General features: G+C 71.4%; 101 protein-coding genes and 2 pseudogenes (2 of these 103 running past the window's edge). 54 read left to right on the plus strand and 49 right to left on the minus strand.

What is annotated here, in order from left to right; translation table 11 throughout:
* On the plus strand, window positions 1-600 hold the end of the coding sequence (locus tag ACFU5O_RS05620) for an NCS1 family nucleobase:cation symporter-1 (RefSeq protein ID WP_384236772.1). It extends 1,020 nt beyond the left edge of the window; 600 of the gene's 1,620 nt are visible here — the last part of the coding sequence; the start codon falls outside the window, past its left edge; the stop codon is at window positions 598-600.
* Window positions 601-640: 40 nt separating this feature from the next.
* Here the strand turns inward: ACFU5O_RS05620 and ACFU5O_RS05625 are convergent, their stop codons facing one another.
* A complete protein-coding gene (locus tag ACFU5O_RS05625) occupies window positions 641-1,435 on the minus strand; it encodes an SDR family NAD(P)-dependent oxidoreductase (RefSeq protein ID WP_384236774.1) in 795 nt (264 codons plus the stop codon).
* Between the two features lie 56 nt (window positions 1,436-1,491).
* Between ACFU5O_RS05625 and ACFU5O_RS05630 the strand changes: the two genes are divergently transcribed.
* The 5 genes from ACFU5O_RS05630 to ACFU5O_RS05650 all read left to right on the plus strand — a co-directional run bounded on the left by ACFU5O_RS05630 (window position 1,492) and on the right by ACFU5O_RS05650 (window position 8,130).
* Window positions 1,492-2,919 (plus strand): amidase, encoded by a 1,428-nt coding sequence (locus ACFU5O_RS05630; RefSeq protein WP_384236776.1) that lies wholly within the window; start codon window positions 1,492-1,494, stop codon window positions 2,917-2,919.
* 5 nt (window positions 2,920-2,924) lie between these two features.
* Window positions 2,925-3,518 carry a TetR/AcrR family transcriptional regulator gene (locus ACFU5O_RS05635; RefSeq protein WP_384236777.1) on the plus strand — a complete coding sequence of 198 codons (594 nt, stop codon included), beginning with the start codon at window positions 2,925-2,927 and terminating at the stop codon, window positions 3,516-3,518.
* A gap of 466 nt (window positions 3,519-3,984) precedes the next feature.
* Window positions 3,985-5,235 (plus strand): serine hydrolase domain-containing protein, encoded by a 1,251-nt coding sequence (locus ACFU5O_RS05640; protein WP_384236779.1) that lies wholly within the window; start codon window positions 3,985-3,987, stop codon window positions 5,233-5,235.
* A 108-nt stretch (window positions 5,236-5,343) separates the two neighbouring features.
* Entirely contained in the window at window positions 5,344-6,978 is a 1,635-nt protein-coding gene (locus tag ACFU5O_RS05645; protein ID WP_384236781.1) for an FAD-binding oxidoreductase, read from the plus strand.
* 294 nt (window positions 6,979-7,272) lie between these two features.
* Complete coding sequence (locus tag ACFU5O_RS05650) at window positions 7,273-8,130, plus strand: inositol monophosphatase family protein (protein ID WP_384236782.1); 858 nt, start codon at window positions 7,273-7,275, stop codon at window positions 8,128-8,130.
* A gap of 101 nt (window positions 8,131-8,231) precedes the next feature.
* Here the strand turns inward: ACFU5O_RS05650 and ACFU5O_RS05655 are convergent, their stop codons facing one another.
* Window positions 8,232-9,038 (minus strand): nucleotidyltransferase domain-containing protein, encoded by an 807-nt coding sequence (locus ACFU5O_RS05655; RefSeq protein WP_384236783.1) that lies wholly within the window; start codon window positions 9,036-9,038, stop codon window positions 8,232-8,234.
* 85 nt (window positions 9,039-9,123) lie between these two features.
* Between ACFU5O_RS05655 and ACFU5O_RS05660 the strand changes: the two genes are divergently transcribed.
* The 3 genes from ACFU5O_RS05660 (at window position 9,124) to ACFU5O_RS05670 (ending at window position 12,134) form a co-directional block, all read left to right on the plus strand.
* Window positions 9,124-10,539, plus strand: coding sequence for a phytoene desaturase family protein (locus ACFU5O_RS05660; protein WP_384236785.1), 1,416 nt, complete (start codon window positions 9,124-9,126; stop codon window positions 10,537-10,539).
* 52 nt (window positions 10,540-10,591) lie between these two features.
* Complete coding sequence (locus ACFU5O_RS05665; RefSeq protein WP_384236787.1) at window positions 10,592-11,107, plus strand: O-acetyl-ADP-ribose deacetylase; 516 nt, start codon at window positions 10,592-10,594, stop codon at window positions 11,105-11,107.
* Between the two features lie 157 nt (window positions 11,108-11,264).
* A complete protein-coding gene (locus ACFU5O_RS05670; protein ID WP_384236789.1) occupies window positions 11,265-12,134 on the plus strand; it encodes an enoyl-CoA hydratase/isomerase family protein in 870 nt (289 codons plus the stop codon).
* 103 nt (window positions 12,135-12,237) lie between these two features.
* Here ACFU5O_RS05670 and ACFU5O_RS05675 read toward each other — a convergent pair whose 3' ends face one another.
* Window positions 12,238-13,194, minus strand: coding sequence for a GlxA family transcriptional regulator (locus ACFU5O_RS05675; RefSeq protein WP_384236791.1), 957 nt, complete (start codon window positions 13,192-13,194; stop codon window positions 12,238-12,240).
* A gap of 206 nt (window positions 13,195-13,400) precedes the next feature.
* Here ACFU5O_RS05675 and ACFU5O_RS05680 point away from each other — a divergent pair, with 206 nt between their 5' ends.
* On the plus strand, window positions 13,401-13,718 hold the full coding sequence (locus tag ACFU5O_RS05680; RefSeq protein ID WP_384236793.1) for a hypothetical protein: 318 nt from the start codon (window positions 13,401-13,403) through the stop codon (window positions 13,716-13,718).
* On the opposite strand, the gene ACFU5O_RS05685 is transcribed toward ACFU5O_RS05680, so the two are convergent.
* Window positions 13,682-13,939 (minus strand): hypothetical protein, encoded by a 258-nt coding sequence (locus ACFU5O_RS05685; protein WP_384236794.1) that lies wholly within the window; start codon window positions 13,937-13,939, stop codon window positions 13,682-13,684. The genes ACFU5O_RS05680 and ACFU5O_RS05685 overlap by 37 nt on opposite strands.
* 313 nt (window positions 13,940-14,252) lie before the next feature.
* Between ACFU5O_RS05685 and ACFU5O_RS05690 the strand changes: the two genes are divergently transcribed.
* Together ACFU5O_RS05690 and ACFU5O_RS05695 are read left to right on the plus strand one after the other, a co-directional pair.
* Window positions 14,253-15,728, plus strand: coding sequence for an AlkA N-terminal domain-containing protein (locus ACFU5O_RS05690; protein WP_384237747.1), 1,476 nt, complete (start codon window positions 14,253-14,255; stop codon window positions 15,726-15,728).
* A 10-nt stretch (window positions 15,729-15,738) separates the two neighbouring features.
* Window positions 15,739-16,233: a methylated-DNA--[protein]-cysteine S-methyltransferase gene (locus ACFU5O_RS05695; protein ID WP_384236796.1), complete on the plus strand. Its 495-nt coding sequence runs from the start codon at window positions 15,739-15,741 to the stop codon at window positions 16,231-16,233.
* A 570-nt stretch (window positions 16,234-16,803) separates the two neighbouring features.
* Here ACFU5O_RS05695 and ACFU5O_RS05700 read toward each other — a convergent pair.
* The 4 genes from ACFU5O_RS05700 to ACFU5O_RS05715 form a co-directional block, all read right to left on the minus strand.
* Window positions 16,804-17,565, minus strand: coding sequence for an NAD-dependent deacetylase (locus ACFU5O_RS05700; RefSeq protein ID WP_384236797.1), 762 nt, complete (start codon window positions 17,563-17,565; stop codon window positions 16,804-16,806).
* 301 nt (window positions 17,566-17,866) lie between these two features.
* The gene (locus ACFU5O_RS05705) at window positions 17,867-18,358 is read right to left on the minus strand and encodes an NUDIX domain-containing protein (protein WP_384236798.1); all 492 of its coding nucleotides are present in this window, start codon (window positions 18,356-18,358) and stop codon (window positions 17,867-17,869) included.
* A gap of 43 nt (window positions 18,359-18,401) precedes the next feature.
* The gene (locus ACFU5O_RS05710; protein WP_384236800.1) at window positions 18,402-19,505 is read right to left on the minus strand and encodes an ADP-ribosylglycohydrolase family protein; all 1,104 of its coding nucleotides are present in this window, start codon (window positions 19,503-19,505) and stop codon (window positions 18,402-18,404) included.
* Window positions 19,506-19,539: 34 nt separating this feature from the next.
* Complete coding sequence (locus ACFU5O_RS05715; protein ID WP_384236802.1) at window positions 19,540-19,770, minus strand: VOC family protein; 231 nt, start codon at window positions 19,768-19,770, stop codon at window positions 19,540-19,542.
* Between the two features lie 114 nt (window positions 19,771-19,884).
* Between ACFU5O_RS05715 and ACFU5O_RS05720 the strand changes: the two genes are divergently transcribed.
* A complete protein-coding gene (locus ACFU5O_RS05720; RefSeq protein ID WP_384236804.1) occupies window positions 19,885-21,015 on the plus strand; it encodes a glycerate kinase in 1,131 nt (376 codons plus the stop codon).
* Window positions 21,016-21,516: 501 nt separating this feature from the next.
* Entirely contained in the window at window positions 21,517-22,329 is an 813-nt protein-coding gene (locus tag ACFU5O_RS05725) for an SAM-dependent methyltransferase (protein ID WP_384237749.1), read from the plus strand.
* 98 nt (window positions 22,330-22,427) lie between these two features.
* Here ACFU5O_RS05725 and ACFU5O_RS05730 read toward each other — a convergent pair whose 3' ends face one another.
* Window positions 22,428-23,330 carry a helix-turn-helix domain-containing protein gene (locus ACFU5O_RS05730; protein WP_384236806.1) on the minus strand — a complete coding sequence of 301 codons (903 nt, stop codon included), beginning with the start codon at window positions 23,328-23,330 and terminating at the stop codon, window positions 22,428-22,430.
* A 91-nt stretch (window positions 23,331-23,421) separates the two neighbouring features.
* Window positions 23,422-23,655, minus strand: a complete 234-nt coding sequence (locus tag ACFU5O_RS05735; protein ID WP_384236808.1) for a DUF397 domain-containing protein — start codon at window positions 23,653-23,655, stop codon at window positions 23,422-23,424.
* A 167-nt stretch (window positions 23,656-23,822) separates the two neighbouring features.
* Here ACFU5O_RS05735 and ACFU5O_RS05740 point away from each other — a divergent pair, with 167 nt between their 5' ends.
* Entirely contained in the window at window positions 23,823-24,392 is a 570-nt protein-coding gene (locus tag ACFU5O_RS05740; RefSeq protein ID WP_384236809.1) for an ATP-binding protein, read from the plus strand.
* A 24-nt stretch (window positions 24,393-24,416) separates the two neighbouring features.
* Entirely contained in the window at window positions 24,417-26,042 is a 1,626-nt protein-coding gene (locus ACFU5O_RS05745) for a GNAT family N-acetyltransferase (RefSeq protein ID WP_384236812.1), read from the plus strand.
* A 66-nt stretch (window positions 26,043-26,108) separates the two neighbouring features.
* Here the strand turns inward: ACFU5O_RS05745 and ACFU5O_RS05750 are convergent, their stop codons facing one another.
* From ACFU5O_RS05750 to ACFU5O_RS05795, 10 genes are all read right to left on the minus strand, one after another.
* Window positions 26,109-28,004, minus strand: coding sequence for an AMP-binding protein (locus ACFU5O_RS05750; RefSeq protein WP_384236814.1), 1,896 nt, complete (start codon window positions 28,002-28,004; stop codon window positions 26,109-26,111).
* Window positions 28,005-28,099: 95 nt separating this feature from the next.
* Window positions 28,100-28,984: a CDP-diacylglycerol--serine O-phosphatidyltransferase gene (gene pssA / locus ACFU5O_RS05755; RefSeq protein ID WP_384236816.1), complete on the minus strand. Its 885-nt coding sequence runs from the start codon at window positions 28,982-28,984 to the stop codon at window positions 28,100-28,102.
* On the minus strand, window positions 28,971-29,627 hold the full coding sequence (locus tag ACFU5O_RS05760; RefSeq protein ID WP_384236818.1) for a phosphatidylserine decarboxylase: 657 nt from the start codon (window positions 29,625-29,627) through the stop codon (window positions 28,971-28,973). The genes pssA and ACFU5O_RS05760 overlap by 14 nt, the downstream gene beginning before the upstream one ends.
* A gap of 171 nt (window positions 29,628-29,798) precedes the next feature.
* On the minus strand, window positions 29,799-31,004 hold the full coding sequence (locus tag ACFU5O_RS05765) for an acyl-CoA dehydrogenase family protein (RefSeq protein WP_384236820.1): 1,206 nt from the start codon (window positions 31,002-31,004) through the stop codon (window positions 29,799-29,801).
* 2 nt (window positions 31,005-31,006) lie between these two features.
* Entirely contained in the window at window positions 31,007-31,531 is a 525-nt protein-coding gene (locus ACFU5O_RS05770) for a MaoC family dehydratase (protein ID WP_384236822.1), read from the minus strand.
* Between the two features lie 16 nt (window positions 31,532-31,547).
* Window positions 31,548-32,513, minus strand: a complete 966-nt coding sequence (locus tag ACFU5O_RS05775) for an HpcH/HpaI aldolase/citrate lyase family protein (RefSeq protein ID WP_384236824.1) — start codon at window positions 32,511-32,513, stop codon at window positions 31,548-31,550.
* Complete coding sequence (locus ACFU5O_RS05780) at window positions 32,510-34,522, minus strand: protein meaA (RefSeq protein WP_384236826.1); 2,013 nt, start codon at window positions 34,520-34,522, stop codon at window positions 32,510-32,512. The genes ACFU5O_RS05775 and ACFU5O_RS05780 overlap by 4 nt, the downstream gene beginning before the upstream one ends.
* Window positions 34,523-34,538: 16 nt before the next feature.
* A complete protein-coding gene (gene ccrA, locus ACFU5O_RS05785; RefSeq protein WP_384236828.1) occupies window positions 34,539-35,876 on the minus strand; it encodes a crotonyl-CoA carboxylase/reductase in 1,338 nt (445 codons plus the stop codon).
* Window positions 35,877-36,457: 581 nt separating this feature from the next.
* Window positions 36,458-37,276: a TetR family transcriptional regulator gene (locus ACFU5O_RS05790; RefSeq protein WP_384236830.1), complete on the minus strand. Its 819-nt coding sequence runs from the start codon at window positions 37,274-37,276 to the stop codon at window positions 36,458-36,460.
* Window positions 37,277-37,379: 103 nt separating this feature from the next.
* The gene (locus ACFU5O_RS05795; protein ID WP_384236832.1) at window positions 37,380-39,161 is read right to left on the minus strand and encodes a 3-hydroxyacyl-CoA dehydrogenase family protein; all 1,782 of its coding nucleotides are present in this window, start codon (window positions 39,159-39,161) and stop codon (window positions 37,380-37,382) included.
* A gap of 315 nt (window positions 39,162-39,476) precedes the next feature.
* Between ACFU5O_RS05795 and ACFU5O_RS05800 the strand changes: the two genes are divergently transcribed.
* On the plus strand, window positions 39,477-40,052 hold the full coding sequence (locus ACFU5O_RS05800) for a HEAT repeat domain-containing protein (protein WP_384236834.1): 576 nt from the start codon (window positions 39,477-39,479) through the stop codon (window positions 40,050-40,052).
* 27 nt (window positions 40,053-40,079) lie between these two features.
* On the opposite strand, the gene ACFU5O_RS05805 is transcribed toward ACFU5O_RS05800, so the two are convergent.
* Window positions 40,080-41,672, minus strand: a complete 1,593-nt coding sequence (locus ACFU5O_RS05805; RefSeq protein ID WP_384236836.1) for an alpha/beta hydrolase — start codon at window positions 41,670-41,672, stop codon at window positions 40,080-40,082.
* A gap of 183 nt (window positions 41,673-41,855) precedes the next feature.
* Entirely contained in the window at window positions 41,856-42,935 is a 1,080-nt protein-coding gene (locus tag ACFU5O_RS05810; RefSeq protein WP_384236838.1) for an Rv2578c family radical SAM protein, read from the minus strand.
* Window positions 42,936-43,067: 132 nt separating this feature from the next.
* Here ACFU5O_RS05810 and ACFU5O_RS05815 point away from each other — a divergent pair, with 132 nt between their 5' ends.
* Window positions 43,068-43,526 (plus strand): SRPBCC family protein, encoded by a 459-nt coding sequence (locus ACFU5O_RS05815; RefSeq protein WP_384236841.1) that lies wholly within the window; start codon window positions 43,068-43,070, stop codon window positions 43,524-43,526.
* A gap of 243 nt (window positions 43,527-43,769) precedes the next feature.
* Window positions 43,770-46,256: an MFS transporter gene (locus tag ACFU5O_RS05820; RefSeq protein ID WP_384236843.1), complete on the plus strand. Its 2,487-nt coding sequence runs from the start codon at window positions 43,770-43,772 to the stop codon at window positions 46,254-46,256.
* Window positions 46,257-46,319: 63 nt separating this feature from the next.
* Here the strand turns inward: ACFU5O_RS05820 and ACFU5O_RS05825 are convergent, their stop codons facing one another.
* From ACFU5O_RS05825 to ACFU5O_RS05855, 7 genes are all read right to left on the minus strand, one after another.
* On the minus strand, window positions 46,320-47,660 hold the full coding sequence (locus ACFU5O_RS05825; protein ID WP_384236845.1) for an LLM class flavin-dependent oxidoreductase: 1,341 nt from the start codon (window positions 47,658-47,660) through the stop codon (window positions 46,320-46,322).
* A 55-nt stretch (window positions 47,661-47,715) separates the two neighbouring features.
* Entirely contained in the window at window positions 47,716-48,663 is a 948-nt protein-coding gene (locus ACFU5O_RS05830; RefSeq protein WP_384236848.1) for an ABC transporter permease, read from the minus strand.
* Complete coding sequence (locus ACFU5O_RS05835) at window positions 48,660-49,496, minus strand: ABC transporter ATP-binding protein (protein WP_384236850.1); 837 nt, start codon at window positions 49,494-49,496, stop codon at window positions 48,660-48,662. Before ACFU5O_RS05835 ends, ACFU5O_RS05830 begins: the two co-directional genes overlap by 4 nt.
* A 4-nt stretch (window positions 49,497-49,500) precedes the next feature.
* Window positions 49,501-50,535: an ABC transporter substrate-binding protein gene (locus ACFU5O_RS05840; protein WP_384236852.1), complete on the minus strand. Its 1,035-nt coding sequence runs from the start codon at window positions 50,533-50,535 to the stop codon at window positions 49,501-49,503.
* A gap of 58 nt (window positions 50,536-50,593) precedes the next feature.
* The gene (gene ssuE / locus ACFU5O_RS05845) at window positions 50,594-51,166 is read right to left on the minus strand and encodes an NADPH-dependent FMN reductase (protein ID WP_384236854.1); all 573 of its coding nucleotides are present in this window, start codon (window positions 51,164-51,166) and stop codon (window positions 50,594-50,596) included.
* Between the two features lie 61 nt (window positions 51,167-51,227).
* Window positions 51,228-52,226: a TauD/TfdA dioxygenase family protein gene (locus ACFU5O_RS05850; protein WP_384236856.1), complete on the minus strand. Its 999-nt coding sequence runs from the start codon at window positions 52,224-52,226 to the stop codon at window positions 51,228-51,230.
* 1,073 nt (window positions 52,227-53,299) lie between these two features.
* Entirely contained in the window at window positions 53,300-54,601 is a 1,302-nt protein-coding gene (locus ACFU5O_RS05855) for an MFS transporter (RefSeq protein ID WP_384236858.1), read from the minus strand.
* Window positions 54,602-54,656: 55 nt separating this feature from the next.
* On the opposite strand from ACFU5O_RS05855, the gene ACFU5O_RS05860 reads away from it, so the two are divergent.
* The 5 genes from ACFU5O_RS05860 (at window position 54,657) to ACFU5O_RS05880 (ending at window position 61,015) form a co-directional block, all read left to right on the plus strand.
* Window positions 54,657-55,655, plus strand: a complete 999-nt coding sequence (locus tag ACFU5O_RS05860) for an ArsR/SmtB family transcription factor (protein WP_384236859.1) — start codon at window positions 54,657-54,659, stop codon at window positions 55,653-55,655.
* A 201-nt stretch (window positions 55,656-55,856) separates the two neighbouring features.
* Complete coding sequence (locus ACFU5O_RS05865; RefSeq protein ID WP_384236860.1) at window positions 55,857-56,690, plus strand: M55 family metallopeptidase; 834 nt, start codon at window positions 55,857-55,859, stop codon at window positions 56,688-56,690.
* 39 nt (window positions 56,691-56,729) lie between these two features.
* Entirely contained in the window at window positions 56,730-58,049 is a 1,320-nt protein-coding gene (locus tag ACFU5O_RS05870; RefSeq protein ID WP_384236862.1) for a M20/M25/M40 family metallo-hydrolase, read from the plus strand.
* Window positions 58,050-58,061: 12 nt separating this feature from the next.
* Complete coding sequence (locus tag ACFU5O_RS05875; RefSeq protein WP_384236865.1) at window positions 58,062-60,062, plus strand: prolyl oligopeptidase family serine peptidase; 2,001 nt, start codon at window positions 58,062-58,064, stop codon at window positions 60,060-60,062.
* The gene (locus tag ACFU5O_RS05880; protein WP_384236867.1) at window positions 60,059-61,015 is read left to right on the plus strand and encodes an LD-carboxypeptidase; all 957 of its coding nucleotides are present in this window, start codon (window positions 60,059-60,061) and stop codon (window positions 61,013-61,015) included. Before ACFU5O_RS05875 ends, ACFU5O_RS05880 begins: the two co-directional genes overlap by 4 nt.
* Window positions 61,016-61,514: 499 nt before the next feature.
* Here ACFU5O_RS05880 and ACFU5O_RS05885 read toward each other — a convergent pair whose 3' ends face one another.
* Both ACFU5O_RS05885 and ACFU5O_RS05890 read right to left on the minus strand, forming a co-directional pair.
* Window positions 61,515-62,624 carry an adenosine deaminase gene (locus ACFU5O_RS05885; protein WP_384236869.1) on the minus strand — a complete coding sequence of 370 codons (1,110 nt, stop codon included), beginning with the start codon at window positions 62,622-62,624 and terminating at the stop codon, window positions 61,515-61,517.
* Window positions 62,625-63,001: 377 nt separating this feature from the next.
* Window positions 63,002-63,763, minus strand: coding sequence for a GntR family transcriptional regulator (locus ACFU5O_RS05890; protein WP_384236872.1), 762 nt, complete (start codon window positions 63,761-63,763; stop codon window positions 63,002-63,004).
* A gap of 275 nt (window positions 63,764-64,038) precedes the next feature.
* On the opposite strand from ACFU5O_RS05890, the gene ACFU5O_RS05895 reads away from it, so the two are divergent.
* Entirely contained in the window at window positions 64,039-64,302 is a 264-nt protein-coding gene (locus tag ACFU5O_RS05895) for a DUF1049 domain-containing protein (RefSeq protein ID WP_384236874.1), read from the plus strand.
* Window positions 64,303-64,322: 20 nt separating this feature from the next.
* Entirely contained in the window at window positions 64,323-64,904 is a 582-nt protein-coding gene (locus tag ACFU5O_RS05900; protein ID WP_384236875.1) for a GNAT family N-acetyltransferase, read from the plus strand.
* A 57-nt stretch (window positions 64,905-64,961) separates the two neighbouring features.
* Here ACFU5O_RS05900 and ACFU5O_RS05905 read toward each other — a convergent pair whose 3' ends face one another.
* Window positions 64,962-65,543 carry a DUF4232 domain-containing protein gene (locus ACFU5O_RS05905; protein WP_384236878.1) on the minus strand — a complete coding sequence of 194 codons (582 nt, stop codon included), beginning with the start codon at window positions 65,541-65,543 and terminating at the stop codon, window positions 64,962-64,964.
* Between the two features lie 540 nt (window positions 65,544-66,083).
* Between ACFU5O_RS05905 and ACFU5O_RS05910 the strand changes: the two genes are divergently transcribed.
* Complete coding sequence (locus tag ACFU5O_RS05910; protein ID WP_384236880.1) at window positions 66,084-68,066, plus strand: DUF5107 domain-containing protein; 1,983 nt, start codon at window positions 66,084-66,086, stop codon at window positions 68,064-68,066.
* On the opposite strand, the gene ACFU5O_RS05915 is transcribed toward ACFU5O_RS05910, so the two are convergent.
* The gene (locus tag ACFU5O_RS05915) at window positions 68,032-68,631 is read right to left on the minus strand and encodes a helix-turn-helix domain-containing protein (protein WP_384236883.1); all 600 of its coding nucleotides are present in this window, start codon (window positions 68,629-68,631) and stop codon (window positions 68,032-68,034) included. The genes ACFU5O_RS05910 and ACFU5O_RS05915 overlap by 35 nt on opposite strands.
* A gap of 129 nt (window positions 68,632-68,760) precedes the next feature.
* Between ACFU5O_RS05915 and ACFU5O_RS05920 the strand changes: the two genes are divergently transcribed.
* Window positions 68,761-70,125, plus strand: coding sequence for an MFS transporter (locus ACFU5O_RS05920; protein WP_384236886.1), 1,365 nt, complete (start codon window positions 68,761-68,763; stop codon window positions 70,123-70,125).
* A 60-nt stretch (window positions 70,126-70,185) separates the two neighbouring features.
* Here the strand turns inward: ACFU5O_RS05920 and ACFU5O_RS05925 are convergent, their stop codons facing one another.
* The 4 genes from ACFU5O_RS05925 to ACFU5O_RS05940 form a co-directional block, all read right to left on the minus strand.
* Complete coding sequence (locus tag ACFU5O_RS05925) at window positions 70,186-70,833, minus strand: TetR/AcrR family transcriptional regulator (protein ID WP_384236889.1); 648 nt, start codon at window positions 70,831-70,833, stop codon at window positions 70,186-70,188.
* A 127-nt stretch (window positions 70,834-70,960) separates the two neighbouring features.
* Window positions 70,961-71,314, minus strand: coding sequence for a VOC family protein (locus ACFU5O_RS05930; RefSeq protein ID WP_384236892.1), 354 nt, complete (start codon window positions 71,312-71,314; stop codon window positions 70,961-70,963).
* A gap of 65 nt (window positions 71,315-71,379) precedes the next feature.
* Window positions 71,380-72,189 carry a methyltransferase domain-containing protein gene (locus tag ACFU5O_RS05935; protein WP_384236895.1) on the minus strand — a complete coding sequence of 270 codons (810 nt, stop codon included), beginning with the start codon at window positions 72,187-72,189 and terminating at the stop codon, window positions 71,380-71,382.
* A 78-nt stretch (window positions 72,190-72,267) separates the two neighbouring features.
* Window positions 72,268-73,776 carry a bifunctional phosphatase PAP2/diacylglycerol kinase family protein gene (locus ACFU5O_RS05940; protein ID WP_384237751.1) on the minus strand — a complete coding sequence of 503 codons (1,509 nt, stop codon included), beginning with the start codon at window positions 73,774-73,776 and terminating at the stop codon, window positions 72,268-72,270.
* 289 nt (window positions 73,777-74,065) lie between these two features.
* On the opposite strand from ACFU5O_RS05940, the gene ACFU5O_RS05945 reads away from it, so the two are divergent.
* The 3 genes from ACFU5O_RS05945 (at window position 74,066) to ACFU5O_RS05955 (ending at window position 77,355) form a co-directional block, all read left to right on the plus strand.
* Window positions 74,066-74,689, plus strand: coding sequence for a TIGR03086 family metal-binding protein (locus ACFU5O_RS05945; RefSeq protein ID WP_384236898.1), 624 nt, complete (start codon window positions 74,066-74,068; stop codon window positions 74,687-74,689).
* Window positions 74,690-74,741: 52 nt separating this feature from the next.
* Window positions 74,742-75,962, plus strand: a complete 1,221-nt coding sequence (locus ACFU5O_RS05950; protein WP_384236900.1) for an aminotransferase class I/II-fold pyridoxal phosphate-dependent enzyme — start codon at window positions 74,742-74,744, stop codon at window positions 75,960-75,962.
* A gap of 316 nt (window positions 75,963-76,278) precedes the next feature.
* Window positions 76,279-77,355, plus strand: a complete 1,077-nt coding sequence (locus ACFU5O_RS05955) for an MBL fold metallo-hydrolase (RefSeq protein ID WP_384237753.1) — start codon at window positions 76,279-76,281, stop codon at window positions 77,353-77,355.
* A gap of 63 nt (window positions 77,356-77,418) precedes the next feature.
* On the opposite strand, the gene ACFU5O_RS05960 is transcribed toward ACFU5O_RS05955, so the two are convergent.
* Window positions 77,419-78,063, minus strand: a complete 645-nt coding sequence (locus ACFU5O_RS05960; protein ID WP_384236903.1) for a DedA family protein — start codon at window positions 78,061-78,063, stop codon at window positions 77,419-77,421.
* Entirely contained in the window at window positions 78,060-78,836 is a 777-nt protein-coding gene (locus tag ACFU5O_RS05965) for an MBL fold metallo-hydrolase (RefSeq protein WP_384236905.1), read from the minus strand. Before ACFU5O_RS05965 ends, ACFU5O_RS05960 begins: the two co-directional genes overlap by 4 nt.
* Before the next feature lie 228 nt (window positions 78,837-79,064).
* On the opposite strand from ACFU5O_RS05965, the gene ACFU5O_RS05970 reads away from it, so the two are divergent.
* The 7 genes from ACFU5O_RS05970 to ACFU5O_RS06000 all read left to right on the plus strand — a co-directional run bounded on the left by ACFU5O_RS05970 (window position 79,065) and on the right by ACFU5O_RS06000 (window position 85,777).
* A complete protein-coding gene (locus ACFU5O_RS05970; protein ID WP_384236907.1) occupies window positions 79,065-79,481 on the plus strand; it encodes a hypothetical protein in 417 nt (138 codons plus the stop codon).
* Window positions 79,482-79,668: 187 nt separating this feature from the next.
* A complete protein-coding gene (locus ACFU5O_RS05975) occupies window positions 79,669-81,801 on the plus strand; it encodes an alkaline phosphatase family protein (RefSeq protein ID WP_384237755.1) in 2,133 nt (710 codons plus the stop codon).
* A gap of 191 nt (window positions 81,802-81,992) precedes the next feature.
* Window positions 81,993-83,315 (plus strand): amino acid permease, encoded by a 1,323-nt coding sequence (locus ACFU5O_RS05980; RefSeq protein WP_384237757.1) that lies wholly within the window; start codon window positions 81,993-81,995, stop codon window positions 83,313-83,315.
* Between the two features lie 92 nt (window positions 83,316-83,407).
* On the plus strand, window positions 83,408-83,764 hold the full coding sequence (locus ACFU5O_RS05985) for a hypothetical protein (protein WP_384236910.1): 357 nt from the start codon (window positions 83,408-83,410) through the stop codon (window positions 83,762-83,764).
* A gap of 88 nt (window positions 83,765-83,852) precedes the next feature.
* Window positions 83,853-84,017 carry a hypothetical protein gene (locus ACFU5O_RS05990; protein ID WP_384236913.1) on the plus strand — a complete coding sequence of 55 codons (165 nt, stop codon included), beginning with the start codon at window positions 83,853-83,855 and terminating at the stop codon, window positions 84,015-84,017.
* 133 nt (window positions 84,018-84,150) lie between these two features.
* A complete protein-coding gene (locus ACFU5O_RS05995; RefSeq protein ID WP_384236915.1) occupies window positions 84,151-84,606 on the plus strand; it encodes a DUF3093 family protein in 456 nt (151 codons plus the stop codon).
* 748 nt (window positions 84,607-85,354) lie between these two features.
* Window positions 85,355-85,777, plus strand: coding sequence for a hypothetical protein (locus ACFU5O_RS06000; RefSeq protein WP_384236918.1), 423 nt, complete (start codon window positions 85,355-85,357; stop codon window positions 85,775-85,777).
* On the opposite strand, the gene ACFU5O_RS06005 is transcribed toward ACFU5O_RS06000, so the two are convergent.
* A complete protein-coding gene (locus tag ACFU5O_RS06005; protein ID WP_384236920.1) occupies window positions 85,767-86,615 on the minus strand; it encodes a helix-turn-helix domain-containing protein in 849 nt (282 codons plus the stop codon). The two genes, ACFU5O_RS06000 and ACFU5O_RS06005, sit on opposite strands and share 11 nt — an antisense overlap.
* Before the next feature lie 49 nt (window positions 86,616-86,664).
* Here ACFU5O_RS06005 and ACFU5O_RS06010 point away from each other — a divergent pair, with 49 nt between their 5' ends.
* Both ACFU5O_RS06010 and ACFU5O_RS06015 read left to right on the plus strand, forming a co-directional pair.
* Window positions 86,665-86,970, plus strand: a complete 306-nt coding sequence (locus ACFU5O_RS06010) for a 4a-hydroxytetrahydrobiopterin dehydratase (protein ID WP_384236923.1) — start codon at window positions 86,665-86,667, stop codon at window positions 86,968-86,970.
* Between the two features lie 66 nt (window positions 86,971-87,036).
* The gene (locus tag ACFU5O_RS06015) at window positions 87,037-87,795 is read left to right on the plus strand and encodes a class I SAM-dependent methyltransferase (RefSeq protein WP_384237760.1); all 759 of its coding nucleotides are present in this window, start codon (window positions 87,037-87,039) and stop codon (window positions 87,793-87,795) included.
* Window positions 87,796-87,826: 31 nt separating this feature from the next.
* Here the strand turns inward: ACFU5O_RS06015 and ACFU5O_RS06020 are convergent, their stop codons facing one another.
* Window positions 87,827-88,684, minus strand: coding sequence for an NmrA family NAD(P)-binding protein (locus ACFU5O_RS06020; RefSeq protein WP_384236926.1), 858 nt, complete (start codon window positions 88,682-88,684; stop codon window positions 87,827-87,829).
* A gap of 92 nt (window positions 88,685-88,776) precedes the next feature.
* Between ACFU5O_RS06020 and ACFU5O_RS06025 the strand changes: the two genes are divergently transcribed.
* Window positions 88,777-89,739, plus strand: a complete 963-nt coding sequence (locus ACFU5O_RS06025) for a cupin domain-containing protein (protein WP_384236929.1) — start codon at window positions 88,777-88,779, stop codon at window positions 89,737-89,739.
* A 27-nt stretch (window positions 89,740-89,766) separates the two neighbouring features.
* Window positions 89,767-90,648 carry a class I SAM-dependent methyltransferase gene (locus ACFU5O_RS06030; protein WP_384236931.1) on the plus strand — a complete coding sequence of 294 codons (882 nt, stop codon included), beginning with the start codon at window positions 89,767-89,769 and terminating at the stop codon, window positions 90,646-90,648.
* Window positions 90,649-90,697: 49 nt separating this feature from the next.
* Here the strand turns inward: ACFU5O_RS06030 and ACFU5O_RS06035 are convergent, their stop codons facing one another.
* From ACFU5O_RS06035 to ACFU5O_RS06065, 7 genes are all read right to left on the minus strand, one after another.
* Window positions 90,698-91,777 (minus strand): YeiH family protein, encoded by a 1,080-nt coding sequence (locus ACFU5O_RS06035; protein ID WP_384236932.1) that lies wholly within the window; start codon window positions 91,775-91,777, stop codon window positions 90,698-90,700.
* The gene (locus tag ACFU5O_RS06040) at window positions 91,774-92,340 is read right to left on the minus strand and encodes a cysteine dioxygenase (protein ID WP_384236935.1); all 567 of its coding nucleotides are present in this window, start codon (window positions 92,338-92,340) and stop codon (window positions 91,774-91,776) included. Before ACFU5O_RS06040 ends, ACFU5O_RS06035 begins: the two co-directional genes overlap by 4 nt.
* Window positions 92,341-92,439: 99 nt before the next feature.
* The gene (locus tag ACFU5O_RS06045; protein WP_384236937.1) at window positions 92,440-93,345 is read right to left on the minus strand and encodes a LysR family transcriptional regulator; all 906 of its coding nucleotides are present in this window, start codon (window positions 93,343-93,345) and stop codon (window positions 92,440-92,442) included.
* Between the two features lie 408 nt (window positions 93,346-93,753).
* Window positions 93,754-94,227 carry an RICIN domain-containing protein gene (locus tag ACFU5O_RS06050; protein WP_384236940.1) on the minus strand — a complete coding sequence of 158 codons (474 nt, stop codon included), beginning with the start codon at window positions 94,225-94,227 and terminating at the stop codon, window positions 93,754-93,756.
* A gap of 154 nt (window positions 94,228-94,381) precedes the next feature.
* A complete protein-coding gene (locus tag ACFU5O_RS06055) occupies window positions 94,382-95,218 on the minus strand; it encodes an aldo/keto reductase (RefSeq protein ID WP_384236943.1) in 837 nt (278 codons plus the stop codon).
* 391 nt (window positions 95,219-95,609) lie between these two features.
* Complete coding sequence (locus ACFU5O_RS06060) at window positions 95,610-97,433, minus strand: AMP-dependent synthetase/ligase (RefSeq protein ID WP_384236945.1); 1,824 nt, start codon at window positions 97,431-97,433, stop codon at window positions 95,610-95,612.
* 282 nt (window positions 97,434-97,715) lie between these two features.
* Entirely contained in the window at window positions 97,716-98,600 is an 885-nt protein-coding gene (locus ACFU5O_RS06065; RefSeq protein ID WP_384236947.1) for a LysR substrate-binding domain-containing protein, read from the minus strand.
* A 124-nt stretch (window positions 98,601-98,724) separates the two neighbouring features.
* Between ACFU5O_RS06065 and ACFU5O_RS06070 the strand changes: the two genes are divergently transcribed.
* From ACFU5O_RS06070 to ACFU5O_RS06095, 6 genes and pseudogenes are all read left to right on the plus strand, one after another.
* Complete coding sequence (locus ACFU5O_RS06070; RefSeq protein WP_384236950.1) at window positions 98,725-99,792, plus strand: bile acid:sodium symporter family protein; 1,068 nt, start codon at window positions 98,725-98,727, stop codon at window positions 99,790-99,792.
* 140 nt (window positions 99,793-99,932) lie between these two features.
* A pseudogene (locus ACFU5O_RS06075) lies at window positions 99,933-100,154 on the plus strand (isochorismatase); the annotation flags it as partial.
* Entirely contained in the window at window positions 100,049-100,462 is a 414-nt protein-coding gene (locus ACFU5O_RS06080; RefSeq protein ID WP_384237762.1) for an isochorismatase family protein, read from the plus strand. The pseudogene ACFU5O_RS06075 and the gene ACFU5O_RS06080, both read left to right, overlap by 106 nt.
* Window positions 100,463-100,539: 77 nt before the next feature.
* Window positions 100,540-100,929, plus strand: coding sequence for a (2Fe-2S) ferredoxin domain-containing protein (locus tag ACFU5O_RS06085; protein WP_384237764.1), 390 nt, complete (start codon window positions 100,540-100,542; stop codon window positions 100,927-100,929).
* Between the two features lie 194 nt (window positions 100,930-101,123).
* Window positions 101,124-103,028, plus strand: a complete 1,905-nt coding sequence (locus ACFU5O_RS06090) for a LamG-like jellyroll fold domain-containing protein (RefSeq protein ID WP_384236952.1) — start codon at window positions 101,124-101,126, stop codon at window positions 103,026-103,028.
* Window positions 103,029-103,095: 67 nt separating this feature from the next.
* Window positions 103,096-103,901, plus strand: a pseudogene (locus tag ACFU5O_RS06095) (histidinol-phosphatase); the annotation flags it as partial.
* Between the two features lie 239 nt (window positions 103,902-104,140).
* Here ACFU5O_RS06095 and fdhD read toward each other — a convergent pair.
* Window positions 104,141-104,980, minus strand: a complete 840-nt coding sequence (gene fdhD / locus ACFU5O_RS06100; protein WP_384236954.1) for a formate dehydrogenase accessory sulfurtransferase FdhD — start codon at window positions 104,978-104,980, stop codon at window positions 104,141-104,143.
* Window positions 104,981-105,572: 592 nt separating this feature from the next.
* Here fdhD and ACFU5O_RS06105 point away from each other — a divergent pair.
* From ACFU5O_RS06105 to ACFU5O_RS06130, 6 genes are all read left to right on the plus strand, one after another.
* The gene (locus ACFU5O_RS06105) at window positions 105,573-106,538 is read left to right on the plus strand and encodes a beta-ketoacyl-ACP synthase III (RefSeq protein WP_384236957.1); all 966 of its coding nucleotides are present in this window, start codon (window positions 105,573-105,575) and stop codon (window positions 106,536-106,538) included.
* A gap of 220 nt (window positions 106,539-106,758) precedes the next feature.
* Window positions 106,759-109,308: a SpoIIE family protein phosphatase gene (locus tag ACFU5O_RS06110; RefSeq protein ID WP_384236959.1), complete on the plus strand. Its 2,550-nt coding sequence runs from the start codon at window positions 106,759-106,761 to the stop codon at window positions 109,306-109,308.
* 646 nt (window positions 109,309-109,954) lie between these two features.
* Entirely contained in the window at window positions 109,955-111,136 is a 1,182-nt protein-coding gene (locus ACFU5O_RS06115) for an ROK family protein (protein WP_384236962.1), read from the plus strand.
* A gap of 244 nt (window positions 111,137-111,380) precedes the next feature.
* The gene (locus tag ACFU5O_RS06120) at window positions 111,381-112,922 is read left to right on the plus strand and encodes a sugar ABC transporter ATP-binding protein (RefSeq protein ID WP_384236965.1); all 1,542 of its coding nucleotides are present in this window, start codon (window positions 111,381-111,383) and stop codon (window positions 112,920-112,922) included.
* Window positions 112,919-113,989, plus strand: coding sequence for an ABC transporter permease (locus ACFU5O_RS06125; RefSeq protein ID WP_384236968.1), 1,071 nt, complete (start codon window positions 112,919-112,921; stop codon window positions 113,987-113,989). The genes ACFU5O_RS06120 and ACFU5O_RS06125 overlap by 4 nt, the downstream gene beginning before the upstream one ends.
* An 87-nt stretch (window positions 113,990-114,076) precedes the next feature.
* Window positions 114,077-114,381, plus strand: the 5' end (the start) of a protein-coding gene (locus tag ACFU5O_RS06130; protein WP_384236971.1) for a substrate-binding domain-containing protein. The gene runs 751 nt beyond the window's last position; only the first 305 of its 1,056 coding nucleotides appear in the window; it begins with the start codon at window positions 114,077-114,079; the stop codon falls past the right edge of the window.

A 114,381-nucleotide genomic window follows, 5' to 3' on the forward strand; every position in this document is an offset into this window, starting at 1 on the left:
GCGACGATCTCGGTGAACATCGCGGCGAACGTCGTCTCACCCGCGTACGACCTGTCGAACCTGGCCCCGCGCTTCATCAACTTCCGTACGGGAGCGCTGATCACGGGCATCGTCGGCGTCCTCATCATGCCGTGGAAGCTCACCGCGACGCCCGAGCTCTACATCTTCACCTGGCTCGGTCTGGTCGGCGGCCTCCTCGGTACGGTCGCGGGCATCCTCATCGCCGACTACTGGATCATCCGCCGCACCCGTCTGAGCCTGGCGGACCTCTACCGCCCCGGCGGTCGCTACTGGTACTCGTCCGGCTGGAACTGGCGGGCCGTCCTGGCCTTCGTGGTGGGCGGAGTCCTGGCGGTGGGCGGCTCGCACTCCCAGGAGGGCAAGGGACCCTTCCCGGAGGAGGGCCTCATCCCCTTCCTTAAACCGCTCGCGGACTACGGCTGGGCGGTGGGCCTGGCGGCATCGATGCTGCTGTACACGCTGCTGATGCTGCCCGAGCGTGACAGACACACACGGGACGGACACTCACGCGACGGACATCCACGCGACGGACACCCATGGGACGGACACCCACCCGCCAAGACATCTGACGGGCCGTGACCAGGGCCCCGCGGCAGGCTGCCGCGGGGCCCACCTCCGCTCAGCGGCTGTCGCGCTGGGCGTCGACGACGCGGCGGAGCGTACGGTCGGCACCGCCCGCGCGGCGCTGGACCCGCTCGGAGAAGCCCGGGAACTGGCCGCCGATCGCGGTGAGCACCTTCATCTCCAACGGCGCGATGTTGACTTCGGCACGGTTCTGTTCGACGGCGCGGACGACGCCCGCAACGACCTGGCGCGGCGAGACCGTGCGCAGGCCGGCCGGGGGCTCGGCACCCGTCTCGGCGAACATGCCCGCGTCCCGGACGAACCCGGGCTGCACGATCGAGACGCCCACCCCGTGCTCGTACAGGTCCTGACGCAGCCCGAGCACGAAGCCACGCAGGCCGAACTTGGTGGCGTTGTACAGCGCCGAGTGCTTCGTCGCCGTCTTGCCGGACATCGACCCGACGAAGGCCAGATGGCCGCGCCGCGCCTCGACCATGGCAGGGCCGAGCAGGCGGGCCAGCATGGCCGGGGCCCGGAGGTTGACCGCCAGGGCGCGGTCGACCTGGTCCGGGGTGTAGTCGAGGAGCTCGCCGCTGGAGGGCAGGGCGGCGTTGGCTATCAGGATCTCGGTGCCGGCGGCCTCGCGGGCCAGGCGCTCGACGTCGCCCGGGTCGGCCAGATCGGCGACGATCCCCCGGGCGCCGTAGCGCGCCATCAGCGGTTCCAGGGCCTCGGCCCGCCTCCCCGTGAGGATCAACTTCGCGCCACGCGCGGCGAGTTCGGCGGCCAGGGCGGTGCCGATACCGCCGGTGACACCGGTGAGCAGAACAGTTGATCCGGTGATGCGCATCTGGTTACCCTCCAGTTCTGTTCGTTCGAACGAACGATAGGGAGCGCTGGGTGGCCATGTCTACAACCGATTTCGCGGGACTCGTCGAGCAGGCAAGGAAGTTGCGGGAGGGCCGGACCACCGCGACAGAGCTCGTCACGGCGTCGCTCGAGCGCATCGAGGCCAGCCGGCCCGTGCTCAACGCCTTCCGCCACGTGCGGGCAGAGGCCGCGCTGGCCGAGGCCCAGGACGCCGACCGCCGGCTGGAGGCGGGGGAGCGGCTGCCCCTGCTCGGCGTACCCATGGCCGTGAAGGACGACACCGACGTGGCGGGGCTGCCCACCCTGTTCGGCTGCCAGGGGGAGCTCGCGCCCGCCCGCGCCGACGGTGAGGTGGTACGCCGGCTGCGTGCGGCCGGTGCCGTCATCGTCGGCAAGACCAACTCCTGCGAACTGGGCCAGTGGGCGTTCACCGAGGGCCCCGCCTTCGGCGCCACCCGGAACCCGTGGTCCACGGACCACACCCCGGGCGGGTCCTCCGGGGGATCCGCCGCCGCGGTCGCCGCAGGGCTCGTTCCCGCCGCCCTCGGCTCGGACGGCGCCGGCTCCATCCGGATCCCCGCCGCGTGGACCCACCTCGTCGGCATCAAACCGCAGCGCGGCCGGGTCTCGGTCCACCCTCACACCGACGCCTTCCAGGGCCTCACCGTCAACGGGCCGCTCGCCCGTACGGTCGCCGATGCCGCGCTGCTGCTCGACGTCGTCCAGGGCTCCCATCCCGAGGACCTGCACCGGCCTGACGCCATCGACGCCTCGGCCGCCGCGCGCCGCGATCCCGGCACCCTCCGGATCGCGCTGGCCTGGCGCCCTCCGCTGACCCTCACCGGCACCAAGCCCCATCCGGGCATCCGCCGGGCCGTGAACGAGATCGCCGAGGCCCTCGCCCGCCTCGGCCACCACGTCGAGGAGGCCCGGCCCCGCTACGGGCTGATCGGCCTCGGCTTCGTCCCCCGCGGCACCGCGGGAATCGCCGAACTCGCCGCCCTGCACCCCGAGCCCGAACTCCTCGACCCCCGCACCCGTACGGCCCTGCGCAACGGGCGCCTCCTCGGCGGCCGGGTCGTGCGCGCCGCCCGCGCCCGCGAGGCCCGCCAGCACCAGCGGATCGGCTCCCTGTTCGACTCGTACGACGTCATCCTCACCCCGACCACCGCTGCGCCGCCGCCGCGCATCGGCACCTTCGACGGCCTCAGCGCCTGGCGCACCAATGCCGTGATGGCCGCGGCCTGCCCCTACGCCTGGCCCTGGAACGTCCTCGGCTGGCCGGGCGTGAGCGTCCCCGCCGGATTCACGGCCGACGGTCTGCCCGTCGGCGCGCAGCTGCTGGGGCCGGCAGGCGGTGAGGAGCGGCTCATCTCGCTGGCCGCCCAACTGGAGGAGGACCGGCGCTGGCACGAGCGTTACCCCGACCCCTTGATCACCTGGAGCGCGCCGGTGGAACAATGACCCGCATGTCCAGCGAGTCCGCCGCCCTGGCCCCGCAGCCCAGGCAGTCCATACCTTCGACGAGGCAGCGCATCATCGGTGCCGTCCTGCGCATCATCGGCCAGGACGGCATCGCCGCGGTCACCAACCGGCGGATCGCGAAGGAGGCGGAGGTATCGCTCGGTTCGGTCACGTACCACTTCACCAGCCAGCACGAGCTGCTGCGTGAGTCGATGCTGTACTTCGTGCACGAGGAGACGCGCCGGCTGACGGAACTCGCCGACGCGGGCCAGGCCGAGGGCGTCGACATCGACGGCGCGGCCGCCCTCGCCGCCCAGGCGGGCGGCACGGCGTTCGACAGCGAACACATCGCCCCGTTCGAGCTGTACGTCCAGGCCGGGCGCGACGAGCGGCTGCGCGAGGCCGCCGCCGAGTGCTTCACGGCCTACGACCGTCTTGCCGCGCAGATCCTCACGGCCCTCGGCGTCCCGGACGCCGACCGCCTCGCGGCGACCACCGTCGCCCTCGTCACCGGCCTCCAGCTCCGCCGCCTGGCCACGGGTTCCCCGGCGGAGGACCTCACGGACGCACTGCTGCTTCTGGTGCGCGGGGCGCACTGACCGCCCCGCTCGCGAGGGGGCTCTGCCCACGGCGTCGCACGAAGCGCCGGTGGCCCCTACCGCGCGTCCGGCTCGGTTCGCGCAGCGCGTGTCCTGCTCCGGCCACCCGGTCGGCGGCAACGGCGCGTCGGTACGAGGCGGCCGTCCAGCGCCACCGCGCGAGCCCATACGGCGGGCATGACGACGCAGGTGGGGCCGCCCCCGGTTTGCGCGGCCCCGCCCGGCCGTCCGCGGCGCCGAGCAGTCCCGGCCGCCATGCCCCGCCGTGTCGTCCGAACGGCCGACAGGGGCGTGCGTAGCCCGCCCCGCCACGCTGCCGAACGGGTCAGTGCCGGGCCCGGTCTTGCCATCGGACGCCCAGGCGGGACGTACGTTGTGACCGGCACGCCCCGGATCAGCGCCCCGACGGGTGTCCGCGTGCCGTCGCACCGACCGCACGGCCGAAAGAGGCACTGGGATGTTGCGCATGCGTGGGTGGCGTCCGGGCAGGGCCAGGACACACGGCAGGATCGCGGCGGCACTCGCGACCGCGGGGCTGCTGGCCGTCACGGCATGTACCGGTGCTCCGGCCTCGGGCGCGCCGTCGGCGGCCGACCCGACGCCCTCTCCCGGCGTCTCTGTCCGCGCGCCGAATTCCGCTGTGGCGGCACAGCTCGACATGGCCGTCGCGGGGGTGATGCGCCAGGCGGGCGTGCCCGGCGTGATCGTGGGGCTGTGGATTCCGGGAAAGGGCAGTTATGTCCGTTCCTTCGGCATCGCCGACAAGAGCAGCGGCACTGCCATGTCGGAGGCGATGCGGATGCGCATCGGCAGCGTGACGAAGACCTTCACCGTCACCGCGCTCCTGCGGCTCGTGGACGCGGGGAAGGTCGGTCTCGACGACCCCGTCTCCGACTACGTGAAGGACGTCCCGAACGGCGAACGGATCACCCTGCGCCAACTGGCAGAGATGCGCAGCGGACTGTACCCCTACACGGATGACCCGGATTTCGACAAGGACTTCCTCTCCGACCCCGACCGGGTGTTCACACCACAACAGTTGCTCGCGTACTCCTTCAAGCATCCGGTCGGCTTCCCGCCGGGGCAGAAGTTCCAGTACTCCAACACGAACCTGATCCTGCTCGGCCTGGTGGTGGAGAAGGCGAGCGGCCAGAGCCTGCGCGACTACCTGAGGGAGCAGGTGCTCGAGCCGGGGCACCTGGACCACACGCTCTTCCCCGCAGGGGCCGAGTTCCCTGAGCCGCATGCGCAGGGCTACACCGAGCAGACACCCGACGGCGAGGAAGCGAACGCGACGAACTGGGACCCGTCCTGGGCCTGGGCCGCCGGGGCGATGATCTCGGACCTGTCCGACCTCCGGGCCTGGGCGCGCATCCTCGCGATGGGCACGCTGCTCGAGCCCGCCACCCAGGCACAGCGGCTGAAGATGCTCCCGACCGGCTTCCCGGGGACCGCGTACGGCCTGGGCATCTTCGTCAGTCACGGCTGGATCGGACACAACGGTTCACTGCCCGGCTACCAGACCGTGGCTGTCTACCTGCCCTCGGCGAAGGCGACCCTGGTGGTGCTCAGCAACACCGACAACAACTACCAGGGCAACGAGAACAGCACACTCTTCGCGAAGGCCGTCACCAGCATCGTGACCCCCGGCAACGTCTACGACGTGCCTCCCACGCAGACCGCTCCGGGGTCCCCCTCGGCTTCCCCGTCGGGCTGACGGCGCCCCGGTGGGCGGTCCGTGGCCGGTGCCCGCCTCCTGCAGGCAACCGCCACCGCCTCTTCGACATCCTCCCCACCGGATGCCGAACGAGGGCGAGGACGGTCGATGAGCGAGACGGCGCGGCGGGGCAACGGGACAGCTGCGGGCGCGGGTGCGGAGACGGGGGCCACGGAGGGCCGCCGGTTCACGCGTCGCGGACTGCTGGGCGCGGGAGTTGCCGTGGGTGCGGGGGTGACCGCCGGCACCTGGGCGGTGGCCGCCTCCGCCGCACAGACGCCCGCCGTGACGACAGGCCGGGCGTCCCGTCCGCCCCGGGCCGGAGACTGGTCGGCTCTGGCCGGAGAGTTGGACGGAACGCTCGTCCGGCCCGGCAACCGCGACTACGACGTGGCACGCAAGCTGTTCAACCCCCGCTTCGACGGGCTGCGGCCGGCCGGGATCGCGTACTGCGCACGGCCCGAGGACGTCCGCAGCTGCCTGGAGTTCGCCCGCAGGCACCAGGTGCCCGTCGCGGTGCGCAGCGGCGGTCACTCGTACGCCGGCTGGTCCTCCGGGTCCGGCCTGATCGTCGATGTGCAGAAGATGGCCTCCGTCGCGCTCTCCGGCAGCACCGCGACCGTCGGCGCCGGAGCCAAACTGATAGACGTCTACGACCGGCTGACGGCCCGAGGGCGAACCGTACCCGCCGGGTCCTGTCCCACCGTGGGCATCTCCGGACTGGCCCTCGGCGGAGGCATAGGCGTGGTCAGCCGTGCCTACGGGCTGACGAGCGACAGCGTCGTCGGTGCCCGCATCGTCACCGCCGACTGCCGGATACGTGACGTCGACGCCCGGCACGACCCCGACCTGTTCTGGGCCCTGCGAGGCGGCGGCAACGCCCAGTTCGGCGTCGTCACCGAGCTGCGGCTGCGCACCCACGCGGCGCCGCAGTGCACGACGTTCTTCCTCAGCTGGCCATGGTCCCTGGCCGCGGCGGTGGTGCGCGAGTGGCAGCGCTGGGCGCCCACCGCGCCCGACGAGATCTGGGCCAATCTGCACCTGTCCGCTCCGGCGGGTGGACGGCCGGGATCGGTCCGTGTCGGCGGCCTGACGCTCGGCCGCCGCGGGGACCTCGAGAACCGTCTCGACCGCCTGGCCGACGCCATCGGCGCGCCCGCACGATCGGTGTCCGTGCGCACCAGGCCGTTCATGGACGCGATGAAGGTGATGGGCGGTGTCTCGGGCTTCACCATCGCCCAGTCCCACCAGCAGGGAAGCCTGCCCGGCCGTACTCCCCAGGGCCGGGTGGCGCGCGAATCGTACGCGGCGCGCTCGGACTTCTACACCCGACGCATTCCGGCCGACGGGATCAAGGCCCTGCTCGCCCGGGTGGAACGGCTGGCCGGCCTCCGGGGAGGCGGCGCGGGAAGCGTCGCCCTCGACGCGCTGGGCGGGACGGTGGGCCGGATCCGGGCGGCCGACACGGCGTTCGTCCACCGGGACGCGTTGTTCCTGGCCCAGTACATAGTCTCGTGGCCGGACAACGCGTCCGCGACCACCGTGGCCCGGCACCAGGCCTGGCTCGACGGTACGCACACCGCGATGCGGCCCTGGGCGAGCGGCCAGGCGTACCAGAACTACACCGACCCCCAACTGCGCGACTGGCGCCGGGCGTACTACGGGGCGAACGCCGAACGTCTCGCCCGCGTGAAGGCCGCCTACGACCCGGGGCGCCTCTTCCGCCACCCCCAGGCCTTCTGACCTCGGTGAGCACGCCGCGGACGGCCCTGGAAGCCGGTGACCGTGCCGCGTCGGCGGGGCCGGGACGTCACGGTGGGAGAGGCATGGCCGCAGGGTGGCTGCGCGGGGTCGCAAGGGACCCGGTGCCCTTGTGCCGTCGGCCGCGGCGAACCCGCCCGGCATGCGGGGTTATGCGGCAGGCCGTTGGGTGGACACCTGGCGTTCACCGTGATGTGGCCTGAGGTACGCCCTGGGTCCACCGCCTCTTTGCCGGGTGTCGGCGGGGATGTCAGCGCGGCGTGCTTTCCTGGACGCATGACCGAAGAGTTTCTGTCCGGGACGACAGGGAACCCCTGGGCGTCCGGCAACCTTGCCCTGGTCGAGGAGGCGGTCCGCAAGGCGGCCGCCACCGAGATCATGCCGCGCTTCCGGCAGCTCGCCGCGCACGAGATCGTCGAGAAGAACGGCCCTCACGACCTGGTGACGGTCGCCGACCGCTGCGCCGAGGAGCATCTGACGGCGTCCCTGACCGCACTGCTGCCGGGCTCGGTCGTGGTGGGCGAGGAGGCGGTCCACGCCGACCCGGCGGTGTACGAGGAGTTGCAGGGCGACGCACCGGTGTGGATCGTCGACCCGGTCGACGGCACCCGGCAGTTCGTCCACGGCGACCCCGGCTTCTGCACGCTGGTCGCGCTGGCCCGGCGGGGCGAGGTGCTGGCGTCCTGGACGTACGCACCGGCACTGGACGAGATGGCCGTCGCGGTGCGCGGCCATGGGGCGCGGGTGGACGGGGCCCCGATACGTGCCGGCTCGCCCGAGCCGGGAGCGGTCCTCGAAGTGGCCATGTCCCACCCGGACTTCACCACCCCCGAACAGAAGCAGGCGCTCCTCGCGCTGGACACCGAGGGTGTCCACGGCCGTCCGTGCGGCTCAGCCGGCCTCGAGTACCTCGCGGTCGCCCGCGGTGAGCTCGACGGAGTCGCCTTCTCCTGGGAGAACGCCTGGGACCACGCGGCGGGCCTCCTTCTCGTCGCCGAGGCGGGTGGCACCGATCTCACCCTCACAGGGGAGCGCTTCCGTGTCACGGGAGCCAACGCGCTGCCGTTCACCGCGGCACGTGACGAGGCGACGGCCCGTCGCCTCCACAGGCTTCTGGCGTCGCGGCGGGGGTGACCGGCGGGCCGGGCCGCCTGCCGGTGCGCCGGTCGGGCACAGGGCCCGTGTCGGACGATGCGGCCCGGAGAACGCCCGTCCGAACGGGACCCGCTCAGGTCTCACCCCTCCGCCTGGACGAGCCTTGCCCTGGTCTCACGCACCAGTTCGGCCGCCGCGGCGACGGCGTCGGCATCCAGCGCGCGCAGTGCCGCGGCCACCCGGGGGGCGAAGTCAGCAGGGGCGGAAGGCAACGACGAGGCGGCCGTCAGCGCGCCCTTCTCGTTGACGAGCCACATGCCGTGGTGGGCGTGGAGTGACTGCGCGAGGACGCCGAAGGCGCGGGAGAGACACAGGGAGACATGAAGGGCATCCCCTGAGCCGACGGACTTCGCCGCCGCTGCCACCGAGAAGTCCGCCTCCCATGCTGCTTCGGTCAGCGCCCGCCGCAGTGGCTCCGGATACGTCGCCGTCCGCGCGCGCAGGGCGGTCAGCTCGCCCGACGGATCGGCGAGGACACGGCACAGGGCGACCTCGCCCGCGTAGGCGGGGGACCAGAAACCCAGCGGGTGGCCCGCCTGGACGCCCACCTCGTAGCGGCCCTCGCGGCAGTCCGCCCATACGGACTCCACACGGTCCAGATCCCGCAGGATCCAGTCCACCGCGACCCCGTCCACCGACAGCCAGGCCCCGCCGTTCACCCACGGCCCCCAGCCGCCCGGTCCGGCGACTTCCACCCGGGAGCCCGCCACCTCGGCGGCGAGTGCGGTCAGGCCCGCCACGTCCAGCCGGCCTCGGTAGTAGATGCCCAGGTCCCAGTCGGAGTCCGGCCGGTGCGCGCCGCGCGCCCGGCTGCCGCCCAGGGCCACGGCGCACACGCCCCGTACCCGCACCAGCCGCGCCGCCATCGCTTCGACCATGTCGATCATCGCGGTGGACCCTACCCCCGGCGGAGTGTCCCTGCCGCCGAATATGCTGGACGCCTTGGCCATCGGCTGACGAAGGAGTCCGAAGGTGCCGTCGATGCTCGATGCCGTCGTCGTGGGTGCGGGACCCAACGGACTGACCGCAGCTGCCGAGTTGGCCCGCCGGGGCTTCTCGGTCGCGGTGTTCGAGGCCCTGGACACCGTCGGCGGCGGCGCCAGGACCGAGGAGCTCACCCTCCCCGGCTTCCGGCACGACCCCTGTTCCGCCGTGCATCCGCTGGGCGCGGGCTCCCCGGCCTTCAAGGCCATGCCCCTCGCGCGGTACGGGCTGGAGTGGCTGCACGCCCCGCTTCCCATGGCGCACCCGTTCGACGACGGGACCGCCGCGGTGCTCTCCCGCTCGGTCCCGGAGACCGCCGCCTCCTTCGGGCCCCGGGACGCCGGTGCGTACCGCCGCCTGGTCGCCCCGTACCTCGGCAAGTGGGACACCCTCGCGCGGGACTTCATGTCCCTCCCGCTCACCGCGCTGCCCCGTGACCCGGTCACGCTCGCCCGCTTCGGTCTCGACGGGCTCCCGCCCTCCACCTGGCTGCTGCGGCGTTTCCGCGACGACCGGGCCCGCGCGCTGTTCGCCGGGCTCGTCGCCCACGTCATCGCGCCGCTCCACGGCATCGGCACGGGAGCCGTCGGACTGGTCTTCGCGCTCGCCGCGCACGCCGGCGGCTGGCCGATGCCGCGTGGCGGCTCCCAGTCCGTCTCGGACGCCCTCGCCGCGTATGTGAGGGATCTCGGCGGCGCCATTCACACCGGCGCAGAGATCAAGCGCCTCGACGATCTGCCGCCCGCCCGGGCCTATGTCTTCGACACGTCCCCGACCGCGCTGGCCCGGATCGCGGGCCTGGGCCGGGTGTACGACGGTTACCGCTACGGCGCGGGGGTCTTCAAGATCGACTACGCCCTGGACGGCCCCGTCCCCTGGACCGCCGAAGCGCCGCGCCGTGCCGGAACCGTCCAGATCGGGCCGAGCACCCGCGAGATCAGCGCTGCCCTCGACCAGGCGTCCGGCGGACGTGCCCCCGAGACTCCCTTCCTGATCACCGCCCAGCCGAGCCTCGTCGACCCGTCCCGTGCCCCCGAGGGGAAGCATGTCTTCTGGGCGTACGGCCATGTTCCGCACGGCTGGGACGGAGACCTCACCGACACGATCGAGCGGCAGATCGAGCGTTTCGCCCCCGGCTTCCGCGACCGTGTGCTCGCCCGCGCCACCGCCGGCCCGCCCCAACTGGCCGCGCGCAACGCCAACTACGTGGGCGGGGACATCGCCTGTGGCGCCGCGAGCGGCCTCCAGCTGCTGCTGCGGCCCAAGCTGTCCCTCTTCCCCTACTCGACCCCGCACCCGGCGGTCTTCCTCTGCTCGTCGGCGACGCCGCCGGGCCCGGGCGTGCACGGCATGTCGGGGCACAACGCCGCGAAGGCGGTCTGGCGGCATCTGCGCGCGCGGTGATCGACGGTGTGCATGATCGGCGCCGCGACACGCCGCGCGCGATGATGGGTTCATGAGCAGCCTCACCATCACCCTCGTGCGCGGCGACATCACCGAACAGCACACCGACGTCATCGTCAACGCCGCGAACTCCTCGCTCCTCGGCGGTGGCGGTGTGGACGGCGCGATCCACCGGCGCGGCGGGCCCGAGATCCTCGAGGACTGCCGCAAACTGCGTGCCTCCCAGTTCGGCAGAGGCCTGCCGACCGGGAAGGCCGTCGCCACCACGGCGGGAAAGCTGCACGCCCAGTGGGTCGTCCACACCGTGGGTCCGGTGTTCAGCCGCGAGGAGGACCGTTCGCAGCTGCTCGCCTCGTGCTACCGCGAGTCCCTGCGGGTGGCCGGCGAGCTGGGCGCGCGGACGGTGGCCTTCCCCGCGATCTCCACCGGTATCTACGGCTGGCCCATGGACGACGGAGCCCGCATCGCGGTCGAGACGGTGCGGGACGCGCAGACGTCGGTGGAAGAGGTGCGGTTCGTCCTCTTCGACGAGCAGGCGTACGCGGCGTTCGCCGCGCGCGTGCGCTGACCGCGGCCTCGGGCCTGCGGACGCGAAGCCGTGGCTGCGGCGATGCCGTGATCGGCATGGTGTGCGTCACACCTTCTTGCCTCTGACGTCAACGTCAGCTTCTAGCGTGATCGATGGAGGGCCTGCGGGCCGGAGAATCCACCGAGAGAAGGACGAGATGTCGTCGTACGAGGAATACACCAGTCTGCGCGTGACGATCGACGCGGGCGTGGCTCATGTCACGCTCGACAACCCGCCGGTCAACATGCTCGACACGGCACTCATCAACGAGCTGCACGACTTCGCCGGGGCTGTCCGCGGGGACGAGCAGGTGCGCGTGATCGTGGTGCAGAGCGCCGACCCGGACTTCTTCGCCGCCCACGTCGACCTGGGCTTCATGCTCAAGCCGGAGACCTTCGCAGAGCTGGCCAACCCGAACGCCGGCACGGGCGGCGACGAGTCGCTCCTCAATCCCATGCAGAAGCTGATGCTGCGCTTCCGCACGCTGCCGCAGGTGACGATCGCCAAGCTCGCCGGGCGCCTTCGGGGCGGGGGCAACGAGCTGGCGATGGCACTCGACATGCGCTTCGCCGCCCAGGGGCGGACATGGCTCGCCCAGCCCGAGACCCGGTTGGGCATCATCCCCGGCGGCGGCGGCACCCAGCTGCTGCCCCCGCTGGTGGGGCGCGCCAGGGCTCTGGAAGTGATCCTCGGCGGGAACCTGTTCGACGCGGAGGTGGCCGAGCTCTACGGCTGGATCAACCGCGCTCTCCCTGCCGAGGAACTCGACGGCTTCGTCGACGCACTCGCCCGGCGCATCGCGGCGCTGCGCCCGGAACAGATCGCCGCGGCCAAGGCGGCGGTCGGGGCCGCGTCGACCGGCGGCGGGCACCTGCTGGAGGGGCTCGGCGAGGAGAGCAAGGCACTGGGCGGGGTGTACCCGGCTCCGGACGCGGTGGTCGAGCGCATGCGCGCCGCCGTGGAGGCCGGCGCACAGACCCGCGAAGGCGAACTCGACCTGGAGGCTTCGCTGGACCGCGTTCCCTAGCTGCAGCTGCTGGTGGTGGTCCGTCCCAGGGCGTTCGGCCATCGGCTGCACCGACGTCATCACCGGAGAGCCTCCGAACCCCGGCATCGCGCAGCAGGCTGGTCTACACGCTCGTGCGCTGACCGCGGAAGGAGGCGCGGTAGCCGTGCGGCGTGGTTCCGGTCACTCGCCTGAAGCGCTCGCGGAACGCGGTGGGCGAGCCGAACCCGGCCTGGTCCGCCACGCGTTCGACCGGGTCGTCGGTGGTCTCCAGCAGGTACTGGGCCCGGCGGACCCGTGCGCGCAGCAGCCACTGCAGGGGCGTGGTGCCGGTCTGTTCGTGGAACCGCCTGCTGAAGGTCCGCTCGCTCAGCCCGGATCGGGCCGCCATGGTCTCCAAGGAAAGGTCCTGGCCCAGGTGTTCCTCGATCCATGTGAGAACTGGTTCGATCACCGAACCCTGAGGCACCGGGGGCTGCTGGTGGACGATGAACTGGGCCTGACCGCCTTCCCGCTCCAACGGCATCACCATCAGGCGGGCGGCGTCGGCCGCCACGGCAGAGCCCAGGTCCTGCCGGATCATGTGCAAGCACAGATCCAGGCCCGCCGACGCCCCTGCCGACGTCAGCAGCCGGCCGTTGTCGACGTACAGCACGTCCGGACGGATCTCCACCTTCGGGTAGAGCTCCGCGAGCGGACCGGTGGCCAGCCAGTGCGTGGTCGCGGCGAGACCGTCGAGGAGCCCCGCCTGGGCCAGGGTGAACGCTCCCGAGCAGATCGAGGCGATCCGGGTCCCCCGCGCCGCCGCTGCCCGCAACGCCTCCATGGCCTCCTCGGCGGGCGGGCTGGTGTAGTCGGCGCGGCCGGGCACGATGATCGTGTCCGCGTCGGCCAGTGCCTCCAGGCCCCAGGGTGCCCGCACGACGTACGTGCCGCTGTCCACGTCCGGTGTCACTCCGCAGACCCGCACCTGGTACGGCCGTCGGCCGTCCGGCAGCCGGACGCATCCGAAAACCTCGACCGGCACCGCAAGGTCGAACGCCAGCACCCGGTCCAACGCGAGAACTGCCACGGTGTGCATGGCATCAACGATAGACAGAATTCAGCCAATGCCAATACTTCGAGCAAAAGCCCCAAAGGCGAGATCTTTCCACGTCAGGCGTGTGGCGGGAATCCGTTGCTGTTTGTCGATCCAGCCCCTTTGCCGCATTTCGGCCAGTCACTAGCGTGAGCGCCACGGGCCCCAAGAGCGAAGGACGACCTTCTGCCGCCGAAGGGAGCGGTCTCTTGTTCATCGATCATCTGTGGATGGTGGGGTTTCGCCTCTGCACCGGTACGGATCGGACCGTCAGGCACTTCTACGTCGTCCGGGACGCCAAGGACGAACACGACGCCCGGCAGCTTGCGACACGGCTGGCCGATTCCCTCCCGGAGCGGGAAGCGCGCGAGTACGCGCCGCTCGACGAGACCTGGACCGAGGTCCTCCTCCTCCACCGCGACGCCCTGGGGAACTGGCGCCCGTCGGCCCACCGCCCCAGGGCCGGTGCCCATCCTCCCCTCCGGCGTGGTCAGGTGTCTTGGGGATCCAGCTCGAAGACGAAATAGATGCTCAGGCAGTAGGGCTCGTCCTCGTCGTGAAAGAAATCCCACGACACGTCCGACAGGCGGATCCTTTGTTCCCGCACCCACTCATGGGCTTTCTTGAAGGCTTCCGCGGCAGTTGTGGCGAGGAACAGCTTCCTGGCCATGGGATGCACCCCGGTCTCGGCGTCCGAGTCGTCGAAACCCTCTGGAACATCCAGGCAGAAGTTGGGATCGAGCTCCATGGAGTGCGCCCTTTCCAGTCGCTTGCCGGTGTCGATCGACAGAGGTTCCCCTCTGAACGCGACGCCTGGTAAGACCGCCGCACACCTGGAGGGGTTGCTTCTGCCGACCATGAGGCGAGGTGACGCAGCCGATGAAACGGCCCGCGATGATCCGAACGACAGTGCCCCCGCGTTGGGGCCTGCGAGTGCGTTCGCGCGGCGTCGTTCCGTGGCCACTCCAATTCGAGGCGGCCCAGGCAGCGGAAGGCTGATGTCGCATTTTCGCCAGCATCGGCGTGCTCGGGTGCCCGATGCTTGAGCCATGCATTCCGCCATGCACACCGACACCGAGCGCTGCGTACGGGCCGTCCGGTCGAAGGACGCCCGGTTCGACGGCTGGTTCTTCACCGCGGTCCTGACGACCGGGATCTACTGCCGCCCCAGCTGTCCGGTCGTGCCGCCGAAGGCCGAGAACATGACCTTCTACCCCAGCGCGGCCGCCTGCCAGCAGGCCGGATTCCGGGCGTGCAAGCGCTGCCGGCCCGACACCAGTCCCGGTTCCCCGGAGTGGAACTCCCGCGCCGACGCCGTCGCCCGCGCCATGCGGCTCATCCAGGAAGGGGTCGTCGACCGCGAGGGCGTTCCCGGGCTGGCCGCCCGACTCGGCTACTCCACGCGTCAGATCGAGCGCCAACTGCTCGCCGAGGTCGGGGCAGGACCGCTCGCGCTGGCCCGTGCGCAGCGCGCCCAGACAGCGCGGCTCCTCATCGAGACGACGGCGCTCCCCTTGGCAGAGGTCGCCTTCGCCGCCGGTTTCTCCTCCATCCGTACCTTCAACGACACCGTCCGCGAGGTCTTCGCACTCTCCCCGAGCGAGCTGCGGACCCGGGCCCGGCGGCACGGCACCGAGCTCCCGGCGCCCCCCGGCGTCATCGCGCTGCGCCTCCCGTACCGGGCGCCGCTCAACCCCGACAATCTCTTCGGGCACCTCGCCGCGACCGCCGTTCCCGGGGTGGAGGAGTGGCGGGACGGCGCCTACCGCCGCACGCTCACGCTTCCGCACGGCCACGGCATCGTCTCCCTGGCACCCCGGGCCGACCACATCGCCTGCAGGCTCTCCCTCACCGACCCGCGCGATCTCACCTTCGCCATCAGCCTCTGCCGCCGCATGCTCGACCTCGACGCGGATCCGGTCGCCGTCGACGAGTCGTTGCGTGGCGACCCCCTGCTCGCGCCGCTCGTCGACAAGGCACCGGGCAGGCGGGTGCCGCGTACGGCCGACGCGGCCGAGTTCGCCGTACGCGCCGTACTCGGCCAGCAGGTTTCCACCGCCGCGGCACGCACCCACGCCGCTCGGCTCGTCAACGCCCACGGCACCCCGATCGACGATCCCGAGGGCGGTCTCACACACCTCTTCCCCGGCCCTGAGGCGCTGGCCGGACTCGATCCGGAGACCCTCGCCTTTCCCGGCAGCCGACGCACCACGCTCACCACGCTGATCGGCGCCCTCGCCGACGGCAGCCTGCGGCTCGGCGCCGACAGCGACTGGGACGAGGCCCGTGCCCGGCTCGCGGAGCTCCCCGGGTTCGGCCCCTGGACCGTCGAGGTCATCGCGATGCGCGCGCTCGGCGACCCCGACGCCTTCCTCCCCACCGACCTCGGCGTCCGCCACGCCGCCCGGCACCTCGGCCTCCCCTCGACCCCTGCGGCGCTCACCACCCGCGCCGCGGCCTGGCGGCCCTGGCGTGCCTACGCCGTCCAGTACCTCTGGGCCACCGGCGACCACCCCATCAACCGTCTCCCCGTCTGAGGACAGGACCATGACCAGAACGCACACCGTCGTCGACAGCCCGTACGGCCCGCTCACCCTCGTGGCCACGGACTCGGTCCTGAGCGGCCTCTACATGACCGAGCAGCGCCACCGACCCGCCGAAGAGACCTTCGGGGACCCCGGTCCCCGCGGCTTCGGCGAAGCGATCCGCCAGCTCGACGCGTACTTCGCCGGTGAGCTGAAAGACTTCGACCTGCCGCTGCACCTGGCCGGAACAACGTTCCAGCGCAGCGTCTGGGAGCGCCTGTGCCTGATCCCGTACGGCGAGACACGCACCTATGGCGACCTTGCCGATGCCCTCGGCAAGCCCGGCGCCTCCCGCGCGGTCGGCCTCGCCAACGGCAAGAACCCGATCGGGATCATCGTGCCGTGCCACCGGGTGATCGGCTCCTCCGGCAGCCTCACCGGTTACGGCGGCGGCCTCGACCGCAAGCAGAGGCTGCTGGCCTTCGAGAACGGCACGCCGGAGGACGCGCTGTTCTAGGGCCTCTCGCCCGGATCTTGCCGGGTTCGCGTGCCCTGGTGCCGGGCCTCGCTGCGTTGTCGTCGGTCGCCGACGTTCCCTTGGCCACCGCTGGGAGGTGCCCCCACCGCGTGGGCTCCTTCCTCGGCCGAGCGGTGCGCGCCGCCGGACCCCGCTCTTCGATCCGCCCTGATCCAAACGAAAGACCTTGGGCCGCGTCCACGAGTCCCTCCCGGCCCGCGACTGCTCCGGAGCCGTGCCTGGGAGGAGCCCCCGGGCAGCCTGACCCGTGGCCTTCGGGCATGGGAGGGGCCCGGCGAAGCCAGGGGGGAGCGCCCCCTCGCCGTGCTGTCGGGCTCGTCCGAGGCGTCCGGTACGAGCACGGTCGCTCAGCCTCCGGCCGGGCGGTCCGCCACCGCCTCGCGATCTCCCCTGTCGCCCTTCGAGCACGGGTGAGGGTCCCGTCGGCGAAGCCAGCGGAAGTGCCCCCAGCACCGGACGCCGCAGGCCCTGCCTTTCGGGCGGACGGCGCTACTTCGCGGACAGGACCAGGGACCTGGCCCTTCCGGCGCCTTACCCGAAGCGCTTCGGTCAGGCCGGATCCTGGCCCGCCGCAACTCCGCGGCCCTCTTCGGTGAGCCGCTCCAGCAGCGCCGGCAGCGCCGTGCCGATCGGGTCGCGGATGATCTCCGCGGCGAGGTCGTCGTAAGGCGTCGGCTCGGCGTTCACCACGATGAGCCGAGCGCCGTTGTCCGCGGCGATTCCCGCCAGTGACGCCGCGGGCTGCACCTGAAGGCTGGAGCCGACAGCGATGAAGACCTCGCACGCCTTGGCGATGCCCATCGCCTCGCCCAGCACCACTGGGTCGAGGCGTTGCCCGAACATCACCGTCGCCGACTTGAGAATCCCGCCGCAGACCTGGCACGGAGGGTCTTCCTCGCCGCCCGCGACCCGCACGAGCGCATCCGCCATCGGCGCGCGCACATGACAGCGCGTGCACTCCACCTGCCGTGCGGTGCCGTGCAGTTCGATGACCTTGCGCTCGGGCAGGCCGGCCTGCTGGTGCAGCCCGTCGACGTTCTGCGTGATCACCCGCACCGCGACGCCGTTGCGCGCACGCTCCAGCTCGGCCACCGCCCGGTGCGCCGCGTTCGGCTCGGCCCGCAGCGTGGGGCTGTCCTTCCGCATACGCCAGGAGCGGCGGCGGATCTCCGGATCGGCCATGTAGTAGTCGTACGTGACGAGCTTCTCGGCCTGCGGATCGCGTCGCCACAGACCGTTGGGACCGCGGTAGTCGGGAATGCCGGAGTCGGTGGAGATACCGGCGCCGCTGAGGATCGCGACGAGAGTCATGTCGCGAGCGTACGCACCACCGCGGTGCGGCGGCGAGCCGATTACTCGAGCCTGCCCGCACGGGCCCGCGCCACAGCGCGGGCGCGGTCACACACGAACAGACCGTACTCGGTGAGCCTCTGCAACCCCGGCAGCGCGGCGAGCCGCTGTCCAGCAGCCCGGCCCGACGGCACGACGGGCGGACGGGCCGGCGGGCACCAGGCTGACCACACGGGAGACGGTGCCGACGACCAGCCCGGTGGCGACCACGCACACGGCGTGGGCGGCCGTCGTGCGCCGAGGGCCGGCGGCGTCCACCCGGTCAGGCCACCGGACGGCCGTCCACGAGATCCGCCGGACAACTGCCCTCGGCGAGCGCGTCGTACGCGGCCAGGACGCGGTGGCCCAGCGAGCCGAGCAGATGCGCGGTGATCTCGTCGCGCGTCACCAGCTTCCAGGACACCAGCTCCTCCTCCTGCAGCCGGATGGTCTTGATCTGCTCATCGGTCAGCACCCCGCCGTCGAACACGTACGCGACGATCGGAGGCCTCTCCACCCCCCGCACCCAGTCGACGGCGAGCAGCCGCCCCGGCGCGACGTCCAGGCCGATCTCCTCCAAGGTCTCGCGCCGTGCGGCCTCTCGCGGGGTCTCGCCCGTGTCGGACTCGATGGTTCCGCCCGGAAGTGCCCAGCCCTCACGGTAGTTGGGCTCGACGAGCAGTACCCGGCCCTCTGTGTCGCGGAAGAGCGTGGCGGCACCGGAGAGGATGCGGGGGAGTCCCGCGATGTAGGCGGCGTAGTCCGAGGTGGTCACCGGTGCAGCGTAGCCGCTCACCGAAGGAGCCCGCCCGCCCGTGTCAGATGGACGCCAATCGGGCCGTACGGTTGGCGAGTTCACCGATTCTCGAGCCGTCGAAGCCGAACACCGCGCTGCGCACCCGGTCCTCCAGGGGCCGTGTCCACTGGGGCGGGATGCCGGAGGCCCCGCACAGCACCCCCGCCACCGAACCGGCCGTCGCCCCGTTGGAGTCGGTGTCGAGGCCTCCCCGGACGGTGAGCGCGACGGTGGCGCTGAAGTCCCCTGCCCCGTAGAGCAGTCCGGCCGTGATCAGCGCGGCATTGGGGACGGTATGGATCCAGCCGAGCCCGCCGGTCTCCTCTGCGAGCGTATCGAGAGCGCCGGACCAGGACAGCCCGCTGTCGTGGAGGGCGGTGGTGCGGCGGATCGTGCGCGCGAGACGGCAGCTCGCCGGGATGCGGTCGAGGCCCGTGTCGATGGCCTCGCGTGCGTCGGCCGCGGTGAACGCCGCGGCGATCATCGCTGCCGCCCACATCGCCCCGTACACGCCGTTGCCGGTGTGGGACAGCACCGCGTCACGACGGGCGAGGGACGCGGCGCGGAGCGGATCGCCCGGACTGGTCCAGCCGAAGATGTCGGCGCGGATCAGGGCACCGATCCACTCCTGGTGCGGATTGTCGTACGTGGCGGTCAGCGGCGGCTTCAGGCCGGCCGCGAGGTTGCGGTACGCCGCCCGCTCCGCGGTGAACGTCTGCAGATACGGCAGCCGCAGCAGCCACAGTTCGCCGACCTGCTCGGTGGTGAACGCGAAACCATGGGTCTCCAGGAGATGGAGGCCCAGGATCGAGTAGTCCACGTCGTCGTCACGGCAACTTCCGTGGATCCGGCCGCGCACGCACTGCCGCCACTCCGGGCGCAGCTCGAAGCCGGCCGTACCGGCCGTACCGGCCGTCCCTGCCGTGCCCGGGGGCGGCTCGGGGAGGTAGTCGCTGAGCGGCAGCGCGTCGGTGAGCCGGAGATAGCGGTCGATCCGTTCGCGGGTCCAGTAGTCCCCGCGCTCGATGGGCTTCCCGAGCATGTTGCCGGCGATCCGGCCGAGCCAGCCGCCGAGGATCCGGTCCGCCGTCCGTGTGCCTTGAGCAGGTGCGCCTGAAGGCCTCATGTCTCGGGTGTACCCCGTTCCGGCCCGGAGCGGTTCAGGAACCGGGCAGATTCGTCCGCTGGATCTCCAGGTAGTGCGGGTTGTGCATGATTCCCGGAACGTTTCCCAAGGGGTCGACGACGGACGCTGTGACGAAGCCGGAGCCGCGGTCCTTCTGTTCCTCGTGTTCCTCCGCGCCCATGGGGCGCAGCGTGTCGAGCGTCTGCGCCACATCGTCGACATGCCGGTGGATGATCGCGCCGCCGGCGTCCGACGGCCCCTGCATTCGGCACGCGCTCCGGCCTCCTCCCCGGGGGCCTACGAGGGAGTGGCATGCCGTTCGGGGGCCGGATAAGGTCGGGGCGGCGCGACTGCCTGTTCGAAAGCAAGGGATAGCAAGGTGGCGAACGGAGCAGTTACTGCCGCGCGAGTGCTCGTCGCGGCGGACAAGTTCAAGGGCTCGCTCACGGCCGTACAGGTCGCCGAGCGGGTGACGGCGGGACTGCGGAGGGTCGCCCCGGGGCTGGCCGTGGAGACCCTTCCGGTCGCGGACGGCGGGGACGGCACGGTCGCGGCGGCGGTGGCGGCCGGGTTCGAGCGCCGTGAGGTACGGGTGACCGGGCCGCTCGGCGGGAAGCTGACCGCTGCGTATGCGCTGCGGGGCACCACCGCCGTGGTCGAGATGGCCGAGGCATCCGGCCTCCAGCACCTTCCCGAAGGCGTCTTCGCACCCCTCACCGCCACGACGTACGGCTCCGGTGAACTGCTGCGCGCCGCGCTCGACGCGGGCGCGCGGACGATCGTCTTCGGGGTCGGAGGAAGCGCGACGACGGACGGCGGAGCCGGGATGCTCGCCGCGCTGGGGGCCCGCTTCCTGAACGCCGACGGCGAGCCGGTCGGGCCGGGCGGGGGCGCGCTGAGCGAGCTTGCGACCGCGGACCTGTCCGCCCTGGACGCCCGCTTCAAGGACGTCGAGCTCGTCCTCGCCAGCGATGTGGACAACCCGCTGACCGGGCCGAAGGGCGCGCCCGCAGTCTTCGGCCCGCAGAAGGGCGCGTCGCCGCAGGACGTCGCCGCGCTGGACGCGGCACTCGCACACTATGCCTCGGTGCTCGGCCCGGAGCATGCCGACTCTCCCGGAGCGGGCGCGGCCGGCGGCATCGGATACGGGGCGCTGGTCGCCCTCGCCGCGGGCTTCCGGCCCGGCATCGAGGTCATGCTCGACATCCTGGGCTTCGCCACGGCCCTGGAGCGCGCCACCCTGGTGATCACCGGCGAGGGGTCGCTCGACGAGCAGACCCTCCACGGCAAGGCCCCGGCCGGCGTCGCCGCGGCGGCCCGTGCGGCGGGCAAGGAGGTCGTCGCCGTCTGCGGCCGCACCACGCTCGCCCCGGAGGCCCTCGCCCGGGCGGGTATCAGCCGTGCCTACGCCCTCCTGGACCTGGAGCCGGATCCAGCGGTCTGCATGACGCAGGCGGGCCCGCTGCTCGAGCTGGCGGCCGAGAACATCGCGCGGGACTTGTTCTTCTAGTGCTGTGACCGCAAAGGTCTGCCGAGTGGCTCGCGGCGTCCGGTGCGGTGCATCGCAAGGCGGTGGGGGCACGCCCGGCCGGAGCCGGGGGAGATCGCGTTCGTACTGGGGGTACTCGGGCGACCGACGCCAAGCCCGCGAGGTGCGGTGCCGTGCCTGCCAGGGGGCCTCCAGGCGCGGCTCCGGAGGAGTCGCGAGCCGGTGAGCCGGTGAACCTTTCCGGTCACAGCACCAGGCAAGGTCCACATGTTCCGTTCCGCACGCTACTCCCCAGAGTTTCGCCCGGGAGGCACCCCGGGCAGGCCCTCCTCCGTAGCCTTTCGGGGATCCGGCGCCGGGGCCCCGGCCCCGGCCCGGGGCGCCGTGGTCACCTCTCACGATCTGGCCGAAAGACGCCCTTGCCTTTTCCTTGCCCCGCGAACTACCTGTACCGCCTCCCCGGCTCTCCCTAGCATGTGCGTCTTGCAGAACCCGATTCCCACCGACGTGAATGAGGACTGGATGCAGCGCGAGTCGTGGCGCCCGGACGCCATCGACACGAAGGTGCCCAGCGTGGCACGTATGTACGACTACTTCCTGGGGGGCGAGGACAACTACCAGTCCGACCGTGACGCCTGTGTGGAACTGCTCAAGCAGGTCCCGAGCACCAAGACGCTCGCCGTCAACAACCGCCGCTTCCTGCGGCGCGTGGTACGGACGCTGGCCGCCGACCACGGGGTGCGGCAGTTCATCGACCACGGCTCGGGACTCCCGACCCAGGACAACGTCCACCAGGTCGCCCAGGCCGTCGACCCTTCCTCGCGCGTGGTCTACGTCGACAACGACCCGATCGTGCTGGCGCACGGCCGTGCGCTGCTGGAGGAGAACGAACGCACCGCGGTCATCCAGGCCGACATGCGTGACACCGAAGGCATTTTCGGTCACGAGGAGACGACGAGGCTGATCGACTTCAGCCGGCCGGTGGCCGCCCTGTTCGTCTCGGTGATGCACTGCATACCTGACGAGTCCGATCCAGCGGGCCTCGTCAGAAGTGTCGCAGAACGCCTCGTGCCGGGGAGCTTCCTCGTGGTCTGCCAGCTCGTCAGCGACCGGCCCGAGATCCGCAAGTTCGTCACCGACTTCATGGCGGAGGCGACGGGCGGCCACTGGGGCCGGGTGCGCGAGGAGCGCGAAGTGACCGAGTACTTCGCGGGCCTGGAGATCCTGGAGCCGGGCCTGGTCGAGGTGTCGACCTGGCGGCCGGACAACGACCTCGCCCCCGTCCAGCTGACCGACGAGTGGATCGAGTGGGGCGGAGTCGCTCGTATCGCGTGACGCCGGGACGGTCTTCTTCGCACGTGGCCCCGGGGCGATGCCGACGAGCATCACCCCGGGGCCACGGTGATGTTCGGGGGCGATGTTCAGGCCGGGACTCAGAGGCTGCTCAGCCGCTCCTGTATCAGGCCGAGTGACTCCTTGGGCGTGAGGGCGCAGGCGCCGAGACGGTCCATCATGTCGCGGTACTGCTCGACGACCTGAGGCTTCTGACTGAACGTACTGTCCGTCAGATGCTCGATGTAGACGGCGTCCTTCAGGTCGTCGAGCGCGAAGCGCAGATAGGTCACACCCGTGCCCACACCCACCGACGCCGTCACGTCCAACGGGGCGATCTGGAGGGTGATACGGGGCTGCTGGGTCATCGAGACGAGATGCTCGAGCTGCCCCCGCATCACCTGGTCGCCGCCGACCGTCCGCATCAGTACGGACTCGTCGATCACGGCCCACAGGCGCGGACCGTCGGGCTGACCGAGCTGCCGCTGTCGCTCCTGGCGCAGTTCGACCCGGCGCAGGACGTCGTGCGTGTACAGCCGGGCGGGCCCGGACTGGATCACCGCACGTGCGTAGGCGGGCGTCTGCAGCAGGCCGGGCACATAGAACGGCTCGTAGGTACGGATCGTCGCGGCTGCGCCCTCGAGCGCGACCAGCGGGGTGAAGAAGTCGGAGAGGACATCACTGAAGGAGCGCCACCAGTCGGCCCGGCGGGACTGCTCCACCAGCCGCAGGAACTCCGCGACGCGCTCCTCGCCGTTCACGCCGTAGAGACCGAGCAGGGCGAGTGCGTCGGCCGGCTTGCAGCCGTGGCGGCCGAGTTCGATACGGCTGGTCTTGGACCTCGAAAAGCCGAGCTGGTCGTCGACCGCGGAAGGATCGAGTCCGGCGCCGATGCGCAGTTCACGCAGCTTGCCGCCCAGGATCACCTTCAGGGCGGTCGGATTGCTTTCGACCGCTCCCAGCGGCCCGACGAACAACGACGGGCTCGGTTCGACTGCAGCCATCGCGCGCTCCTGCGGATTATGAGAAGACCACGACACTATCCCGCACACGCGGGCGAGAGCCACGGGGAACTGGTCGGCCCCATGGAGGAAATCAGCCAATCATGGAGTCGAAGTCGCCATCCCGGGCTCCCGCCATGAAGGCTGCCACCTCGTCGCGCGTATAGACAAGCGCCGGCCCATGCGGGTCGCGGGAGTTGCGCACGGCCACCCGGTCACCAGGCAGCGCAGCCAACTCCACACAGTTGCCTGTGGCGTTGCTGTGACTGCTCTTGACCCAGACCGCCGAGTGCAGCGCGTCCGCCTGCATGCCGTTGGTGTACTCCATGCCCAACGAACCCCTTTTCTTCGTACGCCAGTTCGCCTCGAATCAGGCCAGTGCAATTCCAGATGCAATTGCATTTTCGAGGTGCTCTCGACAATACTCGTTCCGCATCGACTGCCGCAGCGTCGAACACCGAAGCCTGCAGGGGGACATGACCAGTGACGATTTACATGTCAACCAGTGCGAGCACCACATCGGAGCCTGGCGACCGGCTCCCGCCTGCGGAATTCGACCAGAAGCCATCCCTCGGCGGATCGCGGGCCCAACCACTCCCAGGCCTGGAGGACTACCTCCGGCCCGGCGGCTTCGCCGCCTGTGGGCTGGACGGGAGACTTCAGAACGCCTGTCAGGCACGCCGGTTCGTCAGTATCACGCTGAACGGCTGGGCCCTGGAGGCCCTTGTTCCGGACATGGAGCTCGTCGTCAGCGAACTGGTCACCAACGCGGTCCAGCACGCGCTCGGCGAGGCCGCGGCCGAACCCACGGGCTATCCCCTCTGGCTGGGGCTCTGCAGGCGCCCGGGACAGGTCGTCTGCACGGTCACCGACCCGAGCCCCGAGCCTCCGCGTCCGCGCGCCACCGAGAGTTCGGCGCTCGGGGGAAGGGGACTCGCCCTGGTCGGTGCCCTGAGCGAGAGCTGGTCCTGGTCCCTCACGCCGCCGCGGGGCAAGGCCGTGTGGGCGACCCTCGCCGACCCTGCCGCCACGGTCCGAGGCCCCTCGCCGCTTACCGGTCGGTGACCGCGCCCTCGGGCCAGGGTCGTCGTGCTGCGGATACGTGATGCCCGTCCCGATGAGGCGGAGGCGCTCAGCGCACTGGTGATGCGGTCCAAGGCGTACTGGGGCTACGACGAGAAGTTCCTTGCAGCGTGCAGGGATGAACTCGGCATCAACGCCGAGGAGTTGACGGCCAGGCGGGTTGTCGTGGCCGTCGACGCCGGCACGGTGGCCGGCGTGGCCTCACTGGAAGGGTCGCCACCGGAAGGGAAGTTGGGGCTGCTCTTCGTCGAGCCCCGGTTGATCCGTACCGGTGTGGGGCGACAGCTGTACATGCATGTGCTGCGCACGGCGCGGGAGTCGGGATTCCGCCGACTGGCCATCGACGCCGATCCGCACGCGCTGCCGTTCTACCGGGCGATGGGCGCGATGCCGCCGCTGGAGGTCGCGCTGCTGCCGCGGCCGCGTTGGCTGCGGGCATGGACGGGCGACGCCGGACGTGCGGTGCACATCGGCAATGCGGGTGAGTTCCAGAGGCAGTTCGGACCTGTGCCTGGCGAGGCGGCAGCGCACTACTCCTGCATGGCCGTCCTTGCGACCCCGCACCCTGCTGCGCTCGTACTGCCCAACAGGGTGCCGCGCGGATGGCTCGGCCTCCTCGCCCGGCAACTTGCCTGGGGGGAAGTGGAGTTGTACGACGGACTGGACGGGCATGTGCACCGGACGCTGGGGCGCCATCTCCGAGGGCTCGGGCTGCCGGTCGTGGCCTGGGGCCACACCGAGGCCGTCGGGGAACTGTCGGGACGCCGACTCCCGGAAGGGGCACTGCGGTACGAGTCCAAGCGGGCGTCGAACGGGCTGTTCCGGGAACTGGCCCCGGCCCACCCGGGCATCGTCGTACCCGAGCAGTGGCGTCCGGACGGCCGCCTTCGTGCCGCCCGGCTGATCCGCGCCCGGGCCCGCCGCGGCGCGGCCACCGTCGTCAAGAGCGAACACGGTGCGGGCGGCCACGGCACCCGGATCGTCACCTCGGCGCGCCGTCTGCCGCGCGGGCCGCTGCTCCTCGAGGAGCACATCGCGGGCGGGTTCCCGCGCGACGTCACCTACGACGGACTCGTCGACGAGTGCGGTCAGGTGCACGATGTCGGCACCGCCGCCATGGACGTCGAGGACACCGTCTACCAGGGTGCCACCGTCGGCCCCGGTGTCGTCCCGGGGCAACTGGACTCATATGCAGTGGAGTTCGGTCACGCCGTCGGCCGGGAACTCGCCCGGACCGGATACCGCGGCTGGTACGACGTCGACTTCGTCGCGGCCCCCGACGGTCGCCTGGCACCCACCGAGACGAACCTCCGGATGAGCGGACCGTCCGTGGCGTTCATGGTGCAGGCGCGGCTGGACGAGATCCGCGGTGACGGCCATCTCGTACGGTCCCTCGACCATGTCCCGCTCGGAGCCCGGTTGCCCGAGCGGGAGCTCATCGCCTTCCTGCGGGAGCTGACCCAGCGCTGTGCCGCTGTGGACACGGTGCTGCTGACGTCGATACCCACGGCCGCCTTCGCCCCTGCCCCGTACGTGGGACTCGTACTGGCGGCCCGCACCACCGGCCTCCTCGACACGGCTGAGGCACTGGTGCGCGAAGCAGGAGCCCGTCTCGGCCGCATGTTCCGCTGATGTCGCCGGTCGCCGGTTGCGGTTGCCGGTCGCCGGTCGCCGGCGCTCCGGACCGCGGGTGCCGCGTCACCGGTCGTCGGCGCGCCGTGCCACCGCCCATGCGACGACGACTCCTGCTGCGATCATCAACGGCACATTGAAGGCGTAGACCAGCGCCGCCTGCCGGGGCCAGTCGTCCTTCGACGCCAGCCGGTAGAAGTTGTCCTGCGGCCACCATGAGACAAGCAGCCACACGAGGGCCAGATGCGCCGCCACGGTCAGCCCGAGCGGCTTGCCCTGCCGCCGCATCGCCGGTCGGCCGTTCACCAGGAACGTCACACCGACAGTGAAGGCCAGCCACTCGGCCAGGTACAGCCCCCGGAAGAGCGTGGCCCAGGACTCCGGGACCAGCGACAGATCCGTGGAGCCCGGCCAGAGCTCGTCGGTCAGCGTCACCGCCAGGGCGAACACGACGAGCGGCAGCAGGCACCACCGCACCGGTGCGAACATCCGGCCCCGGCCCGGATCGTGGGCCGCCCCACCGCCGACCGCACTGCCGAACTTTCCGCCGGAGCGACGGGCGGATGCCGGCTGCGGCCGTCCCGGCAGCGCCCGCCTGTCCACCTTCCCCGCCTCGTTGCGCGGCAGCGAGGGGATCGACACCACGCTCCGCGGTATGTCCGCAGCCGGGACGGCACCTCTCAGATGAGTGCGCAGACCGGCCGCGGTGGGCGCGCCGGCGTCATCGCCCTGGCCACCGGCTCCGGCGCTCTCAGGCACCACATAGGCGGTGAGCTCGCCACCGCTCTCCCCGACCACCGCCTCGCGCACCGCCGGATGACCCGCCAGTGCCGATTCGACCCGGTACGTGTCCACGGTCCGGCCGTCCACCGTGACCCGGGCGGCCGAGCGGCCCCGGAACTCCAGCGGTCTTTCGCCCTCCCGCCGCCCCAGATCCCCGGTGTCGACCGCGTCGCCGCCGTCCGGCGGGGTCAGCCGGATCCGGTCCTTGCGGAGCTCCACCGCACAGCCCGGAAAGGGCGTGCCCAGATACGAGCTCCCCTCCGGGCGCTCCACCGGCCCCGGCAGCTGATCCGTCTCGAACCAGGTACCGCAGCCGGCCGCCTCCGTCGGCCCGTACACATGGATCACCCGGGCTCCGGGCGCGAGCCGCTCCTCCAGCCGCAGCTGCTCGGCCAGCGTCAGGCGCTCGCCGCCCACGGCCATCAGCCGCAGGGACGGAAGCTCGTCGGCCGGGAGCGCCGCAGCGGTCACCGGGTCCACGTCCGCGACCGTGACCGGTTCGCCGCCCACCGGCCCGCGGGCGGCCACCAGCGTCGCCCCCGAGCACAGAGCCCGGATCCAGCCGCCCGTGAACTCGGTCGTCCCCGGCACGGCCGTCACCAGCAGCGCGTCCCCGCCCGTCAGCCGGTACACCTCGTCCCACGCCCGGTACGCGGCCGTCAGCCGCGCATGAGAGGCGGGCACCGGGCGCCGCTCGCCCGTCGTCGTACCCGCCGTGAACAGCACGGCGGCGTTCGCACCCGGTGTGGTCCCCGACGGAATCGCGGAATGCGCCGCCGTCGCGTCACGGAGCATGTCCAGGCGGACGACGGTTTGGTCCTCACCGGGATCGACCCGGGGCAGCAGTGCCGACTCGGCGATCACGACCCGTGCGCCGGAGACATCCAGCATCTGCCGTATGTCCCCGACTGTCCCGTTCTGCGGTACGACGGTGAAGGCGCCGCCCGCCTTCAGCGCTCCCAGCACCCCCACCAGTACATCCGCCACCCGCGTGGCGCACACGGCCATGACCGCGCCGGCGGGCGGTCGCGTGACCTCCAGCAGGTGCCGGGCCAGCCGTTCGGCCCGCTCGTCCAGTTCCCCGTAGCTGGTCCGGGAGTCCTCGGTGACCACGGCGGCGCGGTCCGGCGCCTCCTGGACCCGTTCCTCGAACAGCTGATGCAGTTGTCCCCCTGACACCGGTTGATCGTCCCAGACCGCGGAGCACGGCGGTAGAGCATGGCGAAGGGCCCGGGTGCCGTGCACCCGGGCCCTTCGTCGTCGTACTCGAACCGCTACGGCAGCTGAGCGGACGCCCGTGCCTCACGCCGGTTGTCCCGGAACGTGTTCACCCGTCGCGCCGTCGCGAACAGCGGGATCGTCGCAGCGAGGACGATCTGCAGCGCACAGCCGGTCTGCAGCAGCAGCTCTCCGCCCGGCGCGTCGAACGCCCATGCGGCCAGCAGCCCCATCGCCGCCACGATCCAGCTGAGCATCGCCACCGCGAGCTTGCCTCGCGGCTTCGGGTACTCGACCCGGCTCACCATCAGCCAGGCGGTACCGATGATCGCCAGCAGCGTCGGGATGAAGGGCAGCTCCAGCAGCACGATCGACACGACCGTGAGCGCACCGAAGGGGCTCGGCATGCCCTGGAACATGCCGTCCTTCATCGTCACGCACGAGAATCTGGCCAGTCGCAGCACGACGGCCAGCAGCACCACGATCGCGGCGACCGCCGAGACCTTCTGGTGCGCGTCGTCGGCGACCATGCCGTACACGAGGACGAAGTACGCCGGCGCCAGCCCGAAGCTGATCAGGTCGGACAGGTTGTCCAGCTCCGCGCCCATCGGCGAGCTGCGGAGCTTGCGCGCCACCAGTCCGTCGAACAGGTCGAACACGGCGGCACAGAGCATCAGGATCACCGCGGTCGCGGCAGAATGCCGCGCCATGCCGCTCTCGGGGCTGCCCACGAGATGCGGAATGAGGATTCCGGTGGTGGTGAAGTACACCGCCATGAATCCGCAGGTCGCGTTGCCGAGAGTCAGGGTGTCCGCTATCGACAGCCGCAGAGAGAGGGGCATCTCCTCGGCCTCGTCCACGGCCCCCGAGCCGGACCCGGCTGCCGAGGCCTCGGCCTCCGCCGCCCAGCCCGCCTGTGTCTCGGGATCAATCACGGTCAATGCGAGTCACCCCCGCGGTCGTGGCCTGGCCGACCTCGACAGCGACCTCGACGCCGGCGGGGAGGTAGATGTCGACGCGCGAGCCGAAACGGATCAGACCGATTCGCTCACCCTGCTCGACCTTGGTGCCCTGCGGGATGTACGGAACGATGCGGCGCGCCACGGCGCCCGCGATCTGGATCATCTCGATGTCACCGAGTTCGGTGTCGAAGTGCCAGACAACGCGCTCGTTGTTCTCGCTCTCCTTGTTGAACGCGGGAACGAATCCGCCGGGCACATGCTCGACGGAGGTCACCGTGCCGGCGAGCGGGGCACGGTTGACGTGAACATTCAGCGGGCTCATGAAGATGGCGACGCGGGTACGCCCGTCCTTCCACGGCATGATGCTCTGCACCACACCGTCGGCCGGGGAGATGACCCGGCCCTGGGCGATCTCGCGCTCGGGGTCGCGGAAGAACCACAGCATGCCCGCCGCGAGCGCGGTGGTGGGCACGGCGACGGCGGCGGCACGCCTCGACCGGCGGGCTCGCATCAGGCTCAGCGCCGCGGTAGCGACGGTCGGCAGAAGCCACGGCGATGCTCCGCGCGCGAGGCGTACGCCAAGGAGGCTGTCGCGTGGTGCAGAGGTTTGGCTGTGGGGCATGGATGACCTTCGTAGCGGATTATGCCGCGCTGGCAACAGGGGGACGGCGGCTTTCCGGCTGATGCTATCGGTTGCGGGTCGCAACTGGGCAAGCCAGAAGTCGAGTCGACGGCCGGAAGAAGATAACACGGTGTGATCTTCTTCGCGGCCGAACCGACCCAAAAGCGACATTCAGCCCTGGAATCGGTACTCCTCGAGGAGCCGACGACCAATGATCATTTTCTGGATCTCGGCGGTACCCTCACCGATCAACAGCATCGGAGCCTCGCGGTAGAGGCGCTCGATCTCGTACTCCTTGGAGAAGCCGTAACCGCCGTGGATACGGAAGGCGTCCTCGACGACTTCCTTGCAGTACTCGGAGGCGAGGTACTTCGCCATCCCTGCCTCCAGGTCGTTTCGCTCCCCGGAGTCCTTTTTGCGAGCTGCGTTGACCATCATCGCATGGGCGGCCTCGACCTTGGTAGCCATCTCCGCGAGCTTGAACTGGATGGCCTGGTGCTGGGCGATCGGCTTGCCGAAGGTGTGGCGCTGCTGGGCGTAGGAGACGCCCAGCTCGAAGGCGCGCTGAGCGACGCCGCAGCCACGTGCCGCCACGTTGACCCGGCCGACTTCCACGCCGTCCATCATTTGGTAAAACCCTCGGCCGGTGGTGCCGCCCAGGACCCGATTGGCCGGAATGCGCAGTCCGTCCATGATGAGCTCGGTCGTGTCGACGCCCTTGTAGCCCATCTTGTCGATCTTCCCGGGAATGGTGAGGCCGGGGCGGACCTCTCCGAAGCCGGGCTCCTTCTCGATCAGGAAGGTCGTCATCGACTTGTGCGGGGCGGAACCTTCGGGGTGTCCTTCGTCACTCCGGACGAGAACGGCCACCAGGGTCGACGTGCCGCCGTTCGTCAGCCACATCTTCTGGCCGTTGAGGACGTACTCGTCGCCGTCCTTCACCGCCTTCGACGTGATGGCCGACACATCGGAGCCGAGTCCGGGCTCGGACATCGAGAACGCGCCGCGCACCTCGCCGGCCGCCATCCGCGGAAGGAAGTACTCCTTCTGCTCCTGGGTGCCGTGCTGCTTCAGCATGTACGCCACGATGAAGTGTGTGTTGATGATGCCGGAGACGGACATCCAGCCCCGGGCGATCTCCTCGACGCAGAGCGCGTACGTGAGCAGGGACTCGCCCAGGCCCCCGTACTCCTCGGGAATCATCAGCCCGAAGAGCCCGAGCTCCTTCAGGCCGTCGACGATCTGCTGCGGGTACTCGTCGCGGTGCTCCAGCTCGGTCGCGACCGGAAGGATCTCCTTGTCGACAAAGTCCCTGACGGTCGCCAGGATCTCCTGCTGGATGTCGGTCAGACCCGCGGTCTGGGCAAGTCGGGCCATGACTACTTCTCCGCCTTCTTCGTGGGCTCGATCAGCTCCGGACGGCCGGGCTGCTCGCCGCCGCGCTCCTTGATGTACGTCTCGGTGGGGACCATCACCTTGCGGCGGAACACGCACACGAGCGTGCCGTCCTGCTTGTAGCCCTTGGTCTCGACGTAGACGATCCCGCGGTCGCTCTTCGACTTCGACGGGGTCTTGTCCAGAACGGTCGTCTCGCCGTAGATGGTGTCGCCGTGGAAGGTCGGTGCCACGTGCCGCAGCGACTCGATCTCCAGGTTGGCGATGGCCTTGCCCGAGACGTCCGGCACGGACATTCCCAGCAGCAGCGAGTAGATGTAGTTGCCCACGACGACGTTCTTCCCGAAGTCGGTCGTCTTCTCCGCATAGTTGGTGTCCATGTGGAGCGGGTGGTGGTTCATCGTCAGGAGACAGAAGAGGTGGTCGTCGTACTCCGTGACCGTCTTCCCCGGCCAGTGCTTGTAAACCGCACCGACCTCGAACTCCTCGTACGTGCGTCCGAACTGCATGATGCTCAGGGCTCCCTTAGCCGACGGGGATTTCGAACTTCGAGGTACGGGTCATACCGGCGGCGCGGCCCTTGCCGGAGATGACCAGTGCCATCTTGCGGCTGGCCTCGTCGATCATCTCGTCGCCGAGCATCGCGGAGCCCTTCTTGCCGCCGGCCGCGGACGTGTAGTACTCGTACGCGTCGAGGATCAGCTCGGCGTGGTCGAAGTCCTCCTGGGAGGGCGAGAAGATCTCGTTGGCCGCGGCGACCTGGTCCGGGTGCAGCACCCACTTGCCGTCGAAGCCGAGGGCGGCGGCACGCTGGGCGACGGCGCGGTAGCCCTCCTGGTTGCGGATCTGCAGGTAGGGGCCGTCGATCGCCTGGAGGTTGTTGGCGCGGGCGGCCATGAGGATCTTCATCAGGATGTAGTGGTAGGCGTCGGCCGGGTAGCCGGGCGGCTGCTCGCCGACGACCAGCGACTTCATGTTGATGGAGGCCATGAAGTCTGCCGGGCCGAAGATGATCGTCTCCACGCGCGGGGAGGCCTGGGCGATCGCGTTGACGTTGTTGAGGCCCTGGGCGTTCTCGATCTGCGCCTCGATGCCGATCTTGCCGACCTCGAAGCCCATCGTCTTCTCGATCTGGGTCAGCAGCAGGTCGAGCGCGACGATCTGCTCTGCGTCCTGGACCTTGGGCAGCATGATGCAGTCGAGGTTCTGCCCCGCGCCCTCGACGACCGTCACGACGTCCCGGTACGTCCAGTGGGTGGTCCAGTCGTTGACCCGCACGACACGTGTCTTGCCCGTCCAGTCGCCCTCGTTGAGGAACTTGACGATGGTGTGCCGTGCCTCGGGCTTGGCCAGCGGCGCGCACGCGTCCTCCAGGTCCAGGAAGACCTGGTCGGCGGGAAGGCCCTGGGCCTTCTCCAGGAAGCGCGGGTTCGAACCGGGGACCGCGAGACAGGAGCGTCGCGGACGCAGGCGGTTCACGGGGCTGGTCATGCGGGGACCTCCAGGGGGTCGAGCTTGTTCGCTTTCCGGATCTCGTCGACGATACGTCCGATGATCTCCGTGATACCGAAGTCCTTCGGGGTGAAGACGGCGGCCACACCCGCACGCTTCAGATCCTCGGCGTCGCTGTTCGGGATGATCCCGCCCACGATCACCGGGATGTCGGACGCGCCGGCCTCGCGCAGGCGCGTCAGTACGTCCGGCACCAGCTCGGCGTGCGAGCCGGACAGGATCGACAGGCCCACGCAGTGCACGTCCTCGGCCAGCGCCGCGTTGACGATCTGCTCGGGCGTGAGCCGGATTCCCTGGTAGACCACCTCGAAGCCGGCGTCGCGCGCGCGTACGGCGATCTGCTCGGCACCGTTCGAGTGTCCGTCCAGACCCGGCTTGCCGACCAGCAGCCGCAGCCGGCCCGAGGCCAGCTCGTCGGCGGTACGGGCCACCTTCTCCCGTACGAGCGCCATCGGCGTGCCCTCCTCGGCGGTCACGGCGACCGGCGCGGACGACACTCCGGTCGGTGCGCGGAACTCGCCGAAGACGTCCCGCAGCGCCCAGGCCCACTCGCCGGTGGTGACTCCGGCACGGGCGCACTCGACGGTGGCGGCCATCATGTTGCCGTCCCCCGCCGCCGTGGCCTTCAGTGCCGCCAGTGCGTCCTGGGCGCGGCCCTCCTCGCGGTTGTCGCGCCACTCGTGGAGCTTCGCGACGACGCGGGCCTCGTTCGCCGGGTCGACCGTCATGATCGCGGTGTCGAGGTCCGCGGTGAGCGGGTTGGGCTCGGTGGTCTCGAAGATGTTGACGCCGATGATCTTCTCGTCGCCGGCCTCGATCCGGGCGCGCCGCTCGGCGTGCGAGGACACCAGCTGCGACTTGAGATATCCGGACTCGACGGCCGCCATCGCGCCGCCCATCCCCTGGATGCGGTCGATCTCGGCGAGCGACTCCTGGACCAGGGCGTCCACCTTGGCCTCGATGACGTGCGAGCCCGCGAATATGTCCTCGTACTCCAGCAGGTCGCTCTCGTGCGCGAGGACCTGCTGGATCCGCAGCGACCACTGCTGGTCCCAGGGCCTGGGCAGGCCGAGCGCCTCGTTCCACGCCGGAAGCTGTACGGCGCGGGCGCGGGCGTCCTTGGAGAGGGTCACGGCCAGCATCTCCAGGACGATGCGCTGGACGTTGTTCTCCGGCTGGGCCTCGGTCAGACCCAGGGAGTTGACCTGGACGCCGTAGCGGAAGCGGCGCTGCTTGTCGTTCTCGATGCCGTACCGCTCGCGCGTGACCTTGTCCCAGATGCGGCCGAAGGCGCGCATCTTGCACATCTCCTCGATGAAGCGGACGCCCGCGTTCACGAAGAAGGAGATACGGGCCACCACATCGCCGAACTTCTCCTGCGGCACCTGTCCTGAGTCCCGGACCGCGTCGAGCACGGCGATCGCGGTGGACATCGCGTAGGCGATCTCCTGGACAGGTGTGGCCCCCGCCTCCTGCAGGTGGTAGCTGCAGATGTTGATCGGGTTCCACTTGGGGATGTTCGCCACCGTGTAGGTGATCATGTCCGTCGTCAGCCGAAGCGACGGGCCGGGCGGGAAGACATGCGTCCCGCGCGACAGATACTCCTTCACGATGTCGTTCTGGGTCGTCCCCTGGAGCTTGGTGATGTCCGCGCCCTGCTCCTCCGCGACCACCTGATAGAGCGCCAGCAGCCACATGGCGGTGGCGTTGATGGTCATCGAGGTGTTCATCTGCTCCAGGGGGATGTCCTGGAACAGCCGGCGCATGTCACCGAGGTGCGAGACGGGGACCCCGACCCGGCCGACCTCGCCGCGGGCGAGGATGTGGTCGGGGTCGTAGCCGGTCTGCGTCGGCAGGTCGAACGCGACCGACAGGCCGGTCTGGCCCTTGGCGAGGTTGCGGCGGTACAGCTCGTTGGACGCCTCTGCCGTGGAGTGACCGGCGTACGTGCGCATGAGCCACGGCCGGTCCTTCTGACGCTCTGTCATCTGGTGGACCTCTGACTCAGATGTTCCGGAAGCGGTTGATGGCGTCGAGGTGCTTGGCGCGCATCTCCTCGTCGCGCACGCCCAGGCCCTCGGCGGGGGAGAGGGCGAGGACGCCGACCTTGCCCTGGTGGAGGTTGCGGTGGACGTCGTAGGCGGCCTGGCCCGTGTCCTCCAGGGAGTACACCTTCGACAGGGTGGGGTGGATCTTGCCCTTGGCGATCAGGCGGTTGGCCTCCCAGGCCTCGCGGTAGTTGGCGAAGTGGGAGCCGATGATGCGCTTGAGGGACATCCACAGGTAGCGGTTGTCGTACTCGTGCATGTAGCCCGAGGTCGAGGCGCAGGTGGTGATGGTGCCGCCCTTGCGGGTGACGTAGACCGAGGCGCCGAAGGTCTCGCGGCCGGGGTGCTCGAAGACGATGTCGATGTCCTCGCCGCCGGTGAACTCACGGATGCGCTTGCCGAAGCGCTTCCACTCCTTCGGGTCCTGGGTCCGCTCGTCCTTCCAGAACTTGTAGTCCTCTGCGTTGCGGTCGATGATCGCCTCGGCGCCCATCGCGCGGCAGATGTCCGCCTTCTGCTCGCTGGAGACGACGCAGATCGGGTTGGCGCCGCCGGCCAGTGCGAACTGGGTGGCGTAGGAGCCGAGTCCGCCGCTCGCGCCCCAGATCAGCACGTTGTCGCCCTGCTTCATCCCGGCGCCGTTGCGGGAGACCAGCTGGCGGTAGGCGGTGGAGTTGACCAGGCCCGGTGCCGCCGCCTCCTCCCAGCTCAGGTGCTTGGGCTTGGGCATCAGCTGGTTCGACTTGACCAGCGCGATCTCTGCCAGGCCGCCGAAGTTGGTCTCGAAGCCCCAGATCCGCTGCTCGGGGTCGAGCATCGTGTCGTTGTGGCCGTCCGAGGACTCCAGCTCGACGGAGAGGCAGTGCGCGACGACCTCGTCACCGGGGTGCCAGGCGTTGACGCCGGGGCCGGTGCGCAGCACGACGCCCGCGAGGTCGGAGCCGATGACGTGGTACGGCAGGTCGTGGCGCTTCGTGAGCTCGGAGAGCTTTCCGTAGCGCTCCAGGAAGCCGAAGGTCGAGAGCGGCTCGAAGATCGAGGTCCAGACGGAGTTGTAGTTCACCGAGCTGGCCATGACCGCCACGAGCGCCTCACCGGGGCCGAGCTCCGGAACCGGAACGTCGTCGAGGTGGAGGGACTTGCGGGGGTCCTTCTCCCGCGTGGTGAGACCGGAGAACATCTCGGTCTCGTCCTTGTGCACGGTCACCGCACGGTACGACTCGGGGAGCGGCAGTGCGGCGAAGTCGGCGGACGTGGAGTCCGGCGACTGAATCGCGTCCAGGATTTCCTTCACGGTTTTGCCTCCAGGGGGTCCCCCCGGACAGGGGCCGGGGGAAAGCGTTGTCGAGAACGCTGAGGGGACGTCGGGGGAAGTGCTGCTGTGGAGGTGTGCCGTCGGTTCGGCGGGGGTGGTGCTCGGGCGGCGCCTGTGGGCGCGAAAGGTGCCTGTGACGCAGGCGTCCGGGCGCGCGAGCCGGGTGGCTTGCGGGGACAGCCGGCGTACGAGAGATCTCTGCACGCCGGCCGCCCGGACAACATCAACGTATGGCACCCCGTGCCAGTCCGCAAGACACTGGGTGCCAAGAATTTCACTCAGATGAAATCTGGTGGTCACAGATGAGCGATGATCGATCGATTGGGCACCCAAAATGAACGCGGGGGTGCAAAACGACCGCGGGTGTGCTCCGGATCTGGAGCACACCCGCGGTCGTGCCGGCTGTTGTGAGGCTTGTCGCATGCCGGGGACGAGCGGAATTCCCTGCGGCCGCGAAGGGGAGACCGGCCGACAGCCGCCGGAGCCCGGCCCGGAAGAGCCCCGGGCCGGGCTTCCTGTCGACCGGGCGCCGTAGGTGCGGTGGGCAGGCCCCGGTGCGGTCAGTCGCCCCGGAGCGCCCGCTCGATCGTGCGCATGACCTCGGGCAGCGGCGCGTCGGTACGGGCGACGGCCACCAGGACCTCGCCGCCGGGCTGCACCTGGGCGGCGGGAGCGCGGTCGGTGCTGGTGCGCCCGGCCCCGATGCCGGTGCCGAACGTGGCACGGACGATGTCGAAGGCGTGGTCGAGCTGGGCCTCCACATCGCCCTGGCCGCCCGCCCGCAGCCAGCGGCGCAGCACATGGTTGTGCGCGGTGACGACGGCGGACGCGGCCACCTCGGCGAGCAGGGGGTCGTCGTTTCCGTCGTGGTGGTCGCGCTCGTCGAAGTGGCCCAGCAGATAGCGGGTGAACAGCCGCTCGTAGCGGGCCACCGAGGCGATCTCGCGCTCCCGCAGGGTCGGCACCTCGCGGGTGAGGCGGTAGCGCTCGACGGAGACCGCGGGCGAGGACGCGTACATCTTCATGACTTCCTTGATGCCCCGGCACACGGTGTCGAGCGGGTGCTCGTGGGCGGGCGCCGCGTTCAGCACCGCCTCCGCACGCACGAGCGTGTCGTCGTGGTCCGGGAAGATCGCCTCTTCCTTGGAGCGGAAGTGCCGGAAGAAGGTCCGGCGCGCGACCCCCGCCGCCGCGGCGATCTCGTCGACGGTCGTCGCCTCGTAGCCCTTGGTCGCGAACAATTCCATGGCGGCCGCGGCCAGTTCCCTGCGCATCTTGAGCCGCTGTGCGGCGGCGCGACTGCCTGCGGCAGTTTCCGGGGCGTCGGTCGCGGCAGCGGTCCTGGAGGTCCGTCGGGGAGCGTCAGCGGGCTGGGACATGACCTGAACGTACTGCATTTGCGCAGGAGACCGCGCCTGCGGGGGCGAGCCGCTCGTGCCGTCGAGCAGCCCGCCCCAGCCTGCGGCGTCCGTGCGGTCCGGATCAGCGGCGGGCATATTCGCGGAAGCCGCGCCCGGTCTTGCGGCCCAGGCAGCCGGCGGCCACCAGGTGTTCCAGCAGCGGGGCGGGGGCCAGGCCCGGGTCGCGGAACTCGCGGTGGAGCACCTTCTCGATGGCGAGCGAGACATCGAGTCCGACCACGTCGAGCAGTTCGAAGGGCCCCATCGGGTACCCGCCGCCGAGCTTCATCGCGGCGTCGATGTCGTCGAGGGACGCGTAGTGCTCCTCGACCATCTTGATCGCGTTGTTGAGGTACGGGAACAGCAGCGCGTTGACGATGAAGCCGGCGCGGTCGCCGCAGTCCACCGGGTGCTTCCTGATCTTCGCGGTGACCTCGCGGACCGTGGCGTGGACATCGTCCGCCGTCAGGACCGTGCGCACCACCTCGACGAGCTTCATGGCCGGGGCCGGGTTGAAGAAGTGCATACCGATGACGTCCTGAGGCCGCGACGTCGCGCGGGCACAGGCGACCACGGGCAGTGAGGAGGTGGTGGTGGCGAGCACCGCACCCGGCTTGCAGATCTTGTCCAGCGTGGCGAAGAGCTCCTGCTTGATGTCCAGGTCCTCGGCCACGGCCTCCACAGCCATGTCGACCTCGGCGAAGGAGTCCAGCGAGCCGGCCGCGGTGATGCGCGCCAGCGTCTCGTCGCGGGCCTCAGGGGTCAGGCGCCCCTTGTCGACGGACCGTGCGAGCGACTTGGCGATACGGGACTTGGCGGTCTCGGCCTTCTCCTGGCTGCGGGCGGCGAGGACGACGTCGTAGCCGGCCTTGGCGAAGACCTCCGCGATGCCGCTCGCCATCGTGCCTGACCCGGCCACGCCGACCGAGCTCACCGGACGGCCGCCGGCGGTCTGCGCGGCCTCGAGCGGTGTGAGCGCGTCCCGCACCACCGTGGCGCTGTCCGGCGCCTCGTAGGTGTAGAAGCCGCGGCCCGACTTCCGGCCCGTCAGGCCCGCCTCGCTGAGCTGCTTCAGGATGGGTGCGGGGGCGTGCAGACGGTCGTGGGACTCGGCGTACATCGCATCGAGGACGGTACGGGCCGTGTCGATGCCGATGAGGTCCAGCAGTGCGAGCGGGCCCATCGGCAGGCCGCAGCCCAGCTTCATCGCGGCGTCGATGTCCTCGCGGGAGGCGTACTTCGCCTCGTACATCGCCGCGGCCTGGTTGAGATAGCCGAAGAGCAGCCCGTCCGCCACGAAGCCGGGCCGGTCGCCGACGGCGACGGGTTCCTTGCCCAGATCACGCGCGAGCGCCGTGACCGCCTTCACGGCATTCGGGGAGGTCAGCACGGAGGAGACCACCTCGACGAGCTTCATGGCCGGGGCGGGGTTGAAGAAGTGCAGGCCGAGGATGCGCTCGGGGCGCGCCGAGTCCGCGGCGAGGCGGGTCACGGACAGGGCGTTGGTGCCCGTGGCGACGATCGTCTCCGGCCGCACGATGCTGTCGAGGGCGCGGAAGACCTGCTGCTTGGCCTCGTAGGACTCGGGCACGACCTCGATCACGAGGTCGGCGTCGGCGGCTGCCTGCAGATCCGAGAAGGTCCGGAAGCGGGCGAGGACGTTCCGGCGCTCCTCCTCGGTGATCCGCTCACGCTCGACGGCGCGTGCGGTGGACGCTTCGAGGGCGGTCACGGCATGGCGGGCCGCCGCGTCGTCGATGTCGATGCCGATGACCTCGCGGCCGGCGCGGGCGAGGACCTCGGCGATGCCGGTGCCCATCGTGCCGAGGCCGACGACGGCAATGGTGGAGAGAGGGGTGTCCATCACGGGACTCCAGGAATGAGTGACGACTGAGGGAGGGCGCGCTCGCGCACGGGGTGCGCGGCGCTGCGTGTCGCTGTGAACCGCGGTGGGCCGCGGTGAAGAAGCGACGGACTCTGTCCCGGAGCCACGTCGTACGGAAAGCCGAACCGACAACACCCACGGCAGCTGCGTCACCAGGCCGCCGTGAGTCATACGGGTGTTACCCGCTCACTTGAGCTTAACTGGCGGGTAACGAGCGCGCCAGTCCTGCGGGGATGTGATCTGCGCCGCGCATCTCGCCTCCCGGGCCCCGCCGCCCGGCATACGCTGCTCGGCATGGACGCGGATCTCGAGGACCTTGCGCGGCGTACCCAGGAGGAACTGAAAGGTCCGGCCGACGAGGAACTGCACAGCCGGCTGACCGCCACCACGGATCACGAAGCCCTGGCGGCCGTACTGACGCGGACGCAGTGCCCGTTATGGGCGAGAGAGATCGCCGCCTTCCGCCTCGGCTGCGCCGGTGACCGGCGCGCCTTCGAGTCGCTCGTCCTGCTGCTCAACCACCGCGACCCGGAGCGCTGTGTCTCCGCCTCCTACGCGCTGACCCGCCTCGGCGACCCCCGTACCCCCCGGGCCGCCGCCGCCCTCGCCACCAACGAGCTCCGTGTCGCCTACGCACTTCTCCCGGTGCGCCTGCTCACCGCCCTGCGCGCCCCCGAATCCGTCCCCGCCCTGGTCACCACCCTGAGCCGCCGCCTGACCCCGGGCGACCCCCACTGGCGCGTGGCGCTCGCGTGCGTCGAGGGGCTGGGCGCGCTCGCCGACGAGCGCGCCCGCCCGGTTCTCGAATCGGCCCGCGAACACCCCCGGCTGTCGGCCGCGGCCGCCGCCGCGCTCGGCCGTCTTCCGTGACACGGACAGGCTTCCCTCCCGGGGCGGTCAGTTTCGGTGTCCGAGCATTCTGTGCAGAAGCGCCCCGGCTTGTGCCGCGTCCGCCCTCCCGGCACGGGCCGCTGCCTTCCGGGGCTCCGGCTCGGGGGTGGCCGCGCACACCGCGTCGGCGGCGCCGGTCGCGCTCGGCGCGGGCAGCTTGCCCGTGGCCAGATAGTCCGTCAGATAGCGGTCCAGGCAGGTGTTTCCGCCCAGCGTGACCGCGTGGTTGCCGCCGCCCTGCTCGACGACCAGGCGGGAGCCGCGCAGTTTCCGGTGGGCGGCGACGCCGCCCTCGTACGGAGTCGCTGCGTCCTCCGTCGCCTGGAAGACGAGCACCGGCGGCAGCGCGGTGTTCGAGACGTCCGTCGGGGTGAGCGGCGCGACGGGCCAGGAGGCGCAGGGAGCGTTGTACCAGGCGTTGTTCCAGGTGGAGAACGGTGCCTTGGCGTGAGTCGACCAGTTGTCGGCGTGCCAGCTGGCCCAGCTCCTGGGCCACTGCGCGTCGCGGCACTGGACCGCCGTGTAGACGGAGTAGCTGTTGTCGCCCGCCGCGTCGACCGCGCCGAAGTTCTCGTACTCCTCGACCAGCGGCTTGGGGTCCTTGCCGCGCGCGAACGCCGAGAACGCCTCGGCCAGATACGGCCAGAAGCCGTTGTAGTAGCCGCCCGGAAGGAACGTGTCCTCGAGTTCGGTGGGGCCGACCTTCCCGCCCGCGGGCTTCTTGCGCAGCGCCTCGCGCATGGCGTACCACGCGGCCTCGACCTTCGCCGGGTCGGTGCCGAGCCGGTACGTCGTGTTGTGCCTGGCCACCCACGCGGTGAAGGCCTTGTGGCGGGCGTCGAAGCCGAGGTCCTGGTCGAGGTTGTTGCGGTACCACACGCCGCCCGGATTGACCACGGAGTCGAACACCGCGCGCCGTACCCGCTGCGGGAAGTACTTGGCGTACACGGCGCCCAGATAGGTCCCGTACGAGTATCCGAAGTAGTTGATCTTCTCGGCACCGAGCGCGGCCCGGATCAGATCGAGGTCCCTGGCCGCGCTCACGGTGCTCATGTGCGGCAGGACATCCGCGTACTTGGCCGCGCAACCGCGCGCGAACGCGGCCGCCCGCACCTGGTTCGCGATCTCGCCCCCCGGGGTGTGCGGCACCGAGTCGGCGCGTACGGGCGCGAAGTGGCCCGGCCTGCAGTCGAGGGCCGGCCTGGAGGAACCCACTCCGCGCGGGTCGAAGCCGATGACGTCGTACTGCGCCGAGACCTTGGCGGGCAACGAGGCCGCCACGAATCCCGCCATCTTCAGACCGCTAGAACCCGGTCCTCCCGGATTGACCAGCAGCGGCCCCTGGAAGGTCTTCGCGGTGTGCCGTACCCGCGACAGCGCGAGCGTGATCTGCCTGCCGTTCGGCCGCGCGTGGTCGAGCGGCACCTGCACCTCGGAGCACTCGAGCCGTGGGAACGCCTCCGTGGCGCAGCTTCTCCAGATCAGGCCGGCGGCTGGCCGTGGTGCCGACCCTCCCGCGGTCGCCGCGGACGGCATGCCGGTGACCAGTCCGGTCACCGCCGCCCCGACGGCGACCAGCGCCGCTGTGCGTCTGTACATGTGGTCTCCCGTGGTGGCGGGGCGCGTGGCCCGGAGCCGATCGGCCCCTGCGGCAGCGTTCCCGGATTCCCGCCCGGAAGGACATGTTCGATTTCTACTTGACCCGAATGCGCGTGCTGCTCCCCCTGTTCGGACAGGTCCCCGCTGATCGGGACGGCCCGGTCCGCTCCGGGGCGACCGCGGTCACAGGAGGGTCAGCTGCGTGGCGGCGGGCTCCGCGGGCGGGCGCTCGTCGGGCACCGGTGTCCGACGCGAGGTGCCGCGCCCGGCCGGCCCGATACCGAACTCCCTGGCGAGCTCATGCACGTGGCGCGTGATCCGCCGCTGGTACCACTTGGGTGCGTAGGCCCCCTCCGCGTACAGCCGCTCGTACCGCCGCACGAGATGGGGATGCTCCCGGCCGAGCCACGCCATGAACCATTCGCGTGCCCCGGGCCGCAGATGCAGCACCAGAGGGGTCACGGATGTCGCCCCGGCCGCGGCGATGGCCCGTACGGTTGCCCGCAGCTGGTCCGGGTGGTCGCCGAGGAAGGGGATGACGGGTGCCATCAGCACCCCGCAGCCGATGCCGTGGTCCGTCAGCGTCCGTACGACGTCGAGGCGCCGCTCGGGCGACGGCGTACCCGGCTCGACGGTGCGCCACAGTTCCCGGTCCGTGAAGCCGACCGAGACGGAGATACCGACCTCAGTCACCGTCGCGGCCTGCTTCAGCAGCTCCAGGTCGCGCAGGATCAGCGTGCCCTTGGTGAGGATCGAGAACGGGTTCGCGTAGTCGCGCAGTGCGCCGATGATCCCGGGCATCAGCCGGTAGCGCCCCTCCGCCCGCTGGTAGCAGTCGACATTCGTCCCCATCGCGATGTGCGCGCCCTGCCAGCGGCGCGAGGCCAGCTGGCGGCGGAGAAGTTCCGGCGCGTTGATCTTGACGACGATCTGGGTGTCGAAGCCGAGGCCGGTGTCGAGGTCCAGATAGCTGTGCGTCTTGCGGGCGAAGCAGTACACGCACGCATGGGAGCAGCCGCGGTACGGATTGACCGTCCATTCGAACGGCATCCGCGAAGCCCCCGGCACCTGGTTCAGGATCGAGCGGGCGCGGACCTCGTGGAAGGTGATCCCGCGGAACTCCGGGGTGTCGAAGGTACGCGTGGTCACGGCGTCCGTGCCGAAGAGCGCGACGTCCCCGGTCGCGCCGGTGCTGTCGGGATCCGGAGTGTCAGGGGTGTTCGGGGCGGTCGGGGTGTTCTCGGCGAGATTGTCCCAGCGCATGGACGCCTCCTCGGTAGCACTGACCACAGAATAGAACACTTGTTCCCTTGATCGCCGCAACCCCGATTTTGGGCGGCTGTGCGGGAGGTGGTTGGCTGGGTCCCCCAAGAACCAATTGCTGGAGGATGAGGCATGGCGCAGGTCGAGGCCACGACGGAGCGGATCATCGCGGCGGACGCGGAGACCGTGTTCGACACGCTGGCCGATTACGCGGACACGCGCGCGAAGCTCCTGCCCGGTCACTTCAGCGAGTACGAGGTGCGCGAGGGCGGCGACGGCCAGGGCACTCTCGTCCACTGGAAGCTCCAGGCCACCAGCAAGCGCATCCGTGACTGCCTGTTCGAGGTGACCGAGCCGACCGACGGACAGCTCGTCGAGAAGGACCGCAACTCCTCCATGGTCACCACCTGGACCGTCACCCCGGCCCCCGCCGCCGAGGGCCGGACCGCCTCCTCGCGCGTCGTGGTCACCACCGTCTGGGACGGTGCCGGCGGCATCGGCGGCTTCTTCGAGCGGGCCTTCGCCCCCAAGGGCCTCGCCCGGATCCACGACGAGGTCCTCGCCAACCTGGCCGCCGAGGTGGAGAAGTAGGTTTCTGCAGGGCCCCCGGGGGCGCCGGGCCAGTCACCGAATCGAGTGGTTTTCCCGCGGCTCCGCCGTGCGCCCGGCGCACGGCACGTCGCGGGAAAGCTCCTGATGAGCGCCTGTCGTGCGCCCCTGTGGGCCCGGTGTGCCCACCGTCCGCACCCCGTTCCCCGATAACGTCCCGCTTGCTCCGTCTTGGCGCGCAATGCGAAGAATGGCGCCGCGCAGCCGCGACGAGGGGAGCAGTACGTGGGCGGGATCACGCTGGTGAAGGACGGGCAGGCCGACGGGGCGGCGGGGTCCCGGGACCACCGGCCCGCCGGCACGGACCGCGGATCCGGCAACCCTGAAGACCCGCACGGCACGGATCCGGCTCCGCCCGGCGGCCCCACGGACGCAGCAGCGGCCCTGAGCCCTCGCCGCGTCCGCCTCGTGTTCTTCGGCCTGATGCTCGCGCTGCTGCTCGCCGCGCTGGAGCAGATGATCGTCGCCACCGCCCTGCCGAGGATCGTCGGCGAGCTCCAGGGACTGGACCGCATGTCCTGGGCGATCACGGCCTATCTCCTCACCGCCACCGTCGGCCTCCCCATCTACGGAAAGCTCGGCGACCTCTACGGCCGCAAGGGCGTCTTCCAGTTCGCCATCGTCGTCTTCGTCATCGGCTCGGCCCTCGCCGGCTGGTCCCGCACCATGGACCAGCTCATCGCCTTCCGGGCCGTCCAGGGCATCGGGGCGGGCGGCCTCATGATCGGCGTGCAGGCGATCATCGCGGACATCGTCCCGGCCAGGGAGCGCGGCCGGTTCATGGGTCTGATCGGCGCGGCGTTCGGACTCGCCTCGGTCGCGGGCCCGCTGCTGGGCGGCTTCTTCACCGATCATGTCTCCTGGCGCTGGTGCTTCTACTTCAACGTGCCGTTCGGCCTGGTGACGCTCGCCGTCGTCACCCTTGTACTCGAACTGCCGAAGCGCACGGCGCGGGCGCGCTTCGACGTCCTCGGTGCGCTCTTCCTCACCGCCGCTTCCACCTGCCTGGTACTGCTGACCAGTTGGGGCGGAACCGAGTACGCGTGGAACTCGCGCGTGATCCTCGGACTCGCCGCCGGAGCGGCCGGAAGCGCCCTGCTCTTCCTGGCCGTCGAGCACTACGCGCCCGAACCGGTCATCCCCTTGCGGCTGTTCCGTGACTCGGTCTTCAACGTCACCGGCCTGGTCGGCGCGGTCGTCGGTGTCGCGCTCTTCGGCGCCGCCAGCTATCTGCCCACCTTCCTCCAGATGGTCGACGGGGCCAGTGCCACCGAGTCCGGGCTGCTGATGCTGCCCATGATGGGCGGCATCGTCGGCGCCTCCGTCATCTCCGGGCAGCTCATCAGCCGCACCGGCCGCTACAAGATCTATCCGGTGTCGGGCTGCGCCCTGTCGGCCGCAGGCATGTGGCTGCTGTCCCGGCTGGAGGCCGACACTCCCCGGCTCGAGTACTCGCTCTGTCAGGCCGTCCTGGGTGTCGGCATCGGGCTGGCGCTGCCCGTGCTCGTCCTGGCCGTGCAGAACTCCGTTCCGCCCGCCGATCTCGGCACCGCGACCAGTGCCAACAACTACTTCCGGCAGATCGGCGGGAGTGTCGGTGCCGCTGTGTTCGGCACCCTCTTCGCCGACCGGCTCACCGACGCCCTCGCCGAGCGGCTCCCCGCCGGAGCGGGGCTGCCCGCGGGGACCTCCGGTGAGGGCTCGTCCATCACCCCGCAGCTCGTCCATGCCATGCCGCCCGGACTGCGCGACGGCTATATCCAGGCCTACGCGGACGCGATGCCGCGGATCTTTCTCTACCTCGTGCCGGTGCTCGTCCTCGGCCTCTTCCTCGCCTTCTTCCTCAAGGAGAAACCGCTGGTGTCCCACAACGCCCCCGCCGCCGCCGAGCCCGCAGCCGTACCGCACGCCCGCACCGCGCCGCCGGTCCGGACCCCCGGCCCGCCCCACATCGCCGGAGTGCCCGTCTGCGGCACCGTCCAGCACCACGACGGCACCACCGTCCCGCGCGCGGCGCTCACCCTCATCGATGTGCAGGGGCGGCAGATCGGACGCGGCGGCAGCGGCGAGGACGGGCGGTACGCGCTCAGCGTCCCGGCCTCCGGCTCGTACGTCCTCATCGCCGCCGCCGGAGGGCACCAGCCGCAGGCGGTCTCGGTCACCGTCGGCGAACGGCCCGTCGAGCTCGATGTCGTGCTCGGCGGTGCGGGACGGCTCGCCGGGACCGTCGTCACGGCCGACGGCACCCCCGTGCGCGACGCCGCCGTGACGCTGACCGATGTACGCGGCGACGTCGTCGGCGGCACGCGCAGCGGACGCGAGGGCGGCTATGTGCTCAACGAGCTGGTGGCGGGGGAGTACACGCTCGCCGCGAGCGCCCCCGCCTTCCGTCCCGCCGCGGTCCCGGTGAGCGTTCAGGCTTCCCGCGAGACCCGGCAGGACATCGAACTCGCGGGCGGTGCGGTGCTGCGCGGCACCGTGAGAGCCGGTGGCGGCCGGACCGTCGAGGACGCGCGGGTGACGCTGCTCGACGCCGCGGGCAACGTCGTCGACACCCTCACCACCGGGCCCGACGGCACCTTCCGTTTCGTCGATCTGTCCTCGGGCGAGTACACGGTGATCGCCGCCGGCTATCCGCCGGTGGCGACGGTGCTGCAGGTCGCGGGCGGCGGGCGCACGGAGCGTGACCTGCAGCTGGGCCACGAGGACTGACCCTCCCGACAGGCCGTCAGCACGGCAACAGGCGTCCGGGACGGGACCGTGGGCCGGAACCGGTCAGGCGGTACGGGCGGTGGCCGGCCGGTTCCCGGGCCGGGACAGTCCGTAGTGCTCGCGCAGGGTCCTTCCGGTGTACTCGGTACGGAACAGCCCGCGCCGCTGCAGCTCCGGCACCACATGGTCGACGAAGTCGTCCAGACCGCCCGGCAGATGGGGCGGCATGATGTTGAAGCCGTCCGCGGCCCCCTGGGTGAACCACTCCTCCAGCTGATCGGCGATCTGCTCCGGAGTGCCCGCGAACACCCGGTGCCCGCGGCCGCCACCGAGGCGTGCGATCAGCTCGCGCAGGGTCAGGCCGTCCCGTCCGGCGAGTTCGGCGACGAGAGTGAAGCGGCTCTTGTTGCCGTTGATGTCCTGCTCCTGAGGCAGTTCGGGCAGTGGCCCGTCCAGCGGCAGACCGCTCAGGTCCACACCGAGCATCCCGGACAGCTGGGCCAGTCCGTACTCGGGGACCTGGAGATCCGTCAGCTCGGACTCCAGGGCCCGGGCCTCGGCCTCGGTGGAGCCGATCACGGGGCAGATGCCCGGCAGGATCTTCAGCTCCTCCTCGGAACGGCCGTGGCGCGCCAGGCGGGACTTGAGGTCCTTGTAGAACGCCTGACCGTCGGCAAGGGTCTGCTGGGCTGTGAACACCGCCTCTGCGTACTCCGCGGCGAACTCCTTGCCGTCCTCAGAGGACCCTGCCTGAACGAGCAGCGGGTGGCCCTGCGGGGACCGCGGCACGTTCAGCGGGCCGCGCACCCCGAAGTACTCCCCGCGGTGGTCGATCGCCCGCACCTTGGCGGTGTCGGCGTACACCCCGCGCTCCCGGTCGAGCACGATCGCGTCGTCCTCCCAGGAATCCCAGAGCTTGGTCGCGACCTCGACGAACTCGCGTGCACGCCGGTAGCGCAGAGAGTGCTCCAGGTGCTCCTCCTGCCCGAAGTTGCGCGCCTCTTCGACGGTGCCGGACGTGACGATGTTCCATCCGGCCCGGCCGCCGCTGAGATGGTCCAGGGACGCGAACTTGCGCGCCGTGTGGAAGGGCTCGTTGAAGGTGGTGGACACGGTGGCGATCAGGCCCACGTGCTCGGTCACGGCCGCCAGCGCGGACAGCAGGGTGAGCGGCTCGAATCCGCCGAGCGCGTTGTGCCGCACCTTGCCCCACAGGGCGAGACCGTCGGCGAGGAACACCGAGTCGAGTCTGCCGCGTTCGGCGGTCCGGGCGAGCTGCTGGAAGTACCGAAGATCGGTGATGCGCTCGGGCTGGGTACGGGGGTGGCGCCAAGCGGCGTCGTGGTGACCGGCGTTCATCAGGAAGGCGTTGAGATGCAGTCGGCGCGGGCGGGAGGAGGTCATGGTGGCCCTCGGTGAGTAGTGGGCGTGCGAAGGGGATCAGGAGGTGGCGGGCGGATCAGGCCGGCGGCGGCACACGCCAGGAACTGAGCCGTCGCTCCAGTGCCACGAGCACCTGGTTGAAGAGCACCCCGATGGCGGAGATCGTGACGATGCCCGCGTACATCTGAGGAATCGCGAAATTGAACTGGGACGCGTTGATGAGATAGCCCAGGCCGGCCTTCGCCCCGATCATCTCGGCGGCCACCAGCACGAGGATGGACACCGCCCCGGCCAGCCTGATCCCGGTGAAAACGGCCGGGACGGACGACGGCAGGATCACCTTCTGGAAGAGCCGCGGTGCCGACAGGTCCATGGACTTCGCCAGCTTCAGCAGTGTGGGGTCCGCGTTGCGCACCGCGCTGATGGTGTTGAGCAGGATCGGCCAGGTGCAGGCGTACACCACGATGGAGATCTTGGACGTCTCGCCGATGCCCAGCAGCAGCACGAAGACCGGCAACAGGGCCAGCGCGGCGGTGTTGCGGAACACCTCCAGCAGCGGTCCCAGCAGATCCGCCACCGGCCGGTACCAGCCGATCAGCAGCCCTAGGGGTACGGCGACGGCGACGGCGAGACCGAAGCCGGTGAAGGAGCGCACCAGGCTGGCGCCCACATGCTCGGCGAGCTGCCCGTCGACCAGCAACTCCCACCAGGCGAGGGCCACTTCGCTGAACGGCGGCAGAAACGTCGCATCGACAAGGCCGAGACGCGGCGAGGCCTCCCAGACGATCAGCAGCGCCACGACGGCCGCCGACTTCGTCGCCGCGGCGATCAGCAGCCGTGCCCCTCGGCGAAGCAGGCCACGGAACCTGGTGGCGGTCCTGCCCTGTCGCACTCCGCTCTGCGTGGCCTCGCCGGGCGTGCGGGGTGCGAAGCCGGCCGCCTCGGGACCGGCGGTCCGATCGGCACTGTCCTGGACGGCCCCGGCCGGGGCCACCGCCGTACTCGTGTCGGTCACGGTACTCATACGGGAACGCCTTCCTTCTCCAGCTGCTGGGCCTTCGCCACCTCGTCGTGCAGCAGCCCCCAGATCAGATGCCGGTAGCGCGCGAACTCCGGGCTCGAGCGCAGGTCGTCCGCCGCCGTACGGGAGGCGAACGAGATGGGCACGATCTCCTTGACCCGCCCGGGACGTGAGGTCAGCACCGCCACCCGCTGTCCGAGGTAGACGGCCTCCTCGATGCCATGGGTGATGAAGACGATCGTCTTGCCGGTGCGCTGCCAGATCTGCAGCAGCTCGTCCTGGAGCGACTCCCTGGTCTGCGCGTCGAGCGCCGCGAACGGCTCGTCCATCAGCAGCACATCGGGGTCGTAGGCGAGGCTGCGGGCGATCGCGACGCGCTGACGCATTCCGCCCGACAGCTCGTGGGGGTGCCGGTCCTCGAATCCGGACAGGCCCACCAGTTCCAGATGAGCCCGGGCCCGCTCGGCGCGCTCCCGGCGCGGCACACCGGTGGCCTCCAGCCCGAACTCGACATTGCCCTGAGCCGTGCGCCAGGGAAGCAGCGCGTACTGCTGGAAGACGATGCCCCGGTCGGTGCCGGGGCCGGTGACCGGCTCACCGTCCAGCAGGATCCGTCCTGAGCTGGGCGCGGTCAGTCCGGCCAGCAGGTCCAGCAGCGTCGACTTGCCGCAGCCGCTGGGCCCGACGACGACCACGAACTCGCCGGCCGCGATGCTCAGATCGATGCCGTCGAGGGCGGTGAAGGCGGCCGGCTGCCGTGTGCCGGTCCGGTCCTTGACGGGGAACGTCTTGCCTACCCGCTCGAACACGATCTTGGGTGGGTTGGAATCGGCCATGAGCTCAGCTCCCGCTTCCCTTGACGTACTTGTTGAACTCATTGGTGTAGAGGCCGGACGCCTCGATCCGGTCCTTCTTGATCTCGTCCCGGCCGGCCAGCCAGTCGATCCACAGCTGGAACTCCTTGTCGGCGATCCGGCCTGCCGTCTCGGCGACGCCGTAGGACCGCCAGTACTTCAGTGACGCGGTGTCCTCGTTGCGGCCCCGCTTGCGCACGATCTCCGTCATACGGGCCACCACGTCCTCGCGCGGAGTGGTGCGGGCCCACTCGATCGCCTTCGCCACGGCGGTGACGAAGGTCTGTGCCGTGTCGGGGTTCCGCTCGATGAAGCGCTCCGTCAGCACGTACGTACCGGCGCTGAAGTCGCCCAGCAGCTGGTGGTCGGTGAAGAGCGGACGGACGCCTCCCTCGGCGAGGGCCTTGTCGCGCAGGATGCCGCCGAGCACACCCACATCGATCTGCCCTCTGCGCAGCGACTGCTCCGTGTTGAGGGGCGGCACCACCAAGGGCTCGACCTTGCCGATGTCGGCCGGCGACAGGCCGTTGCGCTCCAGGTAGATGCCGAGCAGAGCCTCGGCGTGCGCCCCGAGGGTGTTCATCCCGACCTTCTTGCCGATCAGGTCGCGCGCCGATCGGATCGGGCTGTCCTCCAGCACGTAGTAGCCGCTGTAGGCGTGCTCGTCGGAACCGTAGTAACTGACCACCGCCTTGATGGGCGCCCCGCTCGCGGCGAGCTTGACGACCGCGCCGTTGAAGGCCCCTCCGAAGTCGGTCTGACCGGTGGCGGCCGACTGGATGTCCTGCGGACCGCTGATGGTGTTGCCGATCCACCGGAGCTTCACATCGCCGAGATATCCGAGATCCTCGGCGAGCTCGGGAAGGGTGACCTGCCCGGCGGTGCCCTGGTACCTCAGTGTCTTCGTCCGGCCCGAGCCGGAAACGCCGCCTGCTGTGGCTCTGCCGCAGCTCACCGCGGCCGCCGAGATGCCGAGGAGCGTGAGGAACTGGCGTCGGGAGGTCGCGTTGGGGAGGGGCATGGTGGATCCTTTTCGGAGCGGGGTGAGAGTTGCCTGAGGTGTCGGACGGGGGGCCGCGCTAGGAGGCGGCGATCAGTACGGAGCCGGCGCCGAGGGCCGACCCGGTGGGCAGTGCGTCGACGAAGTCCTCGACGGCTCGGAACAGTTGCTCCTCCGCCTCGGGCTGGATGCGGACGCCGCCGCCGGGCCGGGCCTCGATCGCCGTGTCGAGGAGGTACCGGCCGGCGACGACATGCCGTGCGCCCAGGGCCGAGAGCACCGGACGCAGCGCGTAGTCGATGGTCAGGACATGGGCGGGACTGCCCCCGGTCACAAGAGGCAGCACCGTCTTCCCGGCGAGACCGGTCTGCGGCAGAAGGTCGAGGAACGCCTTCAGCAGGCCCGTGTACGAGGCCTTGTAGACCGGTGTGGCGACGATGACGCCGTCGGCGGCCTCGACCTCGTGCAGCGCGCGGCGCAGCGCCGCGTGCTCGGGCCGCCCGGCCAGCAGCTCCGCCGGCGGAAGGTCCCGTACGGCCAGCTGCCCGGCGTCGAAACCGGCGCGGGACAGCCGCCGGACGACCTGGTCGAGCACCAGGGCGGTACGCGAGGTGGCGGACGGGCTTCCGGAAATGGCCAGCAGCCTGGACAACACTGCCTCCTTCAGGGTTCGTTCGGTGTGCTTGTGCCGCGGAACGGCATCCGGGGCATGGTCAGGAGCCGGTCGAGGCACCGGCGGCGTCCGGCGCGCCCTGGGGGCCGGAGGCGCCCGATGCGATCCCGAAGGAGGGTTCCGGCACGGTCTCGGGGGACAACAGCTCGGAGGCGCGCCCGTCCACCCCCACCGGGACATCGCCGTCGATCGTCACGCGACGCAGCTTGCGCTCGTGGTCGCCGGAGTCGTCCACCCCGTAGTGCTGGGTGGCGCGGTTGTCCCAGATGGCGACGTCACCGGGCTGCCACTGCCAGCGCACGGTGTTCTCAGGCCGCTCGATGTGCGACTGGAACAGATCCAGCAGGGCCCGTGAGTCACGGCCGGTGAGTCCGGAGATGCGCTCGACGAAGTTCCCCAGAAGCAGGGTGCGTTCACCGGACTCCGGGTGGACCCGGACGACCGGGTGCTCGGTGCGGAACGAGGTCGACGTGAAGACCTCGCGGTACTGGGCAAGCGCCTCGGGCAGCGCGTCGGGGCGCAGCGCGGCGTAGTCGTACTCGTTGGAGTGCACGGCGCGCAGGCTGTCGGCGAGTGCGCGCAGCGACCGGGGAAGATACTCGTACGCGGCGGCCGTGTTGGCCCACAGGGTGTCGCCGCCGTAGGGCGGGATGGTCACGGCCCTGAGGACGGAGAAGGCGGGGTAGGCGGGCACGAACGTCACATCGGTGTGCCACTGATTGGCCCGGCCGCCGTGGTCGGAGTCGATGCCCAGGGAGTAACGCCCGTCGGCGGAGGGGACGGTGGGGTGGGCGACGGGTGTGCCCAGCAGCCGTGCGAAGCCCTCGTGGCTCTCCTCGTCGAGGTGGTCCTGGCCGCGAAGGAAGACCACCTTGTGCCCGAGGAGCGCCTTGCGCAGGGCTGTCACCGTGTCGGGCGCGAGATCGGGGCCGAGCCGGATCCCGGAGATGACGGCGCCGATCCGGCCGCCGAGTTTGTGGACCGACGGCGCCGGTGCATCGTGGGTGGTGCGGACGTCGGTGGTGGTTGCAGAGGTCATGGCGTGGTCCTTTCGCAGCCGCCTTCCATGACGACCGGCCGGTGCGGGCACCGGACGGCCGTGGAAGGGGAGGGGTTCTTTTTCGCGGCGGGGGAACGCAAGAAGTCCGACCGGGAGCGGCCAGGAGTACTGCAGAGGGGCGGTGCGAGCGGAGGCGGAGGCCTCAGACGCGCGGCATCGCCGGACAGCGGCTCGTACACGCCTCCGGCGCAGAGTGCCGGCAGGGGTGGTGGAGCCGCACAACGGGAATCGTCGTCGTGGACATGGCCCGGAGCGTGGCAGCGCCGCTCATGGCCGGTCAAGGGCGGTCCAAGGCCTCCCGGCCGGCCGGCCACCTGGGGAACCGGAGCCGGTACGGGCCGCTGCACCGGCTTGCTCCCGCACCCGCCACACCCCCTGTGAGCTGCGGTTCTTCCTGCCGTTCTCAACGTCGTCGCGGGTGAGGTCCGGTGGCGTCCGGGATGGCCGCGACGCCCTGGACGATTTCACGCCACCGCAATGCCTCGGCCATGACCGGAAACGGAGGTGAAACTGCCCGAGTGGGTCGAGGACGCGGCGCGTGTGAATGGCCTCGCCGAGACCCGGGCCGCACTCCCGACGTCGGGGACGTACCGGCCGGGCTGACCGACGAGGAGGCCCGGTCGACCCGCATCCGGGCCGCCTGTGGACCGTCCGAACACGACGATCCGCGCTGTGTGGAGGCGGCCACCCGGATCGGGCCCGGCGGCCGGCAGGCCTGGCCCGGCACCTGGACGCCGGATGCGCGGGGCCAGGGTCTTTCGTTCGGATCTTGCCGGGCTCGCGTGCCCTGGCACCGCACCTCGCTGCGTTGTCGTCGGTCGCCCACGTCCCCCGGCTGTCGCCGGGAGCTGCCCTCACCGTGTGGGCTCCTTCCTCCGCCTTGCGATGCCCGCCGCCGGACCCCGCTCCCCGCTCACCGAGTCGGCCTGATCCGAACGAAAGACCCCAGGAGTGGCGCCGGAAGGAGAAGGCGGCGGGGGCCACCGTCGGCAGCGGGTGACATGGCCTCGGCGCAGGCATGCCGGTTCCCGCCCTGCGCTCCGCGCGACGGATCAGCCCTGAGCCGCCGGCTTCCGGCCGGGGCCGTGGAAGACGGGCGGCTGCTGCGGCAGTTCGCGCCGCCCGCGCACGGGGGAGAGGAAGACGGGCACGAAGGCCAGGGCGAGACAGCAGCCGCCCGCCCACAGCGCGGTGTGCACTCCGGCGAACTCACCGACCAGGCCCGCGACGGCGGATCCCACGGCGACGGCCCCCGTCAGCATGAACCGGAAGGTGGCGTTCATACGGCCGAGGAGCGGATCGGGCGTCAGACGCTGGCGCAGACTCACCCCCAGGACGTTGTCGACACCCATCTTGAACGTGGACAGCAGCCATCCGGCCGAGGCGAGCCAGAACCACGGGCCGCGGTCGACGAGCGGGATGAGCAGTGCGCAGGGCGCCAGACAGATGCCGGCGGCGCCCAGGGCGCGTCCGTGGCCCAGACGGCTCGCCAAGGGCCGGGCGCAGCGCGCGCCCAGGAAGACGCCGACGCCGCCGACCGCCAGGTACAGGCCCAGGACGCCTGCCGACAGGCCGAGTTCACGGGTGAACAGGACCGGCAGGAGGGTGTTGACGGTCTGGGTGCCGAGGTTGGTGAGCGAGGCGGTGAGGGCGAGTGCGCGCAGCTCCTTGTCGCCGAGAACATGACGAAGCCCCTCGGCGATCTGCGCCCGCAGCCGCCGGCTCTCACCGGATCCGGAACCCGGTCCGGGCCCGGCTCCCGCCTTCTGCTCCCTCGCGACGCGCATGCCCGTGAGCCGCAGCGCCGAGGCGAGATGGAGCACCGCCGTACCCACCACGGCCACCGGCGCGCCCAGCAGTTGCACGATGCCGCCGCCCGCACCGCGGCCCCCGACATTGCCCGCCGCCTGCAGGCTCACCACTGCGGCGTTCGCCCGCACCAGCCCGTCACGGCCGACCAGTGAAGGGAGCACGCTCTGCGACCCCACGTCGAAGAAGACCGTGGCGCAGCCGTTCAGCAGCGCGACGGCGTACAGCTGCCCCAGCGTGAGAACGTCGAGCCACCAGGCCACCGGTACCGACGCGCACAGGGCGCCACGCGCCAGATCCGCGGCGATCAGCACCTGACGGTGGCGCATCCGGTCCACCCATGCCCCGGCCGGCAGGCCGATGAGCAGAAAGGCCACTGTGCTCAGCGTGGCCAGGAGGCCGACCTGGCCGGCGCTCGCCCCCAGGACCGACACGGCGATCAGCGGAAGGGCGACATAGCCGATGCCGCCGCCCAGCTGGCTGAACGCGGTCGCGGTGAACAGAGTGCGGAAGTCGGGTCTGCGCCAAGGGCTTTGGGTGGACATGACGAACACGGTGGCGGTCGCCCGCGCGCCGTACCAGTGATTTAGCCTCGGCTGAATGGTGGCCGGACAGTCGCAGGGCGGCACGCTGCAGATCGAGTTCTCGGCCGAGGACGTGGCACGGACACGCTTCGCCATCTCCCCGCTGTGGGAGGTGGTGGCGGGTGTACGGGTGCTCAAGGGCGCCGACCAGCACGGTGTGCACCGGCGATGGGCCGACGAAGTACGGCCGAGGCTCGCCGGCGCGAAGCTGGACCTCGCCCCCCTGACCTCACTGGTCGCGGTGCCCACCTCCGGGATTCCGGGCTTCCTCGTGCCTCCCCCGACCACGCCGCAGCCTTCCCTCGACGTGGAACTGACCGCGCTGCGGGCCACCCCGCACCACCTGCTGCGTACGACGACGCCGGGCGTCCAGGCTGCCGTCGCGGCGCTGCGCGAAGAGCCCGAGCGCGGTCTGGGACGGCTCGCGGACGCGATCGCCGCGTACTGGGAAGTGGCCGTGGCTCCCTACTGGCCGCGCATCCTGGCCCTCTTCGAGGGCGACATCCTGCACCGCGCCAAGCAGTTCGCGGAAGGAGGCGCCAGACGCCTTCTGGACGGCCTCGATCCGCAGCTCACCTGGGACTCGGGAGCCCTGCAGATGGAGCATCTCTGCACACGCGGGTTACGACGGCTCGACGGGCGGGGGCTGCTCCTCGTCCCCTCGGCGTTCACCTGGCCCCGTATCTTCTCCAACCTGCACTGCGGCGACCGGCAGCCCACTCTGCGCTACCCGCCACGGGGCATCGGCACCCTGTGGGAGCAGCGCTCCCAGCCGGTCTCCGGCGCACTGTCACGGGTGCTGGGAGGCACCCGCGCCCTGCTGCTGGCCGAACTGGCCACGCCCGCGTCCACGACGGACCTGGCACGCCGCACGGGCCGCTCCCCCGGAGGCGTGTCCCAGCATCTGACGGCACTCCGGGAGGCAGGCCTGGTGCACGCGCACCGTACGGGGAGGGTGGTGCTCTACACGAGGACGAGCGTGGGGGAGGCGCTCGTGCGGGGTCGCGCCACCTGAGACCCCGGGGACGGTCCGTGCATGCCGCGGCCCTGTCCGCCCTGTGTGATTGTCCGCCCTGCGTGCGAACCGTGAGCGGTGCGGGCCTGTGGCGGCGCCGCACCGGGTAGGCAGTCCCCCGGGTACCGGTGGCCTGCCACGTCGGGTGATGACGCCGGGAGCCGGTATGAGCGCTCCGACCCGCGGAGAACGGAGACGGTTGTGAAGATCCTCATCAGCGCCGACATGGAGGGCGCCACGGGCGTCACCTGGCCGGCCGACGTACTGCCGGGCACCCCCCAGTGGGAGCGCTGCCGCCCGATGTTCACCTCCGACGTGAACGCGGCGGTGCTCGGCTTCTTCGACGGCGGCGCCGACGAGGTGCTGATCAACGAGGCGCACTGGAGCATGCGCAATCTCCTGCTGGAGCACCTCGACGACCGGGCAGAGATGCTGACGGGACGGCACAAGACACTGTCCATGGTGGAGGGCGTACAGCACGGTGATGTCGACGGCATCGCCTTCGTCGGCTACCACACGGGTGCGGGCACGGAGGGCGTGCTGGCACACACGTACCTCGCGAACTCCATCACCGGGGTCTGGCTGAACGGTGAGCGGGCGAGTGAAGGACTGCTCAACGCCCATGTGGTCGCGGAGTACGGAGTGCCCGTGATCCTGGTCACCGGAGACGACCTGACCTGCGAGGACGCCCTCGACTACGCCCCGGAGGCGCGCAAGGTCGCCGTCAAGGACCACGTTTCGCGGTACGCGGCGGTGTGCCGCACCCCGGCCCGTACCGCCGCGGAGATCCGCGCCGCCGCCAAGGAGGCCACGGTGCTCGCCGTCCGCCAGGAGCCGGTGCGGGGCGGGCCGTTCACCGTGGAACTCGAGTTCGACGCCGAGCACCTCGCCGCGGCCGCTACTGTCGTGCCCGGGGCGGCCCGAAGCGGTGAGCGGCGTGCCGCCTACACCAGCGAGACCATGTATGAAGCCATTCGCACCTTCAAAGCGGTCACGACGATCGTCTCGGCCGCTGTGGAGGAGCAGTATGGCTGACGTGCATTCCCCGAGCCCCCGAGCCTCCGGACACCGCCCATGAACATCGACGACACCGCGCTCGACGAGGTGGTCACCTTCACCTCCGAGCTGATCCGCATCGACACCACCAACCGCGGCGGCGGGGACTGCCGTGAGAGACCGGCCGCGGAGTACGTCGCGGAGCGGCTCGCCGCTGCCGGGCTCGAGCCGTTGCTCCTCGAACGCACCGAGGGCCGGACGAACGTGGTGGCCAGGATCGAGGGCACGGACCCCTCGGCCGACGCCCTGCTCGTCCACGGCCATCTCGACGTCGTCCCCGCCGAGCCCGCCGACTGGTCCGTCCATCCCTTCTCGGGCGAGGTCCGCGACGGTGTCGTCTGGGGCCGTGGCGCCGTCGACATGAAGAACATGGACGCGATGGTCCTCGCGGTCGTACGCGCCTGGCACCGCGCCGGGATCAGACCCCGCCGGGACATCGTCATCGCGTACACGGCGGACGAGGAGGCCAGCGCCGTCGACGGCGCCGACTTCCTCGCGACCCATCACCCGGAGCTGTTCGAGGGCTGTACAGAAGGCATCAGTGAATCCGGTGCCTTCACCTTCCACGCCGGACCCGGGATGGCGTTGTACCCGATCGGCGCGGGGGAGCGCGGGACCGCCTGGCTGAAGCTCACCGCCCACGGCACGGCGGGTCACGGCTCCAAGGTCAACCGGTCCAACGCGGTGACCCGACTGGCCGGGGCCATCGCCAGGATCGGCGCCCACGAGTGGCCGGTGCGGCTCACCCCGACGGTGCGGGCGGCCCTTGCCGAGATGGCGGCGCTGTACGGCATCGCCGTCGACCTGGACGCGCCGGACCTCGATGTGGACGCGCTGATGGACAAGCTGGGCCGGGCGGCTCTGCTGGTCGAACCGGTCGTGCGCAACAGCACCAATCCGACCATGCTGGACGCCGGTTACAAGGTCAATGTGATCCCGGGGCACGCCACCGCCTTCATCGACGGCCGCATGCTGCCGGGCGCGGAGGACGAGTTCCGCGACACCCTGGACCGGCTCACGGGCCCGGACGTCGACTGGGAGTTCCACCACAGGGAGATCGCCCTGGAGGCACCGGTCGACTCCCCGACCTTCGCCCAACTGCGCGCTGCCATCGAGCGCTTCGACCCCGAAGGCCATGTCGTACCGTTCTGCATGTCCGGTGGCACGGACGCCAAGCAGTTCTCCCGCCTCGGCATCACCGGGTACGGTTTCTCGCCCCTGAAGCTGCCAGAAGGCATCGACTACGGTGCGATGTTCCACGGAGTCGACGAGCGGGTCCCGGTCGAGGCGCTGCACTTCGGCGTCCGGGTCCTCGACCACTATCTGAAGTCCGCTTAGGGGGAATCGGGCATGGTACCCATGGGGGCCTACGGGACCTGGCCGTCACCGATCGATGCCACCCTGGCCGCCGCGCACGACGGCCGCCCCGAGTACGTGGGAACGGTCGGGGACGAGGTGTGGTGGACCGCGCCGCGTCCCGCGGAGGGCGGACGGCGGGCCCTGATACGGCTGCGCGGCGACGGGGACGAGGAGTCGGTGCTGCCCGCCCCCTGGAACGTGCGCAGCAGGGTCATCGAGTACGGCGGCCGGCCCTGGGCCGGAGTGCCGCGCGCGCAGGGCGGACCGCTCGTCGTGTTCGTCCACCACCCCGACCAGCGGCTGTACGCGTACGAGCCGGACGCCGGGGGCGAGCCGCGGCCGCTCACCCCCGTGTCCGGGACAGGCGGCGGGCTACGCTGGGTGGACCCCCTCATCGATCCGGACCGGGGCGAAGTCTGGTGCGTCCTGGAGGAGTTCACCGGAGAGTCACCCTCGGACGTGCGGCGGGTGATCGCCGCGGTGCCGCTCGACGGTTCGGCGGCAGAGGACCGCTCCGCCGTACGCGAGCTGACCGACGACCGCCACCGCTTCGTCACCGGCCCCCGGCTGTCGCCGGACGGGAGGCGTGCCGCATGGCTCGCCTGGGACCACCCCCGGATGCCCTGGGACGGCACCGAGGTGATGGTCGGCGACATCACCGACGACGGCCCCTTCGGCGCGGTGCGGCTGGTCGCGGGCGGCCCCGACGAATCGGTCGCCCAGGCCGACTGGGGCGTGGACGGCTCACTGGTGTACAGCTCCGACCGCGGTGGCTGGTGGGAACTGCACCGCATTCGGCCCGAAGGCCTCCACGGCGGGGAGACGTCCGCGACCGCTCTGTGTCCGGGGCACGGGGAGGAGTTCGGCGGGCCGCTGTGGAAGATCGGTCTCAGCTGGTTCCAGCCGCTGGAGAGCGGCCTGATCGCCGTCATCCACGGCAGGGGCGCCACCGGCCTCGGCATCCTCGACCCGGAGAGCGGCGAGCTCGTCGACGCGGCGGGCCCATGGACCGAGTGGGCGCCGGCCCTCGCGGCGCACGGCCCCCGGGTCGTCGGGGTGGCGGCGAGCCCACGCAGCGGGTACGAGGTCGTGGAGCTGGACACCTGCACCGGCAGGACCCGCGTCATCGGCTCTGCCCACGACGACCCGGTGGACCCCGCCTACTACCCCGAGCCACAGATCCGCACCTTCACCGGACCCGACAACCGCGAGATCCACGCCCACATCTATCCGCCCCACAACCCCGACCGCATCGCGCCCGACGACGAGCTGCCGCCCTATGTGGTGTGGGCGCACGGCGGGCCCACCGGGCACGTCCCGCTCGTACTCGACCTGGAGATCGCCTACTTCACCTCCCGGGGCATCGGCGTCGCCGAGGTCAACTACGGGGGTTCGACCGGCTACGGCCGGGAGTACCGCAACCGGCTGCGCGAGCAGTGGGGCGTCGTCGACGTGGAGGACTGCGCGGCGGTCGCCGAGGCGCTCGCGGCCGAGGGCACGGCCGACCCGGACCGGCTCGCGGTCCGCGGCGGCAGCGCGGGCGGCTGGACCGCCGCGGCGTCCCTCACCACCACCGATGTGTACGCGTGCGGCACGATCATCTACCCCATCCTGGATCTGATGGGCTGGGCCACGGACGAGACCCATGACTTCGAGTCCCGGTACCTGGAGTCGCTGATCGGGCCGATCGCCGAGGTGCCCGGCCGCTACCGGGAGCGGTCGCCCATCGAGCACGTGGACCGGATCACCGCCCCGTTCCTGCTGCTCCAGGGCCTGGACGATCCGATCTGTCCGCCGGCGCAGAGCGAGAGGTTCCTGGCCCGGATGGCCGGACGAGGCATCGGGCACGCCTACATCGCCTTCGAGGGTGAGAGCCACGGCTTCCGCCGCGCGGACACCCTGGTGCGTGCCCTGGAGGCCGAACTGTCCTTGTACACACAGGTCTTCGGCATCGCGCGTGCCGATGTCCCGGTCATCGAGCTGAGGAAATGAACCGGGGGCCCGGCAGCGTGGCCAATGCGCCCCTCGTCAGGCCCGCGCGGCTGCGGCCGGGCGCCAGGATCGCCGTCGTGGCGCCCAGTGGCCCCGTCCCGCCGGAGCGGCTCGAAGCCGGCCTGGACATCTTGCGCGGCTGGGAGCTGGAGCCGGTGGTGATGCCGCATGTCCTCGACGAGCATCCGCGCTTCGGGTACCTCGGGGGCGAGGACGCGGCACGTGCCCGCGACCTCCAGGAGGCATGGTGCGACCCGTCGGTCTCCGCCGTGATGTGCGCCCGCGGTGGTTACGGTGCCCAGCGCATGGTGGACCTCGTCGACTGGGCGGCGATGCGTGCGGCCGGGCCGAAGGTCTTCATCGGCTACAGCGATGTGACCGCGCTCCACGAGGCCTTCGCGGTACGGACCGGACTGTCGACGCTCCACGGCCCCATGGCGGCGACGGCGACCTTCCTCAAGGACACCCGCACCCAGGAGTCGCTGCGCGCCACGCTCTTCGAGCCCGAGTCGGTCCGGAGGCTGGGCCTCGGTACGGCGCGGCCACTGGTGCCGGGCCGGGCGAGCGGCGTCACCCTGGGCGGCTGCGTGAGCCTCCTCGCCGCCGACCTGGGCACCCCGCACGCACGGCCCTCGGCCAGGGGCGGGCTGCTGCTGGTCGAGGACGTGGGCGAGGAGCCGTACCGGCTGGACCGGATCCTCACCCAGCTGCTGCGCTCCGGGTGGCTGGCGGGGGTCGCGGGGATCGCCCTCGGTTCATGGGAGGAGTGCGGGCCCTACGAGGAGGTCCGCGCGCTGCTCCTGGACCGGCTGGGCGTCCTCGGGGTTCCCGTGGTCGAGGAGCTCGGCTTCGGGCACAGCGCGACGGCCCTCACGATTCCGCTGGGGATTCCGGCGGTGCTGGACGCGGCTGACGAGGCGGCGCTGACGCTCGACGTGCCGGCACTGCAGTGACCAGCGCCGACGGTGCCGTCGGGACTGGCGCATCCGGCCGCGCTCGGGCGGCGGGGCCGCACGCGGCCGGTCCTGTCCTGCCCACGCCTGACCTGGCCGACGGTCTGTGCGTGCTGATCCGGCCGCGACGGCGTCGAACCTGTGCGTGCTGACCCGGCCGCGAGGGTGTCGAACCTGACCCGTGCCTGACGGCCGAGACGGCGTCCGAGTCCCGCGTGCGAACCGGTCGCACCGGCGACAGGGCGTCCGGTGTGACCGGCTCGATCGCCGCGCCGTGACGGTCCCGGCGCCTACTGGGCCGCGTAACCCGGCCTGCCGCGGGCCTGACCTGGCCGACGGCGTCGAACCTGCCCGTGTCTGACCCCGGCCGCGACGGTGTCGAACCTGACCCGTGCCTGACGGCCGCGACGGCGTCGAGCCCCGCGTCTGAACCGGTCGCACCGGCGACAGGGTGTCCGGTGTGACCGGCTCGTTCGCCGCGCCGTGACGGTCCCGGCGCCTACAGCGCCGCGTACCCCGGCCGGATCACCTCGTCGATGATGCGGCGGCGCTCCGGCAGCGGCAGGAACGCCGACTCGACGGCCGCGACCGTGAACGCTTCGAAGACCTCCGGGCCGTAGCCGAAGGCATCCGCCATGTGCTGGAACTCCAGGCTCATGGTCGTGCCGGACACCAGCCGGTTGTCTGTGTTGAGGGTGATCCGGAACCCGAGGCGGCGCAGCAGGTCGATCGGGTGCGTGGCGTAGTCCTTCGCCGCGCCCGTCTGGAGGTTCGACGTCGGGCAGACCTCCAGCGCGATCGCGTTGTCACGGATGTACGCGGCGAGGTGACCGAGCGTGGCCGTGCCGTCGTCGTGGACCTGGATGTCGTCGGTGATGCGGACACCGTGTCCGATCCGCTCGGCGCCGCAGACCTGGACCGCCTCGTGGATGGACTCGGCGCCGACGGCCTCGCCGGCGTGGATGGTGAAGTGGCAGTTGTGCCGCTTCAGGTGCTGGAAGGCCGGGAGGTGGTTGGCCGGCGGGTTGCCGATCTCGCCGCCCGCGATGTCGAAGCCCGCCACCCCGCGCTCGCGGTGGGCGACCGTGAGCTCGGCTATCTCCAGGGAGCGCCGGGTGTGCCGCATGCCCGTCAGCAGCGCACGGACGGTGATCCGGCCGCCCGACCTGCGCTCGCCCTCACGGAAGCCCTCGTTGACGGCGTCGACGACCTCGTCGAGGCTCAGCCCGCGCTCCTGATGCTGCTCCGGCGCGTAGCGCACCTCGGCGTACACGACTCCGTCGGCCGCCAGGTCCTCTGCGCACTCGGCGGCGATCCGGAAGAGGGCCTCGCGGGTCTGCATCACCGCACAGGTGTGGGCGAAGGTCTCCAGGTAGCGCTCCAGCGAGCCCGAGTCCGCGGCGTCGCGGAACCAGACGGCGAGCGCGTCGGGATCCTCGGTGGGCAGATCGCCGTAGCCGCACTCACGGGCCAGCTCGATGATCGTGGCGGGGCGCAGGCCGCCGTCCAGATGGTCGTGGAGGACCGCCTTGGGGGCCCGGCGGATCCAGTCGGCGGCAGCGGCGGCGACGGTGGCGGAGGCAGCCGCGGAGTTGTCAGACAAGTGCATGCAGCGGGAGTGTACGGCAAGGCGGCGCGGGCCGCCGTGACGGGGCGCACGCCGTTGTGAGGGGGCCCATGGCGGGGCCTGCGGGCCCACTGGACAGGTGCGCGGCAGCCGGGCGTGCCGTGGCCTGATGCCGTGGCGACGTACGCGGACCGGGCAGGTCCGTTCACCACCGCCTGCCCGGCCCTCGCGTTCGGATCTGGCCGGGCTCGCGTGTCCTGGCGCCGCACCTCGCCGCGTTGTGGTCGGTCATCGACGTCCCCTGGCCACCGCTGGGAGGTGCCCCCACCGCGTGGGCTCCTTCCTCCCCCCCCTGCGACGCACGCCGCCGGACCCCGCTCACCGATCCGGCCTGATCCACCCGATCCGAACGAAAGACCTTAGTTCGACTGCAGGACGGGCAGCGCGGGGGCGCCCGTCGGAAGCATGTGCTTGGCCGCCAGGACCGGTACCTCCCCGGCGCGCACCACCTGCGTGATCAGCACGGCGGGGGTGTCGGCCGGCCGGTCCAGCTGGGCCCCGCGCCGCTGTCCGAGCACGGTCGCGGTCACCCCTGAGTGGGCGGTCAGCGCCACGCCCCGCGAGGCCCCGGTGAGCACCGCCAGCATCGAGATCCGCTCGGCACCACCGGTCGCGCCGAGTGCCTGCGCGAACGCCGGGTGCACCCGCTCCAGTACGTCGTCGGGTGCGGCCCACTCCTGGCTGAGAGCGGCCGCCGTACCGTCGCCCGAGAGCAGCGACTCCCAGAACCTGAGCTCGGCCCGCGCCGGCGCCAGCAGATGCTGGGTGGTGAAGTCGGTCGGTTCCTCCACGGCGCGCAGCAGCGCCCGCACCCGCAGCGGCGCACCTGCCGAGAGCTGCTCCTCCAGCGGCTGGATGTGCTCGAACCCGCGCCGCGGCGGCCGGTCGTTCACGGTCCTGCCCACTCCCCGGCGCACGGTGAGCAGCCCGTCCTCCTGGAGCAGCAGCAAGGCTTCGCGCAGGGCGGGCCGGCTGACGCCGAGCTCGGCGGCGAGACGGGGCTCGGACGGAAGGGTGGAGCCGGGTGGATAGGTGCCCTCGTGGATGGCATCCGCGATCCGCTCGTACAGGACCACGACCGGCCTGCGCTGCGGTGCGTTCGCCGGCCCGCTGACTGCCACTGCGTCTCCCCGGCTCACTTGTCTGCTCACTCGTACGACTGCGGATTCATCATTCCGCCCACCGTAATTCACCGCCAGAAGCCCTTGAGGGTCTACGCCCGTAGATGTCACCCTGTCCTGGGTCAAACTTGTCTGACAAGATCGATCGGCGGCCGGCCGAGCCACCCGCGCACTTCTCGCGGACGTCCGAGCAGGGCGTTCCGCGGGCCGGGAGGTCTCACCCGTACGGCCCGCTCATGAACCTCATGGGGCCAGGATCCGTCCATCCTGGTCCCATGAGTCCCAAGAACACATCGAGGAGCGGCAGGCAGGCAGGTGGCACGGGCGGAGGTGGTCACGGAGGCTGGTTCACACCGGCCAGGATCACGTTCCTGGTGCTTCTGGCCCTCACGCTGATCTTCATCTTCCAGAACACCCGGAAGGTGAGAGTCAGGCTGCTGATCCCCGAGGTGGTCATGCCGCTCTATCTCGCACTGCTGGCCACGACGATCCTGGGAGCACTCTGCGGTGCGCTCTTCCTCCGGCGCCGCAACAGATGACGGCGGTCTAACCTGGCGGCATGCCCGCCGATCCCCTCCACGCCGGTCAGAGCCCGGCCTCCGGCTTTCTCGCCGAGGGCCCACGCGTAGGCATACGGCCCTTCCGCCCCGAAGACGCCGACGAGTTCACACGGCTCGCCCGCGAGAGCCGGCAGCTGCACCGGCCCTGGCTCTTCCCGCCCGAGACGGTCGCCGCGTACGGCATCTACACCCGCAGGCTCTTCGACGACCCGGCCAGAGCCGGATTCCTGATCTGCGGGCGCGAGGACGGCCGGATCGCCGGGTTCATCAACGTCAACAACATCGTCATGGGCGCCTTCCTCTGCGGCAGCCTCGGCTACGGCGCCTTCGTCCACGCCGCGGGGCGCGGCCTCATGAGCGAGGGGCTCCGTCTCGTCGTGCAGTACGCCTTCGGCCCGCTGGGACTGCACCGCCTCGAGGCCAACATCCAGCCCGGCAACGCCGCTTCCCTCGCGCTCGTCCGCCGCGTCGGCTTCCGGCTCGAGGGCTTCTCACCCGACTTCCTCTTCATCGACGGGGCATGGCGCGACCACGAGCGGTGGGCGGTGACCACCGAGATGGCGGCCGTCGACCGGTCGTAGGCCGACGCAGCGAGAGGGAGGACCGACCGCGGCCGGATCCACCCGCCCGGCGGGGACTCAATTGTGCGCAGGGCTCACGAAGTTGACGAGCCGAGTGCCCGATCCCTGCTCGGCGACCTGGCCCCACGGCCAGCGCAGGTTCTTGGACGCCGTGTTGTTGGGCGGGGTGACGACGGCGGTGACCGGCTCGATGGCACCCTCCTCGCCCGCACGCGCCGACTTGAACGTGAGAGTGAACCGCGCCGCTGTTCCGGGCTCGACCGTCACGGCCGAGTGGGCGACCGGCGCCTTGGCAAGGGTTTGCGTCCTGTCCCCCTGAACGAGCGTCACTTTGGGGAATCCGTCCAGCATGCACGTGACACGCGCGAGGTTCCGCAGAGCGACGAGGGCGGTCTTCTCGGTGCCGGGCGTCCCGCCCCCGGGCACGGCCGTCCCGCCGGAGGCCCAGGACAGCGCGAGGTCAGAGGCCAGGCACGGCGGTGGTGGTGGCGCTGCCTCCGCGGGCCCGGCCACCGCCACCGGAGCGGCCACGGCCACCGCGGCCACGATGCGGACGGCGTAGTTGCGGACGGCATGGCTGCGACCGCTGGGAAAGCGGCCGGTGTGGATGCCCTTACGGACGTGCTTCGGCCGTGACATGCGGTACTCCGTGATCGACGACTGCTGGTTCCGGACTTCCGATGCGCCTGTCATGAAAGGGCGCGGCTCCCGTTGAGGAAGCGCTGAGGCCCGCAATGCGGCTCGATGGGTCACGAGCGCGGACCAATTCACCGTAAACCCGCCATCAGTGTGATGCATCCGGGCACGGTGGCACGGCCACGGGCCACGGGCTGCCGGCGCCGGCACCGGCACCGCAAGCAGGGCCGGTCGACGGACTCGCGCCCGCGGACGCCTGGGCCCGCCCGCGGACTTGCGGCACCCAGGGAACGCGGACCGCGCCGGCTCGGCCGGAGGAGAAGGGCCGGGCCTCGCCACCGGCCGCGGGCTGACGGATCTCGGTGCCCCGAAGGCCCGCGGCCGTACCCGCGACGAGGACAGTCGCGGCCTTTACCGAAGCCTGACGCACAGAGCCCCTGGTCAGGGCGGCTTCCACCGTGTTCCATGGTCAACGGGCCGTCGGCGGCCGGCGAACCGTACCGGCGATTCCACGGGAACGACGCGAACGAGACGAGGTTTGCCTTGGCCACGACCGTGCGACGTGCCGTACTGACCCTGCCCGCCGCCCCTTTGGGGCCGGAGAATCCGCTCCCCGCACTGCACGCACTGGACGAGCTGCACGCACTCGACGAACGTGCCAGGGAGGACCTGCCGCGCGAAATGGTGCGTCAGATCGGGTACGAGCCGCTGCGCACGGTCCTGCCGACGAGACTGCGCGACGGATACGGGCGCGAGCGCGCCGAGACGGACCTCGACACGATCGTCATCGAGAACGACCGGCTACGGGTCACCGTGCTGCCCGGTCTCGGTGGCCGTGTCCACTCCCTGCGTCACAAGCCCACCGGCCGTGAACTCGTCCACCGCAACCCCGTCCTCCAGCCCGCCGGGTTCGCCCTCAACGGCGCCTGGTTCTCCGGCGGCATCGAGTGGAACATCGGCGCCACCGGCCACACGACCCTCTCCTGCGCGCCGCTGCACGCCGTCGTCGTCCCGGCTCCCGACGGCGGCGAAATGCTCAGGCTCTGGGAGTGGGAGCGGCTGCGCGACCTGCCGTTCCAGGTGGACCTCTGGCTGCCCGAAGGATCCGAGTTCCTCCATGTCGGCGTACGGATACGAAACCCCCATGAACGGCATGCGCCGGTCTACTGGTGGTCCAACATCGCCGTCGAGGAGAACTTCCGGCAGAGGATCCTCGTCCCGGCCGACGAGGCCTGGCACTTCGGCTACGAACGCACCCTGCGGAAGGTGCCCGTGCCGGAACACGAAGGCACGGACCGCACCTACCCGGAGCGGAGCGCGTACCCGGCCGACTACTTCTACGAGGTACCGCGGGACGCCCGTAAATGGATCGCCGCGCTCGACGTGTACGGCCGCGGGCTCGTCCAGACCTCCACGGACCGTCTGCAGGGCCGGAAGCTGTTCCTGTGGGGCTCGGGCCGTGGTGGACGACGCTGGCAGGAGTGGCTGACCGAGCCGGGCACGCCGGGGTACGCCGAGATCCAGGCCGGGCTCGCCCGCACGCAGCTGGAGCATGTGCGGCTGGAGGCGGGCGAGGACTTCAGCTGGCTGGAGGCGTACGGTCCGCTCGACGCCGACCCGGCGCTGGTGCACGGCGACGACTGGGCCGCGGCGCGCGCCGAGGCGGCGGACCGCCTGGAGGCCGCTCTGCCGCGCGCGGACGTCGACGCCGCCTACCGGGCATGGCTGCGCTGCGCCGACACCGAACCCGGTGAGGTGCTGGCGACCGGATCGGGCTGGGGTGCGCTCGAGGTGCTGCGCGCGGGCCACAAGCTGCCGGGCACCCCTTTCGAGGAGTCCACGCTCGGCGAGGAGCAGGCGCCCTGGCTGGAGCTGCTGCGCACCGGCGTGCTGCCCGCGCCGCGCCGCGTCACTCCCCCCGGGCCCACACTCGTCGCCCCGCACTGGCGCGACATGCTGGAGACCGCGCCGGCCGATCCGCACACCGAGTACCACCTCGGCGTCGCCCAATGGCACGCCGGCGACTTCGCCCAGGCCGTGCGGAGCTGGGAACGCGGTCTCCGACTGGCGCCCTCTCGCTGGCCGTTGCTCCGCTGCCTCGCTCTCGCCGATCGCGCGGGCGGGCATCCCCGGCGCGCCGCAGAGCGGTACGAGGAGGCCTTCGACGACCTGTGCGCGGAGCGCCGCGACGACGGTGAGGCGTGGACGGCCGCGACGGCGGCGCTGGCCCGCGAAACGATCGAGACCCTGCTCGCCGTCGGGCGCACAGCGGCAGCCCGGGCCGTTCAGGACCGCCTCTGGCCGTCCCTGCGCGGCCGTGGCCGCTTCCGGCTGCTCGAGGCCCGGCTCCTCGTCGCCGAGGGGGACCGCGCCGCCGCACGGGCCGTCTTCGACGACGGCTTCGACGTGGCGGACCTACGCGAAGGGGCGGAGATCCTCGGCGAGTTGTGGTCGCGGCTCACCGACGACCCGCTGCCCGGCCGGTACGACTTCAGGATGCGCCCGCCGGGGCGGGACCGGTCGTAGACGCTCTCGCGCGGACGACGGCTTGGTCGCCTCGTGGTCCGAACAGGTGCAGGATCTCCACGGGTCTCGTGTTCGCCGGACCGAACCAGTGCGGTTCTCTGGTGTCGAACTCGGCCACTTCGCCGGGGCGGAGTGTGAATTCGCGTTCTCCGAGGATGAGGCGCAGCTCGCCCGCGAGGACGTAGAGCCACTCGTAGCCCTCGTGGGTCACCAGTTTCGTCTCGCGGGGAGCCAGCACCTGCTTGAACACCTGTACCCGGCCCGGGTACTGCGTCAGGGGCACGAGGACGCTGCCGTGGTCTTTGCGCAAGGGCGTGAGATGCACCCGAGGGTCACCGCTGGCCGGCGCGGCCACCAGTTGGTCGAGTGCGACGCGGTGCGCACGCGCGAGCGGGATGAGCAGGTCGAGGGTCGGGTGCCGTTTGCCTGATTCAAGACGGGACAGCGTGCTCACCGAGATCCCGGTCGTAGCCGCAAGCGCCTCCAGCGTGAGTCCACGGTCCCGGCGCAGCGTGCGCAACCGGGGCCCGATGCCGTCGAGTATCTGCTCCAGTTCCGCGTCCACGGAGTCCAGTTTGCAGTATCCGCAAATTTGTTGGGCGCCGGTCGTCCTCGGAGCCGAGCATTGCCGGGCAGATGCTCCCGTACGTGAGAGGTGGCCGTGACCGCGACGACATCCCCAGGTCAGCCCGTTATGAGCGCGCGCAGGCGCTGGACGGTGCTGGCCGTCTGCTGCCTGAGCATGTTCCTGGTGGGCCTGGACACCACCATCGTCAACGTGGGTCTGCCCGCGATCGGGCGCGACCTGGATGTCGGGACCCGCAGTCTCGAATGGACCGTGGACGCGTACACCCTCGTCCTGGCCGGCCTGCTGATCTCCTCCGGTGCGCTGGCGGATCGGTTCGGACGCCGACGGGTGTTCCGCTGCGGGCTGGTCGTGTTCGGTGCGGCCTCGCTGGTCTGCGCGGTCGCACCTTCGGTGGGCGCGCTCATCGCGGCCCGCGCCGTCCAGGGAATCGGCGCCTCCATGCTCAGTCCCGTGGCTCTCGCGATCGTGGTGAACGCGATGCCCGATCCGAGGGAACGGGCACAGGCGATCGGTGTCTGGGCGTCGGTCTTCGGGCTCAGCATGGCCGCTGGTCCTGTCGCGGGCGGCGCTCTCATCGCGGGCTTCGGTTGGCGGTCGCTGTTCTGGATCAATGCGCCGGTCGTCGTGGCAGCCCTTGTACTCAGCGCGGTGTTCGTGCCGGAGTCCCGGGCACAGCGCGCGCGGCGCCTCGACATCCCGGGCCAGGTCCTGCTGGCCGTGGTCATCGGCGTCCTGGTCGGTGTCCTCATCGAAGGGCCGCGGATCGGTTGGACCTCGCTCGCGGCGCTGGCCGCGTACGCGGCGGCTGCCGTGGCGGCGGTCGGCTTCGTGCGGGTCGAGTCCCGCCGGCGCGAGCCGCTGATGGACCTGCGACTCTTCCGGCGCCCGGTCTTCAGCAGTGCGGTCCTGGGCGCCGTGGCGGTCTTCGCCGCCCTGAACGTGACGCTGCTGCTCAACACCCTCTACCTGCAACAGGCCCGGGGATGGACGCCACTGGCCGCCGGGGCGGCGACCTTGCCCATGGCTGTTGGAGCGACCGTCTGCGCGCCCTTGTCGGGCCATCTGGTCGCTCGTGTCGGACCGGGGCTGCCGCTCGTCCAGGCCGGCGGCTTCATCACGGTGGGCGGACTCTGTCTGGTCGGGCTCGACCAGCACACGAGCGTGCTGTTGCTCCTGCTGGCCTACTTGCTCATCGGCATCGGGTTCGGCTTCGCCAACGCCCCGATCACCAACACCGCGGTGAGCGGACTGCCTCCCGCCCGTGCCGGCGTGGCCGGAGCGATCACGTCCACCGCACGGCAGTTCGGCTCCGCGCTCGGCATCGCCATTGCCGGCGGCCTGGTCGCGGGCGCCGGCCCTACGGGGCTCGCACGCGCTTCCCGTCCGGGCTGGATCCTGGTCGCCATGTGCGGACTGTCCCTGTTCCTCGTGGCTCACGCATCACGGCCGAAGACCGTCCTGCCTTCTTGAGCAGGTTGATCAAGGCCACTTGCAGGGTCTGGAGGCCCAGACGGGCGGCGGCGAGCGTCGTCAGCGCATGCGGCGGAGGAAGGCATCGACAAGTCGGTCGGTGAAGTCCTCTCCGATCGGCTCGTTCGTCACCAGGACGCGGTAGTAGAGGGGTCCCACGAGTTGGTCGGTCTCGGCCGCCACGTCGAGGTCGGTGGGAAGCTGGCCCCGTCGTGCGGCGCGTTCCAGTGGCAGGCGGTCGCGGCGGCGCTGCTCGTCGAGGTACCTGGCCCGGAAGTCGTCGGCGAACACCGGATCGTGCTGCGTCTGTGCGATCAGGGCCTTGAAGACGGCTCCGGGGTGGGACCGGCTGAGGAAATGGCCCAGTTGACGCAGGTAGGCGCGTAGATCGAGGGCGATGTCGCCGTGGTCGGGCACGGTCAGCTCCTCGGCCAGGTCCTGCAGGAAGGCGTCCACCAGGACGTCGGTCTTGGTGCTCCACCAGCGGTAGACGGTCTGTTTGGCGACACCGGCTCTCGCCGCGATGCCCTCCATCGTGACGCCCGCGAAGCCCTTCTCGGCGAGCAGGTCGTCGGTCGCCTCCAGGACCGCCTGCCGGGCCTGCTCGGTCCCTTGACGGCCATGCCTGCGTCGGACCGCGGACCACCGCGCCGTCCACTCCCCGGCCGGCGAGGGCGCGGTCGGTCGTCGACGGCGTGAGCGTCCCATGGCGCATGCCGTGCCCCTGAAACGGCGACTCCAGCGAGGCCCGCTGCTCCTGGCGGTCCGATCCGTCCCTGCATTCCAGGAGCCGGTCCCGGTCCGGATGATCGTGCCGTTGAAGGTGAGGCAGTAGTCAGACGACGGCCTTCCGGTCGACGTACTCGAAGACCGACCCGTCCGGGTGCACGGCGATGAGATTGCGCCCCACCGGCGTGGGCACCGGGCCCGCGAGGACCTTGGCGCCGACCTCTGTGAGCGTGACATGGGCCGCGTCCACGTCGTCGACCGCGATGGTCGCCGTGACCTTCCTGAGTACGTCCAGCTCCGGCTCCGGGCCGCTCATCAGCAGGAAGCAGCTCACCGCCGCCACCGACACGCCGCCGCGCTCGAAGCGCAGCGCGGCGGTGCCGGTGAGTCGTTCGTAGAAGGTGGTCGCGCCCTCGAGGTCGTCGACGCAGATTCGCAGCGTGGTTCCGAGGATCTCCATACGGGCGAGGGTAGTTGGCGATGCCGCACCACGAGATCGGTTCGTGCCCCGCTGCCGCCTGGCTGCTAGACCCGGCAGAGCAGTTCGCCGTGCGGCACCGTGAACGAGGCGTCGTCCTGGCGGCCCCACTCCCGCCAGGCGTCGGCGATGCGCGCCAGTTCCTCGCCGCTCGCGTGCCCGCCGTCGACGGCCAGTCGCGCGTACGAGGAAACCGTCGTCCGGTCCGCCCACAGACCGCTCCACCAGGCGCGTTCCTCCGGCGTGGTGAAGCACCAGGCCGAGGCGGTCGCCGTGATGTCGGTGAAGCCCGCGGCGCGCGCCCAGGAGTACAGCCTGCGGCCGGCGTCGGGTTCACCGCCGGCCGCCCTGGCCACCCGGCGGTACAGCTCCTGCCACTCCTCCAGGGCCGGCACTTCCGGGTACCAGGTGAAGGCTCCGTAGTCGCTGTCGCGGACGGCGACGAAACCGCCGGCGCGGCAGACCCGGCGCATCTCGCGCAGTGCCTGCACCGGCTCTCCGACGTGCTGTAGCACCTGATGGGCATGGACGACGTCGAAGGAGCCGTCGGCGAAGTCCAGTTGGTGGACATCGGCGACCGCGAAGCGGACGTTGTCCCGGCCGCGCCCCGCCGTCACGGCGCGGGCCTCTCCGAGGACGTCCTCGGCGGTGTCCACCGCCGTGACCGCACCGGGCGCCACCAGCGCGGCCAGATCGGCCGTGATCGTGCCGGGCCCGCAGCCGACGTCCAGTACGTCCATGCCCGGCCGCAGTTGGGGAAGGAGATACGCCGCGGAGTTGGCGGCGGTCCGTCGGCGGTGCGAGCGCAGCACGGACTCGTGGTGCCCGTGGGTGTAGACGGCGGATTCCTTCGACATGGCTGTCTTCCCTCTCCCTCGCGTGACGCGGTATGCCCACGGTACGCCGCCATATCGAATGACGAGACCCACGTCTTGCTATGTGGAACTGCTGGGGAGCCCCACCACGACCGGCGGAACGGTGCCGGCACGATGGGCGCCATCCGTCGAAGGCCGGTACACGACGAGTCCCTCGGGTGCCTTGTCGAGGAGCAACTCCCCTTCCGTTCCGGCTACTTCTCCGTCGTAGGCGACCGGTGTGCCCGGTGCCAGACCCGAGATCCGCAGCCGCCTGAGCCGTACCGCCGCATGGAAGGGGGAGCGGCTGAGCGGACCGGCGAGCGCCGCCGCCAGCAGCCGGAACCCCGGACCACGGCCGCCGTGCACCACCCGCACATCCAGCAGGCCGTCCGCCAGATCGCGCCGGTGACCGGGCGCCGGGCCGAGACGCTGGTACATGCCGTTGCCCGCGAACAGCAGCCACAGGGGACGCCTGCTCCCCTCGAGCTCGGCCTCCAGCGGATGGTCGCCCCGCAGCGTCCGCAGCGCCGCCAGGATCCCGGCGGGCCAACCGCCGATGCGTGGTGACCAGCGCTCCCGCACCCGCACCAGCTCCGGATACACACCCAGGCTGAAGTTGTTCAGGAAGTACCCCTCACCCTTGCCGTCGGGGCCGGGGGTGAACCGGCCCACGTCGACCCTGACGGCGTCCCCCGTGGTCACTGCGCGGCAGGTGTCGTAGACCGTCTCGATACCCAGGTCGTAGGCGAAGTGGTTCAGCGTGCCGCCCGGGAACACCGCGAGTGGCAGTCCGTGCCGGACCGCCACGCCGCCGGCACGGTTGACCGTGCCGTCGCCGCCGAGCACGCCGAGCGCCCGGCAGTCGCGGGCGGCCTCCTCCAGCGCGGCTTCTAGCTCGTCGGGTGCGCACTCCACCACCCGGGCGCCCGGCAGGGTGTCCCGTACGAGCTGGGCGTCGGGTGACGAACCTGCCGAGCGGTTGACCACGACCGCCAGTCCCTCACCGGCCTTCAGCGCGGGCGCCTCGATGTGCGGCCGGCCGGGCGCGGGCAGCTGTCCGCGCGTGGGAACCAGCCCGCGCACCGCGTACGCCGCGCCCACCCCGAGCGCCGCGCCCACCAGTACATCGCTCGGGTAGTGCGCGCCCGTGTACACGCGGGACACCGCGACCGCCGCCGCCACCGGCGCGACCACCGCGCCCCAGGCCTTCGACTCCATCGCCACTCCGGCCGCGAACGCGGCGGCGGAAGCCGAATGCCCGGACGGGAAGGAGGTGGTGATCGGCTGGCGCTTCAGCTGCCGGATGAGCGGTACGGCGTCGAGTATCGGACGGGCCCGGCGCACCGAGCGCTTGGCCACGGTGTTGATCGTCGCGGACGCGAGCGCCAGCGACACCACGCCGCGCACGGCGGCCCGCCGCGCGCCCGAACCGGAACCGCCAAGCGCTATCGCGGCAGCCGTGCCGAACCAGAGCACGCCGTGATCGGCGCTCCGGCTGAGACGCGGAAGAAGGGGCTCGGCACCGGGCCAGTGGCGGGTGGCGACTTCTTGAAAGGCGCGCCGGTCCCAGCGGGAGAGCACCTCCATCAGGCCCCGCGCGGCCGGCCGGGAGCCCGGCTGACGGCGTGACAGGAGATGCGGGGCGGCACGCGGCACGGCGTGCTCGACCGCGCGCTCGATGGCTTGCTTGACGGAGTGGGGGGCGGATTCACGGGCGAAGGCCGACATGGAACGCGGGTACCCCGCAGACCGGGGGCCCAAGCGGGCCACCTGCGAAGTTCGCCGGTGCGCCGCGCGGCACCGCGGGCGCCTGCCCGTTTCCCGGACTCCGACGGAGCATTCGCGCGGGCCCCCGGGCGGGAGCACAGTGGACCCCATGGACAACCGCCTTCTGGCCCGGCATGCAGAGGCGCTCGCCCTCTTCACCGACCGGGTGCACGCCGTGCGGCCCGGGCAGTGGGACGCCCCGACTCCCTGTGCCGAGTGGTCCGTCCGGGATCTGGTCAGCCATCTGACCGTCGAACAGCTCTGGGTACCACCTCTGGTGAGGGAGGGCCGCGGCATCGACGAGGTCGGCGACGCCTTCGACGGCGACGTACTCGGCGAGCACCCCGCGGTCAGCTGGGACCGCGCCGCGTCCGCCGCGAAGGCCGCATTCAACGAGCCGGGCGCGCTGGAGCGCACGGTACGGCTGTCGTACGGCAGGAGCACCGGCGCCGCCTACTGTGCGCAGATGGCCGCCGACGCGACGGTGCACGCATGGGACCTGTCCCGCGGCATCGGCGCGGACGAGGACCTTCCCGACGCGCTCGTGGACTTCACCGCACGCGAGGTGGCGCCGTACGCCGCGGGCCTCGCGAAGAGCGGGCTGTTCGCTCCCGCCGTGGAGCCCCCGCCGGGGGCGGACGCGCGCACGGAGCTGCTGTGTCTGCTCGGACGCCGGCCCTGGTCACGGGAATGGGCTGACCGGAGCGGCGGGGCGGGCCGAACCTCCGTATAAAGGGCACGTGGGCCGGGCAGGGTTCCCGGGCGCGAGCACGGGAGGTGGGCACATGCAGCGGACGGATCCGGAAGGCCACGGTCCGGTCCGTTACGGGCCGCCCGCACCGGAGTCGGGCCTGCCCGTGCTGCCCGAGCTCGCGGACGTCCTCGCGGCCGCGGCCGGGCGCACCTCGACCTCGGAGCCGCCCGGCGGGGGCCCCGTCCTGCGGGAGGCGGCCACCGGCTACTGGTGGCGACGGGGCCTGCGCAGCCGGCCCGAACACGTCGCGGCCGCGCCCGGCGCGCAGCCGCTGCTGCTCGCCCTGCTGACCGCCCACGGCGGCGACGTGCTGATGCCGCGGCCGTGCTCCGCCTGGTGGACTCCCCAGGTCCGGCTTCTGGGGCGGCCCGCCTACCATGTGCCGACGCCCGCGGAGTGCGGGGGCGTGCCCGACCCGTACGCCCTGCTCGAGACGGCGCGCAGGGTGCGGGCCGAGGGCGGCACGCCGCACCTCCTGCTGCTTTCCGTCGCCGACGACCCGACGGCCACGGTCGCCCCGCCGGAACTGGTGCGCGAGGCGTGCGAGGCCGCGGTCGACGAGGGCATGCACATCATCAGCGACGAGACCTGGCGGGACACGCTGCACCAGCCGCACGACCGGGTGCTGCTCAGCCCGGCCGAGATGTGCCCCGACGACGTGACCGTGATCAGCGATCTGTCGGGTGCGCTCGCCCCCGCCGCGTGGCCTGCGGCGATCGCCCGCTTCCCCGCCACCGAGCACGCGGCGGTCCGCCGGGCCAGGGTCCTCGACATCCTCACCGCGCTGGGCGCGTTCGTCGCCGGCCCGGTGTCCGCCGCGGCCGCGCACGCCCTCGGAGAACCCGCCCCCGTCACGGCACGGGCCGCACGTGCGGCCGCGCTGCACGCCCAGGTCGCGGCGGCGGCCCATCGCGCGGTCCTCACCGCCGGGGCCCTCGCCCGTCCGCCGCAGGCCGGCCGCCACCTGTACGCCGACCTCGGCCCGCTGCGCGCCCGCCTCGCCGCGCGCGGCGTCAACGACTCCATGGAACTCGAGGACTATCTCAGCGCCCGCCTCGGCACGCTGACCCCGGGCGGACACCGCTTCGGCGACGAACTCGGCGCCCTGCGCGTCCGCCTGGGCACGGGCCCTCTGCTCGGCTCGACGCCGGAGGAGCGCCTGGAAGCACTGGCCTCCGACCGGCCACTGGAATTGCCCCATGTGGCCCAGTCGTTGGCTCTTCTCGGATCGGCCTTCGACGAACTCCGCTGACCCACCCGCGAACCGCGAGCCCCACCCGCGCCGAACGGAGCCGCAGATGACGGACCACCCGGAGCCCCCGCCCTCGCCGCACCCCAGCCACAACAGCCACGACAGCCACAACACCCACGACAGCCGGCCGGGCCGCGCACGCCCGGACTCCCTCCCCGGCCGAACGGCCCCGACGGGCGTCGCACACGGCCCCGCGTCCTCCGCGCATCTGGAGCATGCGACGAGTGGCGGGGTCACGACCGGGCATGCCGCCCAGTCCGCACCGCCCCCGGAGCCCACCGCATCCGCACCGCGGAACGGCGCCGTCCCCCGGACCGTGCCGCCCGGGCCGTCCGCCGGATCCCCGTCCGCCGGATCCCCGTCCCGGTCCGGTCCCGCCGGACACACGGCTCCCGGCGGTACCGCGCCCCCGGCGAAACTCCGCCCCCTCGGCCTCACCCGCCGTTGGCCCCGCTCCTTCGCCGACCGCCTCACCGCCCCGCTGCCCGGGGTGCGGGCCATGGCCAGGCTGGCACGGGAAGGGGCGCTGCGGCCGGCCGCCGCAGGTCTTGCGGACATTCCGCAGCTGCCGTTCGCACCCGGGCCGCTGCCCCGGGCCGAGCCGGGCACCGTCGCCGTGACCTGGGCCGGGCATGCCAGTTGGGTGGTCGGGATCGGGGGACTGACGGTGCTCACCGATCCCGTGTGGTCGCGCAGGATCCTCGGCACCCCGGCGCGCCTCACCCCCGTCGGGGTCCGCTGGGAGGATCTGCCGCGCGTCGACGCCGTGGTCATCAGCCACAACCACTACGACCATCTCGACGCACCCACCCTCGCCCGGCTTCCCAGGCGCACGCCGGTGTTCGTCCCGGCAGGGCTCGGCCGCTGGTTCCGGCGGCGCCGGTTCACCCGGGTCACCGAGCTCGACTGGTGGGAGGCGGCCGAACTGCCCGCGCCGGACGGGGGAGCGGTGCGGTTCGACTTCGTACCGGCCCATCACTGGTCGAAGCGCACCCTCACCGACACCTGCCGCTCGCTCTGGGGCGGCTGGGTCCTCAGCGACCGGCAGGGCCGCCAGGTCTACTTCGCGGGCGACACCGGATACGGCCACTGGTTCAAGGAGATCGGCCGCCGCCACCAGGACATCGATCTGGCGCTGCTGCCGATCGGGGCGTACGCACCGCGCTGGTGGCTCAGTACCGTGCACACCGACCCGGAGGAGGCCGTTCAGGCCTTCGCCGACCTCGGTGCCCGGAACATGGCGCCCATGCACTGGGCGACGTTCGTGCTCTCCGCCGAGCCCGTGCTGGAGCCGTTCACCCGGTTGCTGACCGCATGGGAGCACACCGGCCTTCCACGCGAGCGGCTCTGGGACCTGCCGGTCGGCGGCTCCCGACTGCTGGCCGCGGACTGAGCGCGCGGCGCGACGTCCGCCCGCTCGCTCAGGACGTCCATGGGACGAACCGGGCCGCCGCGCTCACGTCCGCCCGCCGTCGGACGGGCCCGGCCCCGGCCGCCGCAGCCGGTGCCACAGCGTGGGCGCGGCGCTGATCGCCACCGTCAGTCCCACCGCGGCCAGCACCCCTTCCCACGGCTCGGAGAACAGCGAGCCCCCGAGAATCCCGATGAGGCCGTACGTCGCCGCCCATGCCAGGCAGGCCGGCACATCGCCCCGCGCGAACCGCCGCAGCGGCACCCTGGCCAGCAGACACGCCAGCATCACCGGGATGCGCCCGGCGGGCACCAGCCGTGACAGCACCAGAACGGTCACCCCCCGTTCTTCGAGATTGCGCTGCGCCTGCGCCAGACGCTCCGGCGCCGCCCGCTGCCGCAACCTCTCCAGCCATCTCGAACCGTTCTTCGATCCGACCCCGCGCCGCCCGAGCCAGTACAGCGCGATGTCCCCGGTGAACGCCGCGAGCGCCGCCACGACGAACACGAACAACAGCGCGAACGGCAGCGCCTGATGGAACGCCACCACCGCCGCCGAGCTGACGATCGCCCCCGTGGGAATCACCGGGACCAGCGCACCCAGTGCCACCAGCAGAAACAGCGACGGATAGCCGACGGCCTGCTGCGTCGGCTCAGGAGCCAGCTGCCCCACCACGTCCTGGATCGTCACCGGGCGACCTCCGGCCGGACGCTCTCGCCGTGCCCCAGCCGGTGCACCGCCACTTCCGGCGCCAGGCGCGCCGCCTTCCGTACGAATTCGTCCCCGGGTGAGTGGAACTCATGCGGCCGGATCGCATCCATTCCGATCGGCCAGTACGTGCCGTAGTGCACGGGCACGGCCGAGCGCGGCACCAGCGCCGCGAGCGCCCGCGCCGCCCGCTCCGGGTTCAGATGCCCGTGCCCCAGGAACGGTCCCCAGCCACCGACCGGCAGCAGCGCCACATCGACGGGGCCGACCGCATCGGCCATGCCGTCGAACAGGCCGGTGTCCCCGGCGAAGTAGGTCCGCGCCTCACCCTGAATCACATAACCCAGCGCGGGGGAGCGATGGGGACCGACCGGCAGCCGGCGCCCGTCGTGCGCCGCCGGTACGGCTCGTACACGCAGATCCTCGACCACCACCTCGTCGCCCGGCGCCACCTCGACGATCCGCAGCCCGTTCTGCAGTCTTCTCAGTCCCGGCACGGCCCGCGGGGCCCCGTGCGGCACGATCAGGCGGGTACCGGGCGCGAGCCGGGCGAGCGACGCCAGATGCAGATGGTCGGAGTGCAGATGGGAGATCAGGACGGCCTCTGCGACCGTGGCCTCGGGCGGCGGCAGTTCACCGCGCCGGCGGCGCAGATGGGCGAGCCGGCCCACGAACAGCGGGTCGGTCAGCACCCGGACGCCGGAGTCCTCGACCGTGCAGGTGGCGTGACCCCACCAGGTGACCTCCACCGGCACGCACCGCCTCCTCGCTCCCGGCGACCGTCTCCCGGCGACCGTCTCCCGACTGGTCTCCCGGCAGGTCTCGCGACAGGTCTGCAGACCTGTCTCCGTACGAGCGTAGGTGCTCGCGACCCCCGGCGGTCCTCCGTCAGCCCCTCGAATGCGCCTCCCTCACGCGGTCGTGCCCGGAGTAGGGTCGTCGCCGACAGCCGACGCAGCGGGCACGGCGCAGGGGGACGGTCCATGGACGACGCACCGGACGACGTACGAGTGGCGTCGATCGCCAGCCTGACCCCGCTGGAGGAACTGGACAGCGACCCGTTCCTCGTCGACACCCGCAGCCAGCACGCCATGTGCGCCCGCTGGGCCGCCGACAAGGGCTACGTCGTCACCCGCGAGCTGCTGTTCTACGGGCTGCGCCCCGACCACGGTGTGCTGTGGGCGGATGTCGAGGCCGGTCTGGTCGACCTGTTCGTCGCCCCCAGCGAACGGGTCCTCGCCCGTGCCGTCACATCAGTGCCGGACTTCTCGGCCGAGTGCGAACGCCGTGGTGTACGCCTGGAGACAGCCGGCCTCGACGAGCCCGTGTACGACGCGGCGAAGAAGGCGAGTGTGCACCGGCGGCTGTCGATGCCGACTGCGGGGTACGACGGCTGCTGAGGGCGCAGGCGCCGCACTCAGGCGTGTGAACCGTCCGGTCAGGACCTCGGACCGGCGTCCCCCGAGCCCCCGGGCGCACCCCGAGCCCCCGGGCGCATGCCACGGGGACCCTGGGCCCTCGCCGGCTTGTGCCACGCTGGACCCCAGGCACGGCGAGAGGCAGTGACGACGCGTGGGCGAACGGCGCGTGGGCGTACGGAGATGGCGGACCGCGGGCGGCGCCCTGCTGCGGGTGCTCGTGGTGTGGAGCGTGTCCACACTGACGATGCTCGCGCTCGCCGGGATCCTCCCGGACTTCGAGCTCCAGTCGCCCGGCGGTGACAGCGCCACGAGAACGGCTATCACCGCGGCCCTGGGCGCGGGGGCGTTCGGTCTGCTGAGCGCACTGGTCTGGCCCCTGGTCGTGCGCGCGCTGCTGCTGGTCCCCGCCCTGGTGCTCGGGCTCCTGGTGTTCTTCCTCAACGGCTCACTGCTGCTGATCGCCCTCTGGCTGATACCCGACGGGCGCGGCGCCGCCGACCCGGAGACGGCGGTCGTGGTCGCCGCGGTCATGTCCGCCGTCGCCTCCGCCACCTCCACCGCCCTCGCCGTCCGTGACGACAACGCGTACCGGCGCCGGCTCTCCCGCCTCGCCGACCGCCGGCGTCGCCGCCGCGGCGAGCGGATCGCGGGCAGCGCCCCGCCGGGCACGGTGTTCCTGCAGCTCGACGGCGTCGGGCACGCCGTGCTGCTGCGGGCCGTGGAGGACGGACTGATGCCGACCGTGGCGCGCTGGACCGAGGAGTCCCACCGGCTGATCCGCTGGCGCACGGACTGGTCCAGCCAGACCGGCGCCAGTCAGCTCGGCATCCTCCACGGCTCGAACCACGACGTCCCCGGGTTCCGCTGGTACGAGAAGGACACCGGCCGGATCATGGTCAGCAACCGGCCGGCGAGCGCCGCCGAACTGCAGCGCCGCGCCGTGGCCCGCACGCGTGACGCCGGGCTGCTGGGCCCGGACGGTGCCAGCCGCGGCAATCTGTTCAGCGGCGGCGCCGACCAGCTGGCACTGGTGCTCTCCGTCGCAGCCCGCCGAGGACGGGCGAACCGCTCCCGGGCCGGCTACTTCGCGTACTTCTCCGATCCCGCCAATGCCGTCCGCACCGCCCTGTCCTTCGTCGCGGAGGTCGCCCGCGAGATCGGCCAGTCGGTCCGTTCCCGGCTGCGCGGAGACGAGCCGCGCGTCGGCCGCGGCGGGCTCTATCCCTTCATCCGGGCATTCGCCACCGTGGTCGAAAGGGACGTCGTCGTGGCTGCGGTCATCGGGGACATGCTGGCCGGACGCACCGCGGTGTACGCGGATCTGGTCGCCTACGACGAGGTCGCCCACCACTCGGGCCCGCACAGCCGCGACGCGGCGCACGTGCTGGAGCGGATCGACCGTGCCGTCGCGCTGATCGCCAAGGTCGCCGAGCACGCGCCCCGCACCTACCGGATCGTGCTCCTCTCCGACCACGGCCAGAGCCCCGGCGAGACCTTCGAAGGGGCATACGGGCTGACGCTGAAGGACCTTGTACGGGCCGGCTGCGGACTGCCCGTTCCGCGCCGCGCCGGGCGCACCAGAAGCGGCGCGGAGGCCCGCGATGCCGTCAGGGACGCGCTGCGCAGCGCGCTGCACCGGCCGGTCGGTGACGACGACCCCGACGAGCTGCCGACGGGCGGCTCGGACCCGGTGGTCCTCGCTTCCGGGAATCTGGGCCTCGTCTCGTTCCCCGGTGTGCCGGGGCGGCTCAGCCGGGAGCAGATCGACCGCCGCCACCCCGCCCTGCTGCGCACCCTCGCCAACCATCCGGGCATCGGCTTCCTGCTGGTGCGCAGCGAGCGGCACGGCTCCGTGGTCCTCGGCAGGGACGGAGCGGAGCTTCCCCTGGGCACGCTCGACGGGTCCGGGCCGCTGGCCGTCTTCGGGCCGGGAGCGGCCGATGTCGTCCGGCGCACCGACTCGTTCCCGCATGTCGCGGACATCATGGTCAACTCGATGTACGACCCCGGGAGCGGCCGGGTGCACGCGTTCGAGGAACAGATCGGGTCGCACGGCGGCCTCGGCGGCGAACAGTCCTACCCGTTCCTGCTGTTTCCGCGCGCGTTCTCCGAGCCCGTCGTCGACGACGAGGAACTCGCGGGCGCGGAGCGGGTGCACGAGGTACTGCGGCGCTGGCTCGTCGAGTCCCTGGGGGACGCGCACGCCCCGCAGGTGCCGCTCGGCGGGACGGAGAATCCGCGGCCACCGGACGGGACAGGAGAAGCATTTCCGGTGGCGGGGGGTACCGGGCAGGAGTAATCAGACTGATTTGGTGCAGCGTGCATCTGTGTCCGATCATGGCCGGGTTTGCACGATGAAAGGCGCACCACCCGATGACCACCACCGTTCCCCAGCACGATTCATCCACGACGGCCATTGCCGGGGAGCAGAGCAAAGAGCAGAGCAAACACGCCAGGAGCTTCGGACTGCCCGTCGCCACCGCCCTGGTCATGGGCAACATCATCGGCGGCGGGATCTTCCTGCTGCCCGCCTCTGTCGCCCCCTTCGGGACCATCAGCCTCCTCGCCTTCGCCGTCCTGACCGTGGGCGCCGTCGCGCTCGCCCTCGTCTTCGGACGGCTGGCCGAGCGCCACCCGCGCACCGGCGGCCCGTACGTCTACGCACGTGAGGCCTTCGGCGACTTCGCCGGCTTCCTCGCGGCCTGGTCGTACTGGATCACCGCCTGGGTGTCGAACGCCGCGCTCGCCGTCGCGGCCGTCGGCTACCTCGACGTCCTCGTACCGCTGCACGACTCGAAGCCGGCGACGATCGGGGCCGCTCTGCTCCTGCAGTGGCTGCCCGCGCTCGCGAACCTGGCCGGCACGCGGTACGTCGGTGCCGTCCAGCTCGTCGCGACCGTCATGAAGTTCGTCCCCCTGTTGCTGGTCGCCGTGGGCGGACTCCTCTGCTTCGACGCGGACAACCTCGGGCCCTTCGAGGCGAGCGGCTCCGGCCCGGTCGGCGCGGTCTCCGCGTCCGCCGCGATCCTGCTCTTCAGCTATCTGGGCGTGGAGTCCGCAGCCGTCAGCGCGGGCGAGGTCCGGGACCCGCGGCGCAACGTCGGCCGCGCCACGATCCTCGGCACCGCCGGGGCCGCGGTGGTCTATCTGCTCGGCACGCTCGCGGTCTTCGGCACTGTGGCGCACGACAGGCTCACCGAGTCCACCGCGCCGTTCTCCGACGCGGTCAACGCGATGTTCGGCGGGACCTGGGGCGGTACGGCAGTGGCCTGCATGGCGCTCGTCTCGATGGTCGGCGCGCTGAACGGCTGGACGCTGCTGAGCGCGCAGACGCCGTACGCGGCGGCCCTGGACGGGCTGTTCCCGGCGGCCTTCGCACGCAAGCGGCGCGGGGTCCCCACGGTGGGCGTGCTCGTGACCGTCGTCCTCGCCTCGCTGCTGACGGTCTACAACTACACCGTCGGTCCCGACGGGGTCTTCGAGGTCCTGGTCCTGGTCACGACGTTCACGGCGACCGTGCCGTATCTGCTCTCCACAGCCGCGCAGATCCACTACCTGGCGTCGGGCCGCTCGCACCTCGTCAGCCGCCCCCGGCTGCTGCGCGACGGGGTGCTCGCGACGGTCGCCGCCGCCTTCTCGATCTGGCTGGTCGCCGGATCGGGCTACGCGGCCGTCTACCAGGGTGTGCTGTTCCTGTTCGCCGGTGTGCTGGTGTACGCGTGGATGTCCGCGCGGAACCGGCCCACGACCGACACGGCTGTCACGGCCACGAGCGGTGATGTGGAGCCCGCGCGCGAGGCGCATCCGGCGTAACCGGTGTAGGCCACAGGAGCGGTTCCCGGCCCGGGGCGTTCGGGCCGGGGCGGTGGGCGGGCACATGTGGCAGGTGCAGGAGGTTGTGCCTCGTGAACCGTTCCGCACACGCACACCGTGCAGGCGTCCGTGCCGCGCTCGTCGTGCTGATGGCGCTGGTCGCCGTATTCAGTACGCCGACGGGCGCCGCCGCCGTGTCACCGCCGGGCGCGGAGCCCTCGCCGGCCTCCGCGCCCGCGGATCCGCCCGGCGAGGCCCAGCAGGACGTCTGCGAAACCGAACAGCCCCCGCCCGGCCGGGCGGAGCGGCGGCATGCGCGGACCTGCGTGCGGCCCGCGGCGGACGGTGCGGACGCCGGCACGCCGTGCACGTGTCTTCGGCAGACCGCGGTGCCCATGGCGCCGCTCCGCCCGCGCCCCTCCAGCAGGTCCGTGGTCCTGCGCTGCTGAGGAGTCCCGCGGGACACGGCACGGCACCTGGCCGTGCCGTGTCCCGCTCCGGACGCTGACCACCCTCGTCACGCGCAAGGAGACAGCCATGCCCATCGACCCCTATGCCGCCGTGAACGCCATCATCCGTGCCGAGGTCGCCCGTACGGGCCCCGTCGAGCGGGGAACGCCGGGACCGGCCGAACGAGAACCGGAGGCTGCCGAGCCCGCAGAGACGGCCCGCCGCGACCGCGGGACGGGCGCGGCCCGCTGACCCCCATCGCCGCACCGCCGTATCCGCCGGACGGTCCGGCGGATACGGCGGACGGGGGAGGGCGCGGCGGCGGGCGAACGGGAACGGCAGTCCCGTCACGCCGACGCCGTACCCGGCATGACACCATCACGTCATGACTGCCTATCAGGAACGCCTTGTCGTGCCTGTGCGCTGGTGGCTGCTGGCCGCGGCGGCATGCCTCGCGGTCGCCATGACGGCCGCCCCTCTGGGCACCGGACCCGCCCTGACGGCCGCCGCGGTACTCGCCGTGCTCCTCACCGCGGGCCTGGTCAGCTACGGCGGGGCCCGACTGCGCGTCCAGGACGGCGTTCTGATCACCGAGGGCCTGGCCGTGCGGGTGGAGCGCCTCGGATGGGTGGAGATCCTCGACGAGGACGAGGCGCTCGAGTGGCGCACCTTCCGGGCGGGCCCGCATGCAAGCTTCGCCCTGCGCGCCTACATCCCGACCGCGGTCAGGGTGGAGGTCGCCGATCCGTCGGTCCCCTTCCGCTACCTGTACGTGTCGACCCGCCACCCCCTGCGGGTCGTGCGGGCCATCAACGCCGCCAGACCGGGCGCACGCCAATAGTGTCTTGGGTCAGAATCTCGTCGGCAGTTCTCTGTCCGTGAACGGCATCCCGGGCCTGCCCGGCGCTCACGGACGCCGCCCTCGCCGTCGACCGCGACCTTGGCGCCCGGCGGCGGGAACTGCCCCAAGAATCCGCGACTCGGGACACCAGCCCTTCCCTCGGACGAGAGCGTCGGCCTGCGCGCATCGCTCACCGCTGCCACCCACAACGTCGTGGACGCGTGTTCCGCTCAGAGGGTCGGGCATCTGGTCCTGCTGTCGATCTCCGGTGTCGAGAACCCGGTCTTCGACGACGTCACGTAACTACGTGGCGAAGCGCGCGCAGGAGGACATCGTGCTCGGCGCCCCGTTCCATCGACCGTCGTGAAGTCGACCCGGTGCCGGCGGAGCCGGGTGCCGGACCGGCTCCGACCGAAGTCGGATGTTCGCGTGCCCTGATCACACGGTTCGGGCACGCCATCGCCCGGTGTTGCCCATGGGGATCCGCCCCGTGCCGCGCAGAGCGGCCCCCGCGCGCCATGGTGCCCGGCGTGCTGCGCGTCCCCTTCGTCCTCCTGCTTCCGCGCGAGGAGCGGCGCCGTTGGGCCGACTACCGCAGCCACAGCGGGGGCCCGCCATTACCTCAGCGGTAATCGACCGCGGCCCCTCGCTCCCGGCATCGTGGTGGGCACCGCGGCCCGGGCGGCGCGCTCCGGGCGGGCCGCGGGTCCCCGTGACCCCGTACGACCTCGATGGAGGCTGATCCGCCATGTCCCAGGCCCTACTCGCCGGTATCTCACGCACCACCGAGCCGCGGACGATGCTGCGCCGCTTCCTCGCCGTCGACGCCGTCGTCACGGGTGCCAACGGACTGGCGTATCTCGCGGCGTCAGGGCCACTCGGGCGGCTGCTGGGTGTCGACGGCGGGCTGCTGCTGGAACTCGGGGCCCTTCTCACGCTGTTGGCGGTGGGCATCGGACTGCTCGCCGGGCAGCGGCAGCCGGCCGCCGGTCCGGTGAAGCTCGTCGTCGACGCCAATGCCGCCTGGGCCGTGCTCAGCGTCGTCGCGCTGGTGGCATGGCTGGAGCCCAGCGCCGCGGGGACGCTGTGGATCCCGGCCCAGGCGGCGGTCGTCGCCGCCCTGGCGGGGCTGCAGTGGTTCGCCCTCCGGGCCGGTGACGCTAAGGCGTGAGCGACTGGAGGTACTTCACCGTCGCCGGGTCGGCCGGGAGGAACGTCTCGATGGCCAGCTCGGCGACCGTGACGTCCAGCGGCGTGTTGAAGGTGGAGATCGAGGACACGAAGGACAGCAGCGTGCCGTGGTGCTCGATCCGCAGCGGCAGCGCGAAGTAGGGGTACGGACGAGGGTCTTCCCGGCCCTCGGGGCGCCCCGGCTCGTCCCGGTCCTCGAGGCCGTCGAGGCCGTCGCCGGCCGTCTCCGGCAGGGGGTACGCGCTCACCTCCCGGTACAGCTCACGCAGTGCCTCGGAGCGGGCGGGCGCGATCTGGCGCTCCATCTGGGCCAGCAGATGCCCCCGCCACTCGCGCAGATTGCGGATGCGCGGGGCAAGGCCCTCCGGGTGCAGGGTGATACGCATCGCGTTCAGCGGGGGAGTGAGCAGATGCTCCGGGAGCCCCTCGAGCAGCATCGCGATCCCCCGGTTGGCCGCCACCACCGTGTAAGCGCCGTCCACGACGATCGCCGGATACGGCTCGTACCCCTGCAGCAGCCGGTCGAGGCCCGCGCGCAGGGACTCCAGCGCCGGGTCGTCGATGGGTGTCTCCGCGTACCGTGGCGCGTAACCGGCCGCCAGCAGCAGCGCGTTGCGGTCGCGGACCGGCACGTCCAGATGCTCGGCGAGCCTGAGGACCATCTCCTCGCTCGGCCGGGACCGGCCCGTCTCGATGAAGCTGATGTGGCGGGCGGAGGAGTCGGCGCGCAGGGCCAGTTCCAGCTGGGTCAGCCTGCGTCGCGTGCGCCAGCTGCGCAGCAGTGGCCCCACTCCCGTGTCGGGGGCGACAGTTGTCATACGGGAACCGTAACGTCGCCCGCAGACGATTCCGGAGGGAGACCGACTCATGCCCACAGAGCCGCTGTCGCAGAAGGAGATCGAGGACAGGCTGCGCGAACTGCCCGGCTGGTCCCAGGAGGGCGACCGGATCGCCCGTACGTACCGGCTCGGCAACCACTTCGCGGCCACCGCGCTCGTCGTGCATGTCGCGCGGATCCAGGACGAGCTGAACCACCACTCCGATCTCACTCTGGGCTACAACACCGTCAACCTCACCGTGAACACGCACGACGCGGGCGGCGCCATCACCGACCGCGACTTCGAGCTGGCCCGCCGCGTGGAGACCGTGGCACCGAACCATGGAGCGAGCTGAACCGTGCTGCACGACGACGAGACCGTCCACGAGACGTCGGGGTCCGCGGGCGCCGGGCGGGACACACTGCTCGACTACGACGTGGAGGCCGCGGTCTACGACGCCACGCGCGGCGGCGTGCCACGCGCCGCCGCGGCCGCCGCGGCCGTGCTCTCCCTCGTGCCGGCGACCGCCGGCACGCTCCTCGACATCGGCTGCGGCACCGGTCTTGTCACCGAGCGCCTCGGCCGACCGGGACTGCGGGTGTTCGGCGCCGACTCGTCGCACGGCATGGCCAGGATCGCCGGCCGCCGTACCGGAGACTCCGTCGTGCGTGCCGATGTGCGCCGGCTGCCGCTGCCCGCCGGCTCCGTGGACGCGGTGAGCGCGGTCTGGCTGCTGCATCTCGTACGGGACGCACGGGCGGTGGTCGCAGAGGCGGCGCGGGTACTGCGCCCCGGCGGCACGTTCGTCGCCACCGTCGACAAGGACGCCGGGCACGACGTGGGCAGCGACGTCGACGCCGTGCTCGCGCCGTACCGGACGGCCGAAGCGTTCGACCGCGCCGACCGCATCGAGGCGTTCGGCGCGGCGCACGGACTCGTCCCGGCCGGGGACACGCACTTCACCGGACACGGGCAGGGCCGTTCACCCCGCCGCGTCGCCCAGGCGCTGCTGCGCGGCGAGTACGCCTCCCGGCTGACAGCCCACGGCGTGGTCGCAGAGAAGCTCGCCGCGCGGCTGTCCGCACTGCCCGGCCCGGACGAGCCCCGCCCCGACCCCCGGTTCCGCCTCCTGGCACTGCGCCGGGTCGCCCCCGGGCGAGTGACCCGGGGCGCACCCTGACGCACCGGCCCCGGGCGGGGCCGCCGGTACGTCAGACCGGCCAGGCGCCCGACGCGGCCGCGTCCTTCGCGAAGGCGGTGAAGTCCTTCGGGGCACGGCCGAGGACGCGCCGGACGCCGTCCGTCAGACGGGAGTTGTGACCGTCCATGAGCATGGTGAACAGATCGGTCAGCCAATGGGCGTCGGGCGCCGGAATGCCGAACTGCTGAAGGATGCCCTTGTACTCCTCGCCGGACACCGGGACATAGCGGACCGGCCTGCCCGTCACGGCGGACAGTTCCGTCGCCACCTCGCCGAACGTCAGCAGCCGGGGTCCCGTCAGCTCATGCGTCAGGCCCTCGTGGCCGTCCTCCGTGAGGGCGATGACCACCACGTCCGCGAGGTCGTCCAGATCGAGGAAGGGTTCGGCCGTGCTGCCCGCGGGGAAGGGGATCTCCCCGGCGACGACGCCGGGAGCCATGGCGCCCTCGCTGAAGTTCTGCGCGAAGAACGCCGCCCGCACCACCGTCAGCGGCACCCCGGCCGATCGCAGCGCCTCCTCCGCGCGCACCGCCTCCGGCTCGCCGCGGCCCGAGAGCAGCACGAGCCGGCGCACCCCGTTCTCCGCCGCGAGCCGTCCGAAGCCGAGCATCGCGTCCACCGCGCCCGGTCCGGCCAGGTCCGGGTAGTACGTCACATAGGCGGCGTCCGCGCCACGCAGCGCCGGACCCCATGTGGCCTCGTCCTCCCAGTCGAAGGGAACCTCTCCTCTGCGCGAGCCGGCCCGTACGCCCGCTCCCCGCTCCGCGAGCCGCTCGGCGACCCGGCGGCCGGTCTTGCCGCTCGCCGCCGTCACCAGCACCGTCGTCCGCGGCTTCCGCTGATTCTCCTGCTTCCGGTTCTCCGTCATGACTCAAGGTTCACAGCCGCGGTCTGGACTCTCCATGCGGCAAAGGCTCGATCCCATACGCGTGCGTCCACGGAGCGGCTTACGCTCGACCCATGGACGCACTCGCCGGACTGCTCGACGGACCCCGGGCCAGAGGGGCATTCCTGCTCCGTATGGTCATGGAGCCGCCCTGGTCCGTTCGCGTCGAGGACCATGCCCCTCTCTGCCTGATGTGCGTCACCCGTGGCGAGGCGTGGATCGTCCCCGACACCGGCGACCCCGTCCTGCTGCTTCCCGGCGATGTCGCGATCGCCCGCGGCCCGGATCCGTATCTCGCCGCCGGCAGCCCGGACACCCCGCCGTACGCGCTGATCGGTCCGGGCGGCCGTTGCGCCACCCTCCAGGGCGAGCCGCTCGAACAGTCCATGCACCTCGGCGTGAGGACCTGGGGCAACGCCCCCGACGGCGCCACGACCATGCTCATCGGCACCTATCAGATGGACCGCGAGGTCAGCAGGAGGCTGCTGGACGCGCTGCCGGGCCTGCTGCACCTCCCCGCGGACAGGTGGAACTGCCCGCTGATGCCGGTGCTCGACGAGGAGATCAGCCGTGACGAGCCGGGTCAGAGCGTCGTCCTCGACCGGGTGCTCGACCTGCTGCTGATCGCGGCGGTGCGGGCCTGGTTCTCCCGGCCGGGAGCCGAGCCGCCGGCCTGGTACCGGGCCATGGGCGACCCGGTCGTCGGCCCGGCACTGCGGCTGATGCAGAACGATCCGGCACACCCCTGGACCGTCGCCTCGCTCGCGGCGAAGTGCGGGGTCTCCCGGGCCGGTCTCGCGCGTCGGTTCACCGATGTCGTGGGCGAGCCGCCGATGGCGTACCTCACGGACTGGCGGCTCGCCCTCGCCGCCGATCTGCTCCGCGACACGGACGCGACCGTCGAGGCGGTGGCGCGGCAGGTCGGCTACAGCGGCGCCTTCGCGCTGAGCGCCGCGTTCAAGCGCGTGCGCGGCCTCAGCCCGCGGGAGCACCGCACCGCTGCGGCTTTGCCGGACCGGCAACACGACTCGCCATGAGCGCTCCCGACGGCCCACTCTGGCGCCATGAGTTCTCACCACCACGACCATGACGGCACCGGCACCACCCACATCGACTGGGACGAGCTCGCCCCGCTGCTGGAACGCGGCGCCGAGCTGCAACGCCCGCTGTACGCACAGGCGACGGCCTGGATCGGCGAGCAGCTGCCCGTCGCATCGGTGCGCCGCATCCTCGACATCGGCAGCGGGCCGGGGGTGATCAGCTGTCTTCTCGCCGAGGCCTTTCCGTACGCGGAGGTCGTCGCCGTGGATTCCACCCCCGCGCTCCTCGACCGCGCCCGGGCCCGGGCCGAGCGCATGGGACTCGGCGACCGCGTCCGCGTCCACGTCGCCGAAATGCCCGACGGTATCGACGACTTGGACGAGGCGGACCTTGTATGGGCGGGCAACTCCCTGCACCACGTGGGGGACCAGCGTGCCGCCCTGACCGGTTTCGGGCGGCTCCTGCGCCCCGGCGGACTGCTCGCCCTCGTCGAAGGCGGACTGCAGCCGCGTCATCTGCCCCGTGACATCGGCGTCGGCCGGCCCGGCCTCGAAAGCCGTATCGACGCGGCCGGCGGCGAATGGTTCGAGGCGATGCGCGCAGGGCTGCCGGACACCCGGGCGGAGACCGAGGACTGGCGGGCCCTGCTCGCCGCCGCGGGCCTGACGCCCACGGTCAACCGCTCCTTCCTCCTCGACGTCCCGGCACCGGTCACCGTTGCCGTGCGCGAGCATCTGGTCGCCGCCTTCGCCTGGCAGCGCAAGGTCCTTGAGGGGCGACTGAATCCCGACGACATGGCCGTGCTCGACCGGCTGCTCGACCCGGAGGACAAGGAGGGGCTGATGCAGCGCCCCGACTGCTTCCTGCTGTCGGCCCGTACGGTGCACACGGCCAGGCGCGGCTGACAGCCACGGTCCGGCGTCCGCACGCCGGACACCGTCGGGAGCGCGGACCCTACGTGGTCACCAGCACGCCCGCGTACGATGCCGCGGCGATGAGCACCCACGCGGTGAGCCCGACCGCGGCCACCCGAAGTCCGGTCCGGGTGAGCGACGGCAGATGGACGGCGCTGCCGAGACCGAAGAGGGCGGCGGCGAGCAGGAGTTCCTGAGCCGTGCCGGCCGCGGTCAGGGCGGTTGCGGGCAGGACCTCCGTGGTGCGCACGGCCACCATGGCGAGGAAGCCGACGACGAAGAGCGGCACGAGCGGGGGGCGCCGGGCCGAGGCGGCGGTACGGCCGCGGCGGCGTGCCGAGACCACGACGCCCGCGACCAGCGGGGCGAGCAGCGCCACCCGCATCAGTTTGACGAGGACGGCCTCGCCCAGCGCCCCGGCCCCGGCGGTCTGGGCGGTGGCCACCACCTGCCCCACATCGTGGACACCCGCTCCCACCCAGCGCCCGAAGCCGGCGTCGGTCAGCCCCAACGGCCCGTGCAGCAACGGCAGTACGGCGATGGCGAGAGTGCCGCACAGCGTCACGACCGCCACCGACGTGACGACATCCTCCTCCTCGCTGTCGCGCACCGCGCTGACCGCGCCGATCGCGGACGCGCCGCAGATGGAGTAGCCGGTGGCGATCAGCAACGGCTGATCACCGGGCAGTCCGAGCCGGCGCCCCAGCCACCAGGTGCCCAGGAATGTCGCGGCGACCACGGCGAGCACCATGGCGACCGTCGCCCAGCCGAGGCCCAGGACGTCGGCCAGGCTCAACTTGAGTCCGAGCAGGACGACTCCGGCCCGCATCAGCCTCCGCGCGGCCAGGGTCAATCCGGGCCGGCAACGGCCCCGGACACGGGTGCGCAGCCACGGGGTGTGCGCGGCGGCGATGCCGAGCACGACGGCTGCGGTCAGCATCGGCACGTCGGGGAGGGCGTGGTGCACCAGCCATGCCATGCCCACGCCTGCCGCGGCCAGCAGGAGCCCTGGGACCGGACCGGCTCCGCCCGGCCTCGGGCGACCGCCACGGCCGCGCGCCCGCAGGGCTTTGCCGCGTGCGGTGATGCCGTGCGCGCGTGATCCGGCGAGGGCCGTCACCGGTCGGCCGGACGGTGGTAGACGCGCCGGATGCTGCTGCCGAGGCGGGAGATGTCGGCGCCGTAGACATGGATGGAGAGCGCCGTGCCCGTACCGCCGTTGCGTACGAGATGGATGTCGCCGGGCGGGGCGAAGGAGGCGACCGCGCCGCGCGGGTTCACCACGTCCTGCGTGGCGACGAGCCGGGCTGTCGCGCCGTGCGGGATGAGCTGGTAGCGGCGTTCGTGCTCCTCGCCCTGGTGGACGCCGGTCACACACCAGCAGACATGATCGTGGATCGGGGTGACCTGGCCGGGCAGCCAGACCAGAGCCACGACGGAGAAGCTTCCGTCGTGCTCCGCGTGCAGCACGTGCTGGCGGTAGCACTCGGGGTCGCCCTCGCAGTGCTCGGCGGTGAGCAGGTCGGCCGCCCCGAGATGCGGGGCGAGTCGCTCCGCCACGAGTCGCGCCGTGGGCTCCGGTGGCAGTCCGCGGATGACGGTCCCGCGTATCTCCTCCACCAGCGCGCGGAGACGGGCCGTGGTCGGGGCAGCGGTGGTCGTGGCCGCGTTCGGAGGGGTCATGGAGGCAGCGTCCGCCCGCCGGCTCCCAGGCGTCCAAGGACGATTGCTTGCCGGGTCCCCAACGCCCGCTTATGGATGCGGGGGTGGCGGAAGCCGCTCTCAGCAGCCTGTCTTCGTCCCGGCCACCGCCGTGAGCTGGTCAAGTACGAGGGCCGTGGCGGGGATCCGCAGATGGTCGCGGAGCGCGTACGCACAGACCTGACGGCGGGTGTGGGGTTCCACGATCCGCCCGGTGACCTTCTTGTGGCAGAGGAACGACAGCACCAGCGCCGGGACCATGGCGATGCCGACCCCGGCCGCCACCAGGCTCTGCATCACCAGGTTGTCGTCCGTGGTGCACGCGATGTCGGGTGTGAAGCCCTCCTCGGCGCAGGCGTGCAGGAAGTTCGCGCGACAGCGCGGACACCCCGCGATCCACCGCTCGTGCGTCAGATCGGCCAGCCGCACGGCGCGGCGCCGGGCCAGCGGGTGCCCGGTGGGGAGGAGGACCGTCAGGGGGTCCTCCAGCAGCCGTATCTCCGCCAGTTCGTCCGGGATCTCGGCATGCTGGCCCGGATAGCTGAAGGCCAGCGTGATGTCGCAGCTGCCCTGCGCCACGAGCCGGAGCGACTCGGGTGGCTCGCTCTCGACCAACTCCACCCTGATACCGGGGTGTTCGGCGGCCAGCCTGGCCATGGTCTCGGGGATGACGGTTGCCCCGGCGCTGGGGAAGGCGCACACCCGCACGCGCCCCGACCGCAGCCTCGCGATGGCGTCTATCTGCTCCTGGGCCGCCGTCAGACTGTCGAGGATCGCCGCGGCGTGCCGTTTGAGTGCCTCTCCGGCCTCGGTGAGCCGTAACCCCCTCCCGACCCGGGTGAACAGCGGTGTGCCGACGTCCCGTTCCAGCGCCTTCATCTGCTGGCTGACAGCCGGCTGGGTGTAGCCCAGGGAGCGGGCGGCGGCCGAGTAGGAACCGGTCCTGACCACCTCATGGAAGGTCTTGATGTACCGGGAATCGAACACGGAAAGAGCATAAGCAGAAATTGGGATGGCAGAAGATCGTGTACGCGGGCCCTTTTCGGCCGGAGGCGATGACCGGCCGACGGAATGGCCCTCCGGGGAACTCCTCGGCGTTCGGGGCCCGCCCGCCCGGGCCTTGACCCAACGACGTGAAGAGCTCGGGGGCACGTCGTGACCGGCTCCGCCCCTCCCCGCTACCGGGCCTCTGCCTCAGCCCGGGCACACGGCCCGGTGCGGGACCCGGTCAGCCGGCGGGGTGCGGGTGCGGGGGCGGGGGCGGGGACGGGGACGGTGTCGAGGGGACGGGCGTGTCGAGCATGGAGGACCGCGCAACGATGAGGGCAACCCCGTGCCGGGCATGCGGCCGGCGCTACCGCGAAGCCGTCGGGTGCCGGTCCGCGCTCGAACGGGTTATTCCGTCACCGGCTCCAGCTGCCACCACTGGAACGGTGAGTCGATGTCCTCCCACTGCCGCACATTGGCCCCGTCGGCTGTGGACCCGTCCTCGGTCTCCAGTAGCAGCCCGCTGATATGGCTGACCAGCGTCACCGTCCCGGGTGCGTCCAGGTGCTGTTCGATCAGCCACTCCTGGGCCCCGAAGTTGTTCGCTTTCCACTGCTGAACGTTGGCGCCGTTCTCGGTCGACGCGTTGGCAACGTCCAGCCGCTTGCCGCTGTTCGCATTGACCAGGTGGTAGAAGCCGCCACCGGCGAGCGAGACGTCCCACTGCTGCGCCAACTCGCCGGTCTCCCTGCCCTGCTGCACATTGGCGCCACTGCCCTTCGCGCCGTTGTACACCTCGAGCAGCAGTCCGCTGCCGACGTTGCGCACCAGATAGCGGCCTTCCCGGAACGGTGCCGCGGCGGGGCTGTCCTTCTCGCTCATGGGGCCTCACATTACGTGAGGCCCCATGAGCTCCCGGCGGCCCAGCGGGCCGACGAACTGCCCGGGATGTTGTTGAAGCGGGCGCGGCCGGGAGACATCAGGAGACACGACGGCGCAGCCGCCGCCGAGCGGGCGGCGGCTGCGCCGTGAACCGTCAGGCTCCGAGGTTGAACGCCGCCGGGTCCGGGCCCAAGCGGCGGCCCTCGTCGAGAGCGGCGAACGCGGCCATGTCGTCCGCGTCCAGTTCGAAGTCGAAGACGTCGATGTTCTCCTTGATCCGGGACGGGGTCACGGACTTGGGGATCACGACGTTGCCGATCTGGAGGTGCCAGCGCAGAACGGCCTGCGCCGGAGTGCGGCCGTGCTTCCGGGCGATCGCGACGACCGTCGGGACCTCCAGAAGGCCGCGGCCCGAGCCGAGCGGGGACCAGGCCTCGGTCGCGATGCCGTGCTTCGCGTGGACGGCACGGGAATCCGCCTGCTGGAGCTGGGGGTGCAGCTCGATCTGGTTGACCGCGGGTACGACCGAGGTCTCGCCCAGCAGCCGCTCGACATGCTCGGGGAGGAAGTTGGAAACGCCGATGGCCTTGGCGCGGCCCTCGGAGAGGATCGTCTCGAAGGCCTTGTACGTGTCCACATACGCGTCCTTGGCCGGCGTCGGCCAGTGGATCAGGTACAGGTCCACATAGTCGAGGCCGAGCCTCCGCAGCGAGGCGTCGAAGGCGCGGAGGGTGGAGTCGTAACCCTGCTCGCTGTTCCAGAGCTTCGTGGTGACGAAGAGCTCCTCCCGGGGAATCCCGGAGGCGGCGACGGCTTCGCCGGTGCCCTTCTCGTTCTCGTAGATGGCTGCTGTGTCGATGCTGCGGTAGCCGGCCTCCAGGGCCGTACCGACGGCCCTTGCCGCCTCGTCGTCCGGCACCTGCCAGACGCCGAAGCCCAGCTGCGGCATCGGGACACCGTTGTTGAGGGTGATGGAGGGGACCTTGCTCACGAGCGGTCGATCCTTTACGTCGTCGGTTGGCGCTTCCCTTGGTCAACGATCAGTCCGGTGGTCGCATTCCCTCGCCGGAATCCGGCCGGCACAGTACCGGTCCCATGGGCACAACCCGATTGACCGCGTCCGTCATGGCGTGACTCTATTGCACATCGGTGAACACGGTGCATCCATGTGAACGATTGGTCCGTTCCTGCCTCGCCATGTGTGTCCACACACGGCACTCCTGAACCCCACCTCTCAGGAAAGCAGGTACAGCAAGGAACGAAACACCCTCGACCTCCGCCGGAAGAACCGTTTCGGGACGGTCGAGGACGATCGGCCGGATCGCACCCGGCAGGCGGGCCGCACATCTTCCATGCGGGACGGCGGCCGACAGCGCCCCGGCTCAGCGGTACAGCGCGTCGACCTCGGACGCGTACGCCTTCTCGATCGCCTTCCGCTTCAGCTTCAGCGACGGCGTCAGCAGCCCGTGCTCCTCGCTGAACGGATGCGCAAGTATCCGGAACGTACGGATGGATTCCGCCTGCGACACCAGCGTGTTCGCGGCGACCACCGCCCTGCGGATCTCCATCTCCAGGTCAGGGTCGCGCACCAGCTCCGTCGGCTGCATCGGCGCCCTGTTGCGCATCGCGAGCCAGTGCTCGACCGCCTCCTGGTCCACGGTGACCAGCGCCGCGATGTACGGCCGGTCGTTGCCGACGACGATGCACTGCGCCACCAGCGGATGCCCCCGGACCCGCTCCTCGAGGCCCACCGGCGACACGCTCTTGCCGCCCGATGTCACCAGGATCTCCTTCTTGCGCCCGGTGATCGTCAGATAGCCGTCCTCGTCCAGCGCACCCAGATCGCCCGTCGCCAGCCAGCCGTCGTTCAGCACCGCGTCGGTCGACTTCGGATCGTTGAGATATCCGGAGAAGACCTGGCCCCCGCGCACCCACACCTCACCGTCCTCGGCGATATGGATCGTCGTTCCGGGAATGGGCCGGCCGACCGTGCCGTACTTGGTGCGCTCGGGCGGGTTGGCGGTCGCGGCCGCGGTCGTCTCCGTGAGGCCGAACCCCTCGAAGACGGTGACGCCCGCGCCCTCGAAGAAGAGACCGAGCTGCCGGTCCATGCTCGAGCCGCCTGACATCGCGTGCCGCACCCGGCCGCCCATCGCCTCGCGGACCTTGTTGTAGACGACCTTCTCGAAGAACTGGTGCTGCACCCGCAGCGCCGCCGATGGACCGGGCCCGAGGCCGAAGGCCCGGTGCTCCATGGCCTCCGCGTGGCGGACCGCGACATCGACCGCCTTGTCGAAGGCCCCTGTTCTGCCCCCGGCCTCGGCCTTGCGCCGCGCCGCGTTGAAGATCTTCTCGAAGATGTAAGGAACGGCCAGGATGAACGTCGGCCGGAAGGCCACGAGATCGGGGAGCAGCGCGCTCGCCTGCAGCACCGGCTGATGGCCCAACTTGACCCGGCCGCGGATCGCCGCGACCTCCACCATCCGCCCGAAGACGTGCGCGAGCGGCAGGAAGAGGAGAGTCGCCGCCTCGTCACCCGGCTTGGAGTGGAACACCGGCTCCCAGCGCTCGATGAGCGTGTCGGTCTCGTACATGAAATTCGCATGCGTGATCACGCAGCCTTTGGGGCGCCCCGTCGTCCCCGATGTGTAGATCACCGTCGCGGTCGACTCGGGCGTCACCGCCCGCCGGTGGCGGTGCACCACGTCGTCGTCGATGTGCGCGCCCGCAGAGACGAGTTCGGCGACGGCGGCCTTGTCGAGCTGCCAGAGCCGCTTCAGTTGTGGAAGCCGGTCGATGACCGAGCCGATCGTCATCGCGTGGTCCTCGTGCTCCACCACGCACGCGGACACCTCGGCGTCGTGCAGCATCCAGTAGACCTGCTCGGCGGAGGAGGTGGGATAGATCGGAACGGACTGCGCGCCCACCGTCCACAACGCGAAGTCGAAGAGTGTCCACTCGTACCTCGTACGGCACATGATCGCGACCCGGTCGCCGAACCGTACGCCGTCCGCGAGGAGCCCCTTCGCGATGGCCAGCACCTCGTCACAGAACTCGGCGGACGTCACATCGAGCCATTCGCCCGTCGCGTCCTTGCGGCCGAGTGCGACCTGGGACGGATCGCTGAGGGCATGGTCGAACACGGCATCCGCCAGCCCGCCGACAGGGGGTGCCATCGCCAGAGGTGGAACCGTGAACTCACGCAATGACCTGCTCCTTGTGGCGCTCCGCACAGCGCCGGTGACGGTACCCCAACGCGAGCCGGCGGGGGAGTGCCTTCGACAACTCGGCACATAACGAATCCCTGCTGGTCAGGCGTTCAAATCCGGCCAGAGGAACAAGCTTTGGGCATAGTTCTGACCCGCGAGTAAGAAACGTTGGATGGAATCTGCACCGAATCTGTACGCGGCAAACACGCCCGCTCTACGCCGGCCTGAGGATCGACGCCCGACGGTTACGCAAGGGCGTCCGACGCTCACGAGGAGGACTCAGAGGGAGGGCGCCGGGCGGTGCAGCCTGTCGCCGCCCGCGAGGATAGAGGAGGCCAGCGCGTCCGCGGCCTCGCGGGTCTCGAGGGGCGCGCCCGTCCGCCGGCCGTGGAGCAGGACGAAGTCCACACCGCCCAGCTCGGGCAGTCCCGCGCGGGCCGGGACCATGGTGAGGCCCGGCGGGACGAGCCCGCGTGTGTGCGCCATGACGCCGAGGCCCGCCCGCGCGGCGGCGATCAGTCCGCTGAGGCTCGCGCTCGTACAGACGATCCGCCAGGCGCGCCCGTGCGCCTCCAGGACCTCCAGTGCGCGGGCTCGGGTGATGCCGGGCGGCGGGAAGACGATCAGCGGGACGGGACGGTCCGGTTCCAGTCGCAGCCGGGGTGCGCCGATCCAGGTCAGGGTGTCCCGCCAGACCAGTTCGCCCAGGCTGCCGCCCGGAGGGCGTTTGGCGAGGACGAGGTCGAGCCTGCCCGCTTCCAGTCGCTTATGGAGCGTTCCGGACAGCTCGACGGTCAGCTCCAGGTCGACCTCGGGATGATCGCGACGGAACGACTCCAGGATCTCCGGGAGCCGGGTGAGGACGAAGTCCTCCGACGCGCCGAATCGCAGGCGCCCGCGCAGCCGGGTGCCGGTGAAGAACGCGGCCGCGCGCTCGTGCGCCTCCAGGATCGTCCGGGCGAAGCCGAGCATGGCCTCGCCGTCCTCGGTGAGCTCGACGCCGTGGGTGTCACGGGTGAACAGCTGCCGGGCCGTGGCTTCCTCCAGGCGCCGCACATGCTGGCTGACCGTCGACTGACGGACACCGAGCCGGCGGGCGGCCTGCGTGAAGCTCAGGGTCTGGGCGACGGCGAGGAACGTGCGCAGCTGGACGGGGTCGTACACAGGGCCAAGGCTAGCGGATCATCACGAAACGTGATGACAGTCAGAGCGGTGTACGGGATTCCCGATCGGTGGAGGGGCGTGGACGATGGACCGGGCACGACCCTGACCGCGAACAGACGGACCGATGGAGCAGATGAACCGCCGCGACCGCCGCAGCACCTTGCGCTTGCCTTCCTGGCTGCCGCTCGACCCGTACATCCTGGCGCTGCTCGCCACCGTCCTCCTCGCGATGCTGCTGCCTGCGTCGGGCCCGGCGGCCACGGTCGCCGACGGGGCCACCACCGCGGCGGTCGGCCTGCTCTTCTTCCTCTACGGGGCGCGGCTTTCGACCCGGGACGCGCTGGACGGGCTGAGGCACTGGCGGCTGCATCTGACCGTGCTGGTCTGCACGTTCGCGGTCTTCCCGCTGCTCGGGCTCGCCACGAGGGGACTCGTGCCCACCGTCCTGACCCCGCAGCTCCACAGCGGACTGCTGTTCCTGTGCCTGGTGCCGTCGACGATCCAGTCGTCCATCGCCTTCACGTCGATGGCCCGCGGCAACGTGCCCGCGGCGATCTGCGCCGGCTCCTTCTCGAGCCTCGCCGGGATGCTTCTGACGCCCGTGCTGGCGGCGCTGCTCCTGGGGAACGGCGCGGGCGGATTCTCCGGGGACGCGCTGCTGAAGATCGTGCTGCAACTGCTGGTGCCGTTCCTGGCGGGGCAGGTGCTGCGCCGATGGATCGGGGGCTTCCTCGCCCGTCACAGGACGCTTCTCGGATACCTGGACCGCGGCTCGGTCCTGCTCGTCGTCTACGCCGCCTTCAGCGAAGGCATGGTCGCAGGCGTCCGGCACCAGGTCACGCCCGCGCGACTGGGCGCGCTGCTGCTCGTAGAGGCGGGGATCCTCGCCGTGATGCTCGCGCTGACATGGCATGTCCCGAAGCGGCTCGGCTTCGACCGCCCGGACCGCATCGCGATCCAGTTCGCCGGGTCCAAGAAGAGCCTCGCGGCCGGGCTTCCGATGGCGACCGTGCTCTTCGGCGCACAGGCGAGCCTCGCCGTGCTGCCTCTGATGCTCTTCCACCAGATGCAGTTGATGGTCTGTGCGGTGATCGCGAAGCGGCGGGCGAAGGAGTGTCGGCCGGAGGCGGCGACCGAGATGCCTGCCTCGCGCGTCCCGGTTCGCGAGCCGTCCGCGCCCCTGTCTCGCTGAGCGCCGGGCCTCCGCCAGGCCGGGGGCCCGCCCCTGGCGTGAACCTGCCCCCGGCGGACGGTGGCGATCATCCGGCCGGATAGCGTGCGGTCATGCCCGTACTCGATGCCGGCCGCACCGCGCTGGTGCCCGTCGACCTGATGGAGCGCGTCGTCGCCCTGTCCCACGCGCCGCGCACCGGCGAGGACGCACTCACCGCGAAGGGCCGACCGGCCGACGTCTTCGGAGCGGCGGGCGCCCCGGTCGTCCTGGTCCGATCCGAGCGGCCGGGGGCCGGGAGTCAGCCGCCCGGAAGCGGCCTTGTCGACTCACCTGCCCGGCCCGACGGCATCGTGGTCGTCAAGCGCATCGTCGGCGCCTTCCAGGGGACCGGCGTGCACGACATCCTCGAGGGACGCTCCGTCCGCACCCTCGTGTTCGGCGGCGTCGCCACCGATCTCGGCGTCGCCACCGACCTCGGCGTCGAGTCGACCGCGGCGTCGCGACCGACCTCGGCGTCGAGTCGACCGCGCGGGCAGCGGCCGATCACGGCTACGAACGCGACCTCGCCGAGGACGCGATGACGGCCCTCACCGCCGAAGAACACCGTGCCGCCGTCGAGTTGAACTTCCCGCGGCTCGGCACGGTCGCCGCCGCTTCCGGCATCACGCTGGGCGGGGCCGTCGGATGACGACCGAAGCGACCGGCCTCGCGGCGACCGCGGCGACCGCCACGAGCGTGGCCACCACCGCGATCCCCCCTGGCCGGATGCGCCCCGCCGCTTCCCGGCCCTGCACACTCGTCGTCTGCCGGGGCTGCTGCTGCGGAGACGCCCGCAAGAACCCGGGCACGGACCACGAAGGCCAGCTGAGTCGGATGCGCGAGGCCGCGGCCGGCTCGGAGGGCCGGTTCGCGGTCCGGACCAGCGAGTGTCTCGGGCCCTGCGGACAGGCCAATGTGGTGGTGGTCCAGCCTTCTTCGGCGGCCCGTGCCCGTGGCGCACGCGCGGCGTGGATCGGCTGGGCACTCGACGACGACGCCACGGACGAGATCCTTGCCTGGGCGCAGGCCGGGGGACCGGGCCTCGCGGAGCCTTCCGCCACCCTCTCGCTCCAGCTGATCGCACCGCCCGCGGCCCGCCCCCGCGGTAGGCGCTGACTTCTCCCCAAGGTCCGGCCCCACGTCGCCCCGCGCCCGTTCACGCAGTCTTCTTCCCGGTGTTGCCGATGTGAGGGCGTGGGGCGGGTGGGGCGCGCATAGCGTGCGGGGCATCACGTGGATCAGGGTGGGGAGAAGACATGTCCCGTCAGCTTGCTACGCCGCATACGCCGCATACGCCGCATACGCAGGACATGCCCGAGACGGCAGAGGCGCCGTACACGCAAGTCGGCCCGCAGGACGCGCAGGAGACGGGTTCGAGCGGTGCCGGCCGACGGGCGGTACTGCGGGCGGCGGGCGTGGCCGGAGCGGCAGCAGTGGCCGTGGGCTTCACGGGCACCACAGCCGCAGCAGCCTCTGACAACGTTGCCGGGACGCGGCCCGACCCGGAGAGCCCGCGCTTCACCCTCGCCGTCATGCCGGACACCCAGTACCTCTTCGACGGCGCGAGCATCCACAAGGAGCCCGTCGAGGCGGCGCTGCGGTACGTGCTCGACCACGCCCGTGACGAGAACATCGTCTTCCTGTCCCACCTGGGCGACCTGACCGAGAACGGCCGTCCTGAGGAATTCGCCCCCATCAGCGAGGCGTTCCGGATCCTGGACCGGCGCGGTGCGGGGTACAGCGTCCTCGCCGGGAACCACGACATCGACCCGCGCACCGACGACCGGCGTGGCCGGACCCCGTACCTCGACGCCTTCGGCCCGCGGCGCCTGCGCCGGCTGCGTAGCTTCGGAGGAGCCTCGCCGGACGGCTACAACACGTACCACGTCTTCCGCGCCGCGGGCCGGGAATGGCTCGTCCTTGCCCTCGACTGGCGGCCTTCGGCAGCCGGCATCGCCTGGGCGAAGGACGTGATCGCCCGGCACCCCCAAGCGCCCGTCATCCTCACCACGCATGAGCTCGTGTACGCAGAGGAGGCGGGCGAAGAAGGCCTGTTGTCGGACTTCGGTCAGCGCCTGTGGAACGAACTCATCGCCGGAAACGACCAGATCTTCCTCACGCTCAACGGCCACTACTGGCCCGCGGCACGCACCGTCCGCAAGAACGCCGCGGGCAACGACGTCCATCTGCACCTCACCAACTACCAGGACCGCTACTTCGGCGGCAGCGCGATGATCCGCCTCTACCGCTTCGACCTCTCCAGGGACACCATCGACGTCTCCACGTTCTCGCCATGGCTCCTCGGCAAGGAGGAGTCGGGCCGGCTCAACGCCCTGGAGCACCGCGAGCTCGAACTCACCGACCCCCAGAACCACTTCTCCGTCCCGGTCGACTTCGAGAAGAGATTCGCCGGCTTCGCACCCGTCGCCCCGCGCCGTCCCCGCCCCGCCTCCCGGATGCTGATCCCGGGCACGGTCGCCTACTGGCGTTTCGACCGCGGACGCCCCGACGGCTCACCGGCCGACGAGGCCCTCCGCGTCCCCGACCTCTCCGGCCACGGGAACGACCTGACGCGTACCGCCGTTCCGGGCAGCCCCGCCGACGCCCTGCGGTGGTCAGGCGGGCACCACCCCGACCAGCCGGGCCACGGCAGTCTCTATTTCGACGGCAGCAGGCCCCCACTGCGCGGCGCCTTCCTCGGGACCGTGAAGGACGCACCCCTCAACACCGCGGCGTTCCGCTCCGGTTACACCATCGAGGCGTTCTTCAAACTCCCCGCCGACTGGAACAGCTCCCACAACGCCTGGTCGGCGATCCTCAGCCGCCGGGGCAGCCTCGGCGCCGCCGGGAAGAACGGTGACCCCGACGAGCCGGTCGCCACCCTCTCGCTGTCGGACGGCCACGCCCTCCAGTGGGCCGCCGCACCCCTCGACCAGGAGGGTCCCGTGACCAACTGGGGTCATGAACTCGCGCTCGACACCTGGTGGCACGTCGCCGTCGTCAACGACGGCCGCCGCACCACGATGTACGTCGACGGCTGCCCGGTCGCCCGCAATCCCGCCACTGCCGCCAACGGTCTGACGACCCTCGGTCTGCCCTGGCTGCTCGGCGGCTACGAGTACGGCGGCGGACTCGACCAGCTGTTCCGAGGCTGGATCGGCGACGTCCGCATCACCGGACGCGCCCTCCCCGTAAAGGCGTTCATGAACGCCTGAGCGCGAACCGCCCAGGTCGTACCGGCCGTTGTTCATCCGCCCGAAGGAGAGGCATTCATGCACAGCCTACGGCGGCTTCGACTGGGCCACCGCGACCGTCGGCGGCCTGTGGGACGCCATGCTCGCCGAAGGTAAGCTCTTCTCGATCACGGCCAACTCGGATGTGCACCGGGTCGTCTTCGACACATGGCGCAACGGGGACTGGCTGCCGGGCCGGAACTTCGACAACACCGGCCGCCTCCCCGACCCGGTCGACACCACCGAGCCGCAGCCCGGCAGCGACTGTGGCCCGGCCAGTTCAGCCGCACCCACGTCGGTGTGACCCGCTACGGCTACCGGCACGTCATGGCCGGGCTCCGCGCGGGCCGTGTCTGGGTCGACCACGGGCGTCTGATCGACGGCATCGAGGTACGGGTCAACCGTGCGCGCGGGACCGGACGGGGCGTCACCCTCGGCGGCCGGCTGAGGGTCCGTCGCGGCGAGCAGGTGACGCTGAACGTCACCGTCACGTCCGCCTCGCGGCCGGTCCCGGGCGGTGAACTGCCGTCCCTCGCCCATCTCGACGTCATCCGGGGCGCGGTGTGCGGCCCGGTCGCCGATCGCGACGAATGGCGCGCCCCCGACACCCGGGTCGTGCACACGGCCGACGTCTCCGGACGCAACGGCCGCTACACACTGCGCATCCCGCTCGGCAGCGTCGACGAGTCCTGCTACGTACGGCTGCGCGGCAGCGACGGCAAGCGCAACGGCCCCGGCCTTCTCGGCGCGGCGGTCGACCCGCACGGCCCGGTCCCGCACCGGCCCGGGGACGGCGACCCATGGGCGGACACCTGGTGCTACACGAACCCGGTGTCCATCGACGTCGTGCGCTGAGGCCTCTCGTTCGGATCCTGCCGGGCTCGCATGCCCTGGCGGCGCACCTCGCCGCGTTGTCGTCGGTCGCCGACGTCCCCCGGCCACCGCTGGGAGGTGCCCCCACCGCGTGGGCTCCTACCTCCGCCTTGCGATGCACGCCGCCGGACCCCGCTCACCGATCCGGCCTGGTCCGAACGAAAGACCCTGGCTCCCGCAGGGGCCCGGCCGACGCAGTGGGCACCCCTCGGCCGTGCCTCTCACACCTCCGAAGTCAGCGCGATGCGCTCCTCGCCCGCGTACACGTTCATGTCGGGGCCGCGGAGAAAGCCGACGAGCGTCAGTCCGGTCTCGGCGGCCAGGTCCACGGCCAGCGAGGACGGCGCCGACACGGCCGCCAGTACCGGAATCCCGGCCATCACCGCCTTCTGCGCCAGCTCGAACGACGCCCGCCCCGAGACCAGCAGGATCGCCCGCGACAGCGGCAGCAGGTCCTCGCGCAGAGCCCGGCCGACCAGCTTGTCGACGGCGTTGTGCCGCCCCACGTCCTCACGGATGTCGAGCAGCTCGCCCTCCTCCGTGAACAGCGCGGCGGCGTGCAGCCCACCGGTCCGGTCGAAGACGCGCTGTGCCGCCCGCAGCCGGTCCGGGAGGAGGGACAGCAGCGCCGGCTCGACCCGGACCGGGGGAGTGTCGGAGACCGGGAAGCGGGTGGTGGTTCGCACGGCGTCCAGACTGGCCTTGCCGCACAGACCGCACGACGACGTCGTGTAGACGTTCCGCTCCAGCGTGATGTCCGGGACAGGCACATCCGGCGCGAGCTGCACATCGACGACGTTGTAGGTGTTCGTGCCGTCGTCCTTGGCGCCCGCGCAGTACACGATCGACCGGACCTCCGCGGCGGAGCCGATCACGCCCTCGCTGACCAGAAACCCGGCCGCGAGCGCGAAGTCGTCACCCGGTGTGCGCATGGTGATCGCCAGTGGGCGGCCGTTCAGCCGGATCTCCAGCGGCTCCTCTGCGACCAGCGTGTCCGGCCGGGTGGAAACGGCCCCGTTCCTGATCCGGATGGTGCGGCGGCGCTCGGTGACCCGTCCCATGATGTCAGTCCCGATTCCGTTCTGTACGTGTGGGAAGCCGAACGGCCCTCGCTGCGGCGGTTGCCGCGTGTGCCTCGGGCTGTCGCCGCGGCGAGATGACCCTGACGCTCTCATTCTCCTGGACGCGCAGGGATGCCTCGGACATGCAGCGGCACCTCGCACCGCTCTCCCTCCTCTCCCCGCCGTACACACGTGGAACTGCGTCTACCGCTCGGGGGGACGACGAGACCGCGGATCGACGCGTCCGCAGGCCGGGGCCGGCACCGGCCTCGCGCAGCAGGGCGGGGCAGGTCGACCGCGGACCCGGCGCCCCCGGGACCGTCTGTGCGCAGGACTTCCGCCGGCCCGGGCCGATGACCGGGCCCGGCCCCGTCCCGGGGCCTCCGGCGCTTCCGGTTCGTGTACTTTCTCCGGTTCGCGGACTCTTCCGGTTCGCGCACCCACACCGCCGCGGGCGCACAGGTCCGGCGTGAACTGCTCGGGAGTCTCCAAGATCGCGCGGCGATTCCTGTTGGTTCACCTGCCCTGCTACCCGTGAGTCACCGAGGACACTGGAGGGCTCCTGACGTCGGAAGAAGAGGGGCCCCCGGGCATGATCGGCACGCGCATAGCCGCGCTCGGGCACTACCAGCCCGCCAAGGTGCTCACCAACGACGACCTGGCGGCCATGGTCGACACCAGTGACGAATGGATCACCAGCCGCGTCGGGATCAGGACCCGCCATGTGGCAGGGCCCGACGAGCCCGTGGACGAGCTGGCCGCGCACGCCGCCGCGAAGGCGCTCGCCTCGGCCGGACTGACACCCGCCGACATCGACCTGGTCCTGGTCGCCACCTCCACGGCGACCGACCGCTCCCCGAACACCGCCGCCCGCGTCGCGGCCCGGCTCGGGATGGGCTCGCCCGCGACCATGGACCTGAACGTCGTCTGCGCCGGCTTCACACACGCCCTGGCCACCGCGGACCACGCCGTGCGTGCGGGGTCCGCCACCCGTGCGCTGGTGATCGGTGCCGACAAGATGACCGACGTCACCGACTGGAGCGACCGCACCACCTGCGTGCTCGTCGGTGACGGCGCGGGAGCCGCCGTCGTCGAGGCGTGCCCGCTGGGGACGGAGGACGGAATCGGCACCGGCACCGGCATCGGCCCGGTGCTCTGGGGTTCGGTCCCGGAGATGGGCCATGCGGTACGGATCGAGGGCATGCCGCCGCGCTTCGCGCAGGAGGGCCAGACCGTCTACCGCTGGGCCACCACCCAGCTCCCGCAGATCGCCCGCCAGGTGTGCGAGCGGGCCGGTCTCGCGCCCGAGGACCTCGCCGCCGTCGTACTGCACCAGGCCAACCTGCGGATCATCGAGCCGGTCGCCCGGCGCATCGGCGCGGTGAACGCGGTAGTCGCCCGGGACGTCGTCGAGTCCGGCAACACGTCGGCCGCCTCGATCCCGATGGCCCTGTCCAAGCTGGTGGAGCGCGGCGAGGTCGCCCCGGGTGCGCCGGCGCTGCTCTTCGGGTTCGGCGGCAATCTCTCGTACGCGGGACAGGTCGTGCGCTGCCCCTGAGCCGCCTGTCCGTCCGCTCCCGGAAGGCGAGGCGGCCCGCGGCCTGCGCGTCGGGCCGGTCCGCGGATACGCGGTGATGCACGGGGTCCTGCGGTTCCGTCGTCCCGCAGCCACCGGGTTCTGCCGTCCCGCGGTTTCGCCGTCCTCGGTCCCGTCCGGCCGGTGCGCTCCGCCCGGCCGGAGGTGCGACTCGGGGCAGCCCTGGCGCATCCTTAGCTGTGTGACGTGGTACGGCGCGGCCAGGCCCGGCCCGCGAAGCCGGAGCGGGCCGCAGCGCCGGACGAGCCTCAGCGCTGACCACAGCGCGGATGAGCTCGGTCTGGTGCTCGCCGAGGTCGCGGTCAAGGCGACCGGCGCGGTAGGCGGCTACGCCGGCGGGGTGTATCTGCGCTCGGAGACCGATGGCCTGCTGCGCCTCGCGGTGCTCGTCGGGCTGCCGAGCGAGCTCATGCGCCCGTGGTGGCGTATGCATGTGAACCGGCCCTTCCCCGTGGCCGAGTGCTTCCGCACGTCGGAGCCCATCAACCTCGCCGACGGTGAGGAGGCCATGCGGCGGTTCCCGCAGCTCATGGCCGGTCTTCCGTTCCCCTTCAGCTCTCTCTACGTTCCCGTCTCGAGCGACGAGGAGAAATTCGGAGTCCTCGTGGCCCTGCGCCCCGCCACCCCGGGGCACCTGGTCGACGAGTCCGACCGCCGTCGTATGGGTGACGCCGGCAAGCGGCTCGGCGCCGCCCTCGCGGAACTGCGCAAGAACGGGGACCCCGTGATCTGGGACGGCGAACCTCTCGCCGTCCAGACCCCGGATTCGGCCGCCCGCCCGGTGCGGATCGGCACCTTCGACTGGGATCTCGTCAGCGGTGAACTCACCGCCGACGAGGAGTTCTGCGCGATCCTCGACATCGCCCCCGACCGCTTCCCCGGCCATATCGACGCGCTGGCCGGCAGAGTCGTCCCCGAGGACGCCTACCAGCTGAGGGCCCTCGCCCAGGAAGCCGCCCACGACGGCAGACCGGTGGTCCGAAGGCTGAGGCTCCAACGCGACGAGGGTCCCCCCTCCCTGCTGGAACTCGCGGGCCGCCCGGTCCATCCGTCCAGCGGCACCGGAGCGCGCCGCCTCACCGGATCCCTCATCGACCTGGGCGCCGGAGCGATCGCGTCCGAGGCCGGGGACCGTCTCCCCGACGGCCTCTTCTCCCTCGACCGGTCGGGGCGGATCACCTATGTCAACCGCACCGCGGAGGAGCTGCTCGGGTTCGCGCGCGCCGACCTGGTCGGACGAGTCCTCTGGGATGCCGTGCAGTGGCTCGACCGGCCCGCCTACGAGGACTACTACAGGGCGGCGCTCCTCTCCGACGAACCCGTCCGGTTCCAGGCGGACAGGGGGCAGCAGGACTGGGTGTCGGTGTTCCTCTACCCGGGCCACCACGGGCTGACCGGAACGATCATCGCCGCCGACCGCCCCGACGCCGGGCCGGGCTCGTTCGGCCGGCCGGGCCCCGGGGGCACATTCGCCTCACCCGTCGACCGGGCCACCGCCCTGTACCGCCCGGTCGCCCTCGCCATCGCCCTGACCGAGGCCGTCACCGCACGTCAGGTGTCCGCCGTCGTCACCGAGGAACTGCTGCCCGCGTTCGGTGGCCGTCAGCTGGCCATCTACGTCCTCCACGAGCGGCACCTCTACCTGGCCTGGGAGACCGGTTTCCCACCCGGCTTCCTCACACCTTTCGAGGGCGTCGGGCTTGACGCACGGCTGCCCGGCGTCGAAACCCTCGCCACCGGTCGCCCGATCTTCTTCGAGTCCATGCAGCAACTGGCCGCTGCCTACCCCGGCATCCCCCTGGACGCTTCCGTCGGCGCGCGGGCGTTCCTGCCGCTGATCACCTCCGGCCGCCCCGTCGGCTCCTGCATCCTCGGCTTCGACCAGCCGCGCGCCTTCGTTCCCGAGGAACGCACGGTCCTCACCGCCCTCGCAGGTCTCATCGCCCAGGCGCTCGAACGCGCCAGGCGCTACGACACAGAGGCGGCGCTGGCCAGAGGCCTGCAGGACGCCCTGCTGCCGCACCGGCTGCCCACCATCGAGAACGTCGAGACGGTCGGGCGCTATCTCCCGGGCACCCAGGGCATGGACGTCGGCGGCGACTGGTACGACGTCATCGAGACCGACCGTGGCCTTGCCCTCGTCATCGGCGACGTCCAGGGCCATGGTGTCGCCGCCGCGGCCATCATGGGACAGCTGCGCAGCGCGGTCCGGGCCTTCGCGCTCGCCGGGCTCGAGCCGGAACGAGTGGTGCGCGGTACCAACCGGCTCCTCAGCGACCTCGATCCGGCACAGTTCGCCACCTGCTGTTACGTCCGGCTCGACCCGAAGACCGGGGCCGCCCAGGCCGTGCGCGCCGGACACCCCCAGCCCCTGCTGCGCAGGCCCGACGGGCGGACCGAGGTGCTCGACCTCCCCGGGGGGCTCATTCTCGGCGTGGACGCGCAGGAGACGTATCCCGTCAGTGAGCTGACGGTCGAACCGGGGGCGGTGCTCGCCCTGTTCACCGACGGACTGATCGAGCGACCGGGCCGGGACACCGACATCGGGATAGAGCGGCTGCGCAGTGCCTTGGCCCGGGCGGGCACGAGCACCGTGGCCGATGTCGCCGACCGCCTCATCCGCGAGGCCCGGCAGTCGCCGGACCGCCCCGACGACATCGCGCTGCTGCTCACGGCCAGGTGGACGCAGCGCGACGCCGACCGGACCCTGGGCGGCGAGGCCGGTCAGTGACGGGACTGGTGGATGACGGGACCGGGGTTGGAGGGGACCGGTGGATGTCGGGAACGGGGTTGGAGGGGACCGGGGGTTGGACGGGACCGGTGGGTGACGGGAGCGGGGGCACGGCCGAGCACGTCACCGAGGACCCGCGCCCGGTCGGCGGGCAGCAGCGCCTCGGGCCCGGACAGGGTGTACGCCGTGCCCTCGTGCCCGGACGAGGTCAGCGACACGGCCTCGACGGCGGTGATGACCGCTGAACGCCCGCACCGGGGCACCCGCCTCGGCCGGCGCGCGCACGAGCTCGGAGTCGACGTTTCCCGTGGCACCGGTCACCGGAATCATGCGGGGGTCCGTCCTCTCGTCGTTCCCGTCAACTGCCGTTGATGAGTGGCCGGTCGCCGGTCGGCGGATCCCGTCGCCACCATCGTGCTCGGGCGGCCACACCGGCACCAGGACCGCAACGCCGGACAGGGCGGCCGACCCCCGACAGCCTTTGTCCTGGGTGTGGAGAAAGTTGCCATGGATTCATGCTCAACTTCTTCCCCGTTGCGGACAGCGCTGCTACGTTCCCCTCGAAAGCCCGACGGAGCAGGAAGGCCGGGGCAGACCGGGGTTCCCCATGCCGAAGGCCGGGGGAGGGGAGGGACGCGTGAGACGTATGACGGCTCGACCCGCCAACGCGCATCAGGCGCGACTGCTGCGGCTGTTGCGCGACGGCGGCCCCAACTCCCGTGCTCAGCTGGGCGATCAGATCGACCTTTCGCGGTCCAAGCTGGCGGTCGAGGTGGACCGACTGCTGGAGACGGGATTGATCGTCGCGGACGGGCTCGCGGCCTCCCGGGGCGGACGGCGGTCGCACAACATCCGGCTGGCGCCCAATCTGCGTTTCCTCGGTGTGGACATCGGTGCCACATCGGTCGATGTCGCGGTCACCAGCGCCGAGTTGGAGGTCCTCGGTCACCTCAACCACCCGATGGACGTCCGCGAAGGACCCGTCGCCGTCTTCGAGCAGGTCCTCGCGATGGCCGCCAAACTCAAGGCGTCCGGTCTCGCAGAGGGCTTCGACGGGGCCGGGATCGGCGTGCCGGGACCCGTCCGCTTCCCCGAGGGTGTGCCCGTGGCACCGCCGATCATGCCCGGCTGGGACGGATTCCCGGTCCGCGAGGCACTCAGCCAGGAGCTGGGCTGTCCCGTCATGGTCGACAACGACGTGAACCTCATGGCGATGGGGGAGCAGCACGCAGGCGTCGCGCGTTCCGTCGGCGACTTCCTCTGCGTCAAGATCGGCACGGGCATCGGCTGCGGCATCGTCGTCGGCGGCGAGGTCTACCGCGGTACGACCGGAAGCGCGGGCGACATCGGCCACATCCAGGTCGAGCCCGACGGGCGTCCCTGCGCCTGCGGCAACAGGGGCTGTCTGGAAGCCCACTTCAGCGGCGCCGCTCTCGCACGAGACGCGGAGGAGACGGCCCGTACGGGACAGTCGCCGGAACTCGCCGCACGACTGGAGGCCGCCGGAAAGCTCACCGCCGTGGATGTCGCGGCGGCTGCCGCGGCCGGGGACGCGACCGCGCTCGACCTGATCCGCGAGGGCGGCAACCGCGTGGGCCAGGTCATCGCGGGCCTCGTCAGCTTCTTCAACCCGGGCCTCGTCGTGATCGGAGGCGGTGTCACGGGTCTCGGTCACACACTGCTCGCCAGTGTCCGTACCCAGGTCTACCGGCAGTCGCTGCCGCTGGCCACCGGCAATCTCCCCATCGTGCTGGGTGAACTGGGCCCCACCGCCGGAGTGATCGGTGCCGCCCGGCTCATCAGCGACCACCTGTTCTCCCCGGCCTGATCCAGCGGACCGGCCGGTCCGCGCGACATCTCACAACATTCACAACAGCTCACAACAGACGCAGAGCACAGCAGCACCGCAGCACCGCAGCAATCAACGGCACAGCGCACCTGGTACCTCCCTGCCCGCTCACCGGCCGCACCAGCCGAGGGGATTCGTCATGGCACCAGAACCACCACCAGAACCACCACCGGCACCACCTCCGGCACCACCACCGGCACCGTCCGCACCACCGCTCCTCACCATGTCCGGCATCACCAAGTCGTTCCCCGGCGTCCGTGCCCTCGACGGCGTCGACCTCGACGTCCAGGCCGGTGAAGTCCACTGTCTCCTCGGCCAGAACGGCGCCGGCAAGTCCACCCTCATCAAGGTGCTCGCCGGAGCCCACCAACCCGACGGCGGAGAGATCACCTGGCGCGGCGCGACCGTCTCGCTGAGGTCGCCCATCGCCGCCATGCGGCTCGGCATCGCCACCATCTACCAGGAACTCGACCTGGTCGAAGGACTGACCGTCGCGGAGAACGTCTTCCTCGGCCATGAACCCACCACGGCCGGTTTCGTCGTCCGGGGCCGAGAGGCCCGCCAGGCCGCCACCGCGTTGCTGCGCCGTCTCGGCCACCCGGAGATCGATCCCGGCCGGGCCGTCGGTGAACTCTCCGCCGCCCAGCAGCAGATCGTGTCGATGGCACGCGCGCTCTCCCACGACGTACGCCTCATCGTCATGGACGAGCCGTCCGCGGCCCTCGACCCCGAAGAGACCGCCAATCTCTTCCGCATCGTCGCCGACCTGACGGCGGACGGCGTCGCCGTGGTCCACATCTCCCACCGCCTGGAGGAGATCCGGCGCATCGGCGACCGCGTCACCGTCCTCAAGGACGGCCGGGCCGTCGCCGGCGGACTGCCCGCGAAAGACACCCCCACGCGCGACATCGTTGCCATGATGACCGGACGCAATGTCGAGTACGTCTTTCCCGGCCGGCCCGACCGTGCACCCGGCGGTGCTCCCGTGCTGCGGGTCGAAGGACTCACCCGGCACGGCGAGTTCGCCCCGGTCGACCTCGAACTGCGCCCCGGCGAGATCGTCGGTCTCGCCGGGCTCGTCGGCTCCGGCCGCTCGGAGATCCTGGAGACCGTCTTCGGGGCCAGGAAGCCCGACGCGGGCAGGGTCGTCGTCGACGGACGCCCCCTCAAGCCAGGCAGTGTGCGATCCGCGGTCCGCGCGGGACTCGGACTCGCCCCTGAGGAACGCAAGGCACAAGGCCTGCTGATGCTCGAATCCGTCACCCGCAACGTCTCGGTGTCCTCCCTCTCCCGCTTCTCGTGCGGCGGCTGGCTCGACCGGGGCGAGGAGCGCCGCGCCGCCCGGGAGGCGACGCGAGAGCTGTCACTGCGACCCGACAACCCCGATGCCCCCATCCGCACGCTCTCCGGCGGCAACCAGCAGAAAGCAGTGCTCGCCCGCTGGCTGCTGCGCGGCTGCCGAGTCCTGCTGCTCGACGAGCCGACCCGCGGTGTCGACGTCGGCGCCCGCGCCGAGCTCTACGCGGTGATCCGCCGCCTCGCCGACGAGGGCCTCGCCGTCCTCCTCGTCTCCAGCGAGGTCCCCGAAGTCCTCGGGCTGGCCGACCGGGTGCTCGTCCTGCGCGAGGGCGAGGTCGTGCACACGGCGCCCGCCCAGGAGCTCGACGAGCACCGCGTACTCGACCTGGTGATGGAAGGCAGCCCCACCGGGCCTGCCGCACCCGGCACCGCCGGCGCCGCATCCTCGCGAAGGGAGTCCCAGTGACACAGCAGTCGGTCCCGCCCGCGCAGCAGGACGGCGCAGGCCCCCCGAGCGGCGGGGGAAGGGCGGCAGTTCCCGCACCCGCCAAGACGCCCGCCGGGTCCGGTGGCGGCCTGCGCACCCTCGGGCTGCGCGCCGACGTCCGCAACCTCTCGCTGCTCGGCGTGCTCGCCGTACTGATCGCCGTCGGCGGCTTCACCAGCCCGGACACCTTCCTGGACCCCTCCAACCTCCAACTGGTCCTCACCCAGGCGTCCGTGATCGGTGTGGTCACCGTCGGGATGACGTTCGTGATCACCAGCGGCGGTATCGATCTGTCCGTCGGCGCGATCGTCGCCCTCGCATCGGTGTGGGCCACGACGGTCGCCACCCAGGAGTACGGCTTCACCGGCATCCTCTTCACCGCGGTCGTGGTGGGCCTCGGCTGCGGACTGGTGAACGGCCTGCTCATCGCGTACGGCGGGATGGTGCCGTTCATCGCGACCCTGGCCATGCTCGCCTCTGCCCGCGGCCTCGCCCTTCAGATCACCGAGGGCAGGACCCAGATCGTGACCGTGCAGCCGGTGCTCGACCTGGGAGTCCCCGACGCGTACATCCTCGGCGTACCGCCGCTGGTCCTGGTCTTCGCCGCCGTCACGGTGATCGGCTGGCTGCTGCTGAACCGGACGACCTTCGGACGACGGACCGTCGCCGTCGGCGGCAACGCGGAAGCCGCCCGCCTCGCCGGTATCGACGTCCGCCGCCAGCGGCTCTACCTCTATCTGCTCTCCGGGCTGTGCTGCGGCATCGCCGCCTTTCTGCTGATCATCCTGTCGGGCTCCGGCCAGAACACCAACGGCAATCTGTACGAACTCGACGCGATCGCCGCCGCGATCATCGGCGGCACCCTGCTGAGCGGAGGCCGCGGCACCATCGTCGGCTCCGTGCTCGGCGTCCTCGTCTTCACCACGATCACCAACATCTTCGCTCTCAACAACCTCCAGAGCGACGTCCAGCAGATCGCCAAGGGCGCGATCATCGTCGCCGCCGTACTGGTCCAGCGCCGCACCCTGCGCGGCGGCGAGGTCTGACGCGCCCCACCGCACCGCACACCACCACCCCACCGATCCCGCCAACTCCCCCTCCCCGCACGCCCGATCCCGAAGGGTCCCATCGCCATGCCAGAAATCCCCGCCACCAGCCGCAGAGGGCTGCTCCTCGGCACCGCGGCGGTCTCCGCCGGCGCCCTCCTCACCGCCTGCACCAGCAACGAGCCCTCGAACTCCAAGAGCGGTGACACGGCCGCGAACAACGCACCGGCCGCCGACGACAGGCCGGGCAAGCCCCTCACGATCGGCTTCGCCGGGCCCCAGGCCGACCACGGCTGGCTCAACGCCATCAACGAGAACGCGAAGGAGCGTGCGAAGAAGTACTCCGAGGTGACCCTGGAGATCACCGAGGGCTCGAACGACACCGCCGCCCA

Source organism: Streptomyces sp. NPDC057445 (genome assembly GCF_042802855.1).
Classification (GTDB): domain Bacteria; phylum Actinomycetota; class Actinomycetes; order Streptomycetales; family Streptomycetaceae; genus Streptomyces.

Coding starts and splice junctions, on each gene's coding strand:
- ACFU5O_RS05625 (WP_384236774.1), bottom strand. CDS start 1,435: ATGCGCATCACCGGATCAACTGTTCTGCTCACCGGTGTCACCGGCGGT.
- ACFU5O_RS05630 (WP_384236776.1), top strand. CDS start 1,492: ATGTCTACAACCGATTTCGCGGGACTCGTCGAGCAGGCAAGGAAGTTG.
- ACFU5O_RS05635 (WP_384236777.1), top strand. CDS start 2,925: ATGTCCAGCGAGTCCGCCGCCCTGGCCCCGCAGCCCAGGCAGTCCATA.
- ACFU5O_RS05640 (WP_384236779.1), top strand. CDS start 3,985: ATGCGTGGGTGGCGTCCGGGCAGGGCCAGGACACACGGCAGGATCGCG.
- ACFU5O_RS05645 (WP_384236781.1), top strand. CDS start 5,344: ATGAGCGAGACGGCGCGGCGGGGCAACGGGACAGCTGCGGGCGCGGGT.
- ACFU5O_RS05650 (WP_384236782.1), top strand. CDS start 7,273: ATGACCGAAGAGTTTCTGTCCGGGACGACAGGGAACCCCTGGGCGTCC.
- ACFU5O_RS05655 (WP_384236783.1), bottom strand. CDS start 9,038: ATGATCGACATGGTCGAAGCGATGGCGGCGCGGCTGGTGCGGGTACGG.
- ACFU5O_RS05665 (WP_384236787.1), top strand. CDS start 10,592: ATGAGCAGCCTCACCATCACCCTCGTGCGCGGCGACATCACCGAACAG.
- ACFU5O_RS05670 (WP_384236789.1), top strand. CDS start 11,265: ATGTCGTCGTACGAGGAATACACCAGTCTGCGCGTGACGATCGACGCG.
- ACFU5O_RS05675 (WP_384236791.1), bottom strand. CDS start 13,194: ATGCACACCGTGGCAGTTCTCGCGTTGGACCGGGTGCTGGCGTTCGAC.
- ACFU5O_RS05685 (WP_384236794.1), bottom strand. CDS start 13,939: ATGGAGCTCGATCCCAACTTCTGCCTGGATGTTCCAGAGGGTTTCGAC.
- ACFU5O_RS05690 (WP_384237747.1), top strand. CDS start 14,253: ATGCACACCGACACCGAGCGCTGCGTACGGGCCGTCCGGTCGAAGGAC.
- ACFU5O_RS05695 (WP_384236796.1), top strand. CDS start 15,739: ATGACCAGAACGCACACCGTCGTCGACAGCCCGTACGGCCCGCTCACC.
- ACFU5O_RS05700 (WP_384236797.1), bottom strand. CDS start 17,565: ATGACTCTCGTCGCGATCCTCAGCGGCGCCGGTATCTCCACCGACTCC.
- ACFU5O_RS05710 (WP_384236800.1), bottom strand. CDS start 19,505: ATGAGGCCTTCAGGCGCACCTGCTCAAGGCACACGGACGGCGGACCGG.
- ACFU5O_RS05715 (WP_384236802.1), bottom strand. CDS start 19,770: ATGCAGGGGCCGTCGGACGCCGGCGGCGCGATCATCCACCGGCATGTC.
- ACFU5O_RS05725 (WP_384237749.1), top strand. CDS start 21,517: ATGCAGCGCGAGTCGTGGCGCCCGGACGCCATCGACACGAAGGTGCCC.
- ACFU5O_RS05730 (WP_384236806.1), bottom strand. CDS start 23,330: ATGGCTGCAGTCGAACCGAGCCCGTCGTTGTTCGTCGGGCCGCTGGGA.
- ACFU5O_RS05735 (WP_384236808.1), bottom strand. CDS start 23,655: ATGGAGTACACCAACGGCATGCAGGCGGACGCGCTGCACTCGGCGGTC.
- ACFU5O_RS05740 (WP_384236809.1), top strand. CDS start 23,823: ATGTCAACCAGTGCGAGCACCACATCGGAGCCTGGCGACCGGCTCCCG.
- ACFU5O_RS05760 (WP_384236818.1), bottom strand. CDS start 29,627: ATGCCCCACAGCCAAACCTCTGCACCACGCGACAGCCTCCTTGGCGTA.
- ACFU5O_RS05765 (WP_384236820.1), bottom strand. CDS start 31,004: ATGGCCCGACTTGCCCAGACCGCGGGTCTGACCGACATCCAGCAGGAG.
- ACFU5O_RS05770 (WP_384236822.1), bottom strand. CDS start 31,531: ATGCAGTTCGGACGCACGTACGAGGAGTTCGAGGTCGGTGCGGTTTAC.
- ACFU5O_RS05775 (WP_384236824.1), bottom strand. CDS start 32,513: ATGACCAGCCCCGTGAACCGCCTGCGTCCGCGACGCTCCTGTCTCGCG.
- ACFU5O_RS05780 (WP_384236826.1), bottom strand. CDS start 34,522: ATGACAGAGCGTCAGAAGGACCGGCCGTGGCTCATGCGCACGTACGCC.
- ACFU5O_RS05790 (WP_384236830.1), bottom strand. CDS start 37,276: ATGTCCCAGCCCGCTGACGCTCCCCGACGGACCTCCAGGACCGCTGCC.
- ACFU5O_RS05795 (WP_384236832.1), bottom strand. CDS start 39,161: ATGGACACCCCTCTCTCCACCATTGCCGTCGTCGGCCTCGGCACGATG.
- ACFU5O_RS05800 (WP_384236834.1), top strand. CDS start 39,477: ATGGACGCGGATCTCGAGGACCTTGCGCGGCGTACCCAGGAGGAACTG.
- ACFU5O_RS05805 (WP_384236836.1), bottom strand. CDS start 41,672: ATGTACAGACGCACAGCGGCGCTGGTCGCCGTCGGGGCGGCGGTGACC.
- ACFU5O_RS05810 (WP_384236838.1), bottom strand. CDS start 42,935: ATGCGCTGGGACAATCTCGCCGAGAACACCCCGACCGCCCCGAACACC.
- ACFU5O_RS05815 (WP_384236841.1), top strand. CDS start 43,068: ATGGCGCAGGTCGAGGCCACGACGGAGCGGATCATCGCGGCGGACGCG.
- ACFU5O_RS05825 (WP_384236845.1), bottom strand. CDS start 47,660: ATGACCTCCTCCCGCCCGCGCCGACTGCATCTCAACGCCTTCCTGATG.
- ACFU5O_RS05830 (WP_384236848.1), bottom strand. CDS start 48,663: ATGAGTACCGTGACCGACACGAGTACGGCGGTGGCCCCGGCCGGGGCC.
- ACFU5O_RS05835 (WP_384236850.1), bottom strand. CDS start 49,496: ATGGCCGATTCCAACCCACCCAAGATCGTGTTCGAGCGGGTAGGCAAG.
- ACFU5O_RS05840 (WP_384236852.1), bottom strand. CDS start 50,535: ATGCCCCTCCCCAACGCGACCTCCCGACGCCAGTTCCTCACGCTCCTC.
- ACFU5O_RS05850 (WP_384236856.1), bottom strand. CDS start 52,226: ATGACCTCTGCAACCACCACCGACGTCCGCACCACCCACGATGCACCG.
- ACFU5O_RS05855 (WP_384236858.1), bottom strand. CDS start 54,601: ATGTCCACCCAAAGCCCTTGGCGCAGACCCGACTTCCGCACTCTGTTC.
- ACFU5O_RS05860 (WP_384236859.1), top strand. CDS start 54,657: ATGGTGGCCGGACAGTCGCAGGGCGGCACGCTGCAGATCGAGTTCTCG.
- ACFU5O_RS05870 (WP_384236862.1), top strand. CDS start 56,730: ATGAACATCGACGACACCGCGCTCGACGAGGTGGTCACCTTCACCTCC.
- ACFU5O_RS05875 (WP_384236865.1), top strand. CDS start 58,062: ATGGTACCCATGGGGGCCTACGGGACCTGGCCGTCACCGATCGATGCC.
- ACFU5O_RS05880 (WP_384236867.1), top strand. CDS start 60,059: ATGAACCGGGGGCCCGGCAGCGTGGCCAATGCGCCCCTCGTCAGGCCC.
- ACFU5O_RS05885 (WP_384236869.1), bottom strand. CDS start 62,624: ATGCACTTGTCTGACAACTCCGCGGCTGCCTCCGCCACCGTCGCCGCC.
- ACFU5O_RS05895 (WP_384236874.1), top strand. CDS start 64,039: ATGAGTCCCAAGAACACATCGAGGAGCGGCAGGCAGGCAGGTGGCACG.
- ACFU5O_RS05900 (WP_384236875.1), top strand. CDS start 64,323: ATGCCCGCCGATCCCCTCCACGCCGGTCAGAGCCCGGCCTCCGGCTTT.
- ACFU5O_RS05905 (WP_384236878.1), bottom strand. CDS start 65,543: ATGTCACGGCCGAAGCACGTCCGTAAGGGCATCCACACCGGCCGCTTT.
- ACFU5O_RS05920 (WP_384236886.1), top strand. CDS start 68,761: ATGAGCGCGCGCAGGCGCTGGACGGTGCTGGCCGTCTGCTGCCTGAGC.
- ACFU5O_RS05925 (WP_384236889.1), bottom strand. CDS start 70,833: ATGGGACGCTCACGCCGTCGACGACCGACCGCGCCCTCGCCGGCCGGG.
- ACFU5O_RS05930 (WP_384236892.1), bottom strand. CDS start 71,314: ATGGAGATCCTCGGAACCACGCTGCGAATCTGCGTCGACGACCTCGAG.
- ACFU5O_RS05935 (WP_384236895.1), bottom strand. CDS start 72,189: ATGTCGAAGGAATCCGCCGTCTACACCCACGGGCACCACGAGTCCGTG.
- ACFU5O_RS05940 (WP_384237751.1), bottom strand. CDS start 73,776: ATGGAGGTGCTCTCCCGCTGGGACCGGCGCGCCTTTCAAGAAGTCGCC.
- ACFU5O_RS05945 (WP_384236898.1), top strand. CDS start 74,066: ATGGACAACCGCCTTCTGGCCCGGCATGCAGAGGCGCTCGCCCTCTTC.
- ACFU5O_RS05950 (WP_384236900.1), top strand. CDS start 74,742: ATGCAGCGGACGGATCCGGAAGGCCACGGTCCGGTCCGTTACGGGCCG.
- ACFU5O_RS05970 (WP_384236907.1), top strand. CDS start 79,065: ATGGACGACGCACCGGACGACGTACGAGTGGCGTCGATCGCCAGCCTG.
- ACFU5O_RS05980 (WP_384237757.1), top strand. CDS start 81,993: ATGGGCAACATCATCGGCGGCGGGATCTTCCTGCTGCCCGCCTCTGTC.
- ACFU5O_RS05990 (WP_384236913.1), top strand. CDS start 83,853: ATGCCCATCGACCCCTATGCCGCCGTGAACGCCATCATCCGTGCCGAG.
- ACFU5O_RS05995 (WP_384236915.1), top strand. CDS start 84,151: ATGACTGCCTATCAGGAACGCCTTGTCGTGCCTGTGCGCTGGTGGCTG.
- ACFU5O_RS06000 (WP_384236918.1), top strand. CDS start 85,355: ATGTCCCAGGCCCTACTCGCCGGTATCTCACGCACCACCGAGCCGCGG.
- ACFU5O_RS06005 (WP_384236920.1), bottom strand. CDS start 86,615: ATGACAACTGTCGCCCCCGACACGGGAGTGGGGCCACTGCTGCGCAGC.
- ACFU5O_RS06010 (WP_384236923.1), top strand. CDS start 86,665: ATGCCCACAGAGCCGCTGTCGCAGAAGGAGATCGAGGACAGGCTGCGC.
- ACFU5O_RS06020 (WP_384236926.1), bottom strand. CDS start 88,684: ATGACGGAGAACCGGAAGCAGGAGAATCAGCGGAAGCCGCGGACGACG.
- ACFU5O_RS06025 (WP_384236929.1), top strand. CDS start 88,777: ATGGACGCACTCGCCGGACTGCTCGACGGACCCCGGGCCAGAGGGGCA.
- ACFU5O_RS06030 (WP_384236931.1), top strand. CDS start 89,767: ATGAGTTCTCACCACCACGACCATGACGGCACCGGCACCACCCACATC.
- ACFU5O_RS06040 (WP_384236935.1), bottom strand. CDS start 92,340: ATGACCCCTCCGAACGCGGCCACGACCACCGCTGCCCCGACCACGGCC.
- ACFU5O_RS06050 (WP_384236940.1), bottom strand. CDS start 94,227: ATGAGCGAGAAGGACAGCCCCGCCGCGGCACCGTTCCGGGAAGGCCGC.
- ACFU5O_RS06070 (WP_384236950.1), top strand. CDS start 98,725: ATGGAGCAGATGAACCGCCGCGACCGCCGCAGCACCTTGCGCTTGCCT.
- ACFU5O_RS06085 (WP_384237764.1), top strand. CDS start 100,540: ATGCGCCCCGCCGCTTCCCGGCCCTGCACACTCGTCGTCTGCCGGGGC.
- ACFU5O_RS06090 (WP_384236952.1), top strand. CDS start 101,124: ATGCCCGAGACGGCAGAGGCGCCGTACACGCAAGTCGGCCCGCAGGAC.
- fdhD (WP_384236954.1), bottom strand. CDS start 104,980: ATGGGACGGGTCACCGAGCGCCGCCGCACCATCCGGATCAGGAACGGG.
- ACFU5O_RS06105 (WP_384236957.1), top strand. CDS start 105,573: ATGATCGGCACGCGCATAGCCGCGCTCGGGCACTACCAGCCCGCCAAG.
- ACFU5O_RS06115 (WP_384236962.1), top strand. CDS start 109,955: ATGACGGCTCGACCCGCCAACGCGCATCAGGCGCGACTGCTGCGGCTG.
- ACFU5O_RS06120 (WP_384236965.1), top strand. CDS start 111,381: ATGTCCGGCATCACCAAGTCGTTCCCCGGCGTCCGTGCCCTCGACGGC.